Origin of the sequence: Cupriavidus sp. 2SB, from assembly GCF_005503625.1 — a bacterium.
In the GTDB taxonomy this organism is placed as follows: Bacteria; Pseudomonadota; Gammaproteobacteria; order Burkholderiales; family Burkholderiaceae; genus Cupriavidus.
Genome location: NZ_SCMX01000022.1, coordinates 1 through 92,863 on the forward strand (window position 1 = coordinate 1; position 92,863 = coordinate 92,863).

Consider the following 92,863-nt stretch of genomic DNA (forward strand, 5'->3'; position numbering starts at 1 on the left):
ATAAGAGACAGGCGCCGGACGAACGTCCGGCGCTGGAAACTCAGTTCAGCAGTTCGAGCAGGGATTCAATCTCGCTGGCGCAGGCGCGGGCAGCGATGGATTCGATGCGGCGATACAGGTCGATAACCGCTTCACCTTCCTTTGTGAGGACGGTGCCACCCCGCGCATCGCCGCCATGTTCGGAGACAACAGCCGGACTCCGCATCGCGGCGTTCAAATCCTGCACCAGCAGCCAGGCACGCCGATAAGACATCTGCATGCTGCGCGCTGCAGCGGAAATGGACCCATGATCCCGAATAGCTTCAAGCAGCGAGATCTTGCCGGGGCCGATGGCGATGACGTCCGCAACGGTCACCCGCATGCGAAACCTGACCTGGGCCTGGTTTTTGGTTTCCGGTTTTTTTGCCATGGCGGGCAGTCTACTGCATCCCATCCCGTGGGAGTGCGCTGTGCTGCTTCAGTGGCATCGATCGTGTCATGCTCCGCCGTTATATCCAGTGGTATATTTCGGGAACCGCGCTGACCCGGATACCTATCGCCATGAAGTTCCGCTTCGAATTGTCACCGTCCATCGATCTCGCTGAAGGCCCGCAGCCGGCTGGCAATGTGTTCAGCCTGCTGGGCGCCATTCGCGAAACCGGCTCGTTGCAGCAGGCTGCGCTGCGCGTGGGGCTTTCCTATCGCTACGCATGGGGCTCGATCCGCCACTGGGAGAGCCTGTTCGATCGCAGCATCGTCACGATGCAACGGGGCAAGGGCGCCGAACTGACGCGCTTCGGCGAGAGCCTGCTGGTGGCGGAAAACCGGGTCCGGGAAGTTGTCGAGCCGGTCATCGAATCGGCAGCGGCGGAATTCCACCGGTATCTGGGCGATTCCCTGACGTCGCGCACGCAGGTGCGCTTCTCCGGCAGGCCAGATGCGGCGATCGACGTCATGAAGGATTCGCTTGCGATTGGCGAGGCCGATATGTCGCTCGATACCGTGTTCTGCGGTGCCGTGGATGGATTGATCTGCCTGCACGAACGTCAGGCGGAGCTGGCGGGTTTCCACGTGTCGCCGGTCCATCAACCGGGCACGCGGCTTCATGCTGCGTTCAAGCCCTGGCTCAAACCGTCGGACGTGCGACTCGTGCGCGTGGCATGGCGCGATCAGGGACTCATGATGGCGCCGCGACTCGCCAGATCGGTCAAAAGCGTGGCGGACCTGGCCTCGCCCGAGATCCGCTTTATCAATCGTGAACGTGGTTCCTCCACGCGCGCACTGTTCGATCAGGTGGTGACGTCGGGCGGTGTCCATGCCGAGCGAATTGCCGGCTACGAGCGCTATGCCTTCGGCAATCGAATGGTGGGAGAGGCCGTGCAGCACGGAGAGGCCGATGTAGGCTTCGGCCTCCGGTCCACCGCCGAGACGCTCGGCCTGCACTACGTGCCGTTGACGCGCGAAGCGTATTACTTGGCCCTGCGCAACAGCGACCGCGACGCAGCATGGGTCACGGCGCTGCTCGATATGCTCCGGTCAGAACAGGTGGCTGGCCAGATCAGCGCCATTCCGGGCTATCAGCCGGAGCCTTCGCTGCGGCTGATGCCCGTGCATGAAGCCTTGCCCTGGTGACAGAGAGCCGGGCACGGGCGCAGGTCGCGCCGTTCGCAGACGCGGCGATAGAAGAATTTGGAGACTCAGCCTTTCGGCCGCGGAAACTGCAACTCGAACTCCGTGAACTCGTGTTCGACGGAGCGGCATGAGATCGACGCATTCCAGCTACGCAGCACGTCGCGGCAGAACGCCAGGCCGATGCCGGTTCCCCGGTGCGCCGGGTACGAGAAAAATGGCTGGAACATCTTGGCCAGTACGTGCGGCGGCATGCCCGTGGCGGTGTCGCGGAACACCACGCGGATGCCGGTTGGAGTGCCTTCGCAGCGGATGCGGATGTCGCCCTTGCCGGCCCGGCGAATGGCCTCCAGTGCGTTTTTTGTCAGGTTGGTGATGACGAGTGCGAACAGTTGCGCGTTGCCCATCACCAGCATGGGCTCGCACGTTTCAATCGTCACGATGTGCTGATGCTCGGGTTCGAATGGAAAGCGCTCGATGCTCTCGCGGACCGCGCTGCCGATATCGAACAGTTCCTGTCGCGCTGATCTGGGGTCCTTCGAATTGGCCACTAGTAGCTCGATGCTGCTATTCACATGGGCGATGTCGGCTTGCAATCGCGCCACTGCCTGCAGCAATGCCTCGCGCTGGGGGGCGCCGGCGTCCAGCGCGGCAGGCAGGCGGTTGCGTAGCGCGGTGGCCGTCATGCCGAGGCTGGTCAGCGGTGTGCGCAGTTCATGCGCCACGGTGGCCAGCGCCACGGCCATCCCGCGACGCTTCTGTTCCATCAGAAGCTGACGGTCGAGCTTGATGACCACCAGCACGGCAATCACGAAGGCGATGATCGGGATCTGCAGCAGCAAGGATGCCCAGGGTATGCCGGCCATGGAGTGGCCCGCGAGGACGAACATCGCAAATGCACCCGCAGCGCCTGCAATCAGGGCGATGGTCGCAAACGCCGCACTGAAGTGGTACAGCACCACCACGGCGATGATGACGGATTCCGCCCAGACCAGCGAGCCGTGATTCTCCAGGTAGAAAAAGATAAAGGCGAACGGCATCCCGACCGTTATTGCAAACAGGGCATACGCAGGCAGCCACCGTTTGTGCGAGAGCGCCGAGGCAAACAGCAGCGGCACGAACAGCGCCGTGCATATCAGCCTCAGCCAGATGTTCTCGTACGGTTGCGGAAAGACATAGGACCAGATGACGAAGTACAGCGGATGGCCGAGCACACCCAGCGCACCCACCATCTGGATGCGCCGCAGCCGCATGACGCTCTCTTCGTCGAGCAGTGTGGTGCGCGACGCCGACTCGAACACAGCCCGCCATAACTTCATGGCAGGCCGTGTCTGCGGTGCGTCGCCGCTTGCTTGCTCTTGCGTGGCTTCCATCTCCAGCGTTGTCTCCTGGATCCTAGAGGGTTCGGGCGCTTTCGTTCAATGTTGTTGCTCGTCTTTCCCGCGGCTCGCCGGCTGCGTGTTGCGGGGAACGCGGTGCGCGCGGCGCGTGGACGACCATTCTGCCAGCCTGACCTCGTCCCGGATCTCCGCAAGCACACTGATCAACCGGTCGATATCCGAAGCGGCTAGTTTCGCATGCAGAGTAAGGCGCATCAATGCCCTATTCTTGGGGGTGGCCGGCGAGCAGAATACCGCGCCGAAAATGCCGCGCCGCTGCAAGGCATCGCGCAACACCATGACCTGTGGCTCGGTGCCCGCCTCCAGCCCGATGATCTGCTCGGACCCGTCACTGATGTTGTAGCCTAGTTCGGCAATCGCGGTACGCGTATGGCGCGTGATCGCATGCAGGTCGGCGCGCCGGTCGTCCGCTGCCGCAATGAAATCCGTGGCGGCATCGAACCACGCAATCTCATGCCGCAACAGGCCAGAACTGAAAATGGCCGGCCGTGCTTCCACGGCAAAAAAGTCCTTGAACGCCGTGGAGCAGGTCACGAATCCGGCCCGCCCCGCAAATGCCTTGGCCAGCGATGCCGTCCTGAAATGCACGCGCTCCGAGAGTCCGAGTTCCGGCACCAGGCCGCCGCCGGACGGCCCGTGCGTGCCGAGCGCGTGAGACTCGTCCACCACAAGTACCGATCCCGATTGCTCCGCCACCTCGACAAATTCGCGGATGGGCGCGACGCTGCCCGTCGTGCTGTAGACCGAATCCACCATGATGACGCCCGGACCATTGCGCTCGATCTGCCGCGCTGCATGGCCAAAGTCGTTGTGGCGAACCGGCACGGCGGTGGCGCCTGCCGCGCTGATACCTTCCCACAGCGAAGCGTGCCCATTCGTGTCGATGTACACCGGCACGCCGGGGCCGGCAATGCATTGCACCAGTCCCACGTTTGCCGCCCAGCCCGACTGTGCGATCAAGCCATCCTCCGCCTGCATCAATGCGGCCAGCTTGCGCTCGACGCGCTGCTGGGGGGTGTCGCCGTGGCGGAAGACGGAAGACATCAGCAGTTCGGGCTGTTCGTCGAGCAGCGCGCGGGCCTGCGCCTGCACCAGCGGCGCCTCGCCCAGCAGGCAGAGATAGTCGTTGCTGCTCAGGTGAAGGGCATCCGGTCCCGGGGTCCGACCATGCAGCAGATGATCCCCTCCCCACAACGTGCCCATCCGGTCGATGAAATGCGTGTCCATCCGGGTAGAGATCCAGGCCGGAAGCGGCGCGGATTTGCTGCGACTGACAGAATTTGTCAGGTGTTGGTGAAGATCGGAAAACGACATCGGATTCCCTCCAGGTCGTAACTGCCAGGGTTAAAGGTGAAAAACGAGTGAAAAAGCGTGTTGAGAAAGCTTGAGGCTTACAGAGGTAACGCACAGTGGGCCCTCCTGCCTATTGGTACGAACCGAGGGAGTCCCCGATAAGAAACGTCGCCAAATCACAACATCAGGAACGTTTCACCCCCGGCAATCACCGGGAATCTCCTGATCTTGACGAATAACGGGACGCGATCACGCCAAGCTTGATTCCGCCAGGCAGATCATGCGTCGTGGCAGGTCAAGTCCAGCATGGATTAACGCCCGAGCCCGTTCGACGGATACCAGACAATCCGAAAGTGGCGCTGTTATATTGCCAACACCGATTCTGCCGCTCCACCGCCCATGGCACGCCCGTTTGCATTGGTTGCGTTGATTGCGTTGGCTACTTCCCTGCACGGTTGCGCAGGCGCTCCCTCCATTGGTCTGTTCGGGGCGTATTTCCCGCTCTGGCTGTTGAGTGCGCTGGCTGGCATTGCTGGTGCCGTCGTGGCCTGGCGGGTATTCATCGCAACGGGACTGGTTGAAACGGTCCCGTTTCAACTGCTGGTCAACACAGCGATTGGCCTGATGATTGCCGAAATCGTCTGGCTGATCGGGTCGGGACACATTCCATGAAAATGGCTGGCACCCCCGTCGTCCCCTGCGCGGGAAACTGATCGCGCTGGCTATCGTAATGCTGGCCGTTCTCCTGTCCGTCTACGCCTGGCAACGCACGGCACGCTATCCATCCTCCGACGATGCTTCGCTGGACGCCGATATGGTGCACGTGGCATCGCCCGTGGGTGGCCGCATCGCCCGCATCCTGGTCACGGAAAACCAGCACGTAAAAAAGGGCGAGGTCCTGTTTGAAATCGATCCGGTGCCTTACCGGCTGGCCGTGGAGCAGGCCCAGGCAGATCTGGCCCTTGCGCAGGCCACGCTGGGCACGCGCCGGCGGGCCATCGGCAGTGAGCAGGCCACCGCATCGGTGGCGTCCGAGCAAATCGCCCGCGCGGAGCAGAATTACGCGCTGACGGTGCGCACGGTAGAGCGCCTGCGCCCACTGGCCGCCGATGGCTACGTACCGAAGCAGCAATTGGACCAGGCCGAGGTGGCCAAGCGCGACGCGGCGGTATCACTGAGGCAGGCACAGACACAGCGGGCCGGTACGGCGCAGGCGGTAGGCAAGGATGACGATGCAATCGCCACTGTGCGTGCCCGCGAGGCCGCATTGGCCATCGTGCTGCGCGCACTCGACGACACCGTGGTCCGCGCGCCGCACGATGGCCGTATCAGTGGGCTGAACGTGTTGTCGGGCGAAGTGGTCCTCCCCAACCAGTCCCTGTTCCTGCTCGTGCATACCGGCGAATGGTTTGCCGTCGCCAACTTCCGCGAAACCCAGCTTGCCGATATCCATATCGGCGATTGCGCCACGGTCTATTCGATGATCGATCGCCGCCACGCATTGCGCGGTACCGTGGAAGGCATCGGCGTGGGCATTACCGATACCGACCGGATCAATCTGCCGCGTGCGCTGCCTTATGTGCAGCCCTCGGTGAACTGGGTGCGCGTGGCGCGCCGTTTCCCGGTACGGATCAAGCTCGATGAACCGCCCGAGAGTCTCGCGCGGGTAGGTGCCAGTGCAACCGTAGAGGTGCGCCATGGCGCCGCCTGCCGCTGAACCATTGCGTCGCCGCCCGCGTGACCTGGTCGCGCTGCTCGCACCATTCCCGGGACGCACTGCCGCTACGACTCGCATCGCAGCGGCCAGCACGCTGACGGTACTGATTTCGGCGATGTACGGCACCCCCGAAGCCGCCATCTCCGCCTACGTGATCTTCTTCATCAATCGCGCGGACCGCACCAGCAGCATCGTGATGAGCGTGGCGGCGCTGGTACTGGTCAGCATCATCATTGGCCTGGTGATCCTGCTGGCGGATTTCACCGTCGATAACCCGATGCTGCGCGTGGCATGCATGGCTCTGGTGTCAGCCGCGCTGTTGTTCCTGACTTCGGCCAGCAAGCTTCGCCCGATCGGTGCCATCCTCGCCATGATCATCGGCTTCGGGCTCGACGAGCTTGAACTCGTCCCCGCCGGCGAACTCGCCACGCGCGCGCTGCTGTACGCGTGGCTGATGGTGGCGATTCCCATTGGCGCGAACGTGGTGGTCAACCTCGTCATGGGACCGTCGCCACGCCAACTGGCATGCGACCGGTTGGCACAATGCCTGCGCGTGGCAGCGCAAGCATTGCGTGCAGGTCATGCGCGCTCGGATGTGCCCCCTGATGGCGTGCAGCCCGTGGCCGGCTGGTTGAAGCTCGCCAGGTTGGAAGGCACCGTCAACGCTGCGGATTATCGGGCGCTGCAACAGGCGGCGACATCGACGACGGCCATCCTGATGGCTGTCGATGTGACCGGCCGGGAACCGGCTGCGCAGTTGCCGCGTGGGTTTGCGATGCCGATGGCCGATACGGTTGATGCCATGGCGAGCATGCTGGAGAAGGGCGGGTATCCCGTGGAGATTGAAGTGCTGATGCCAGACGCCAGCCTGCTGACGCCGGTGCAGCAATCCATCGTCGCGGCCTTGCGATCGGCCATCGAGGGCTATGCAGAAGGTATCGAAGAGAAGTCTCCCACTTCACTACAGGCCGAAAAAACCGGCGGTTTCCTCGATGCCGACGCCTTCACGGATCGGTCCCACATCCACTACGCGCTCAAGACCACGGGCGCTGCCATGTTCTGCTATTTGCTCTATCAGCAGTTGAATTGGCCGGGCATTCATACGTGTTTCATCACGTGCTACCTGGTGTCACTCGGCACCATGGCGGAGACCGTAGAGAAACTGACGCTACGCCTGACTGGCTGTCTGGTGGGCGCGGTCGCCGGCACAGCGGCCATCGTCTACGTGGTGCCCGAGTTGACCTCGGTGGGTGGACTGCTGACGCTGGTGTTCGTGGGAACGTGGCTGTCGGCATGGGTCGCGCAGGGATCGCCGCGCATTGCCTATGCAGGCTTCCAGATCGCGTTCGCGTTCTACCTCTGCGTGATTCAGGGCGCGGGACCCGGCTTCGACCTGACCATAGCGCGCGACCGTGTCATCGGCATCATCATCGGCAATCTGGTGGTCTACCTCGTGTTCACGCGGATCTGGCCCGTCAGTATCGCCTCGCGTATCGAGACAGGTTTCGTCGCCTTGCTGCGCCAGTGGCAGCAACTCGTTGATGCACGTCCGTCGAGCGCACGGCGTCAGCACGCTATCGCTGCGCTCGCCCTGCAGGGGAGTGTCGCGCAGGATCTTCAACTGGCGCGATACGAGCCGGCTTCGGTCGGCCCCGGTACGGACTGGATCGAAGATCGGCGCAAACAACTAAGTGTGCTCGATGCCATCGCCGGCCCTTTGTTCTTGCTGGCGGAACGATGTCCCGGCGATCCGGCCATTGCGGATCGGCTTCGCCGTTTGCAATCGATGGATGCACCAATCCCAACCACTGGTCATACGGCGTCAGCATCCGCCGATGACACGCATTCGGTGCTCCTCGCCATGGTCGATCGATCGATGGCCAGACCTTCTCCGGGCGATTCCACCTCATCTCCATCCCATGCGCAAACCTGAGCTGCTGGCGCTTTCGATGATCGTCCTGGCCTTGAGCGGATGCGCGACATCCTCGCTCGATCTCGCGCCGCCGCAACCGGATCGTCCGTGGCAACCCACGACAACGGCCACTGGCGAAATCGTCGCGGGCGCTGCTGCGACAGCGGCGCCGCAAGACAAACCTTCCCGTTACACGCTACCGGCCAATAGCGCACTGGCCACGATTGCCCCTCCATCGCAGCTCGACCCGACGCACGCCTATTCGCTGCCCGAACTGATCGATCTGGCGGAATCGTCGAATCCGCTGACGCGTATCGCGTGGAACGATGCGCGCAATGCGGCACTGGCTGCGGGAATCGCGCGCAGCACTTATCTGCCGCATATTTCGGCGGCGGCGATGGGCGGCTATCAGAACGGGCACTTGTCCACGCCAACGCCTCTGGGGCAGGCGGGTGCCGATGTGTCGCACCATGGCGCGGTATCGGTGCTGTCGCTGCAATGGTTGCTGTTCGATTTCGGCGAAAGGGCTGGCATCGTGGAGGCGGCGGAGCAAACCACGGTGGCGGCCAATATCGCGTTCACGGCGTTGCACCAGCGCATCATCCACGATGTCAGCGTGGCGTACTACCGGTTCCAGGCAGCCCGCTCGCGCTCGGCAACTGTCGAGCAGGCCATGAGCAATGCCGATGCGGTGCTTGTTGCAGCCAAGGCGCGCTTCGATCGCGGACTAGGCACGGTAGTGGAAGTTGCTCAGGCCACCCAGAACCGGGCGCAAACCAATCTGGCGATGGTGCAGGCTCAGGGCGCCCAGACCGACGCCTATCTCGGGTTGATCACTGCGATCGGCATCTCGCCGCTATCGAAGCCACGCATCGCGGAGATGCCCGTGCGGACACTGTCTCCTGCGCTGAGAAACTCCGTCGAGCAGATCGTCGAGAACGCGATTGCGCAGCGACCGGACGTGTTGGGTGCATACGCGGTGGAGCGCGCCAATCAGGCGCGGGTGAGGGCGGCCGAAGCGGCGTTCCTGCCGAAGGTGTTTGTATCCGGCTTCGTTTCGTATGCATCGGGCGGCTCGGCGATTACCGCGATTCCCCCAGTCGGCCAGCAGCCACCGACGGTCAACCTCAACGGCTATCGCTACGGCAACAGCGTGTTCCTGGGCGTGACCGTACCGATCTATGACGGTGGCCTGCGCTCGGCAACGCTGGCGCAGGCGCGTAACGATGTGGACAGTGCCTCGGCAAGACTGACGCGTGCCAAGGAGGAATCGGTACGACAGGTAGTGGTCAGCCAGAGCGCGCTGGAAACAAGCCTGGCAGCGTACGACGCCGCCCGCGCATTGGCCGACGCTGCGCAAACCACCTACAACGCCGCATTCGCGGCATATCGGAAGGGCGTGGGCACCATCACGGAAACCAACCTCGCGCAAAACCAGCTACTGCTGGCACGCAATGCATCGGCCGACGCCTACAGCGGCGCGCTCGCTGCCGCGGCGGGACTGGCACTGGCGACGGGCTCGATAGGGAACGGGCGGTAGGGGTGTGCCGCGTTTGCGGCGTTGCGTTTACAGCTTCTCGGTAGCGAGCTTGGCGCCCAAGCTCACAAACATCGCTCCCATCAGCTTCGTCATCCAGGCGGAAATGGTTGGACTACGTCGAAGGATCGCGGTCATCTTGGACGCGACGAAAACGTAGATGACGCTGGTCGCGATACCCACCATGTTGCCCGTCACACCAAGAACAACGAGTTGGGTCATCGCATCGGAATCCTGTGCGCTCACGAACTGAGGAAGCAACGCAATGTAGAACAACGCGACCTTGGGATTCAATACATCGCTGAGAAATCCCTGCCAGAAGATGCGTCGTAGCGCAGTTTTCTGAACGCCAACGTCCTCCGGAAGAGCGAATCCGCCCTTGGCCCTTATGGCTGTCCATCCGAGATAGATGAGATACGCAGCACCTGCAAATTTCACTACAGCAAATGCTGTCGCAGATGCCAGGATCAACGCAGACAATCCGGTGATTGCGGCGAGCAAATGGACGTACGCGCCGAGATTGATACCCAATGCCGCACTCAAGCCAGCCGCGCGTCCTTTGGCGACCGTCTGGCCCAAAAGGAAGAGCATGTCAGGTCCGGGCACAAGGCAGAGCACCACGCTGGCGCCGATAAACAGCATGTAGGTGTGGATACTCACGGCACACTTCCCCCCCGAACCGGAACAGATGCCAATGTAGCAAACGTATCGCGGAAGCGGACGCCCATGAAGAGGGGTATGGCAAAACACAGCGTATGCGAAATGCCTTCGTCCTTTGCTATGCGCTCCCCTCTCCCATGTCAGTGGGAGAGGGGTGGGGGAGAGGGCATGCGCTTCAATTTGCGACGTGTTGGTGATTGCACCGCTAGCCCTCTCCCCCAGCCCCTCTCCCGCGTTGCGGGAGAGGGGAGACCACACGCTGTATTGATCCCGCCTGCGTCACGCAGGCAGATGACAGACCGCCTCGATATTATGGCCATCCGGATCGAGCACGAATGCACCGTAGTAGTCAGGGTGATAGTGCGCCCGGATACCAGGGCCACCGTTGTCGCGGCCGCCGGCCGCAATGGCAGCCTGATAGAACGCATCGACCATCGCCCGGCTATCCACCCGAAACGCCACATGAATCGGCGGCTGGTTCGGCGTACCCCGGCTGATCCAGAACTCCGGCTTCGCCGGCGGCCCGAAACCCGCCACATCCGTATGCCCGGTCACTCTGGCCGGTATCTCCATGACCTTGACCATGCCGATGGCACCCAGCGCCGCCGCATAGAACGCAAGACTCTTCACATAGTCACTGACTGATATGCCGGTGTGGTCGATCATGGGGTGCTCCTGGGTAGGGGATATCGGGTGATTGCTGCCCGGCGATTATAGGGTGGGCGACCCTCCCATATACGTTCCCCGCATATCCCCATGACGATTTGCAGCTTCGTTGCGCACCCATGCCTCCATACAATGGCCCCACGCAGCGCACGCTGCCAACGATCAGAAAGATGGGAGCCACATGAGGACGTTCAGAGGGGTCAAACTGCTTGCCGGGTTGCTGGCTTTTGGTGTCATGCAGGCGTCGTACGCCGCCGATGCTGACCGGAAGGAAATTCGCTTTGGGGCGACGGCTGGGCCGTATGCAGATCAGGTGCGGTACGGCATCAAGCCGATCCTGGAGAAGCGTGGCTACAAGGTGACGATCATCGAGTTCAGCGACTACGTGCAGCCGAATCTCGCGCTGGCCGATGGTGCCATCGATGCCAATGCGTTCCAGCACGTGGTGTATCTCAAGAAGTTTTCAGCGGACCGCAAGCTGCAGTTGTCGGAGCTGATCCAGGTGCCGACGGCGCCGATCGGCATCTACAGCCAGAAGCACAAGTCGCTGGCCGAGGTGAAGACGGGCGCGACGGTGTCGCTGCCGAACGATCCGACGAATCTGGCGCGTGCCGTGGCGATCCTGCAGCAGATTGGCTGGGTCACGCTCAAGCCGGGGACCGACTCCGTACGCGCGAGCGAGCGCGATATCGAGGGCAATCCGCACAAGCTCAAGCTGATCCAGCTCGAAGCCGCGCAGTTGCCGCGTTCGCTGGACGACGTGGACTACGCCTTCGTGAACGGGAACTTCGCGCTGGCGTCGGGATTGAAGCTGACGTCGTCGCTCGCGCTGGAGAAGATTCCCGACTACTACATGAACCTGGTGGCGGTGCGGACCGATGACCTGAACAAACCGTTCGTTGCCGACATTCGCGATGCCTATCGCTCGACCGAGTTCAAGACCGTCACGCAGCAGCGCTTTGCTGGCTTTGTCACGCCGGCTTACCAACGCTGAAACCACGCTAATCCAGAACACGAAGGAATCGCATGCGACGCCGCAATATCATCCAGCTTGTCTCCGCCATTGCATTGGCCGTGGCCGGCGCCAGTACGACCAGCGCGGCATTGGCCGCTGAGCAGACCGTCCGCCTCGGCACCATGAGCGGCCCCGACGCGCAGATCTGGGAAGTGGTCAAGACCGTGGCCAAGCGCAAGGGCCTCGATGTCAAGATCGTCGAGTTCAACGACTACGCGCAACCGAATGCCGCGCTCGATGCCGGCGATCTCGACGCCAATGGCTTCCAGCACCAGCCGTTCCTCGACAGCCAGATCCAGGCACGCCACTACAAGATCGTCAACGTGGGGCTGACCTATGTGGCGCCGATGGGCTTCTATTCGCGCAAGCTCAAGTCGCTCAACGACTTGCCCGTGGGCGCCAAGGTCGGTATCCAGAATGATCCGTCAAACGGCAATCGCGCGTTGCGCCTGCTGCAAGCCAATGGCGTGCTGAAACTGAAGCCGGGGACGGGGGAGAGCGGCAAGAACGCCACGCCGCTCGATATCGCTTCGAACCCGAAGAAGCTCAAGATCGTGGAACTCGACTCGGCGATCCTGCCGCGCTCGCTGGATGACCTGGCCGTCGCGTCGATCAATACCGACTATGCGGTCAAGGCCGGCCTGCAGCCCACGCGCGACGCGATTGCCGTCGAGGACCTGAAGGGTCCTTACGCCAACCTTATTGCCGTGCGCGAGCAGGACCGCAACAAGCCGTGGGTGAAGGAACTGGTAGCCGCCTATCAGTCGCAGGAAGTGCGCGACTTCCTGGCGACGCAGTTCAAGGGTTCGATCCTGCCGGCGTTCTAAGCTGGCTGCGGCATCCGTCTACCCCAATCGTCGCGCCAACAACCATTCCCGCAGCACCCGCACAGCGGGCGCGCCCATACGCTCGCGGCGGCGCACCAGGTAGTAGCCACGTTGCGACGGCAGCGATGGACGATTCAGTTGCACGACACGTCCTTCGCGCAGACTGTCAGCACATGCGTAGTCAGGCACCAGCGCCGCGCCCAGCCCGGCCTCGGCAGCCTTGAGCGCAAACGTCACGAGGTTGTACTCCGTGCCGCCGGGCAGCGGAAGCTCGATCCCATCATCGAGGTCGCGCAGATAGCTCGCCCACGAACTCGGCGCAGTGGTGTGGTACAGCAATGGGAGGGCGGCGATGCGCGCCGCTGACATCGGCAGTCGACCGGACACGAGTTCACGCGATGCCACAGGCAGGGTGCGGACGCTGTGCAAGAGGTCGGCATGCTCGTCGTCGAGACCGTTTTCCGCAAAGACGATGGCCGCATCGAGCCCCGCATCGCGCAGCGATACGGCCCCGATATGATTGGCAACGTGAATGCGAATCTCGGGATGCGCCGCCGCAAAGCCGCACAGGCGCGGCATCACCCATAGCAGGCCGAACGTGTTCGGCACGGACAGGCGCACTTCGCGCATGCGCTGGGCGGCACCGGAGGTGGCGACGGTTGCCGCCTCCAGTTGATCGAGCAGGGGACGGATACGCGCGAGGTAAGCGGCGCCCTCGTCGTTCAGTGTCAGCCGTGCGTTATTGCGATCGAACAGCGCTGTGCCCAGAAAGCCTTCCAGATCCAGAAGCTGCTTGCTGACCGCGCCTTGGCTGAGGCCCAGTTCATCTGCCGCCGCCGTCACGCTGCCACGACGCGCGATGGTCTCGAACGTGTTCAGGTTCACCACGGAGGGAATGTGACGCCGGGCAGGATGTTTCATGTCATCAAAAAAAGGAATGGATGCTTGCCGAAACTTCGATATACATCGACATGTGCGTGGGCGCACCATAGCGCGTTCCTACAGAGTTTGCACGCCCCGAGAGGTTGACGATGACGACATCCCCGAGACACAAAGCCATTGAATTTCTTAAAGCCGGCGCGATTGCGGCCGTGATGCTGACGGCCGGTGCCGCACAGGCCGCCGATTGGCCAGCCGGCAAGCCCATCACGCTGATCGTGCCAGCCGCAGCGGGCAGCACGCCCGACCAGTCGAGCCGCAAGCTGGCGCAATACCTGGGTGAAAAACTCGGCACTTCCGTAGTGGTGGACAACCGCCCCGGCGCAGCAGGCAGCATCGCCATGCAGACACTGGTGCGCAGCAAGCCGGACGGCTACACCATTGGCTTCGGCAACATCGTGACGATGGCGATCAACCGCAGCCTGCTGGCGCGTCCTGGCTATGACGCGGACAAGGATCTTGTACCCGTGAGTGCGACTACGACCGTGCCGAACATCCTGGCGGTCAATGCAGGATTGCCGATCCGCAGCGTCAAGGAACTGATTGACTACGCACGCAAGAACCCCGGAAAGCTGACGATGGGCTCGGGCGGTAATGGCACTACCAGTCACCTCAGTGGCGAAATGCTTCGGGATCAGGCGCATATCGACTTCCGCCATATTCCCTACCGGGGCGCTCCGCAGGCGCAGATCGATGTCATCAGCGGCCAGGTGGATTTCATGTTCGACAACGTGCCGTCGATCCTTTCCGCGGTGCAGGGCAACAAGCTGCGCGCCATTGCCGTGACCAGCAAGTCGCGACTGCCGGTACTGCCGAATGTGCCGACGATGGATGAATCCGGGCTGCCCGGTTTCGAGGTCAACGCATGGGGCGGCATCGTGGCGCCCGCCGGTACGCCGCGCCCCGTGGTAGAGCGTCTTAACCGCGAGATCAATGCGTATCTGCAACTGCCCGCGACGCGCAAGGATGCCGAGCAGAACGGTTCGGTCGTGGTGGGTGGATCGCCCGAGGCGTTCGCGCAGATGATTGCGAAAGAAAGCCGCAAATGGGGCGATCTGATCCGCAAGGCCAATATCAAACTCGACTGATCGGGAGTTCACCATGTTCGATTTGATATTGCGCGGCGGCGATGTGATCGATGGCACCGGTGCTGCGCGCTACCGTGCCGATGTGGCAGTGCAGGGCGGAGAGATCGTCTTCATTGGCGATGCCGTGGGCCAGCGCGCCCATCGCGACCTTGACGTAGCCGGGATGGTAGTTGCGCCGGGCTTTATCGATAGCCATGCGCACGATGACCGTGCCGTGCTGGAGATGCCAGGCATGGCGCCGAAGATTTCGCAAGGCGTGACCACGGTGGTGAACGGTAACTGCGGCATCAGCCTGGCACCGTACAAGCAGAGTGGCGGCGATCCGCCGTTGCCGCTGCGTACCGTCGATCCGCAATGGCGCTTCGCGGCGTTCGGCCATTATCTCGATGCACTCGATGCCACGCCTGCAGCGGTCAACGTCGCTTCGCTGGTTGGTCATACTGCGTTACGTGCCGTGCATCAGGCAGACCTGGATCGTCCCGCCACGGAAGCGGAAGTCGCGGCGATGCGACAAGCCGCGAATGCCGCGCTGGAGCAGGGCGCGATCGGCATGTCCACGGGCACGTTCTATCCGCCTGCAGCCTCGGCACCCACCGAGGAAATCATTGGCGTGGGCCGCGACCTGAAACAGTTCGGTGGCGTCTATGCCACGCATATGCGCACCGAAGGCGACGGTGTGATCGAAGCCATCGAGGAATCGGCGCAGATTGCACGCGCGCTCGATGTCCGGCTGGTGATTTCGCATCACAAGGTTATCGGCAAGCCCAACTTCGGACGCACGCGCGAAACGTTGGCACGCATCGGTGAACTGGGGCGCAGCCAGAAAATTTGTCTGGATTGCTATCCGTACACGGCGTCGTCGTCCCTGCTGCGCGCGGAGCGACTGGCCATCAGCGATGAAATCCTGATCACGTACTCACGTTCGGAGCCGAAGAGCGCGGGCCGCAAGCTGTCGGATCTGGCGCAGGAATGGCAATGCTCGCGCGCCGAGGCGCTGGCCCGCGTGATGCCCGGCATGGGCATGTACTTCTTCATGGACGAAGGCGACGTACAGCGCGTGCTGGCGTATCGCGACACGATGATCGGCTCCGACGGCATACCGTCGGACGACTATCCACATCCGCGCCTGTGGGGTACGTTCACGCGTCTGTTGGGACACTACAGCCGCGATCTTGGGTTGCTGACGCTGGAGCAGACCGTACACAAGATGACGGGCATGACCGCGCATGCGTTCGGGCTGGCGGGGCGCGGCGAGATTCGGGAAGGGCATGCCGCCGATATCACCGTGTTCGATCCGCGCACGGTGAAAGAGGTGGCGACCTATCTCGATCCGCGGCAACCTTCCGCCGGTATCGCCCACGTATTTGTGAACGGGCAGGCGGTGTGGGAGCACGGCGCCGCCACCGGCACTCGGCCGGGGCAGAGCCTGCGGCGCCGTACTTGACGCGCTACCTCAACGCGCTACCTCAACCAGCCAGCGCAGCATCCAGCGCAGCCTGCAGGACTTCGCCGTCGAGGTCCTGCCCGATCAGCACCACACGCGTACCCTTCGGCTCTTCGGCCCGCCATGCGCGGTCGAAGTAGCTGTCGAAGCGTTGGCCCACGCCATGCAGCACCAGCCGCATCGGCTTGCCGGGCAGTTCGGCGAAACCCTTCACACGATAAATCGTGTGGTTGCCCACCAGCTTCTGCAGCGCGGCGATCAGCGCGTCACGATCGACAGTGCTAGCTTCCACGACCACGGAGTCGAACTCGTCGTGATGGTGATCGGCGTGATCCGGATCATCGGCGTTGCCATGGTGATCCACGCGCAGATGGATCGTGTCTTCCGACGCGCGATTGAGACCCAGCAGGCTGTTCACATCGAGCGAACCGGCCTGCGCCGGGACGATCTTCACTTCCGCAGGAATCTCCGGACGCACCAGTGCTTCGACGGCGGCGATCTGCGCAGCGTCCATCATGTCGATCTTGTTCAGGATCACCAGATCGGCGCTGGCAAGCTGATCTTCGAACAGCTCGTGCAGCGGCGATTCATGATCGAGGTTCGGATCGGCGCGGCGTTGTTCGTCCACTGCGACGGGATTCGCTGCGAACTGACCGGCTGCGGCAGCGGGACCATCGACCACGGTCACCACGGAATCCACGGTAAAAGCATTGCGGATGCTGGGCCAATGGAACGCCTGCACCAGCGGCTTGGGCAATGCCAGACCCGACGTCTCGATCAGCACATGATCGATCTGGTCGCGACGCTCCAGCAACTGCTCCATGACGGGGAAGAACTCTTCCTGCACCGTGCAGCACAGGCAGCCATTGGCCAGTTCATAGAGTTGGCCCGTAGGTTCGCCCGCATCGTCGCAGCCGATGCCGCAGCCCTTGAGAATCTCGCCGTCGATACCCAGTTCGCCGAACTCGTTGACGATCACGGCGATGCGGCGACCGTTGGCGTTATCCAGGATATGGCGCAGCAGGGTGGTCTTGCCGCTGCCGAGAAAGCCGGTGACGATGGTTGCAGGGATTTTCGAGGTTTGCATGGAATTGCCCTCTCTGGGCCTCAGAAATAGAAGTTAGCGGACAGCTCCGCCGAACGCGGACGTCCCAGCAGCCACTGCTGGCCGCCATTCGAAAACGACTCCGCGTAGTCGCGGTTGAACAGGTTATAGACGCGCAGCGTCAATGCTGCCTGCTTCGATACGCGCCATGACAGCGCAGTATCGACGGTGGTATAGCTTGGCACGCGTACCCGGTTGGCGGTATCGGCGTAACGGCCGCCCACGTAACGCAGGCCCGCGCCGAGCGTCCACTGCGGCACGAAGTTCCACGTCAGCCAGGCATTGGCCGCCTGCTGCGGCACGCTGGTCGGCACGTTGCCGGAGCGGGATACGAGCGCGCCGCTCACCACCTCGTTGAAATCGTCATAGCGCGCGCGTAGCACCGTGCCGTTGACGTCGAGGCGCAGGCCACGCAGCACTTCCACACTGGCCGACGCTTCCAGCCCGCGCGACGACTGCTCGCCTACCTGCTGCGTGATCGTCGGATTCACGGGATCGCGCGAGAGCAGATCTTTCTTGCGAATCTCGTAGGCCGCAAACGTCCATTCGCCGCGATTGCCCCAGAACGCCTGTTTCACGCCCACTTCCACCTGCTTGCCCGTGGCAAGGTTGAAGTTGCGCTGCGCATCGCTCGTGGTGATCAGCGCGCCCAACGGATCGGTGGCCGTCGCGTATTGCGCGTAGACCGAGACGCTCGGCGTGAACTGATACACCGTGCCCACGCGCCAAGTGGTGTTGGCGAAGGTCTTCTCCCAACCGGTGTTGGCGATCAGATCGGTGCGATACAGCTTGGCATGATCGAAACGCACGCCACCGATGACAGACCACTGCGGCGTGAACGCGATGCGGTGTTCGCCAAACAGCGCGTATTGCGTGGTGTTGGAGCGCGTGCGCGGCGACGTCACGATGCCCGGCGGGCTGAAGAACATCCCCGGATCGAAGTCGTACGCATTGACCGTGGAGCTGCCACCGTATGGCGAGTTGTTCGAATGCGTGAAGTTGATCTTGTTGATGTCGAAGCCGACGGTCGTGGCGTTGTCGAGACCGAACAGCTTGCTCTTGACCGTCATGTCCGCACGGTTGCCCACCTGTTCCTGGTCATGCAGGATTTCGAGGTAGTCGCCACGGCGCACCTGCGAGGTGGCCGGCAGGTACGTATAGGTCTCGCTGTCGCGCCAGTGGCGATGGCTGGTCAGGTAGTAGAACTGGTTGCGCACCGTGACGCGATCGTTTGGCGTCCATTCGGCATTCAGGCGCGTCCAGCGGTCCCGGTAGCTGATTTCCGCATCGCCGACGTTGTAGTTTTTCTTGCGCAGCGAAGTGTCCAGGCTGCCGTTGACCAGCGGCGTGCCGAGGTACTGCTGCGGATGCTGCGTGCCATCGTCATAGGACAGCGTCAGGTTGAAATCCGGATTCACATCGAGACGCACCGATGCCGATACCATCAGGTTGTTCGAATCGCCGCGATCCACCCATCCCGCCGAGCGGTTGTAGGCCGTGGCAAAGCGGTACGAGAGGTTGTCATTCACTTTGCCGCCACTGTCGAACGCGACGCGTGCGGTTTTCTCGGTGCCGCCCGCGATCTGCAGTTCGTTCTCGATGGGGCCGCGAATCGGTTTCTTCTGCACCACGTTGACCACGCCGCCGATGGCGCCTTCGCCATACATGACCGATGCGGGGCCGCGCAGCACTTCGATGCGATCGACGGACCACGTATCGAACGGGAACGTCACCGTGCCCGATGCCACGTACATGCGCGTGCCGTCGAGCAACTGCATGACCGAGCCCTGGCCCGCGAAACCGCGTGCGGCCAGTGCCGTGCCGCCGTTGCCAGGTGCCGGGTTGGCCGTGATACCGGTGGCGCGGGTCACGGCCTCGCGTACGGACTGGTCGCCACGCGCGCGGATGGTTTCACCGCTCAATACTTCCACGCTGGCCGGTGTTTCCAGCGGCGTCAGGCCAAGGCGGCTGCCCGTGAACTCGGGTTTCGACAGAGACAGTCCCGGCAATGCGGTCTCGCTGACCGTGACGGCGGGCAGGGTCTTGTTGTCGGACTCGGATGCGGATTCCTGTGCGAACGCGCAGGGAATGTTGAAACTGGCGACAGTGCCGACGGAGGCAACAGATGCGACGAGCGCACGCGAGCGCCGTCCACGCGCGGTACGCGACGAGAATTCAGCCGTGCGCGAGCGGCCAGCGGGATGCGCAGACAGGTTGTATTTCATCGTGAAGCCGGACGACCCCGTCCGGACAATAGGTGTCGATGATGACAACAGGCCGGTATCCGGGCTCGCAGGCTGGAAACTGATGTTTCCGGGACACCATCGCCTTCCCGCGGCAGTGAAGCTGCCACAGTGACCGTCGATCCGACAAACTCAGGATCGACTTGATGGTTCCCAAACCTGCTTACCGTTGCGGGGGCAGCACAGGCTTCGCCGCGAAGGGCGGCATTCCTGTTTCCCGTTTAACCCATGAATGACTCACAGGCACCTGCATCACGTACGGCACGCAAGGGGTGCGTGCCGCGGGCCGCATTTTACTCCTATTGTTTGCTCCCCTCTCCCGCCATGCGGGAGAGGGGAGCAACACCGGCCCGCCAACCGCGTTAGGCTGCGGCGGCTTCCTCGCGCATGCGGCGCGCTTCGTCGCGCAGGAACTGCTGGTAATCGTCCAGGTCGCCGTCGAAAGGCTCGACGCCGCCCTTGGTCACCAGCCAGAACTCGTCGCACACGGCGCGCAGCAGGGCGCGATCGTGGCTGACCAGCATCACCGTGCCTTCGAATTCATTGAGCGCCATGCCGAGGGCTTCGCGGGTGGACAGGTCCAGGTGGTTGGTCGGTTCGTCGAGCAGCAGCAGGTTGGGGCGCTGCCACACGATCATGCAGAGCACCAGCCGCGCCTTTTCTCCGCCGCTCATCGTGCCCACGGCCTGGTGCACCATGTCGCCACTGAAATTGAAGGAGCCCAGGAAGGTGCGCAGCGCTTGCTCGCCACCGCTCTGGCCGGGGGCGCGCAGATGCGGCGGCGTGTCCTTGGCCAGGCGAATCATGTGCTCCATCGGCGTGTCCAGCGGCCGCAGCACGTCCAGTTCCTGCTGCGCGAAGTAGCCGATATTCAGGCCCTTGCCCTCGCTGATCTCGCCGGTGATGGGTTCCAGCGCGTGCGCCACCGTCTTCACCAGCGTGGACTTGCCCTGGCCATTGGCACCGAGAATGCCGATGCGCTGCCCGGCCAGCACGGAGCGGTTGATGCCCTTGACGATGACGGTGGGCGGCGTGCCCGGCTGCGCGCCCTCCGGCGCCGGATAGCCGAAGCTCGCATCGAGCATCGACAGCAACGGGTTGGGGATATTGAGCGGTTCCTTGAACTCGAACGTGAACTCCGCATCGGCCAGCACCGGCGCGATCTTCTCCATGCGTTCGAGCGCCTTGACCCGGCTCTGCGCCTGCTTGGCCTTCGATGCCTTGGCCTTGAAGCGGTCGATGAACTTCTGCAGGTGCGCGATCTTTTCTGCCTGCTTGGCCACGGCGGCCTGCTGCAGCACAAGCTGCTCGGCGCGCATGTCTTCGAACTTGCTGTAGTTGCCGCCGTAGCGCACCAGTTGCTGGTTATCGACGTGCACGGTTACCTGCGTCACTGCATCGAGGAATTCGCGATCGTGGCTGATTACGACCATCGTGCCCTGATACCGCTTGAGCCACGCTTCCAGCCAGACCAGGGCGTCGAGGTCCAAGTGGTTGGTGGGTTCGTCGAGCAGCAGCAGATCGGACGGGCACATCAGGGCACGCGCCAGTTGCAGCCGCATGCGCCAGCCGCCGGAGAAGCTGTTCACCGGCTGGCTGAGTTGCGCCGCGCTGAAGCCCAGGCCCAGGATCAGCGCCTGGGCACGCGCCGGTGCGTCGTGTGCGCCGGCATCGTGCAAGGCCATGTAGGCGTGCGCCATGCGCATGCCATCGTCGCTGGCCTCGGCCTCGGCCACTTCTTTCTGCGCGGCCAGCAGCACCGTGTCACCTTCCACCACGAAATCGGTCGCGCTCTGCTCGGTCTCGGGCATGTCCTGCGCAACCTGGCCCATTTTCCAGGACGGCGGAATCGAGAATTCGCCGCTGTCTTCATGCAGCGTGCCATTCAGCAGGCCGAAAAAGGACGATTTGCCGGCGCCATTGCGGCCAACGAGCCCAATTTTTTCGCCAGGGTTGAAAGTGACGGACGCGCGGTCGAGCACGACATTGACGCCACGGCGCAGCGTGACATTACGGACGGAAATCATAGGAGCGGCTTCGGAGAGGACACGCATGATAGCCGACCAGGCGGTGCAGGGCTGTGTCTTTCTGGCAGGAGACCTCTGCCGCCCACCCATCGACACCCCAGAAAAAGCGTCGCTAGCCGCACTCCGATGCCACAACGCATGGAGTCGCACGCTACAAAAAACGCCGCGCGTCTTGTGAACGCGCGGCGTATCGAACACCACAAGTACTGACTATCCGCCGGAGCGCGACGGGTAAGCCGGGATCCGTCAGTGGATCAGTAGTCCCACTGCACCGGCACGAAGCGGAACTTCTTGCCATCCTTGGCAACGTGTCCGATCGACGGGAAGGCCACGTGTGCGGCGGCCAGCATCGACCCCGTTTCGGCGGCTTCGTTCAGCAGCGCGATACGGACTTCCGTGGCCACTTCGGGTTCGTGTTCGAAGCCGTTTTGCCAATCGGGATTGTGGAAGCCCACTTCGAAGATCGCGTCGCCCACGAACGTCAGCTTCTCGCCCTTGGATGCCACGTCCACCACGCAGTGACCCGGCGTATGGCCTCCGGTCACGCGTGCTGACACACCCGCAGCCACCTCCACGGTCTGGTCGAACTGGACGATGTTCTCGCTGTAGAGCTGCACGAACGTATTGGCGGCCTTGCGCAGCGCGGGCGGCACCGCTTCCGGCATCACCGTCTTGCTGAAGTCCGGGTTCTTCCAGAACTCCACTTCCGCGGCTGCCACGTGGATGCGCACGTCAGGACGCAGCTTGGCCTTGACGCCGTCGTTGTTCAGGCCGCCCACGTGGTCCATGTGCATGTGGGTGATCACGATATCGGTGATGGCAGCCAGGTCGATCCCCGCCGTCTCCAGGCGCATCACCGAGCGGCCGGCACGCGAGAAGTATTCGAAGCCGTCGCCCACGCCCGAGTCCACCAGGATCAGGCGGTCGCCGCTGCGTACCAGGGCGATGTTCAGCGCCCAGTCGAACATGTCACGTTGCAGGAAGCGATCGTCGAACCATTGGTTGCGGTCCGATTCGGACACGTTGGTAGACATGGTGGAGGTCGGCAGCGGCAGGACGCCATCGCTGATCAGCACGACATCGACATCGCCCACGCGCACGGCGTAGCGGGAAGACACGAGTTCGCCAGCACTTTCCTTGCCAAGGGCGGCGATCACCGGCTGCACATTGCGGGTTGTTTCGGTCATTTTCAGGTCCTGTTCATCAAGTGGGGTAACCCGCGCTCGGCGGCGGGGTGCAATCCGCTTCATTGCGCGGACATCCTCTCCTCGACAGTCGCGGCGGCTTTCTTTGAAGCTTGTGCAGCTATCGTTGGAACGGATTGTAGGCAGGCAGGACGTGCGCCAGTAGACGCGTGGAAGCGCTCAGCATGTTGAACGGAAGGCAACAATCACCGGAGGGAACGGACCCCGGCGCGCTTCACCTTCTCGCGGCCTCGGCAGGACCGATGCTGACGATCTGTAGGGAAGGCGAGCCGTCGCGGCTCACAGGCCGTCAGTCCGTGGCGCCGCACACGATGCGCCAAATTTTTCTATCGGATGCGTATTCGCTAGCATCGCATGCTACGTAGACGCCGGTCGAGGAGGGATTTTGGAAGCAAGTTCCGGTGCCTTCGTCGTAGCATTTCTATCCTTCTGAAGGATGAACGATGAGCACGGACACTCTGCGGTATTTCGACTATGCGGCCACTACACCGGCGGACCCCCGGGTCATGGAGGCCATGTTCCACTGCCTGGGGCCCGCTGGCGTATTCGGAAACCCTGCGTCGAACACCCACGCGGCAGGGCTGAAGGCAAGGGATGCGGTCGAACAGGCCCGTGCACAGGTAGCCGCGCTCATTGGTGCGGAGCCATCCGAGATTGTCTGGACGTCCGGTGCGACAGAGTCGAACAACCTCGCACTCAAGGGCTTTTTCGATAGCGAGCCGACGCGCCGCCATCTGGTGACCAGCAAGCTTGAGCACAAGGCCATTCTCGATACGGCGTCGCACCTGGGGCAGCTCGGCGTGTCCGTTTCCTACCTCACGCCGGACCCATCGGGCGAGATTTCGCCGGCCGCTGTCAAGGCGGCTTGCAGCCATCACACCGGCCTCGTCTCGCTGATGATGGTGAACAACGAGATCGGCACCCTCACGAATATTGCCGAGATCTCGCAGATCGTTCACGCCGCCGGGGCGCTGCTTCACGTGGATGCGGCGCAAGCTGCCGGCAAGACCGCGATTGACGTGAAGGCGATGGGCATCGACCTGTTGTCGATGTCGGCTCACAAGTTCTATGGCCCGAAAGGCATCGGCGCGCTCTATGTGAGTCGCCAGGCGGCATCGCGCATCGCCTGCCAGATGCACGGCGGCGGACATGAGCAGGGGCTGCGATCTGGCACCCTTCCCACGCACCAGATCGTCGGTATGGGAACGGCTTGCGAGCTGGCGCGTACCGAGATGGCATCGGACAACGCACGCATCGCGCAACTCGGCGAACGCTTGCTGAACGGCGTGCGAGCGTTGGGGGGTGTAACGCAGAACGTCAGTGCCGCGACCCGCATCCCGCATACACTCAGCCTGATTGTGGAACTGCCCAGTTTTCTGCCGAGCATGCTGTCCGACGATCTGGCCATTTCTTCAACGTCGGCCTGCAATTCGGCGGCCGGCAAAGCGTCGCACGTGTTGACGGGCGTCGGTCTGGATGACGATGCCGCGGCGCGCACGGTCCGCCTGAGCCTTGGACGCTTCACCACGGCGGAAGACGTGGATTTTGCAATCGATTGCTTCCGCAAAGCGATGGAACGCTGCAGGGATGTGGGCGCGGGCCTGCCGGGCATGCAGATCAGGCAACTTTCGGATGACATGAGCGTGGCGCCGCAGTTAAGCGAAGCCGACGTGCGCGCGGCGCATGCGCTGGGGTTCCGTTCCATCGTCTGCAACCGGCACGATGGCGAGGCTGCCGGGCAGGTCCAGTTCGAATCAATCGCGGAGGTGGCCAGCTCGCTTGGCATGGCCGCGCACTACCTGCCCGTCAAATCCGGCGATGTCACGGCGGAAGCTGCCGCTGCCTTCGGCGTGCTGATGGCCGAACTGCCGAAGCCCATCCTTGCGTACTGCCGCACCGGAACCCGGTCGGCCACGCTGTGGCATATGGCTGGCACCGGGCAAGGCTGACGGGGCGGCAGGGGACTAGCCGGCGTTCTCGGTAGGGGATTTCTGCCGCCGGTTGCGCAGATGCCGTGCACCGGCAGCTTCGGCTTCCGTGACATGACCGGCAGCGGACCCATCCAGCGCCAGCCTCGCGGCGCCTTCCACCACCGCATCCCAATACCGGATGCCGCGGCACCACATGGAAAGCGCTGCACGAATTTCCTCCTCGCTCATGCGCAGCGAATCCTTCTGCAAAAGAAGGTCCTCGAGCATGCCGACCTTGAGGGGCACTTTGGGAGCTGGCTTCTTGGGAAAAGCGAGAGGGAACTGCTTCTGCAATCGTCCGAGCAGAACCACCGTCGGATCCACGTCATTCTTGGGTGAACGCGTGGTTGCCGGCGCCTTGGGAGGCCTGGAGGCGCGCGACTTGCCGCGCCGCGTCTCCTGGGCAGGGTCTGCCACTTTGGCCTCGGCGGCTGCGCCCGTCTTCGGCGATGGCGTCTTTCGTTGCTGGCCTTGCTCGCGAGCCTTCGCTGCGAGGAGCGCCTTCAAATCTGCTAGTTGTTCGAAACCCATAAGTCACTACCCGTGGAAACTGCGCGCCATTGTAACTGGGTCGGTCCTGCACCTGGAGGACGATGCGTCATTCAGGTGGAAGCCAGCAAATCGACCAGCATCTTCCCGGCCGGCGACAAACGTATCGCGAAGCCGCGCGAGCAGTTGGCGTTAGGCCCAGAATACACACGCGAACACGTTTCATGCTGCGGCTCACCACTGTGGATTCAGCGCATGGATGCAACGATTCTCGCAAGCGTTTCGCACGCGGCATCGAGGTTGTCGAGGCGCAGGTTCGTCGTGCTGAGTAGCAGGCCCTGTTGCGCGTGACTGCGGCGAAGGTACCAGGCCGAGAGGGCCGAAGGCGCGAGGCCGCGCGAGCGGGCAATGTCGACGACAGCGGTGTCGTTGGCGGTCGGTGGAAGCGGTGCGATCAGGCCAAGGCCCGCAGTCAGCGTGCCAGGCAGGAACGCGTTGAGATGGTCCAGCGCAAGACTGCGGCGCCTGGCATAGAGCGTCTTCATCCGGCGCAGGTGCCGCAGAAAGTGCCCATCCTTCAGAAACTCCGTGACTGCCAGTTGGGTGGTTCGGTTCGGAGCCGGCGCCAACGCGGCAGCGACCTCGACCAAACGCTCTGCCACCGAGTGTGGGGCGACGACGAAACCGAGACCCAGCGCCGGGCTGATCGTCTTGCTGAACGCGCCAATATGAACCACGCGCTCCGCGCCTTCACCCGCCGCGAGGGCCGGTGCTGCCCGGCCGTCGATCTGTAGCTCTCCCAGATAGTCGTCTTCGATGATCCAGGCGTTCTTTGTCGTTGCCCAGTCGAGCAAGGCGTGTCTTCTTGCCGGCGACAGGGTCACGCCAAGCGGTGCGTGCTGGCCGGGGGAGACCAGCGCCAACAGGGCGTCTGGCGCGCTGGCGATGCCATCTTCCACGCGCAGGCCCTCGGCATCTACGGGGACGGGTTCCACTTCGGCCCCCATCAGTTCCAGCGCGCGCCTTCCGAGCGGGTAACCTGGCTCCTCTATCCACGCCTTGCGCCCGTGCGCGCGCAGTGCCGTCAGCGCAATCATCAGGCCCTGCCGGTATCCGCTGGTGACGATGATCTGATCGGGATGGCATTGCACGTGCCGGCTGACGGCCAGATAGCTGGCGATCTGGGCCCGTAACCCGGGCTCCCCGCGTGGATCGGCGTAGGTCGTGAACGTGATGGCATCGGTGCGTACGGCACGTGTGCGCAGGCGGGCCCAGAGTTTGGCGGGAAACGCGTCATCGGCGGGTACGCCCATCTGGAACGGCAGCGGAGCGCTCGAATACGGGCGTGTGAACCCTGCCAACGGCCCGTCGAGTGGCGATTCCTCGTCGGCTCGCCCGGCCAGCAACCGCGCGCATACGCGGGTGCCTGCGGAGCCGGCGCCGAGCACCAGGTTCTCGGCAATCAACCGATCGTAGACCACGCGGATGGTGCCGCGCGCGACCCCGAGCTGCGTCGCGAGATCCCGGCCAGACGGCAAACGCTGGCCGGATGCCAGCCGACCGTCGACGATTGCCTGTCGCAGGCTCGCATGGATCTGGTCGCCGATGGGCACGGCTGTGGCACGGTCCACCTGGATGGAAAGCGTAGCGGGCGCATTCGGGTCGGTCATGTTGGATCAGTCGTTTTGGCAGTTTTTGGGTCTGTTGCTCCAATGCCCGGCGGAGTAACGTGGCTTTATGACATGTTCCGCGCCCGGCGTCGATATACGGACCGTGCGCCCTGACTGCTCTTTACGTCCCTCAACGACAGGAAAGGACCGAGATGACCCGCTTGAACTGGCAAGACATCGCACCTGACGGCGCGAAGGCACTATTTGGTATCCACCACTATGTAACCAGGAAGACGAACCTGCCGGAAGAACTTGTCCACCTTGTGTTTCTTCGCGTTTCGCAGATCAACGGCTGCGCCCACTGCATCGACATGCACAGCCGCGATCTTCGGAAAACCATGTCGATCGACAAGATCACGTTAATACCGGTCTGGGATGAGGTGCACCATCTGTTCTCCGACCAGGAACGCGCCGCGCTGGCCTGGGCAGAGGAAGTGACCCGCGTCAGCGAAACGCATGCCTCGGATGAAGCGTATGCCGCGGCCTCGGCGGCATTCACGCCCAAAGACCTCGTCGACTTAACGATCACGATCGCCGCAATGAATGCGTTCAACCGACTCGGTGCGCCGTTTCGGCTGCCTGTTGCCGCCGAGGCGTGAGCTGGCTTCGAGATGCACACGAGAAATGATGGATATTGGGCGGATCAACGTATCTCCTCAGCAAGTTGATTTCAGCGCCCGACGTATTTGCTCAACAACGAGGGCTTCGATATCCCCCTCGTTTGAACCCGGGGAGAAAACTGCGCAGCAGGCCGCGGCTTCACCAACGGCGCCACGGTAGACCGCCATCACGCTTCCGGGTCCACATCCGGTATGTCCGGTGAGGGTCAGGCCGCCATTAACAACGCCTCGCATAAGACCCAAGGCGTATCCTGGCGAAATCCAGGGGCGCCCGGCAATCGGGCCACCCAGGCCCCGGGTCTCCTGCATATCCCGAAGCAAGTTGGCGGGAAGAAGCTCTCCTGCGAGCAGACGATCCAGGAGAAGAGCGGCTTGTGAAATGGGCCCGATCAGCAATCCGTGATAGACCCAGGAAGGGTCGTATTTCAAGGAATTGCCGAGGTAATCCCGGTGGGGATCCGTGCGCTCCGTGGCAAAGCGGGCCGTCGAGATATCGAGAGGCGCCAAGACCTGCCGCCTGACGGCTTCGTCCAGCGGCAGGTCTGTCGCAGATTCGATGAGCCTTACTACGAGCATGTAGCCAACATTCGAGTAGCGCCAGCCAGCGCCGGGTGCGTATCGAAGCTGGTGGCCGTCAAGACGGCGCATCATCTCCGCCGGTGACCATGCGGCTTCATGGTTCGCAACGGCAGCGTGGTACTCGGGAAGCTCGCCATAGTCTGCTAGGCCGGCCTCGTGCCGCAGGAGTTGGCGCAAGGTGAACGCTTTCTCGGGAAGTAAAGCATCCAGATCGAGCAGCCGGTCACGCACCAGTGTCAGAGCTGTCGCGGCCAATACTGTTTTAGTAAAACTCCACCATGGTACGGCGGGTTCAAATTGCCCAGGAGACGGTAGTGATTGGCCGTTGGAGATAATAGAGATCAGCTTTGAGGACATCAATCGGATGTGGCGGGGTGGTACTAGACCGTAGAGTTGGCAAGATACTCCATTCACCGGTAGCGTAGTTTTCAATGAAAGCGCCAGCCTTTCACCTTGGGCTGGCGTGCGAAGCCACCAGTGGTGAATCTCCGCCCCTGCGTCCGGAAACGACCACATCATCGAGCGGTACAATTCCGGTGCAGAAATAGAACCGTTCTATAATCCAAGACTCGGCTTGGGTCAGTACTACCTAGCAGATCCGCTTCAGTCGCACTTAGTTTCAGCCTCGGTTAGTCACTCGCTCCCCGCAGATCCGTTTTTGCTACGGGGCTACTCGCTCGCATACTCCGGCCTCGCACATGCCCTCGAATCCCCCGCTTAATCAAATCCTCTATGGCCCGCCGGGCACCGGCAAGACCTATGAAACGATTAATGCTGCTCTTGAGATTCTGGCGCCCGAGTATCTGGCAGCGAACATTCGGAACCGCAAGGCGCTCAAAGCCCGCTTCGACACACTGAGCGACTCCGGGCATATTCGGTTCGTAACCTTCCACCAAAGCTTCAGCTACGAAGATTTCGTAGAGGGACTTCGGGCCACTACGGATGAGGACGAGACACTGAAATACGAGGTTGCGGACGGCGTCTTCAAGCTACTTTGCGAGTCCGCCGCCGTGCAGGTAACCGAGAAGGCCGCGGCGCCACTCGATCTCGCAGGCAGGACGGTGTGGAAGATGTCGCTCGGAAATACGCTCGGAAGCGATGCCGGGATCTTCGAAGAGTGCATAGCGAATGGTTACGCGCTACTTGGCTACGGCCAAACTATCGATTTCACCGGAGCCCGGACGCGCAAGGACATCTACGAACGGTTCCAGGCGGCGGGAAGTACCCTTTCCAGCGACGACTATGCAGTAACCGCCGTCACTACCTTCGTCCTCAAGATGAAGGTCGGCGATTTGATCGTTGTCACCGACGGCAACATGAAATTCCGGGCGATCGGGCAATTCACTGGCGAGTACAAGACGCTGAACCGCGACGCGCAGGGCGACGACTACGGACAATGTCGCACGGTGAAGTGGCTTCGCATCTATAAGCCCTCGCTACCCTTCGACCAACTGACGGCGAAGCAGTTTTCCCAAATGACCGTGTACCAGCTATACCCAGGCTCCTTGAATATCGAGAAGCTGGCGACGCTCCTGAACACTAAGTCCGGTCAGCGTAAGCCATTCCAGGAGGGCGAGTCATTCGGCAGCGGCTACGTGATAACGAAGGCCAGCCAAGACGTTCTGGAACTCCGAAAGCCAAAAGGAAATCAACTCGACATCGGCATGCGTATGCTTGGAACGCTTGCCGAACATGTTCGCCGAGGCCAACTAACTATCGAAGATATCAAAGAGAAGCGAGTCTTCGACAAGCTTCCCGATACCACGCTCGAGCCGTTTATTGTCAACGGCTACAACAATATTCTCCCTGCGCTTGTGCAGCGGATGGTCGACGGCGAAGCAGCACCGGTGGATCCGCTCGATCAGGCGGCCACTCGCGACGCGAGAGTGTTGATCATTGATGAGATCAATCGAGGCAACGTCTCTCGGGTATTCGGAGACCTCATCACCCTGATCGAACCTTCGAAGCGGTCAGGGAATGACGAGGCGTTGGAGGTGACCCTTCCATATTCGAAGAATCGTTTCAGCGTCCCCGCAAATCTCCATATCATCGGGACAATGAATACGGCCGATCGATCGCTTGCATCATTGGACCTGGCGCTACGCCGCCGATTCAATTTCCGCGAGATGCCACCTCGCCCAGAACTTTTGGTAGAAGTCGATGTGGCCGGTGTCAGCGTCGCATCGATCTTGAGTGTAATCAACGCCCGTATCGAGATTCTGTTGGATCGGGATCATTGCATCGGCCATGCGTACTTCATGCCCCTGGTCGACACTCCGACACTTCGTGAACTTGGAGCCATTTTCCGAACGTGCATCCTGCCACTGCTGCAGGAGTACTTCTTCGAAGATTGGCAGCGCATCCAATGGGTCCTCAACGATCATCGGAAGTCCGTGGCAACTCACCGATTCATCGACAAACCAGTGAGCAAGGTATCCGAACTATTTGGTGACGACGTTTCTTTCGGCGACCAGAACCAGCGATGGATCATCAACGAAGACGCGTTTTTCGTCCGTGAAGCCTATGTCGGCTTGATCGGTGACACCGGCTCGGAATCGTGACCCAGCACATTACGGTCCGCGAGTATGCAAGGCTCACGACCGATCCAGTCCCGAACCCGTCACTCGACCGCGCCCAAGTCTCAGCTACGGCGTTCGACTGGCTCTGTCGACTCAATTCAGGGATGAGCGCGGCCGGCGCATCGTTGGTTCAGATCGATGACCGCCGCTGGCTCCGCCTAGACAACTACGTAGGAGTGCTAGAAACACCTTGCGGAACAGTGCTGGAAATTCTCCCTAAACATGAGGAGAGCGCCGACACACTCCCCGGCAGCCGGGCACTGCTGCAACGAATGATTACCGCGGCCCTTGACCTACCCGTGCGGGAAGGTAGCGAAACGGCACTAGAGCGCTTCGACGCACCCCTAAGCGAATGGGTCATCGCCCAATTCCTGGCCGCCCTAGACCGTCTCGTCAAGCGCGGCGTCCGGTCAGACTACGTGCGCGTCGAAGACTCCGAACGCTTCTTGAGAGGCCAACTCAACGTCTCACAACAAGTCCGACAATCGCCCGGGAAGCAGCACGTTTTCCAGATTCTCCACGATGTCTTCATCCACGACCGCGCCGAGAATCGCCTACTCAGGCTAGCCGTCGAGCTCGCATGCCGCACCACCAAGAGCCCCACGAGTTGGCGCCTAGCCCAAGAGTTGCGAAGCCTCTTTCAAGAGGTCCCGCCAAGTCGCAACGCCGCACAAGACTTCCAACGCTGGCGTACGGATCGGTTGATGGCTCACTACCAAACATTGAAGCCTTGGTGCGAACTAGTGCTATCGCAGCAGATGCCACTCTCGACCACCGGCGGATGGCTTGGCATCAGCCTTCTCTTTCCGATGGAAAAGCTCTTCGAGCGCTACGTGGAGACGATGCTTACGAAGCAACTCGCTGAAGGCGCTCGGTTAAGTGCCCAAGTCCGCAGCCAATATCTATGCGTTCACGAAGGGCATGGCATGTTCCAACTTCGGCCCGACTTCGTTATTACCCAGGGTGAGAAGCGATGGGTGCTGGACACGAAGTGGAAACTGGTGAACGGTGAGAGGAAAGCCAATAAATATGGGCTCAGTCAGGCTGACTTTTATCAGCTGTTCGCGTATAGTCATAAGTACTTGGGCGGCAGTGGCGAGCTTTTTCTGATCTATCCGCGGCGACGAGCTTTCTTAAAACCACTACCCGAGTTTCAAATGGGGCCAGAACTGAAGCTTTCGGTGATTCCGTTTGATCTCGAGAAGGGGCGATTGATTGGTCAGGAAGGAATTTCTCCGATTTTTGCACAGCACTGAGAGCGCTTGTGGGCCTCGCTCGACCGGGTCAATCTGATGATTTTCGTCAGACACCTCCGAGCAGGTGCGCTCGTTCCTTTCGGGGGGGTGGACGGTAGCTCTCCGATTCGCGCCCACTGTGGCCCAGGTAAGTCCATGGACGTTCGGGCGTTTTCACACACCCTCGACCCAAAGCGGACGGCCACCCCCGGAGGCGAACTTGAAGCGGGTTGTGTTGCGGCTACATGCCGATGGCCCGTGGCCACCTACGACCGAAGGCGATTCGTCCTGCGCGCTCTACGCTTGCGCATCCAGATCACGAGGCCGGTCGCGCTGAGCGCCGCCACAAGGATTCCCATGATCGACATCAGCACGCGTCCCGGCATGCCCAGTAGACGACCAGAGTGAAGTGGCAACTGCGCCTGCATGAAAATGTCGCCCGCAGTGCCTTGCCCCGGCACCTTCTCGCCGAGGATCGCACCGGTATTCCCGTCCAGATAGAGGACCTCGTTCCCCATGCCGTCGTCATCCCGGTCGTCTTCCGGTGTGAAGAACGCCACGCCGTAGATGCTGAAGCGTTGAGCATAGAAGATGGACCCCGCAGGACGGGTCCAGCCGCGGCGGCGACCTTCGGCCTCGGCTGCCGCGATGGCCTGCTCGCGGCTCAGTATCGGCTCGGCAATTTCCCGCTCGCGACTGCCTTGGCGCACCTGGAATGGCGAGGGCGTCAACGGAGAGAAAACCGACACGAGCGGTCGCATGACTTGCGTTCCCAGATTCAGCGAGACCGAGGTCACCGCCAGCATCAGCAGCAGACCCCACACCCAGACGCCGCCGGAGCGGTGGATATCGAAATTGAGTTTGAATCCGCCCTGGCGCAATCGGAAGGTCAGCGATTTACGCCAGGCGCGCGCGCTGGGAAACGAGACATATAGCGCCAGGAAGCAGTCCACAATCCAGACAGCGGACACCACGCCCATCAGCCACACGCCAATATCGATACCCCAGCCCTTGGGAAAGTGCATGGTGTAGTGCAGCTTGTAGAGGAAGGGCAGCAGGTTCTCGCGCGATAGCGATATCTGGCCCCATTGACGCCGCCCCTGCACGTGGCCGCTGGCCGGGTCCACCGCCACCTGGTTAAAGCCAAGGGCGTATGGCGCGCCGGTGGCGGGGTCAATGCGCGCGGCAACACCCAGCATGGCCGTATGACCGGGCTCCAGCTTCAGCGGCAGGAAGCTGACCCGCAGTCGCGGCTCCTCCGCCTCGATGCGGCGCGCCAGCTCAAGAGGCGGAAGCGGGCTTTCCGTCGCACCGGAGGTGGCCTGGAACAGCCGGGGATTCACCCACTCGTCGAGTTCATGGTCCCAGGCGATCACCGCGCCGGTCAGGCCGGCGATAAACAGGAAACCGGCGATGAAGAGGCCACACCAGCGGTGCAGCACCACCAGCGCGCCACGCATGCGGCCCCGCATCAGAACTGGTAGCGCGCGGACAGCATTGCATTGCGCGGCTCGCCATAGACGTTGCTCGGGAAACTGACGCTGCCGGACAGCGCGTTGTAGTACCGCCTGTTAAAGAGGTTATTGATGTTGAGTTGCAAGTCCAGCTTCGGTATCGGCTGCCATCCCACTACCAGATCGACCAGTGTGTAGGCGCCCTGGGCGATGCGGAATGGCACACCGCTCGTGGTGCCCTGGTTGTAAATGGAGTCCTGCCCGTAGATCGAACCACCAATGCGCCAGCCCTGCAATGGGCCGCGCAGCCGGTACATGGTGGACAGCTTGAACAGGTGCCGTGGCGTGTCGGTGTCGAAGATCGCGCCCACGTTGCTGGCTGTGGCGTCCTTGCGATAGCGCGCAATCGCCACGGTGTAGCCAGCCCCCACCTGCCAGTTGGGCGTGATGGCGCCTTGCACTTCGAACTCCACACCCTGGCTGCGCACCTCGCCGGCGGCCGAGTAGCACACTACGGTCGGGTAGCTGGCGCACTGGGTCTGATCGGCGCTGCGGAAGGCACGGTTGTTCTGGTCGATGCGGAAGACTGCAGCCGAGGCATTCAGCGCACCTTCGAAATACTCGCCCTTGATACCGATTTCGTAGTTCTTGCCCACCACCGGGTCCAGCAGCTTGTTGCTGGCATCCAGATAATTCTGGGGCTTGAAGATATCGGTGTAGCTGGCGTAAAGCGAGTGGTGGGCGTCAAGGTCGAAGACCAGTCCCGCATATTTCGTCAGTTGGTTGTTGACGCTGTATCGGTTGTGCGCACTGACGGATGGCGTGTTGGCGTTGAAGTTCGGATAAGTGTTGACGGTGTCGTTGTAGTCGAACCAGTCCAGCCGTCCGCCCAGAATCAGTTTCAGGCGATCGGCCAGATTCAGGCGCGTGGTGGCATAAAGGCTTTGCTGGCTGATCCTTGCGTCCATCCAGTCCCGTAACGGAATGTTCGGATCCGCGACGGCACTCGGATTGAAGTTGTAGAGGTTGAGGTTGCTGTTGAGCACCAGGCCCTGGCGGCTATTGCCGTTGAAATCGACGTTACGGTAGCTGGCGCCCAGTACCAGCTCGTGCTTGCGGCCCAGCAGTTCGAAGGGGCCATTTGCATACACATCCGCGCTGCTTTGCTTCTCCCGGTGTGCATTGCGCGCACCCAACTGGCTGTAATTGCCGGTGGCGTAGCTGTAGCTGAGGTAATGGCCCTCCATGTCGACATCGGCCTGCGCATAGTAGGCCGAGAGGTGCATGCGCCAGCCGTTGTCGAATCGGTGGTCGAGTCCGATGAAACCAGAGTTCGTGGTCTTGTTCCAGTACTCCCAGTCATTGGCGTAGGAGGTGGATCGCGGAAGTCCGAGATCGCTGCCGTCGCGCGCCACGGGCAGACCGGTGAAGCCGTTGCCGTGCAGTCGGCTTTCCTGATGCAGTCCGCTCAACGTGAGCGTGGTGGCGGGCCCAAGATCTTTCTCCAGGATGCCGTAGAACGTCTGGCCGTTGCTGTTTTCGCCGCGCTTGTAGCTACCGTAGTCCTGTGCCGCGATCACCGCGCGACCGCGCAGGGTGCCGTCCTCCGACAGCGGGCCCGAGGCATCCACCTCCGCGCGATAGCGGTCCCAGCTTCCAGCCTTCACACCGACGGACACCTGCGGCACCTTGGTCGGCCGCTTGCGCACAAGATTGATGGCCGCCGATGGGTTGCCCGCGCCCTGCACGAGGCCGGTGGCGCCACGTACGATCTCCACACGGTCGTAGATCGCCATGTCGGTGGCCAGCAGGTCTTGCGACAGGTTGGAACTGTCCAGGCCCACGGGCAGGCCGTCGTACATGATGTTGTCCACATACAGGCCGCGTGAATAGAAGGACGCGCGCTCTGGCCCGAAACGCCGGAAGGTCAGACCCGGAGCCGTCTGCACCACGTCGTTGACCGTTGCCAGGCCCTGATCCTGTATGCGTTGATTCGTGATGACGGTGACCGCCTGCGGCGTCTCGCGCAGCGCCAGCTCAAGCTTTGTGGCCGTGCTGACCGGCCCGGAGTCGGTGTAGGAGCCGGTGCCCTCGGTAGTACCGCTCATGCCTCCAGCCTGCACGACGACTTCGGGCAGCGTTGCGCCATGAGCCGCATCGCCGGTGCTTGCCACCTTGCGCAGTACGTAGCCCGCCGATGTCGGTACGGCGGTGTAGCCGCTGCCGCGCAACAGGTGCTCGAATCCCTCTTCGCGACCATAGCTGCCGTGCAGCGCCGGCGCCTGCATGCCGTGCAACTGTCCGGCGTCCATCACGATCGATACGCCGGATTGCTGCGCGAAGCGGTTCAGCGATGTTGCCAGCGGCCCGGCGGGAATGTCATACCGCGTGGCCTGCGCTGCGGTCTGTGCGCTCGCGGGGGCCGGCGTGGCAAGCCAGAGCGCGGCGGCAAAGCTCAGGTGGGCCGCCACGGCTAGCGGGGTCAGCCGCATATGGCGGCGTGCAACGGTCAGGGCTGGGCGCCGGAAGCGGGCGTTGCGGTGCGGTGTTGCGGACATGCTTGCGGTTCCTCGATTCGTGATCTCTCATGGCCTTGACGCATGAAGATCCGAATGCGGAACCGGTTCGAAGAAAAAGTTTATCGGACCGATGCGGCGGGCATGTCGATGTACACGAGGTAGGGCGTCAGTGTCCGGATGCGCAGGGCCGGGTAGTTGATTGCCAGTAGCTGCAGCGCGCGGTCCGTATCGTCCAGCGGCAGGACGGCATTGACGCGGATACCGGTTACTGCGCCGCGGTCGAAGTACAGCCCGCCCCGTCGATTACGCGCCAGTTCGTCGAGCACATCGGCCAGCGGGCGGTCATTGACCACAAGCTGATGATGCCGCCAGGCATCGTCAAGACTGCGCGCATCGATGGACTCCACCGGACCGATGCCATCCGGCGTGATCCGCACGCGCTCGCCCGCCTGTACGGCGGTCCCTTCGCGCTCCCCGGTCTGACGCTGGCGTGGCGTTTGGGCCAGGACTCTGGATTCGATGACGTCGAGTACCGTGGCGTCAGCCTCGCGATCCACGACGAACCGGGTGCCTAGCGCCCGCATGTTGCCGTCGGCGGTCTCCACCACGAACGGACGGGCGGCATCCTTGGCCACGTCCACCAGTATTTCGCCTTGTACGAGTTCCACGACCCGGCGCGCCGCGTCGTAGCGCAGGTTGACGGCGCTCCCGCTGCGCAGCGTGATGCGGCTGCCGTCGATCAGCGTGTGCGTCTTCCATTCGCCAGAAGCGGTGCGGATATCGGCAAGCAGGTAGGCGGGCGGCCAAGCATGAAAGCCCAGCCACGCGGGCATGACGACGAGACAGGCAAAGACCAGCGCCATGCCGGCGCGCTTGAGCCGCTGCTGACGGCGCACGCCGGCACCCGCGGCGTCAAGCGCCGAGCGCGCTGGCCGTCCAGAGCCCGCTGTGCTGTTGCGCACGCCGCGAACTTTCCCGAGCAGGTGCTCGAAACTTGCTGCGGCCGCCGCGTGACGAGGATCGGCGCGCTTCCATCTCTCGAAATCCGCACGCGCCTGTTCACGTTCGTTGGGGTCGTCGGATGAAAGCGCGACGATCCATTCCGCAGCTTGCTCCAGCAGCAGGTCTTCGGATGATGCGGGGGTGCGTTCGGCAGTCGAGCGATGCGGCATGTTCACAGTGGGTGATCCGCCAGGGCAGCGCATCGGGCCCGGCAATGCAGCAGCGCCTGCACGAGATACTTCCGCACCATGCGTTCGGAAACGCCCATGTCTACGGCGATGTCTGCCTGTGTCTGATCATCGAGATAGTGACGCAGGAACGCTTCCCGCACGCGCGCCGGCGCGCCTTCGAGCGCATCGGCAATCTGGGCCAGGGCCTCGACGGCCATCGCGATCTCTTCAGGGGAGGGGTAGCCGGGCAGCGTATCGGCAATGAGCGCGATCTCGGCCAGATAAGCTTGCTCCACCAATTGACGGCGCGACCGATCGATCAGGAGACGCTTGGCAATGGTGGTCAGGTAAGCACGCGGCTGGTCAATGCCAAGCAATGCATCGCGCGAGCTGATAATCCGCACGAAAGTGTCTTGCGCCACGTCAGCGGCATGGTGCGCGCACCCCAGCTTGCCCTGCAGCCAGCGATGGAGCCATCCATGGTGGCCGCTGTAGAGAGCCTCGAGTTCTTGACGCTGCGCGAGATCGGACGAAGACACGTTTGGCCTGCTACGCCCGGATAAGTAGAGTGCGGGGCGCGTTTAGTAAATGAGAATGGTTCGCATTGTAATGCAACTTGGGCGCGCGGCCCAGCGCCGGAACTATTGGAAGCAGATGCCGGCGGCTTCGTCAGGCGAGCACATCATGGTTGGCGCCGTCTAGGTTGGAAATGCCAGTTCCATTCGTCCACACGAAACGCTGGGATTCGAGCATGTTGGCTTGATGCGGTAGTGGGTACGAAGTTTGGCAAGTGGCTGGCCCTGGTTTTCATGCAGTTCAAGGTCGATCATTGCCGTGATTCGGATGGAGTGAGCAAGCAGTAATTCCCCATCGCTACACATTTCCTTCCCCTAGAATTATCCGTGTCTGCGCTGGCTTGCGATGCCATTCGCGTCGGGAGCCAGCGCCGCATGCATTTTCAGAACATGATTCCCCCATCGAATACCGCCTCGAGATCGCGGACGTCGCGTCTCAACCCCGTACTGGCGATAGCCACGGCCCAATTGTTTGGCACATCCTTGTGGTTCAGCGCCAATAGCGCTGCCGATGACCTCGCCAGGGCATGGGGGCTGACCGCCGCGAATATTGGCATGCTCACGGCAGCCGTCCAGGGTGGTTTCATCCTTGGCACGCTTGTGTTTGCACTGTTCGGTCTGGCTGACAGGTTCTCCGCGAGTCGTATTTTTTGTATTTCGGCGTTGCTGGGCGCCGCCTTCAATGCCTGGTTTGCCTGCTTGTCCGGGGACTTCACGGCGGCAATCGGACTTCGGTTCGCCGTGGGTCTTTGTCTTGCCGGCATTTACCCGATCGGGATGAAACTGATGATTGGGTGGGCCCCCGAGAGAGCAGGCGCCGCGCTCGCGTTGCTGGTAGGCATGCTGACCCTGGGAACCGCCTTGCCGCACGGGTTGCGCATTGTCGCGGCGCAATGGCCGTGGCAACTCGTGATGGCGGGATCGTCTGTGCTGGCGTGCATTGCAGCCGGTATGGTCATCTACCTGGGCAATGGCCCGCACTTGCCGGCGCGCCGTGCTGACGGACCGAATCCAGGAAATCCGTTGCAAGCCTTTCGAGCCCGCCAGTTTCGCGCTGTTGCCGTGGGCTACTTCGGGCATATGTGGGAGCTCTACGCGTTCTGGACGATGGTACCCATGCTCATCGCGCGCACGTCGCTTCCTGCCCAGTTTGGGGGGCAGGGCGTTTCCGCACTTGCGTTTGCCGTGATCGGTATCGGCGCCTTCGGGTGCGTCTTCGGTGGATGGCTGACGCGTTGGGTGGGAAGTGCCAACGTCGCGCTGACCGCGCTGGTCATTTCCGGTGTGTGTTGCCTGCTACTGCCAGTGGCCGCCGATACGCTGTCGCCTGGTTGGCTGCTGCTGTTCTTCCTGGTGTGGGGCGCCGCAGTCGTGGCCGACTCTCCACAGTTTTCGGCGCTCGCGGCCAAGGCATGCCCGCCGGCATTGATCGGTGGCGCGCTGGCGATCCAGAACTCGATCGGATTTGCGCTGACTGTGGGGTCTATCGCGCTGGTCTCCACACTGCTGGGCGATCTCGGTATGAAGATCTCCTGGCTTCTCCTGCCGGGGCCGATCGTCGGTGTGTTGGGCTTTCTCTGGCTTCGTCGTAGCGCTCGCTGAAACACTTTGACCGAGCGATCCCCACCAACTGCAACATGCCGCCATTGCGCTCCCCGCCGTCCCCCGGTGTTAGCGGAGCGCCGGACCCGAGTCGATATCCGGAAAGTGATATAGATGCCTGTTACTTGCCGGTTCGCCGATCCGGATTCCCGCGGGTTGGAACAGGGCGCGACGGCGGTAATTTTCGCTATCGGACTTCGCCGCTGTCTTTGCAAGAGAGACTGCGTCGGCATACGTCATGGGTTCTTTCTCTTTTTCGATTCGAAGTCGCTTAGTCGCTTCGTCAATGCGCACGCTAAAACGGCCGAGGTTGTAGAGCAAGTACATGGCAAAGAGGTTGTCAAAATCGCGATACTCACCTTGCTCTCTTCGGAAATCGAGTGATAACACCGACGGAAAGCGGTCGGGAAGATTTTTGAAGGCAACTTTTAGATCTTCACGCGGTTCAATATATTCCGATGCTTCGAATTTCTTGTATAGAACCACATCCATCTTGTATTGACGCAGATTCCACTGCTCCATCAATTTCAGGGCCATTTCGGTAGGGACATTTGCTGTCGCCGCCGCAACGACGCGCCGACCACGGAGTAGCTGAGGATCGTTGACCTTGAGACGTTCATAGCCTGCGCCGAACTTGAACGCTGCGCCAATAACCTTTGCACAGTTCAGTCTCAGATAGTCGTACTTGACCTCGCCGTGGTGATACTCCGCGTTATTCGCGTGCCGGTGATAGTCGCCGTTGATACGCGAGAAGTATGAAACCAACGCTTTTTTCTCGGAGGATGGCATGCCGAAGACCCGTATGCCGATGACCGAGCGCTTATAAACTTCGCCGTAGTCGAGGCCAAAGACCGCAAGAGCATCCAGCGATGAAGTCGTCTTGAACAAATACTCCATCTTGGGAACACCGACCACCAATTCCTTAGTGTAGAAGCGACCTTCATGTTCAGGTGCACGGTCGGCGTAGAAATTTGCGGAATACACCGTTTCGTCGGCTGCTCCATCGCTGCGTACCGCCAGTGCAATATGCCCGGCCGAGCCGCCCTTGGATGTCCCGAAGCTAATCAGAAGTTCGAGGTCGTAAGGATCTCGACGCAGAAATTCGGCCAGTTCCAGAATGTTGTCCGGCTCAGGGCCTTCCGTGGTTCCGAACTCGGCCGCCAGGCTGCTTTCGACAACGAGAGCGAGCACCAGGAGCGATAACTCGGCTACCCACTTTCTCAAATGTGGAAATGATTGATGCATAAACAAATTCCTGGGATGCAATGTGATTTCCCCTGTTACAGCATAGTCGGGCGAGAAAGTGATGCAAGATCGTGCGAGGGCGGATCTGGTAGGTCTAAAGGCCATTAGTGAACCAGAGATGAAAGCCTAGAATCCAGATCGGATCGGTCTGACCTTCACCGATGTCCAAAGGAGTACCGTGATGAAGAAGATGTTTCTACTTTCCATTTTCAGTGCTCTTGGGCTGTCGACCGCCGTGCTGGCGCAGGCACAGCCTGACGTAAAAACGGATGTGACTCGATCGCCGGGTCAGGCGACGGCGACGGGGATGGTAACCGCGACAGCCGTTATCACCGCCATCGATGCAGCGAATCGCAAACTGTCCCTCAAGACACCACAGGGAAAGACCGTCGAGATGACCGTCGGCCCCGAGGCCCGCAACTTCGAACAATTGAAGTTGGGAGACAAAGTGACGGTGTCTTATCGGGAGGCGCTGACAGTCAGCCTGAAGAAGGGGAGCGGCGCGGCTTCCATGAAGGAAAAGGAGATTTCCGAACGCTCACAGCCCGGCGAGCGCCCGGGCGGAACGGTGGGGCGCGAGGTTACCGTTGTATCGCAGGTCGTCGCCGTAAATCGTGAGGCGCAGACCATAACGGTCAAAGGCCCACGGGGCAATCTTGTCGATTTGAAGGTGAGCGATCCGGATCATATGACAACCGTAAAGAAGGGCGATCGGGTCCAGGCGGTCTACACCGAAGCGGTGGCGGTCTCGGTCGCGCCCGCCTCAGAAAATTAGACGGCTCGCCAAGGCTTGCGGGCGTTGCAGCGGTGTTTCGCCCGCCTTGGACCCATCGGCCGAGGAAGTCATTCGATTGCGCGAAGCGTTGGCCGAGCAGGTACGGTCACTCAAAGCGTTGAAGGCGATGACGGCCAGTTATGGCTGCTCGTGTTACGAATGGTTGCACTGAGGCAGTCGCTTCTCGTTTGCACTCGCAATTGGGTAGAGGAAAGGCCGGCCTGTATCGCCGGCCTTAGTACGTTGAAGCGGGCCGGATCAGCAGTTGGCTTTCTTCGCTTGGCCCGGCGGACAGAAGTTGTTGCCCGGCCCGCCCTGGGGACGGGCCGCAGGACCGGAGTTAGGAAGGCTGACGCCCCTCTTCACACTGGGTTAGAAATTAAAGTTCACGCCGCTCTGGCCGCCGCCGGAAACGTTCGCTGCACTGGTCTGCGTCGCACCGGACGCGCTCGTCGCCTGCACCGAATACTGTCCGGCAACCGATGCGGCCGTCAGGGCGATTGGCAGTGTCGGGCTGTATGTGCCGATCATTGGCGCCGCGGCCGGTAACGTCAGCGAATACGCGCCAGTATCAAGGTTGGCGTTCGCCGAGGCAATTTCGTACGACACCGAGTTAATAGTCTGCAGCGCGCGTACCGACGCCTGTGCCGATGCCGTGGCCGTGCCGGACACAGTGTTGGTGACGGACGTTGGCAGTGTGATGGGGGCGCCCGAGGTCGATACCGTGGTCGTCGCGCTCGCCGTAACTGGCACATTCCGGATAATGCCGGTTGCATGGCCGGACGGCAGCTTATTGTCGACAACCACTATGTCATAGGTGCCGTTGGTGCTGCTTTGGATAAGCGGCGTCAGGACGAACTGCCCATTGCCATCGGCTACTGTGCCGCGAATGACCTGGCCATTCTGCTCTGCGTAGACCGTGGCGCCAGCCTGTGCGGCAGGCACGAATCCGGAGATCGTGCCGCTCACGGTCAACGGCGTGGCGGTGACTACCGGCTTCAGGCTGTATGAGCCATTGCCCTGCTGGACAATCGACTTGCAAGCATTGAAGTCAAGAATCAGGTCGACCAGCGTGTTCGCAGGCACCGTAAACGGCTGAATGATCTTGTACCCGCTCTGGGTGGCGCTCGGCGTGGCCAGAGGCACCTCGTTCGTCGTGCCCGAGACGACCAGGGAGTTGGCCAGGGAATTGCCTTGGTTCGCGTTCAGCACCAGGCGCACCTGTTGGTACTGGCCAGCGGGTAAGGGTGCGCGGCCAATGTCGAACAACACGCCGTTGGTAAGAGAGAGCAGGTCCACCTTTTGCGGCGCGGGCAGCGTGATGTCCGTCCAGCCACTGTCGTTGTCCCCGGCATTGCTGCTGCTGTTCACCCGCACCTTGTTGACCGTGACATAGACGTGATCAAAACCGCAGGACGGGGCATCGGTCATTGCCACATGCAGGGTGCCATTAGTCGGTGCGTTGTCGCTGCTGCTTCCGTCACCGCCACCGCACGCAACCACGATAAAGGGCACCGGCAAAACGGCGAATATTTTCTTTAGATTAAGCTGGCTTCTCGTTATCATTTTTTTGACCCTCCTCAGGGCTCGATGGAGCCTGCAGCATAGGGGAAGCGCGTTCGCGGCAACGGGGCGGCATTGCAACGATCTGTAACAGGAATGAAACAGCCGTATTCGCCGTTAAGCTGGCTCCGAAGTTCGAGCGCCTGAGTTTGGACGCGGGATATCTCGAGAAAAATTGTCCCGAATATCAAAGCGCGATACGCGCGAAACCCGAAGAGAACGCGAACGTGCCAGTTGTAACGTCGCATGGAGTTGCCCCCCGCCCACAATGGCGAGCTCCGGTTTGGGCATTGCCATTGACGCCCGATATGCAACCCAAGGTAGTATCGATGGTTTCCTTCTTTCTCCCCACAACAAGGAGCTTCCGTGAAGAAATCTGTCGTTGCGATTATGCTCGCATGCAGCGGTTGGGCCGCGAGCGCGGCTGATGTCAATGTCTTCGTTGGAAATACGAGCATCCACGCGCCCGGTGTCAGCATCACCTTTGGCAGCCGAGATAGCAGGGGCTACTACTGGGATGGCGGGGAGTATCGCGATCCGGATTACTGGCGCAAGCACAACGGCCCCAAAGGCGAGAAGTACTACACCGGCCGCGGCAAGGGAAATGGCGGTTGCCCACCGGGGCAGGCCAAGAAGGCGAAATGCTAGTTGCCTTCTGAAGGGCCGGAGGGGCCCCGGGTAATCAGGCAGACGTCGCGCCGACCTGCCACGTGCAACTGACCACTGCAAGACAGCGGCTTGCCCTTATCCTCCGTGGCACTTCTTGAACTTCTTGCCGCTGCCGCAAGGGCACGGGTCGTTGCGGCCGGGCTGGTCGCCTGTCACCACGGCCTCCACGCGCGGGCCCAGGCTCTTCCAGATCTGGCGCAAGTCGTAGACCGCCCAGATCGCCTCGCCAAAGGTTTCCAGGCGCGCTCGGCTCGTGCTGGGCGGGCCATCTTCGCTGTACATGCGGACTTCGGGCTCGCCGGTGTCGTCCTCGGTCAGGGCGACGATGCTTTCGAGCGCGTCGTCCAGCCACTGGGCTACCTCCTTGTCGCGCGGGGCGGCCCATTCCTCGGGCCAGTTCTCCACCACGAACATGAAGCCCAGCGCCCACACTTGGCCAAACGACGGAATTTCCCGCCCATCCATCTCAGGGCGCTCTTCCTGGGGCAGGCTCAAGACGGCGCCGCGGATGTCCATTGCCTCAGGATAGAAGGTTTGGTCATCCTCCAGTGTCTCCACGGGCTGGTCGAGCTGGTGCTCCACCTCATTCCATCGGCGCTGCCACAGCGCCATGAAGCGGGTCTGCTGGGCCGCGTCGTGGAACGCGGGCAGCAACGGCAGCGGGCTGCCCTCGGGCACGTCGAGCACAGCACCGTCTCCCAGCAGCATGGGCAGGTAGTCGGAAGCGGGGATGCGGCGGCGCGTGCAGACCAGGGCCGTAAGAAAGCCGTCGCAGAATTCCCATTGTGGGATTTCCTCAGCGCGCTGGCGCAGGTCGTCCAGCAGATCGTCGAGCTCCTGGAATTCGTCGGGCGTAAGAGCGGTGGCTTCGGTCATGGGGTGGGTTCTCGCGGTGCTGGGTGGAGATGCGCTGGACGCATCGCCGCGAAGTATAGCGCCGGTCGTGCGCCGGTCGTGCGCCGGTCGTGCGCCGCACTTCCGCAAGCGGCCGAAAACAGGCAACGATGCCGATGCCGATGCCGATGCCGATGCTTCCTGCAATGATGGTGCGCGAACCTATCCGGTCGGTAGCGCGGCGCGCTTACTCGGCTGGCCGAGGCGGCGCGCCTGGAGGCGCCTTGTAGCGGTTGTAGCTCCAGAGGTACTGTTCGGGAAAACGGCGAATCAACGTTTCCATCGCGTCATTGAGGACAGCAGCTTGGGCGGTTGGTTTTTCCGGCATCTCGCCGGGCAGCCGCGTCAGGTGCAGGCGCCATCCGCGCCCGCTTGGCAGGCGCTCGCCCGACGCGAGGATCACGGCTGCTTTAGTCTGTGCCGCCAGCTTTCCCGGCAGCGTCATGGTGAACGCCTGTCGGCCAAAGAAAGGAACCCACACGCCCTCGCCAAGGCTCGGTGCCTGATCGGGTAGCAAGCCCACGGCACCGCCTTCACGCAGCGTCCGTAGAAAGGCGCGCACGCCTTGCGACGAGGCTGCCACAGCAGTCAACTCGGAGGTGGAGCGAGCGCTGTCCATCAGCGTTCGCAGATATTCCTTGCTGGGCGTGCGGAACATCACGGTGAGCGGCATCCGCTTGGCAACATATCGCGCCGTAATCTCGAAGCTGCCCAGGTGTGGTGTGAGGAACAAGATGCCCTTGCCCTCGGCGCGGGCGGTATCAATGACGTCCCAGTCGTCGCAGATGACGCGCGTGATGCTGTCGTCACTACGAAACCAGATGCGACAGGTTTCGAGGATCATGGCGCCGGCCTCTCCGGCCGAGTGGCGCGCAAAACTCGCATCCGGATAGCCAGCTTGCGCGGCATTCTCCTGGAGGCGCTGCCGATATCGCCCGGGCAACATGTAGACAAGACGGCCTAGCGCACGACCGATGGCGTGCAACACGGGCAGGGGCAGCACTGCCAGCCCGCGGCAAAGTGTTGGCAGCCAATGAGAGCGAGTTTGGGATTCCAAGACCAAAAGCGAAAACGGGTTGACTCTTGCGAGTACGTGATGGTGTTTCTACCGCAACCGTCCCCGCAGATAAAGTGCTACGTTGGAAAAGACTGTTGCGCGGCATGGACGGTGAGCATGCCAAGAATATGGCGCTAAAGGCGACGTACGTGGCCGTACGCTTGACCGCGTGTCATCCCCTCAGCGGGGATCATTTCAACACGAGCAGGCTTCGGTGTTTTGCAGTTTTGAACGGAGATTTCGTTTCTGCATTCTGCGGTTACGGCGTCGGCGGCAGCTATTGCGACACATCACATGTCCGGTGTCAGCATTCGATGACGTTGACCGCCAAACCGCCTCTCGCGGTTTCCTTGTACTTGGTCTTCATATCGGCACCGGTTTCGCGCATCGTCTTGATGACCTTGTCCAGGCTGACGTGATGACTGCCGTCACCATGAAGCGCGATCCGAGCGGCACCAATCGCCTTGATCGCGCCGATGGCATTTCTTTCGATGCCGAGCCATTCGCGCCGGCACGGTTTTCCACTACGACGGTCGTGCCCAGATGCCGCGCCACGTAATCGCCCCAGATGCGCGCGAGGCCATCCGCACCGCCGCCCGGGGGAAGCGGCACCACCAGCCGTATCGGCTTGGCCGGAAAGTTGTCCTGAGCGAATGCGACAAAGGGCAGACAAGTGGCGGCCGCAGCACTGCCGCACGCGAGGGCCAGGAAAAAATGCTTCATCTTGATGGAGACGGGCAGCGTCACCAAGACCGCGGAAAGGCTGGTGCGCACGCAGCCGGGCGTGAGTCGGGATCTCGCCCGACTACGGGAGGAGTTGGCTGACCCGCTGTTTGTCAGGGTGCGAGGAACACTGGAGCCCACTGAACTTGCTCGCAATCTACGCGGCACGGTCAGGCAGGCACTAGAAGCCGTCGACCAGGCGCTGGAGGAGGGTGGGGGGTTTCGTCCGTCAGAGTCAACGCAGGTATTCAAGATCGGCACGACGAGTGCCGTCGAACTCCTGCTGGCCCCGTTGCTGCATAGGTTCCTGGAATCCGCGGCGCCTAATGCAGGTGCCTATTTTTTCCCGGCGTACGGGGATGTCACGCCCGTCGAGGATCTCGAAACCGGTGCTATCGACATTGCAATCGGTCGCTTTGACCATCAGGCGCGCAACATCACGTTCTTTCCACTGTTCGAAGAGCGGCGCGTATGTCTTGTGCGGCGCGATCATCCGCTTGGCGACAAGCGGCTTGAACTGGCCGATCTCGCAGACATGCGCTTTATCAGCACGATCAACATGCTTGGACGCGACAACGATGTCGACAACATGCTCAAGGAGCATGGGCTGTCGAAGCGCAAATTTCCGATGTACGTGTCGACGTTGTCCTTGGCGCCGTTCGCCATGCAAGGCAGCAACGCGGCAATAACGCTGCCGGTGCGTGTAGCGCGAATCCTGGCAGACCAGTTCGACCTGAACATGCTGGAATTGCCCGAAGAGTTACCAAATCGCATGTATTCGATTGCATGGCATTCACGTTGGGACACGTCGCTGTCACACCGGTGGTTCCGCGATGCTGTCATATCCATGCTCAGGTAGCGCGGCGGCGAGGCACTCAAAGGTCTCCGATCGACCCATCTGAGACGCTCAGATTTGAGCTGCGGGCGACTGAAGCTAGTAGTTCAACGGTCATCCCATCGCCTAAAATCGCTACACCCGCCGCTCGATGCATTCGAGCCCCCGCACATCAGGAATCACAAAGCGAGAGTAGGTGCGCGGATCCAACCGTCTTTCTCCAGTTGCTTGAGCTCCCGGTCACCATCGGGCGAGATCGGCCCAAGAATGCGGGGCCAGACATTCGATTCGGCCGACGCCGATACCACGTCGCTGTCGCTTCGCACCAGCTATGCGCTGGCCAATGTGCAGAATCGATTCTCAGGGCGGCCGTAGGAGGCCGCCACAAGCTCTGGCGCGGTTGAGGCGCAGACCGACCGCCTCGGGGAGCCTTCGCGTGCCCGCACCTGCGCCTACGTGCCAACCAATTCAAAGTCCGGCATCTTGAACGTCTTGTTGTTCATGGCGTCGGTAGCGCCATAGAAGCGCATGGTCGGCATGGGGCGCTTGCCCTCGCTCGGTAGCCAGTTGGACTCCAAGCCCCCCGGTGCCCGGGGTCCAACGTAGATGGTCACGCTGCCATCGGGGTTCTTCCTCATCTTGTCCAGATCATAGGAGGACAGGGTGGTGCGGTTGGAATCGCTGTAGATGAAGGCGAACGTGGCGTGGTCGTAGACGGTGAGCGCCCAGAACTGCTTGACCGGCATGTCGCGCGGCACGTCCACCTTGTACAGCTTGCCGGGCTCGAGCCGTTTGCCGTCCTTGTCGGCCAGGGCGACCATATAGTGCGTGGCAGGGGCTACGCCCAGTTCCTTGGGCATATAGGTGCACCAGAAGTACTCAGCGGCACGCTCTATCAGGTCTATCCGATCGTCGTAGGTGAAGGTGAAGCGACGGTTGGCATCGGTTTGCAGTAACGACACATAGTGCCGATCCGGCCAGTAGACGCGCTTCACCATTTCAGTGTCGAACCACTGCTGCAGGAAGAACCAGGCGTCGATCGCTGCCTGACGCATCGCCCGTTTCGCGGTGTCGTCGGGTGTGAACGGCTTGCCCTTCTCGATTCCGAGGGATTTCAGCATCCCCATCATCACCTTGTCCTGCTCCTTCACCGGCTCCACGCTCAGGATCTCGTGCATGTCCGCGAAATGCCGCTCGTCATAGAACGGCAGCGTCGGATACCGCTGGTTGGCCGGGTCGACAAAGCGCTGGCGCGGCGGGCTGGCAGCTTCGGAGAGGTAGTACATGCGCAGCCGTTGCGCATAGTGGTAGGCGTCCTCCACGGACTTGCCGGGCGCGCGTACCGAACGAAAAGCGAGGGCGATCCGGTAGTTTGGTGACGCCACGTGGATATGGCCCTTTGGGATCGGATCCTTGTAGCCCGGTGGCGTGAACAGGTACTTGCCACCTTTGCCCTTGTCCATGCCGGATGGTCCCACGTCGGCAATCGTAAACTGCCACGCGTCCACCACCTGTCCGTAGACGCTGCCATCGGGTCCGGCCTTCGGTACCTCCAGCACGACCGGGCCCTTGCGCAGGTCGGTGTAGGCGGCGATGTAGGGCGTCGAGCTATTGGCGGTGATGGCCTCGAGCCGTGGCGTTGCCGGTGCGGAGTACGCAATGATGTCGTTGTCCTGCATCCCGAGGTCCGCGAACGCTGCGCGACGGAACGCGAAAATCGCAATCGCCGGCATGTTCCAGAGCACGGCCTCGAAGGCGCGGTGGTATTTGATCTGGTAATCGAAGTCTTTGACGGACGGCGCGCTTCCCGGTGGAGGCTGGCCACCCAGAGGCTCGCGACTTCCCTGCGCGGGGGCAGCGCCCGCAGGCTGGGCGTCCGCCGGTGCGCCCGTCGTGGCGGCAAGGGCACCGCCCGCGGTGGAAACCAGGAATTGACGTCGATCCATCGCAATGCTCCCTAACGTTCATCACGTTTCGGTCGTCAGAAGGCGGCGCCGTCGGCACGGCCGGATTGCCGCCAAAAGTCATGTCTTGCGTTACTTGCTGACACGCTCCATCTGCGGAAGCTTCCAGGCGCCTGAGATGATCGCGTCCTTCGGCTGGTAGATACGCAGCATTGCGTAGAAGCCCCCGCTCGGCGATGGCAGCCAGTTGACGCTCTCGGCCGGTCGTCGCGGCGACACGGTCACCGAGAAGCTGCCGTCAGCATTCTTGTGGATGTCCTGTGTATCGCTGCCAAACTTGTATCGGCTGATGGGGTTGTCGATCAGCATCTTGGTCTTGGCGTCGTAGATCGTCAGCGACCAGAACGCGTTGTTGGGTGGCTCACCCGAGAACCGCACCACATAGTCGTTCGCCCCATCCAGTGGCTGGCCCGCCTGGTCCGTGTAGCGGATCGGGTACACCGCTTCCTTCTCGCCCTGTCCGCCAAGGTAGGGCCCGGCCACCACAGCGCGCAAGGGATAGTCGTATCCGAAACTGTCCAGCCCTCGCACGTAATTCCAGCCCTGGCGCACTTCCGATGCCTGGGCGACGGCCGATACCGCAATCAGCGGCGCATCGTTGATCGCGCGCATCAGGCCCTTGCGCTGGCTCTCATTGAGCTTGGTCGGGTCGAATCCCTTTGCCGTGAGGCCGATCCGCGCGAACTGCTCTGCGAGCGCCTTGTCCTCGATGCGAATCGGGTTGTCCTTCAGCGCCGCGCCCAGGTGCTTGTAGAACCCAAGGGGATCAGTTCCGATATCCGGCAGTGGCGCGAGCGAGGCGGCAGGTGCCTTCCAGTCCTTCTTGCCCACCGCCGACAGCGGGCGGAGGTCGAACGTATCCTGCAGGGCGTGCAGCTTCTTCATATCCTCGCCAGGGGAGACACGCATACGGCCCCACAGCCATACCTTGCTGGTCTTGATGTCCAGCCGTTTGACACCCGCCGGCAACTTTCCTTTCCAGCCCGGGCCGACAAGGGCAAAGCGGCCGGCCTTGGTGCCCGTCACGCGGCGGCCGATGTAGTGTTCCAGTTCCTGCCACATGTTGAAGGTGTCCACCACGTAATAGCGTCCGCCGGTGTCCGGAACCGAGAGGATGTAGGGCTCGCGAGACAGGTCCACCACCGCGCTCAGATACGTGGTGTCGTTGTTCGCGGTTGGCATGTCCAGCGCCGACGGCGTGGCCAGGTCCCGCGCCCAGCCGATCTGGTTCAGCGGGGCTCGATAGCTGGTGGAAGGCTTCGGATTGGGCACGTCGATGTATTCCCGTGCCACGCGCTCCATTCTGACTAGCGGATAACCCCAGACGTAGGCCGACAGGCCAAGTTGATACGCATCGAACTCATTCCCCTTCGCGACGTTCTCCGGCGTTCCGGCTGTTTCCAGCAACGGGTCAGGCCAATCCTTTGCCTGACTTGCCGGGATCACACTGCAAAGAACTGCTGCCGCCAGACTCATGGTGATGCGCTTCGAGAGGCTTGTCATCGGGGTGCTCCGTTAGTCAGCAGGGCAATATCGGCTCATGCCCAATCTGACCTAGTATGCCGAGCCAGTGCCCGGAAAAGCTGCCCCCTTCGCATTTCTCGCAAAGTTTCAAAACAGTTCAGAAATCTTTCATTTCGCGGATGGCCTCGCCATAGGCACCATGGCCACCATTCGGTGAAATCCGGTCAGTCAGATTCCCGGTGTTCAAGGAGCTACCCATGTGTCGTCGAGGGAGAGCAGTCAGATCCATGTTAAGGATCGCCATGCCGCTGTTCGGCGCAACCGTAGCGTCAGCCCACGCGGAAGATTCGGCCGATCTGGCAAAAAAGTTGAGCAATCCCGTCGCAGCATTGATCAGCGTCCCGTTTCAGTTCAACTACGATCGCGGAATCGGGCCGGCCCATGATGGGGATCGACTGACGATGAACTTTCAGCCAGTCGTTCCCATTTCGCTCAATCAGGACTGGAACCTGATATCGCGAACGATCTTGCCCTTTACCTATCAGTCATCGGTCACGCCTGGCTCGGGATCGCAGACCGGACTGGGAGATACGGTGCAGAGCCTGTTTTTCTCACCGAAAGTGCCCACGGCGGGCGGCTTGATCTGGGGAGTGGGGCCGGCAATGCTATTGCCCACGGGTACCGAAAACCAGCTCAGCAGTCGCAAGTGGGGTCTGGGCCCAACCGCAGTGGGCCTCGTTCAACATGGCCCGTGGACCTACGGGATGCTCGGGAACCATATCTGGTCAGTTGCGGGCGACAACGGCAGGCCAGCGGTAAGCAGTACCTTCCTACAGCCATTCCTTGCTTATACGACGCCCACCGCGTGGACGTACACGATCAATACCGAGTCCACCTATGACTGGAAACAGTCGCAATGGAGCGTGCCGGTTCATGCGGGTGTCAGCAAGCTTGTAAAGATCAGGGATCAGCCGGTCAGTTTCGGATTGTTCGCGACATACTGGGCGGATTCGCCTGTCAGTGGGGCACATGGATGGGGCGGTCGCGCCGTGGTGACATTGTTGTTTCCGAAATAACGCCTGGCGCTTTGATGCGGGTATGAAATGCTCCGATCCTGCGGCGTTTGAAGATCGGAAAGAAGACTGGCTGGTAACCGCAGGATGTCGTAGGTACAATCGCCCACCTCGCATAGAGGAGGGTACCTGCAACGGGATAAACCAGACCGGCAGTAGCCGACCCGTTGCAGTCCCCTCAGCATTGCAGTGCCACCGACAGATTAGGCCGGTGAACGGTCATGTAGAGTCGCCGCCCCGGCCACCGGAGGTTTGCGATGGGTTGCATCTTAGTTTCGTCAGTTCAACGTTTTGGTCTGCCTGAACGCCGCCAGGATGGCCAGGTCATAGCCGATCTTCAGCAAGCCGCAGGCCAGCAGAGGGGCTCCGGTCCAGCCTATTGCCATGAGGCCACCGGCAAGCATCGGGCCGATCGCTGCGGCCAGGCTGCGCGGTACTGCGGTGAGACTTGCTGCCGCACTGCGCTCGGCGGGGGTGACGACTGCCATCACGAACGCCGTACGCGTTGGCACATCCATCTGGGACAGTGCGCTGCGCGCCAGCAGCAACAGTAGCGTCAGGGACAACGACGGTGCGAACGCCGCCGCAATCAGGAACATGCTGGATGGAATATGCGTGAACACCATGGTGTTCAATAGTCCGATCTTCCGGGCGAGCGGGACGGCGGCGAGTTGGGACGCGGTTGTCAGCAGTCCCGCCCAGAAGAAGAATTGTCCTGCTGCACCGGAAGTCATGCCGAAACGCTGCATTAGCCAAAGCGAGAGCAAGGCATTGACGACCAGGCCGCCTGCGAATGCATCCACGCTAAACAGCATTGCCAGCCGCACGACTATGCAGCGCGATGGACCTAACGGTGCTGGTGGCGACATTGATTGCGGATGTGGATCGGGCAACCTCGCATAGAGTGCCCACAGTGCGATGCCCGACAGCGTGTAGACGGCGAACATCAGACGCATGGCGTCAAGAGACGATACGCCGGCATGCATGGACATCCAGCCCGGAATGGCTGCGGCCAACGCCCCGAACGCTGCGGACAGGGAACCCGCAAGACCGTAGCGTGCAAACAGTGCCGTGCGTGAATCGGGTGTCGCCGCCTCAGCCAGTCGTGATTGTTCCAACGGCAGGAACACGCTCACATCGCCCGAGCTTGGGTTCAGTGTGCCGACGAATGCGACGATCAACAGTGGCCATAGCGATGTCAAGCCCGCAAAGGCCGCACCCGTGGCCGCCATCAGGACGGCGGCCAACATCAGCAGGCGTCGCTGTGCAAAGCGATGGCCGACAAATCCGACGAGGATGGTGGCGAGTGCGGAGCCGATCAGCGTGGCACTGCTGATCGCTCCCACCGCGAACTCGTCGAAGCCGAGGGCCAGCAGGTATGCGGGCAGGAGCACGGCAATGAAGCCATCGCAGAAGCCACGCAACGAGCGTCCGGCAAGAAGCGGCAGGACGGTTGCGTCGACACCGGACGGCACGATGAGACGGGCAAGCATGGTGTGCCGTATCAATGGTGCAGCAATGGATAGACCACCAGACCAATTAATGCAGCGCCAGCAACAATCATCGGCTCTGACAGCTTCTTGAACTTGAGCAGCAGTGCAACTGTGGCGAGCGCCAGCAACGCAGTCGGGATATCGACGATCGAACGCTTCGCCAGAACGATCACCGCCCCGGTGATGGCGCCGATCGCCGCTGCGGTCACGCCATCGACGAACGCCAGGATCGCAGGCAGCTTGCCGTATTTCTTGAAATACGGCGCAGGGAGAACGGTGAACAGGTAGCAAGGCAGAAACGTTGCGGCAGCCGCGACGCAAGCGCCGGGGAAGCCCGCCACGAGGTAGCCGATGAAGCCCACCGTGATGACAACTGGGCCGGGTGTGATCATCGCGACGGCTACGGCATCGACAAACTGCTTGTCGTTCAGCCAGTGATGCTCGGTCACCACGCCACCGTACAGGAATGGCACGATGGCAAGTCCGGAACCGAACACGAACGCACCTGCCTTGGCAAAGAACACGGCGATCTGCGACAGAAGCGGTCAGTCCACGGTGCTCATCATGCCGCCCGCCGCCAGCGGGGTAGCCGCTATCGCATTCAGTCTGCCTTGCCGCAGCCATTTGGGCGGCGCGCGGCAGAACCATACCAGCACGCCGGCCGCGAGGAACAGCCACGCAACCTCCGATTCGGTGATCACTGTCACGGCGACGAGCACGAGATAGTTCATTGTCTTGCGTAGAGAGTGTTGCGGAGAGCTGGAAGCCGTCGACGAACTGGCGTGTCCTAGCGTTTGCGCGCGCTGGAGAAATGCGTATAGAGCGAGTCGAGGACATAACCGACCTCCTCCAGCAATGCGTCGTCATCGGACAGTCGCTCGCGAGCGCCGGCCAATATCGCTTCAAAGCCACTGGCTTCCGCTACGGGCGTGCCATATTCGGCCGTGCGATCGAACAGCGCGCGATATTCGGCATCCTGCTCGGGGGCGGTGGCATGCACGGAAAGCGTCCAGACCTTGCCATCCTCCTGGATCGCGTCGGTAGAGAGGGCTCGCAGTGGCTCGTGCAATCCAGCGAGATCGGGTAGCAGATAGACCCCGTCGCGCAAGGCCGCCGCACCAAGCGCCTTGATGCCGCGCCAGAACCGCATGCGGGCGGTGGCGGCAGATGTGGGCAGGCTGACGATCAGCAGCACCCACGGGGAGGAAGATTGAACAGGAGTCATGCGCCCAGCTTAGTGGGTCGAAGTTCCTGCTTCAATGTTGTAGAGGTCTCTACAAAGAAGGGTTGTGTACGGCAGCTAAGTGTCGATTGCAGCGCAAATGATCGGCGACCCTCCTGTCAGGGTCGCCGATCCTCATCGTCTTACTTCACCGAAAAACGTACCGTCACCGTCTGACCATCGGCAAACGTCACCGTTGCAACCGCCTTGGCCCCCGACGGCAGCGCGATGGCGTCCTTGGCAACCAGCGCGTTGTCGTTGCCCGGTGCCAGCGTGGTTTCCTTCTTGTCCGTGCCGGCCAGTACGGTCAGCTTGCCTTTGGCGCCAGTGACGGATTTCTTCTCGTCGTGATCGTCGACGTACAGGCTGATCTTGCCGTCCTTTTTCACCAGTTCGAACTGCATGTCGCTAGCGGTCTGCACCACGCCGCCGTACTGCGCCGGCTTTGCGCCGTGGGCATGGACGAGACCGGCGGTGCCCAGGGCGGCGGCAGCAATGGCGATGGCGATCAACTTCTTCATGGGATAACTCCAGAAAACGGGCGACTTCCAGGGCGTCGCCACAAAGCCCTTGGATCCAGTGCGATCCGTGCAATCAATACGCTTCGCGTCCGCCTTCCTTCACAATCCGCTCGATGGGTTCGCGTCCGAAGGACCAGACGATCACTGGTGTGAGCACGGCATCGAGCAGTGTGGAGCTGAGCAGTCCGCCAAAGATCACGACGGCCACGGGGTGCAGGATTTCCTTGCCGGGCGCATCCGCCGAAATCAGCAGCGGCACCAGCGCAAACGCCGCCACCAGCGCCGTCATCAGCACCGGCGTGAGCCGTTCGAGCGATCCGCGCACCAGCATGGGAATGCCGAATTGCTCGCCCTCGAAGCGACAAAGGTTGATGTAGTGGCTCACCTTGAGAATGCCGTTGCGCGTGGCGATGCCGGTGAGCGTGATGAAGCCCACCATCGACGCCACCGACAGCGTCAGTCCGCCGATCCACATCGCGGCAACGCTGCCGATCAGCGCGAACGGGATGTTCCCCATGATGGCGAGCGTCAGACGGTGTGAACGGTAGCGCGAGAACAGGACGAGATAGATCATCGCCAGTGAACCCAGCGCCAGTAGCGCGATCAGGCGGCTAGCCTGTTCCTGCGCCTGGAACTGGCCTTCCACGCTGACGAAGTAGCCACCGGGCAGCCCCGATTGCGCGATGGCGTCGCGTACGCCGCCGATGATGCGGGACATGTCGGAGCCATCGGTATTCGCGTAGACCACGATGCGTCGCCTGCCATTCTCGCGACCCACCTGATTCGGGCCGTCGGCTTCCTCCACCGTGGCGATGGCCGAGAGCGGGATGGCGCCGCGCGGAGACTGGATCATGATGCGCGCCAGATCCTGCGGTGTGCGACCGGCATCGGGCAGGCGTACAACGAGATCGAACCGTTTCACGCCTTCGATGACTTGCGAGACGCGCGCGCCTTCGGCGAGCGTTTGCAGGCTCGCCAGCGCATCACCGGGCGCGATGCCGTACTGCGCAGCCTTGCGATAGTCGAGCCGGATATTGACCTGTGGAATCAGCACCTGCTTTTCCACCGAAATATCGACCAGCCCGGGAATGCCAGTGAGCCGTCCGCGCAAGTTCTCTGCGAGTCCGCGCAGCGTGTCGAGATCGTCGCCATAGATCTTGAGCGCGATCTGCGCGCGCACGCCAGACAGCAGGTGATCGAGCCGGTGCGAGATTGGCTGACCGATGGCAACCGAGGCCGGCAGCGTGGATAGCTGCGCGCGAATGGCGGCCATCACGACTTCCCGGCTGCGGCCGGAGCGTTTTAGGTCCACATCGATTTCCGACGAGTGAACGCCTTCGGCATGCTCGTCGAGTTCCGCGCGGCCCGTGCGTCGGCCGACCTGGATCACCTCGGGCACCTGCCGGATCAGTGTTTCGGCCAGCGCACCCATGCGGTTGGCCTCGGCCAGCGAGGTGCCGGGATTGAACATCAGCGACATCACGAGCGAGCCTTCGTTGAAGGCTGGCAGAAATGCGCGCGGCAGGAAGGGCACGGTGGCCGCGGCGAGCAGCACCGTTGCCACGGCGGCGGACAGCACCATCCGCGCACGGGGAAAGGCCCAGCGCAGCACCCGCGTTTCCACGCCCTTGAGCCATCGCACCAGCGGACTGTCTGGATGATCGAGGCGCTTCATCGCCGGCAGCAGGTAGTACGACAGCACCGGCGTGACCGTCATCGACACTAGCATCGACGCGAGGATCGACACGATATAGGCAATGCCCAGCGGCGCGAACAATCGACCTTCGATACCGGGCAGCGCGAACAGCGGTACGAACACCAGCACGACGATCAGCGTGGCGTAGACGATGCCCGAACGAACTTCGATCGATGCGCGCCAGATGACATCGAGTACGGACGGCGGGTTGTCCATGGTCCGCCGCTGCTTGAGCCGTCGCAGGATGTTCTCGACATCCACCACGGCATCATCGACCAGTTCGCCGATGGCGATGGCGAGGCCACCCAGCGTCATCACGTTGATCGACTGGCCCAGCAGCTTGAACGCGAGCGCCGTCACGGCCAGCGACAACGGAATGGCGATCAATGAAATCGCCGTCGTGCGCGCACTTAGCAGGAAGGCGAACAGCACGATGGCCACCATGATGGCGCCATCGCGCAGTGCCTCGACCACGTTGCCGATCGATGCCTCGATGAAGTCGGCTTGCCGGAACAGGATCTGCGGCGCAGCCATGCCCGCAGGCAGGCCCTGCTTCAGTTCGCCAAGCGCCTGCTCAAGCTCTCGCGTGAGCTTGACGGTATCGGCTGCCGGTTGCTTCTGCACGCTGACGATGACGGCTGGCAGGCCATTGAAGCCCGCGTCGCCACGCTTGACCGCCGCGGCGTGCCGCACCGTCGCGATCTGCTCCAGCAGCACGGGGGCGTTGTCCCGATAGCTCACGGCCAGTCCGCGCAAGTCTTCGAGTCGAGTGGTGCGCGCCAGATTGCGGATCAGGTATTCGCGGCCATTCAGGTCGATAAAGCCGCCGCTTGAATTTGCGGCGAAGTCGCGTAATGCGCGGCTGACATCGGCCAGCGTGACACCGAACTGCGCCATGCGTGCGGTGTCGGGTTCGACGCGCAACTGTCGGACTTCGCCACCAATGGGAATGACTTGCGACACACCGGGCACGGACAGCAACCGTGGGCGCAGCACGAAGTCGGCGTACTCGCGCGCCACCATGGGGCTGACTTTCGCGGCATCGACAGGCAGCGCAACGAGCATGATCTCACCCATGATCGACGACACCGGGCCGAGGATCGGCGTGAGACCACCGGGCAATTGCTCCTTGACCAACGCCAGCCGTTCGGACACCAGTTGGCGGTTGCGATAGATATCGCTGCCCCAGTCGAACTCCGCATAGACGATGGACAGGCCCACGCCCGACACCGAGCGCACGCGGGTGACACCGGGCATGCCGTTGAGCGCGGTCTCGATCGGGAACGACACCAGCAGCTCCACTTCCTGCGGTGCCATGCCGCCGGCTTCGGTGATCACGGTGACCAGTGGTTTGTTGAGGTCAGGGAACACGTCGACCGGAGTGCGCCATGCGGTGAGCGCGCCGTACACCATCAGGATGATGGCGACGGCCAGCACCATCAGGCGATTGCCAAGGCTGGCGCGGACGATCCAGTTGAACATGGCGCGTCCTTATCGAATCTGATTGATCAGCGAGGCACCGCTCACAACGACGCGGTTCTCCGGCGACAGGCCGCGCGTGACCACGATGGTCCGCGCGTCGAGTGTGCGAATTTCCACCGGCTGGGCGATAAAGCGTTGCGCGCCCGACTTGATCCAGACAGTCGGTTCATTGTTCTGGTTGCGCACCACGGCCTCGCTCGGCAGCGCGATACCCTTGACGGTGTCCGACAGATGCGCGATCACGGTGACGGGCTGGCCGACGGCAAGCGTCGTCGAACCGTCGGTCAACCGGAATGTCAGCGGCACGGCGCCATTCTTGAGGCTGCGGCCTGCGCCGACGAATGACAGCTTGCCGCCGTCGACGAGCACGCCATTGCGGATACGGCCGACCAGCGAGGCATCCGCACTCTGCGCCTCGATCATGAGCCGTTGCGGATCGACGATCTCGAACAGGATGTCCTGAGCGGTCACCACCTGTCCCGCGATCACATTTGCCGATGCAATGACACCCCCAACAGGCGCGCGCAGCGTATCGGTGGGATGGAGGCTCGTAGCCACGGCCTCGCGCTGGCCCGTCAGGCTTTGCACTTCCGCGCGCGCCGCATCGATATCCTTGCGCGGAATGCTGTCTTGCAGAGATTCCAGTCGTTCCAGCCGTTGCCGGGCCAGCTTGAGATTGGCCGTCAGCGTGGCAAGCTGCGCCTGCTGGTTGCCAATGTCGAACGGCTCGTTCTTGTGCCGCAGCACCGCCAGGATCTGTCCCTTCGAGACGCGTTGCCCAAGCACCGGGAAGCCATCGTGCGGTGCTTCGAGCCAGCCCGGATGACCGGCCTGCACTCGGCCGCCGGCGTTGGGGTCCATCACGACAGAGGCGTTCAGCGGCACCGTCTGCGGATGCTCGCCGGCTTGCGGCAAGACGGTGCGAATGCCCATGCGCCGTTGCGCGAGCTTGGGCACCTGCACGCTGCCATCCGGCAGGCGCGCGAGTCCGCTGGCTGTAGCGGTTGCACCCGGTGCATCGAGATGCTCGCCGCCGGGACCATGGGCACCGGGGGCGGCGTTGGCGAACAAGGCATGGCTCGCCAGGAGGGCGACGAGGGTCTGGGTCAGGAATGTCTTCATGATGGCTTTGCCCTTAACGAACGGTGCGGCGACGACGGAGGCGCCATGCCATCACCATCACGAACAGCACGACCAGAACAACCGCGCCGATTTTTACAACGGGGCTCGCGTACCAGTGGCCATGCGCGCCACCGCCCTGCGCCACGTGCAACTTTCCTTCGATCAGGTCCGTGTCGTTACCGGTGAGCAGTGTGAACACCAGCGCGTGGTCTCCCGGCTGCCGCAGTGCAGCCAGCAGCTTTGGCTCGGTGAAGGAGAAGCTGCCGATGTCGGCATTGAGCTTGCCTTGCGCCTTCAACGCTCCGAGTTCGACTTCCAACGTACCGGTCGTGACCGGCTCGTTGGTCACATAGCGATCGACGAGGACGGAGAACTCGCTGTCCTGCAGCGTGCCAACGAGTTCAAAGCTCTCGGTGTTGGCTTCGATGGCCGGGCGAGTGATAGCACCGGATGCCATAGCGCCCGGTGCATCGAGGTGTTCGCCATTGGGGCCGTGGGCGCCTGGCGCGGCGTGCGTGGCCGGTATGGCCAGGACCACGCAGAGCCAGAGGGATGAAATCAGCAGTCGGATCATGGCAGCACTCCCAGTGCCTGGTTCAGGTTGGCAATGGCGAAGCCGCGCCGCGCGCGGACGCGGGCCAGTTCGACCTCGGCGTCCAGTGCCTGGTTTTGCGCGCGCAGGACTTCGGGCAGGCCGATCTCGCCGGCATTGAAGGTCTTGCGCAGAAGGGTGGCGCGTTCGGTCAGCGTGGCGCTGCGCTGCGTGACTAGCGCAAGCTGCTGCTCGGCCAGCGCCAGCGTCTGCTGCGCGGTATCGATTTCGGATTGCACGACGCGCTCGGCGCGGTCCCGCTCCGCACGTGCGGTCATCAGTTCGGTCTGCGCAGCAGTTTCGCGCGGCAGGTTGCGCGCATCGGTGGCGAACGGAAAACGCACATAGACGCCGACCGTCTGGTCGCTGGGCAGGCCGCCGCCAGCGGAGTCACGACGGTAGGTCACGCCAACTTCGGGCGCGTCACGTCGGGATTTTTGCAGGTAGCCGATCTGGCGTTCTCCGCGCTCGACGGCCCGCAGCGCGGCGTCGAGCCGGGGATGCGGTGCGCCGGCGATCACTGGCGCCGGCAGTTCGTCGTAGCGCAGCGGCAACGCCTGGACGCCCGAGGTCTGCATGAGCCGCGCGCGCATCTCGATGACGCGTGCTTCGCTTTCCGTCATCAAAGCACGGTTTGCCAGCAGATCCTGTTCCGCGAACAGCAGGTCGGTGCGGGCCAGGTCGCCTGCGGTGACACGTCGCTGAACATCGTCGCGCAATGACCTCGCGACGGCCGTGCGGCGGCGCAGCACCTCGTTCTCCGATTCTGCGGCGGCGAGTTGCCAGACCCGTTCGCGCACTTCGGCTGCGACGGCGAGCTGACCGAGCATCATCGAAGATTCCGCCTCGGCAGCCTGTGCGTCCGCCAGTGCGCCCCGCGCGCTACGCTGTCCGGGCATCCAGACGGGCACGCCGAGCGCGACTTCGCTCTCGCGGATGCCGCGCCGATCCGTCAACTGGTCACCACGATGGCGCAGGTCGATAGAGGGCGAGCCCGCGATCAGCGCGTTGGCCTGGACGCGGCTGGCGGCGGCTTCCTGCCGGCGGCCCGCCGTGGTCTGCATGGCAACGGAGCGTTCCCAGGCAACCTCGAACAATGCGTGCAGATCCGTTGCCGGTGTCTGCGCGCACACGTCGGCCAGCATCGCGAACGATGCGGCCAGCAATACGAAAAACTTCTGCATGACTTCCCCAAACGCTTATGGCTCGACAAGCGTCACGGCGGGGCACCGTGTCACGTCAGGACACGGCGAGCAGGAAAGGACAAGGCCCCGCCGTCAGGCGGGCGCGTGAGGTGGACGTAAGGGAGGACCGAAGGCGACGGCGGGCACGGCGCGGGCTGCAAAGGACGGCTTTACGTGCGTCATGTCAAGCAGAAGCGGCGAGGCCATCGACGGCAGAGCACCAAGGAGGTTCGACAGCAGTTCGAATTCGAGCTGGTGGCTGGCAGAGAGGAAATCGTCGTCCACGTCCATGCCATCTTCGTCGTGGTGATGATGCGGGATGTTCTCGGCGTGTGCAGCGAGATGCTCGATCGTATCCCCTGCATCGGAAGCCTCGGACGATGCATGCGCGAAATGTCGCTCCGCCGCAGCCAGCGCGTGCAGCGGGAGAATCAGCATCATGAGAATGGCAATGATTCGCGACATGGCGCGGCATTCTACAGGACTGCAGGTATGGGTGGCGGAAGTCCCCGGCCCACGCAATGGAATGAAGCCGCGTCGAGAGCGCGAAGGCGCAGAGGCGAACCCCCTTATGGGAAGGGCGCTTTCGTCACTCGGCGACCTGCTCGCCATCGGGATGGGAAAGCGCGTTCCCTGAGCTGGAGCCCGAAGATTGACGGGCAATTACATCTTGGCAATAAAGCCGGATCGTCGATGGCGCTACATAGAATGCCGCGAACAGTTGGGCCTTCCATTGCGCCGGCTCTGCTGTGGTCCGCTGCATGTCTCCCGATCTTCCTTAGCCCTCGTCCTCGTATATCCATGTCGCCAATCCAGTACCAGGCTTCCGTCTTTTCTTCGTCTATCGACAGCTTTCTGACCCGACATCGTATTGGGGTCTGGCGTGGTGTGGGTGCCGTGGTGCTGATTGCACTGCTGGTAGGTGACTCTCGATGGGACGATTCGCGGTTCTCGTCGCTGCTGGCCATCGTCGGCGTGTTGGGCGTTGTCGCAGCAACCATCGGGCGCCTGTGGTGCGCGCTCTATATATCGGGCAGGAAGAGCGAGGAACTGGTGGTGGAGGGGCCGTATTCGATGTGCCGCCATCCGCTCTATGTCTGCAATTTCCTGGGCATCGCCGGATTGGGCGCCATGACAGGCTCGATGATCATCGTGGGATTTCTCGTAATTGCCTTTGCGCTCGTCTATCCCGCCGTGATCCGGTCAGAAGACCGGTTGCTGGCAAGGAACTTCCCGTCCTTCACGGAATATTTTGCGCGAACCCCTGCGTTCTTCCCGAACCGTTCGCTCTATCGATCCGAGCGTAGCTGGACGGTGCATCTCGGGTCCTTCCATCGAAATGTTGCCGATTCCATCTGGTTTCCGCTGGCGGCGCTGCTGTTTGAATCGCTGGACCAACTCCATGCCGAAGGCATCTTGCCGACCTGGATCCTGCTTGGCTGACCGGACGCCGAAATGCGAGGGGAGGTGGGGATCAGCGCCGTATATAGAATGTCCACCGCACCTAGAGATCGGAGATCTGGCCATGGCTGATATCGACAGTTGGCTTGAGAATGCAAAAAATGTGACGCACGAGGCATCGAGTGATCTCGATATTTCCGGCGTCCAGCGGCAGATTCGCCGCGAGCCTGCGCAGATGGTTCTGGCCGCGCGCCATGACATCTGGTGCGCGGTCGCCTGCGCCGCACTGGCGTCGCTGGTGGCGTTTACCGCGATTGATCGTATTGCTGGCGGCCTGCTGGAAAAGCCCCAGCCCACATGGGTGGCCGCCCCGTCTGCGGCGTCGCCATTCAGCCTGCTGATCGGGAAATGATGAAGTCGCGCACGCTCCGTTTATCGCTCTCCACGCTCGTTGGCGCGCTGGTGGGTGTCCTGGTTGCCATCGGCGGCATCTATTTCACGCATACGAACGAGGATTCGCATACGAGCCTGCACGAGGTGCTGCACGATGCGGTGCCGCTGGATGCCAACGAACGCGGCATCCTGGAGTTGAAGGAACAGGCGTTTGCCGAGCGCCGGCGGGAAATCGAAACGCGGCTCCGGGCGGCCAACGGCAAGCTGGCCGATGCCATTGCGAAGAATCCGCAATGGACGCCCGAGGTCGAAGCGGCCACGCAGGAAGTGGAGCGGGCTGCGGGGGATCTTCAGCGCGCCACGCTCGTTCACGTGTTTGAAATGCGTGCGGGGCTGAAGCCCGAACATCGCGCGGCCTATGATCGTGTGCTGGTGGATGCCTTGCGTCGCGGGTCGCAGTGACCGGACTATCGACAGACAATTTCCTTGCCGAACGCGCTGCGGACGGCGATCAGCACGCCTTTGGCCAACTGGTGCAACGGCACGGGCGCGCGCTCGCTCAAGCTGCACGCTCGTTCGGCATTCCAGAGACCGACATCGACGATGTCGTGCAGGACACGTTTATTGCTGCCTGGCACGCGCTGGACGAATTCGATCAAGAGAAGGCTTTCCGTCCGTGGCTGTTCCGCATCGGTCTGAACAAGATGCGCGACCTCTATCGAGTTCGGCGTGTCAGGCATTTTTTCTTTGGTGCGGCGGACGTCAATGACGCGGCAGTCGCCGACGTCGCCCCCACCGATGCGCCCGGTCCCGAGCGCGAGATTGGCGCGCGGCGCGAACTCGCACATATCAACAAGACTCTCGACAAGCTGGACCGCGCATCGCGCGAAGTCATCATCCTCACCTCGTTCGTAGAGATGTCACATGCCGAGGCGGCTGCCGCGCTCAATATCTCGCCCAAGGCAGTGGAAAGCCGGGTGGCACGGGCGCGGGCAAGGCTGACGGCGCTACTGGAAGCCGAAGAAAAAAAGATTTAGTCGCATTGCGAGGGGGCCTTGCATCGGGCGCCGTATTGAAAAGTGGAGCAGCCAATTTCGGCTTCATCTTTTCTCGCAATGAATCAGGTGACCTTCTCATTACCCACGATCGCGCGACAGGCGGGTGCCGCTGCCGCGCTGATGTTGATGGCGGCAGCAACAGTCCATGCAGCGGAAGCCCCGCCTTATGCCGATCTTCTGCGGCAGTCTCTGGCATTCGCACCGACCATGGCTGCACAAGCGGCCACGGTACGCGCTGCAGGTGCTGACGCTGCGCAGGCCCGCGCATGGCTCAATCCGCGTATCGACACGGTGATCGAGAATCTCGGCGCGCCTGCTGCGGATGGCTCGAGCCAACGTCAAAACACCTACACACTGAGCCAGCCGCTGGAAATCGGCGGAAAACGCGGCGCACGCATTGCAGTGGGCGAGCGGAATTTCGCTGCCGCGCAGGCGCGAGAGCGGCAAATCCAGGTCGCCTACTCGGCGGAACTGGCTGTCGCGTATGCATCGGCGGAAGCCATGCTCGCGCGCAAGACGCTGGCCTCCGAAAACCTCGGACGCGCCAACGATGAACTGAAGGCGGCGCGCGCGCTGGTGGAATCGGGCAAGGAAGCCTCGTTGCGCACCGCGCAGGCGCAGGCCAGTGTCTCGGCTGCGCAGGCTGCGGAAGCCGCCGCGCAAAACGATGCGACACAAGCGCTCGCGCGATTGTCCGCCATAACGGGCGCTACCGAACCCTATACCAGCCTTACCAGTTCGCTGCTGTCCGTGAAGCCGTCGCTGCCCAATCAAAGCTTGCCAGCGGCCGATTCCCCCAGCGTGCTGGCAGCCGAAGCCGAACGCAATGCGTTGGACGCTCAGGTCGATGTCGAACGCAAACGCTGGATTCCCGATATCGCGCTGAGCGCGGGTGTGCGCCGCTATGGCTGGACCAATGCCAGCGGGTATGTCGTTGGCGTGACCGCATCGATTCCGTTGTTCGATCAGAACCGCTATGGCGTGAACGCAGCCGTCGAGCGTGTATCGGCGGCACAGGCCCGACTCGACAACGCGAGACTTGAGGCCGTGGCGGCACGCCGCTCGGCGATCTCGCAGGCCATGGCCACTGACCAGCAGCTTGCCGCTGCAGCCGTAGGCGAGCAGGCTGCCTCGGAAGCCTATCGGCTCGGGCGCATTGGATACGACTCCGGCAAGACCCCGCTCGTGGAACTGCTTGCCGTACGGCGCGCACTGGTGGAAGCGCGGCAATTGACGATTGATGCCCGACTGGCCCGCGTGCGCGCGCTGGCGGCGATGGCGCAGGCGGACGGCCGTCTGGCATTTGAGGAAGCACGATGATGACGAAGAACGAGCGCCGGCAACCGAGCTGGCCCATGATCGCCGGGGTTGCCGCCGCAGCGGCACTGGTTGGCTTTGGCGTGGCGCGCGGCCTGGGTTCGGGTGCCGAGTCCGGCAAGGCGGCTGCTGCACCGGAGAAGGTCGCCGCTTCGGCTCCGGCCGCCGAACCTGCCGAAGTGAAGATTCCCGGCGAGTATCTTGCTGCGGCCAATATCGCTGTAGAGCCGGTATCGGCCGGAGGTGTCGGTTCGGAGCTGCTGGCGCCGGCGACAGTGTCTGCGATGCCCGGCAGCGAAGCCGTCATCGTCTCGCGTGCTGCGGGTGCGGTACTGCGCATCCAGCGCAAGCTTGGCGATGCCGTGCGAGCCGGCGACGTGCTCGCACTCGTGGATAGCCCCGAGGCCGCCGCCATGGCTGCCGAGCGCAAGGTGGCGCAGGCCCGCGCGGATCTCGCACGCAAGACGTACGAACGCGAATCGAGCCTGTTCCAGCAAGGCGTGACGCCCCGCCAGGAGATGGAAGCTGCGCGCATGGCGCTGGATGTGGCGCAGGCCGAGGTGCAACGCGCGGCAACGGTGGCGCAGGCTGCCAAGGTATCGAGCGATGGTCGCTCGGTGGCCGTCGTCAGTCCCATCGCCGGCAGGATCACTGCGCAAGCGGTCACCCTCGGCGCTTATGTTGCACCCCAGGCTGAGTTATTCCGCGTGGCCGGATCGGGTGCCGTGCAAGTCGAAGCGTATGTGACTGCCGCCGACACCAGCCGCATTGCCGCCGGCAGCGACGCAACCATCGTGCTGGCCAACGGTGCGCCGCTGGCTGGCCGCGTGCAGGCCGTCACGCCGACGGTCTCCGGCAGTGCTCGCGCCGCCACGGTGGTGGTGACGCCAGTGGATGCGAACAACGGCCTGATCGTGGGTGAAGGGGTGCAGGTGCGTCTGCATACCAAGGCGGCCGATATGAATGCGATGTCGGTGCCCGAAGACGCCGTGCAGAATCTCGATGGCCGCGATGTGGTCTTTGTGCGCACGCAGCAGGGCTTCCGTCCGAAGTCCGTACTGGTGGGAACACGTAGCGGCGGTGTGGCGCAGATCCTGTCGGGCGTGCGCGCCGGTGAGCAGGTGGCTACGCGCAATGCGTTCTTGATCAAGGCAGAAATGAACAAGGCCGGCGGGGACGACGAATGATCGAAAGCATCCTGAGCGGCGCCGTCCGCTTCCGGTGGCTCGTGCTGTTCCTGACCGCTGTAGTGGGCGTGTTCGGCGCATGGCAGCTCAACCTGCTGCCCATCGACGTAACGCCGGACATCACTAACAAGCAGGTGCAGATCAACACCGTGGTACCGACGCTGAGTCCCGTTGAAGTGGAAAAACGCGTGACGTACCCCATCGAGACTGCCATTGCCGGCCTGAACGGCGTGGAGAACACGCGCTCGCTCTCCCGCAATGGCTTCAGCCAGGTGACGGTGATCTTCAAGGAAAGCGCCAACCTCTACTTCATGCGCCAGCAGGTCACTGAGCGGCTGGCACAGGCGCGACCCAATCTGCCGGACGGTGTGGAGCCGCAGATGGGTCCGGTGTCTACGGGGCTGGGCGAAGTCTTTCACTACAGCGTCGAGTACCAGTTCCCTGATGGCAAGGGTGCCACCGTAAAGGATGGCGAACCCGGGTGGCAAAGCGATGGCAGTTTCCTTACTGACCGTGGCGAACGTCTGTCGGATCGCGTGTCGAAGCTGGCCTACCTGCGCACGGTGCAGGACTGGATCATCCGGCCGCAACTGCGCACCACGCCGGGCGTGGCGGACGTCGATTCGCTCGGAGGCTACGTCAAGCAGTTCGTAGTGGAGCCCGATACGGCAAAGATGGCGGCTTACGGGATCTCGTACTCGGAGCTGGGCCAGGCGCTGGAGGATGCCAACCTGTCCGTCGGCGCCAACTTCATCCGCCGCTCCGGCGAGTCGTATCTGGTGCGCGCCGATGCCCGTATCAAGACGGCGGACGAGATCGCACGCGCCGTGGTGGCGCAGCGGCAAGGCGTGCCGATCACGGTGGGTCAGGTGGCCAACGTCAATATCGGCGGCGAACTGCGCTCGGGTGCGGCAAGCCGCAACGGCGTGGAGACCGTGGTCGGCAGCGCGCTGATGCTGGTGGGCGCCAATAGCCGCACAGTGGCGCAGGCCGTGGGCGACAAACTCGACCAGATCACCAAGACCTTGCCTCCCGGCGTGGTGATCGTGCCCACATTGAACCGTTCGCAACTGGTGGTCGCGACGATCGAGACGGTAGCCAAGAACCTGGCCGAGGGTGCGCTGCTGGTCGTGGTGATCCTGTTCGCGCTGTTGGGTAACTGGCGCGCGGCGCTGATTGCCGCGATGGTGATCCCGTTGTCGCTGCTGATCAGTGCCATCGGCATGAACGGCCTGAACATCTCGGGCAACCTGATGAGCCTGGGCGCACTGGATTTTGGCTTGATCATCGACGGCGCCGTCATCATCGTCGAGAACGCATTGCGCCGCCTGGCCGAGCGCCAGAAGCACGAGGGTCGCCTGTTGACATTGGAAGAGCGCCTTGAAGAAGTCATCGCATCGTCGCGCGAAATGGTGAAGCCGACGATCTACGGCCAGCTCGTCATCTTCCTGGTCTTCCTGCCGTGCCTGACCTTCCAGGGCGTGGAAGGCAAGATGTTCTCGCCGATGGTCATCACGCTGATGCTGGCGCTGGCCTCTGCCTTCGTGCTATCGCTGACGTTTGTGCCCGCGATGATTGCCGTGCTGCTGCGCAAGGAAGTGTCGGAGACCGAAGTCAAGGTGATTGCGGTGACCAAACAACGTTACCGACCGTGGCTGGAACGTGCTGTCGCGCGCCCCGCACCGTTCATCGGCGCAGGCGTTGCGGTGCTGGCGCTGGCCGCGCTGTCGTTCACGTTCGTTGGCCGCGAGTTCATGCCTACGCTCGACGAGCAGAACCTGAACCTGTCGTCGGTGCGGATTCCGTCCACGTCGATTGACCAGTCTGTGGCGATCGACCTGCCGCTGGAGCGCGCGGTCATGACGCTGCCCGAGGTGCAGACCGTGTATTCGAAGGCCGGTACGGCAAGCCTTGCTGCGGACCCGATGCCGCCGAATGCATCCGACAACTACATCATCCTGAAGCCCAAGAGCGAATGGCCGGAAGGCATCACGACCAAGGAGCAGGTGATCGAGCGCATTCGCGAAAAGACCGCGTCGATGGTGGGCAACAACTACGACGTGACGCAGCCCATCGAGATGCGCTTCAACGAGCTGATCGGTGGCGTGCGTAGCGATGTAGCCGTCAAGCTCTATGGCGAGAACCTTGATGAACTGGCCGCCACGGCGCAAAAGATTGCGGCGGTGCTGCGCAAGACGCCGGGTGCAACAGACGTGCGCGTGCCGTTGACGGGTGGCTTTCCCACCTTCGATCTGGTGTTCGACCGCGCCGCCATTGCACGCTACGGCCTGACCGTCAAGGAAGTGGCCGACACGATTTCCGCTGCGATGGCGGGCAGGGCTGCAGGCCAGGTGTTCGATGGTGATCGTCGCTTCGACATCGTTGTCCGCCTGCCCGGCGCACAACGCGAGAACCTCGATGTGCTCGGCGCATTGCCCGTCATGCTGCCAGCGGTGGATGGCCAATCGCGCGCCTCCGTTCCCTTGCGCCAACTGGTGCAGTTCCGCTTCACGCAGGGCCTGAACGAAGTGAGCCGGGATAACGGCAAGCGCCGCGTCTATATCGAGGCTAACGTTGGTGATGGTCGAGACCTGGGTAGCTTTGTCGACGATGCGGCGGACCGTATCGCCAGGGAAGTGAAGCTGCCACCGGGAATGTGGATCGAGTGGGGTGGCCAGTTCCAGAACCTGCAGGCCGCCACCAAGCGGCTGGCAATCATTGTTCCTGCATGTTTCGTGCTGATTGCTGCCGCGTTGCATCTCGCCATCGGCAGTGCAGTGTTGACTGCTACGGTGCTGACGGCTGTACCGCTGGCGCTGGCCGGAGGCGTGTTCGCACTGTTGCTGCGCGGCATCCCGTTCTCGATCTCGGCGGCAGTTGGTTTCATTGCGGTGTCAGGCGTGGCGGTGCTGAACGGACTGGTGCTGATCTCCGCTATTCACAAGCGGATGGAAGACGGCATGGCGCCGAACACTGCCGTGATCGAAGGCGCGATGGAGCGTGTGCGACCTGTGCTGATGACCGCGCTGGTGGCATCGCTCGGCTTTGTGCCGATGGCGATTGCCACGGGAACGGGCGCGGAGGTGCAGAAGCCGCTGGCAACGGTGGTGATCGGCGGGCTGGTGACGGCGACCGTTCTCACGCTGTTCGTGCTGCCGGCGATCTGCGGCATGGTGCTGCGGCGCCGTGCATCGCAGTCGCCAAATACTGCGCCGATGCTGGAGTCGTAATCATGGATCCATGGGAGCACATCGATGCTTGAAGTCCTCGCCAATCGAACTTACCGGCATCTGTTTCTTGCGCAGGTCATCGCGCTGGTGGGAACTGGTCTTGCAACCGTTGCGCTTGGCTTGCTGGCGTATGACCTTGCCGGTGCCGATGCTGGCAGCGTGCTGGGCACGGCGCTCGCCATCAAGATGGTGGCCTATGTGGGGATTGCGCCCGTGGTGGGCGCTTTCGCGAACCGGCTACCCCGGCGCGCGTTCCTCGTGTCGATGGACCTGATTCGCGCAGGCGTGGCCATCTCGCTGCCCTTCGTGACGCAGGTATGGCAGATCTACATCCTGATCTTCCTGCTGCAATCGGCATCGGCGGCATTCACGCCGACGTTCCAGGCCACGATTCCCGATGTGCTGCCGGAGGAGAAGGACTACACCCGCGCACTGTCGCTGTCGCGCCTCGCCTATGACATGGAGAGCCTGGCGAGCCCGGCGCTCGCAGCGGCGCTGCTATCGGTCATCAGCTTCCATTGGCTGTTTGGCGGCACGGTGGTCGGCTTCCTGATTTCGGCTGCAATGGTGGTGTCCGTGCGGTTGCCGCAATCGCGCGCTGTCGAGCGTTCGGGCAGCATCTACGCGAAGACGTTTCGCGGGATGTCGATCTATCTGCGCACGCCGCGTTTGCGCGGACTGCTGTCGCTGAATCTTGCTGCAGCGGCCGCGAGTTCCATGGTGATCGTGAACACGGTGGTCTACGTGCAGAGCAAGCTGCAGCGTCCCGCTTCCGATGTGCCATTCGGTCTGGCCGCGTTCGGCTTTGGATCGATGCTGGTGGCGTTGTTGTTGCCGCGCCTGCTCAACGACCGTCCCGATCGTCCTGCGATGCTGACCGGTGCCACGATCATGACGGCAGGGCTGGCCTTCGGCATTGCACTGACGGGATTCGCGCCCGCCGTGGAGTGGCCGGTATTCCTGCTGACGTGGTTCGTCATCGGTATTGGCTACTCGATGACGCAGACCCCGAGCGGCCGGTTGCTGCGGCGCTCCGCCACGTCCGCCGACCGTCCCGCCGTGTTCGCCGCGCAATTCTCGCTGTCGCATGCCTGCTGGCTCATCACGTATCCGCTGGCCGGACAGATCGGCGCGCGGTTCGGCATGACCGCAGCATTCGCCGCGCTTGCCGCGATCTCGGCGGTGGGTGTGCTGGCCGCATGGCGCTTCTGGCCTGCCAACGATCCCGACATCATCGAACACCATCATGCAGAAGGCGATGCCACGCACCTTGCAGAAGGCGACCGTACCGGTGAGACCAGCCATCGCCACGCGTTCACCATCGACGACGATCACCCGCGCTGGCCAGACTCGCGCTGAGTTTCAGGACTGGATTGGGGAAGGAGCAGACCGCATGAAGTTGCTCGTGGTCGAGGATGAAGTACGGGCAGCCGAGTATCTTCTCAAGGGACTTTCGGAATCGGGCTTCAGCGTCGACGTGGTCAACGATGGGCTCGACGGCATGCATGCGTTCAGGGAGGGCGAATATGACGCCGTCATCCTGGACGTCATGCTGCCGGGCGCGGACGGCTGGGCCGTCATCCGCTCCATCAAGACGCTGCGCGACACGCCCGTACTGTTCCTGTCGGCACGCGACGAGGTTGCGGATCGCGTGCGCGCGTTCGAGCTGGGCGCTGACGACTATCTGGTCAAGCCCTATGCGTTTGCCGAACTGCTCGCGCGTTTGCGCCGCTGCCTGCGGCAGACATCGGCGCGCGATTGCGAACGCATGCAGGTGCGCGATCTCGACATCGACCTGCTCGGCAGACGCGTGTATCGCGGCGGTAAATGGATCGAGCTGACGAACCAGGAATTCATGCTGCTTCATCTTCTGGTACGCCGGCAGGGCGAGGTGTTGTCGCGCGCGATGATCGCCTCGCAGGTCTGGGATGTGAACTTCGAAACCAACACCAACGTCGTGGATGTAGCGATTCGTCGTTTGCGAGCCAAGGTGGACGATCCGTTCGACATCCGGCTGATCCATACCATTCGCGGGATGGGCTACGTGCTCGACCCGGATCGGGGCTGAACGGATGCCGATTGCGAAGTCATCGCGTCATACCGGCGAGCACGTGACCCCATTTGCATGGCGCGCCACGCTGCTGGCGCTCGTCACGATCGCGCTGCTGGTCGGCATGTTCAAGGCGCCGTGGCGCGGCGAATCGGCCACGCATGACGCGCGCGAGATGCTGGCTGCGGAGGTAGCTGCCGGGCATTCGCACGATGGCGACACAGGCATCGACACCGGAACCGAAAGCGTGTCCGGCCATGTGCATGGGCACGATGCATCCGATCACCAGCACGACGTGATGCACCTGCCGCCGGTGGTGCATACGATGCGGTGCCGGCTGGACTACGGCTGGCGAGCCGCTCACGTGCCGCAGCGATTGCCCGGGTCTCCGTGGCAAATCGAGCGGCCACCGCGTCAGCACACCCCTCTCGCCTGACCGGCCGCGCTGCGGCCGCCCCAACATCCAGAAATTTCGGAGTTTTATGCAAATGCCGTTATCACACGGAGGCTGGAACGCGCCCCTATTGCGCCGCTGCCTCATGTTCGTGACCCTTGCCGCGTTGCTGCTGTTCGCCATGAGCGGCGCAGCGTTCGCGCACGCCGTTGCCGAAGGCGACAAGGGCTACATACAGGAAATCACCGGTGTCCATGTGCTGCCCTTCATCTACCTGGGCGCAAAGCATATGGTGACCGGATACGACCACATCCTGTTCCTGCTGGGTGTGATCTTCTTCCTCTACCGCCTGCGGCACATCGGCCTGTATGTCAGCCTGTTTGCCATCGGGCATTCCACCACGATGCTGCTGGGCGTGTATTTCAACATCGGCATCAACAGCTACATCATCGACGCAATCATCGGCCTGTCCGTGGTCTACAAGGCGCTGGACAACCTGGGCGCCTACCAGCGCTGGTTCGGGTTCCAGCCCAACACCAGGGTGGCAACGCTGATCTTCGGCTTCTTCCACGGCTTTGGCCTTTCGACGAAGATCATCGAGTACGACATCTCGCCCGATGGTCTCGCCCCCAATTTGCTGGCGTTCAACGTCGGTGTGGAGATCGGCCAGTTGCTGGCGCTGTCCGCCATCCTGATCGTCATGGGCTACTGGCGCCGCACAGGCAGCTTCCTGCGCCATGCCTACACCGCCAACGTCGCCATGATGTCCGCCGGTTTTGTGCTGATCGGATATCAGCTCGCCGGCCTCTTCGTGTCCTAAGGATTCTCACGCATGTACAACACCGATATTCCGGCTCGCGCAGAGCTGCCGACTTCCGCGCAACTGTTTCGCTCCACCGCCAGTGCGGCCGCAGCAGCAGCCGCCATCCTGATCACGATCGTGCTTCCTTCGGAGTATGCGATCGACCCGACCGGCGTGGGCCGCGCTCTCGGGCTCACGCAGATGGGGGAAACCAAGGTACAACTCGCAGCGGAGGCTGCGGCCGATGCGGCTGCCGACCGTAAGGCAGCGCAAGCGAGCCTGCAACCGAGAACGCGGCCCGAGCAGGCGCATGGTCACGACCATGCATCGCCTGATGCGCATGCCCACGACGCGCCGTCGGCGTCAGTCAGCGCTACCGCCGCCACTGCCCAGCCGCCAGCAGCGCCGCAGCCCGCTGCCGCAGCAGGGCGTTCGGACAAGGTCAGTTTGGTTCTGCGTCCTGGTCAGGGTGCGGAAGTGAAGCTCACGATGAAGGCCGGCGACAAGGCGTATTTCGATTGGACGGCCAATGGTGCCGCCGTTAATTTCGACGCGCACGGCGACGGAAGTGGCCGGTCCATCTCGTACAAGAAGGGCCATCAGGTTGGCGAAGACACCGGGGTTATCCAGGCAGCGTTCAACGGCAACCACGGCTGGTATTGGCGCAACCGTGGCGACAAGGACGTGACGATGACGCTGCGGACGCAGGGCGACTACACGGAGATCAAACGCGTCGACTGATCGGCGATCGGCGCTCCAGACGCATGACGTCGCGGCCCCGCCAGCCTGCTGGTTGGCGCCGCGGCGTCGTTGCGGATCGACGTCGATGTTATCCAGAGGCAATCTTGTTGGGACGACGTCTGTATGGATCGCCAGATCGTGGCGTCGTCCGCATGACTTATCGGAGTTCGTGATGGACCGGAACGCCCCCGGCGCTGTCCTGGAATCGCCTGCGAGGCTAGCAGATCGCCGTCCTGTCATGGAGCGTAGGGAAGAGGGGTGTTGGCAGCGAGCTACAGCCAACATTGCAGCTACAGAACCAGCGGCACCTCCACACCCACCGGCGCTACATATTCCGTCATGCGTCGGCGCGAGAGATCCATATGGGCACGCACGATGTCGCCTGCCGTTTCGGGATCATGGCGCGCGATGGCCTCGATGATTTCGTCGTGCTGGTCGGCCGCCTTGCCGAGATCCAGTTCCATGTCGACGGGTGCGGGATGCCGGTAGAAGATCTTCCCCAGCCGCGCATGGTCGATCAGGATTCGGCGCAGGCTCGGCATCAAATACGGGTTGTGCGCCATCTTGCCGATCTGCAGATGGAACTGGTCGTTGTTGAGCACGCGGTTTTCCACGTCGTTCCGCTCGATGGCTTCGCGGAACCGTCCCTGGATGGCTTTCAATTCCTCGATCTCCCGCGCGGTGGCGTTGGTCGCGGCCAGTTGCGTGGTGGCGATGTAGATCATCGGCGCGGCCAGGAAGAAATTCCGTAGCGACTGGTGGTTCATCGAAGACACCCGCGCCGCACGGTTGGCTTCCAGTTCGATATAGCCCTCGGCCGCCATCTGCCGCATCAGCTCCCGCACCGGAGGGCGTGACAGGCCAAATTCCTCGCTCAGCGCCAGCTCGTCCACGACTGCGCCGGGCGCCATATCCATGCTGACGATCCGCCGGCGCAATGCGTCGGCGAGCAGCGCCTTGCGATCCACCGATGCGTCGGAAATCGGCGCGTCGTCCGCGCCCGCCTTGGTTCTTGCCATCTCAGACCCCTGTCTATCAATCGTAGACATTCTAGGCCAACCGCCCGGCCAATCACTCATCTCCTTTGAAAAGTGCTGCGAAAGCAACGCTGCGGCGTATTTGATCTTGCCGCGCGTAAACCCTCATAGCTGTTTGTCTATCGTAGAAATATTCTTTGTCTACAAATGATAGACACGAAAAAGGGCGCGGCCAGAGACATCCAGGCAGGCGCTCAGGAGTGAGGCTCACATGACGAAAGTAACTGCGATACCGGCTGACGATTCCACCTGCGGCTGGTTTCACCTAAGCCGGGCACGCAAGCCGATGCCGGCGCATTCCGGCAAGACCAGTGCGCGCTGGGCGATCATCGGCGCGGGCTTCACCGGCCTGGCCGCTGCCCGCCAACTGGCGCACCGGTTCCCGGACGACTCCGTCGTGCTGGTGGATGCGCAGCAAGTGGGTTTCGGCTCATCCGGCCGGAACGCAGGCTTTGCGATCGACCTCCCCCACGACATCGGAGCCGACGACTACATCGGCGACATCGCCACAGCCCGCCATTGCATGAACCTGAACCTGACCGGCCAGCGCATTCTCAAGGCATTGGTGGACGAGTACCGAATCGACTGCCAGTTTCGCACGTCGGGCAAGTACCAGGCGGCCATCGAAGATCGGGGCATGGCGGTGCTGGATGCGTATCGCCGCGGGCTCGACAAGCTGGGCCAGCCGTACGACATGATCGAAGCGGCGGACCTGCCTGGCCACATCGGCACATCGTTCTACCGGAAGGCGCTATTCACGCCGGGCACGGCACTGATCCAGCCTGCCGCGCTGGTGAAGGGGCTGGCCGATAGCCTGCCACCCAATGTGGAGCTGTACGAAAACACGCCGATCACCGATGTGGAATACGGCGACAAGATCGTGCTCACACATCGCGGCGGCAGCATCACCGCCGACACGCTGATATTGACCAACAATGCTTTCGGCCAGCGCTTTGGTTTCCTGCAAGGCACGATGCTGCCCGTCTTCACCTATGCAAGCCTGACGCGTCCGCTGACGGCGGCTGAGCAGGCGCAACTCGGTGGCAAGGAATTCTGGGGTTTGATCCCTGCCGATCCGTACGGCACGACGCTGCGCCGCACGCATGACAACCGCATCCTCGTGCGCAACAGCTTCAGCTACAACGCCGACGGTCGCAGTCATCCCAAGTACCTCGAACGCTTTGTGAAAACGCATCGCGAATCGTTCGAACGGCGCTTTCCGATGCTGCCGGGTGTCGAGTTCGAATACACGTGGGGCGGCTCGCTCGCGCTCTCGCGCAATCACATGGGTCACTTCGGACAGCTTGCGCCGAACGTGCATGGCGCGCTGTGCTGCAACGGACTCGGCATCACGCGCGGCACCGTCACGGGGCATCTGCTGGCCGAGCACCTTGCTGGCGAGCGCAACGAACTGATCGATTTCCTGCTGTCGTCGCCGGGACCGAACCGCAATCCGCCGGAGCCGTTCCTGTCGATGGGCGTCAACGCGAATCTTTGGCTCGGCCAGCGCCGGGCGGGCAGGGAGGTCTGATCGCATCACACATGCACTCGCTGCACCCGATGAAAGACGGACCCAACGCAGGTCCGCGCATGACACGGTCAAACAGGAGACAAACGGTGGCAAACAATGTATCGATCGAGGACGTTCCTCTGAATGGATTTCATCAACTGCTATGCATCCGCTCGGGCGGTGGCTGGCTGCTGGACGGCTATGTGCTGAGCATCATCGGCGTGGCCATGGTGCCGCTGGCTGCGGCGCTGGACCTGAGCAGTTTCTGGCAGGGCATGGTCGCGGCATCGGCGCTGATCGGCATCTTCTGCGGCGGCTTTCTCGGTGGCGTGCTGACTTGCAGGCTGGGCCGCAGGAAGCTCTATTTCGTGGGGCCGACGATCTTCGTGCTGTGTTCGGTGCTGCAGTACTGGGCCACGTCCGGTGAGGAACTGTTCTTCATGCGCTTTCTGATCGGTATCGGCGTTGGATTCGAATATCCAGTGGCTGGCGCACTGCTCGTCGAATTCCTGCCGAAGAAGTATCGCGGCCCCCGCCTGGCGATGCTGACCATCCTGTGGTTCGCCGGTGCCGCGCTGGCCTATATCGTCGGCAACGCATTGCTCGGTGCCGGACGCGCCGATGCATGGCGCCTCGTGCTCGCCAGCCCGGCCATCATCGGCGTGGTGCTGCTGGTGATCCGCATGGGTACGCCGGAATCGCCGCGCTGGTTGCTGAGCAAGGGCAAGGCGTCGGAGGCGGAACGCATCATCCGCAAGGTCTACGGTCCGACGTTCTCGCTGCGCAACCTGCCCGAGCAGGCGGCCGAAAAGAAAGTGTCGCTGCTATCGCTGCTGCATTCCGGCTACGGCAAGCGCATGCTGTTCGTATCGGTGTTCTGGAGTTGCTCGGTCATTCCCGTGTTCGCGGTCTATGCCTTCGCACCCACCGTGTTGCAGGCGCTGAACCTGAAAGGAGAATGGGCATCACTGGGATCGGTCGCCATCACCATGCTGTTCGTGGTCGGCTGCATCGTTGCGACGCGGCTTATCAACACCATCGGCCGCCGCAGCATGCTGATTCACAGCTTCCTGTGGTCGGGCCTTGCACTGCTGGGGCTGGGTGCGTGCTCGGACGGCAACCAGATGCTGGTGCTTGCCCTGTTCGGTGCCTATGCGTTGTTCATTGGTGGCGCGCAGGTGCTGCAACTGGTCTATCCCAACGAACTGTTCCCGACCGAGATCCGCTCGGCGGCCGTGGGGCTGGGCGCGTCGCTGTCACGGATTGGCGCCGCCATCGGCACCTGGCTGGTTCCCATCTCGCTGCAGACCATCGGCATCGGACACACGATGTATGCCGCCGCCGGCGTCACGCTGGTCGGCCTGCTGGTTTCGATGCTGCTCGCACCGGAGACCCGCTCGTTGAGTCTCCAGGAAGCGGCCTCGCTGAGCCGCTGACCCACTCTCATTCCCTTTTTTGAATTCCTGAAGTTACGGAGAGCATCATGAAGTTTCAAGGTATCTACACGCCGGCCATCACGCCGCTGACTGCGGAAGGCAAGATCGACAACGCCGCGTTTGGCGACGTGCTGGAGTCACTGATCGACGCAGGCGTGCACGGCATCATCATTGGCGGGTCCACCGGCGAATACTATGCGCACACCACCGAAGAGCGGCTTGCGCTGGCCGCGTTCGCCAAGGAAGTGATTGGCACCCGCGTGCCGCTGATCGTTGGCACGGGCGCGGTGCGCACGGAAGAATCGGTGGTGTATGCCAAGGGCGCAAAGGCCATCAAGGCCGATGCCATCCTGGTTGGCTCGCCGCCGTATGCGCTGCCGACCGAGGCAGAGAATGCCATCCACGCACTGACCGTCGATCAGGCCGCGGGCCTGCCGATCATGCTCTACAACTATCCGGGCCGGATGGGTGTGTCGATGGGGCGCGAGTTCTTCCGCACGGTGACGTCGGCCTCGAAGAACTTTGTCGCCATCAAGGAAAGCTCGGGCCAGACATCGCAATTGCATATGCTCGCCACCGAGTTCCACGACATCGACATCTCGTGCGGCTGGGACGATCAGGCGCTGGAATTCTTTGCCTGGGGCGCACGTAGCTGGGTCTGCGCTGGCTCCAACTTCATTCCGCGCGAGCACATCGCGCTGTATGAAGCCTGCGTGATCGAGAAGGATTTCGATAAAGGCCGCCGCATCATGTCGGCCATGATGCCGCTGATGGATTTCCTGGAAGGCGGCAAGTTCGTGCAATCGATCAAACACGGCTGCACCGTGGCAGGACTGAAAGCCGGCGGTGTGCGCGCACCGCTGCAGGATCTTGAAGACACCGAGCGCCGCCGCCTGCAGGCGATCATCGCCGAACTCAAGCGCGTGGTGGCGACCATCGTCGGGGAGAAGGCGTAATGGCACAACTTGTGACTGCTGCAGAGTACGCCGCCATTGCAGACAAGATCACGCTGCCGACGCAGGCTTTCATCGACGGAAAGTTCGTCCGCGCCGTATCGGGCAAGACGTTCCAGACCAGCAATCCGGCAACGGGACAGGTCTTGACGGAAATCTCCGCCTGCGATGTGCGCGATGTGGATGTTGCCGTGGCCAAGGCCAAGGCTGCGTTCGAGGATGGCCGCTGGCATCGTCAGTCGCCGGGCCAGCGCAAGGCCGTGCTGCTGAAGTTCGCCGACCTGCTGGAAGAGAATGCGCACGAACTGGCGGTGATGGAAAGCCTGGATAGTGGCAAGCCGATCCACGAATGCCAGAACACCGACATTCCCGAGACCATTCATACGATCCGCTGGCACGCCGAACTGATCGACAAGATCTATGACAGCACGGCGCCCGTGGGTTCTGCTGCGTTGTCGCTAGTGGTGCGCGAGCCGATCGGCGTGGTGGGGCTTGTCCTGCCGTGGAATTTCCCGCTGCTGATGCTGGCGTGGAAGATCGGTCCGTCGCTCGCGGCCGGCTGCTCGATCGTGGTCAAGCCTGCCAAGGAAACCACGCTCACCGCACTGCGCGTGGCCGAACTGGCGCATCAGGCAGGCGTCCCTGCGGGGGTGTTCAACGTGCTGCCCGGCGGCGGCAAGGAAGTGGGCGAGCCCCTCGGCATGCACATGGACGTGTCGATGGTCAGTTTCACGGGTTCCACCGCAACCGGGCGGCTGTTCCTCAAGTACGCGGCGGAATCCAACCTCAAGCGCATCGTGCTGGAATGCGGCGGCAAGAATCCTGCCGTGGTGCTCAAGGATGTGGAGGACATCGACGCCGTGGCCCAGCACGTGGTCAACGGTGCCTTCTGGAACATGGGCGAGAACTGCTCGGCATCGTCGCGGCTGATCGTGCATGCCGATATCAAGGACGAGTTGCTGGCACGCATCGGTGTGCACATGCGCGACTGGAAGATGGGCGATCCGCTCGATCCCGAGCATCGTATCGGCTCGCTGGTGAGTGAAGCGCATTTCCAGAAAGTGCGTTCGTACATCGAGCATGCCGATGCAGAGCGCCTGAACGTGACGTTCGGCGGTGGCACCAAGGGCGAATCGTTTGTGGAGCCGACTGTAGTCGATGGCGTACCGCCGGAGAGCCGGCTGTTCCGCGAGGAAATCTTCGGTCCCATCCTGTCGGTGACCACGTTCACCGATATCGATGAGGCTATCGCGCTGGCCAACGACTCCGTGTATGGGCTGGCGGCATCGGTCTACACGAGCCACCTCAACCGCGCGATCCGGCTCTCACGCGAGATTCGCGCGGGCGTGGTGACCGTGAACTGCTTCGGGGAAGGCGATATCACCACACCGTTCGGCGGCTACAAGGAGTCCGGTTTTGGTGGTCGTGACAAGTCGATCTGGGCACATGACCAGTACACCGAGATCAAGACGATCTGGATCGATGTACCATCCACGGCCAACTGAGCGGTAGTCCCGCCAATCCCCTAACCACCGTTTCATCACAAGGTAGTCATGCAAAGCAAACAGGCAACGTTGATTGGACTCTTGGCCGTACTTCTCTGGAGTTCGATCGTCGGCCTGATCCGTGGCGTCAGCGAGAGTTTCGGCGCCACGGGAGGGGCGGCCCTGATGTATTCGGTCGCCTCGGTGCTGCTGTGGATATCAGTAGGGCCGGTGCGGATCAAGGCGCTGCCACGGGCATATCTTTTCTGGGGCAGCCTGCTGTTCGTGTCGTACGAGCTGTGCCTGTCGCTTTCCATTGGCTACGCGAACACTGGCCGGCAGGCCATCGAAGTGAGCATGGTGAATTACCTGTGGCCCACGTTCACCATGATGGCCGCGATCCTGTTCAACCGGCAACGGGCGAACTGGCTGATCGTACCGGGCTTTCTGGTTGCCATCCTGGGTGTCACGCTGGTACTGGGTGGCGATCAGGGACTCGACGCTGCCAGCCTGGCGGCCAACGTGCGTGACAATCCGCTGAGCTATGGCCTGGCGTTTTCCGGCGCGGTGATCTGGGCGGGCTACTGCACCGTGACGGCACGCATCGCACAGGGCAAGAACGGTGTCACGCTGTTCTTCATTCTGACCGCGTTGACGCTGTGGGCCAAGTACCTGTTCACGGGTGGCGAGGCGATGTCCTTCACCTTCGGCGGCGTGGTCTATCTCGCACTGGCCGCCTGTGCGATGGGCTTTGGTTATGCGGCGTGGAATGTCGGCATCCTGCACGGCAACGTGGCGGTACTGGCAGGCGCGTCGTACTTCATCCCGGTGCTGTCCGCCGCACTCGCCACCACGTTGCTTCACGCGCCGTTGTCCTTCGCATTCTGGAAGGGCGCGGCGATGGTCGTGGCCGGGTCTATCCTCTGCTGGCTCGCCACACGGGGGAAGGGCGCCCGCACCGCACCATCTGGCGGATCGAGCCAGGCGACATAGCCCACTCACATTCCGGGGCAACGTACCCCAAGGAAACACCCAATGACATCGGAGAGAGACAAGCGCACCCAGTGGCTGTGCAAGGCAGCCCTGTGCGCGATATCGGCATCCACCTCGGCGTCCGTCTTGGCGCAAAGCACAGTGACGCTGTATGGCGTGCTGGACGAGGGGATCAACTACACCAACAACGTAGGCGGACACAGCCAGGTGGCGATGGCCAGCGGCTTTCCGCACGGCAGCCGCTGGGGGCTGAAGGGCAGCGAGGATCTCGGCGGCGGCACCAAGGCCATCTTCCAGCTTGAAAACGGTTTCGACGTCGATAACGGCCGCGCCTTCCAGGGCGGTGCACTGTTCGGTCGGCAGGCATATATGGGCTTGACCGGGCAGCGATGGGGTTCCGTGACACTGGGTCGCCAGTACGACTCGGTGGTGGACTACCTCGCACAGACCACGGCGGGCGGCACGTGGGGCGGCTATATGTTTGCCCATCCGTACGACAACGACAACCTGATCAACACCTTTCGCGTCAACAACACGGTCAAGTACACCAGCCCCGATCTTGGCGGCGTCAAGTTTGGCGGCATGTATGGCTTCAGCGACGACACCAGGTTCTCGAACAATCGCGTGTTCAGCGCAGGCGGGCAGTACGCGAAGAATGGCCTGACACTCGCCGCTGCCTACCTGCAGGCCGACAATCCTTCGGCCACGTCATACGGTGCCATCAACAACGGTGGCGACCAGAACCTGCCGGGCAGCCGCCTCAGGATCTGGGGAGCAGGGGGTACGTACGAAACAGGCAAGTTCCAGTTCGGTGTCTCGTATGCCCGGACGGAGGTAACGGACCCGCGCAGTTCCGCCTACGTTGGCAACATCACGCCGCCATCGGGCACGCTCGGTGCACTACGCTTCGACAACATCGAAGCGAACATCAAGTACCAGCCCGCCCGGCAATACTGGTTCGGGGCGATGTACGCGTACACGCGCGCAACGTTCGACGCCACCTCCGGCAAGACGCATCCGGTCTATCACTCGGTGGGGCTGATGGCGGACTACATCTTCTCGAAACGCACGGACATCTACGTGCAGACGGTCTACCAGCACGTGGGCGGCGACAAGACCGGCAGCGTGCTCGATGCGGCCTACGTGGTTGGTGCCGCGGGCGTGGCGTCAGGCCAGAACCAGGTGATGTTCAGGCTGGGGCTGCGGCACTTTTTTTGAACGGATCCTTGCTGCGTTCGAGGGCCACCTGCTGGAGGCAAATCAACTCCTGTGCAAATTGTTGATATCTCACCGAGGACTTTATGTATGGTGATCCTCGGCCTTCTTCACATGAACGTCCTCAGTGAGAACAGAGATGAAACAGTGCATTCACCTGGAACCAATCAGAGCGCGGGAACAGCATGGCGATGGCGTCCGTGCGCCTGAAAAACGAGCCGCCGCAGGGCGCATTGCCGGGCTTTCAGCAGTCGCTGCAGCAGCCATCGCCATGGCGGGGCCGGCAAGCGCCACGGCAAGCAGCGCTGACTATGCAAAGACGCGCTACCCGATCGTCCTGGTTCATGGCGTGACGGCCGCGGCAAAGATAGCCGGCGTCATCGACTATTGGTACGGTATTCCCAAAGTGTTGCGTGCCAACGGCGCCACGGTATACGTGGCCACGGTGCCCTCGTTCAATAGCGATGAAGAGCGCGCGTTGGCATTGCAGTCGTACGTACGCGCGGTGAAGCTGGAGACCGGCGCTGACAAGGTCAATCTCATCGGCCATAGCCAGGGCGGCACAACGGTGCGTGTGGCAGCGGCCATGTCACCGCAGGATATTGCGTCGGTAACCACCATTGGCAGCCCAAATCGCGGCAGCGAATTCTTCGATGTCATCGATAGCCTGATCAGCGGTGTCGGCAGCGTTCCGGTGGCGGGACCGGTGCTGGTCGGCATAGTTCAGGGTGTGGCCAATGCCTTGGGCTGGATGAATGGCGTCGTCAACGGACAAATGTGGGATCAGAACAGCCCAGCCGCTTTGCAGGTCCTGACCACGCAAGGGGCCGCCGCGCAGAACGTGCGCCTGGACGCCACACTGGCGCCCGGTTCCAGATCCGCATTGGGGCCTGACTGCAATACGCCGGGGGCCGCGGTGGAGCAGAGGCAGGCGCGCGATGCAACCGGGAAACTCGTCACCCACACCCAGGCTGCCTATTCCTGGACAGGGCACGGCGGCCCGGTCAACGTGTTCCGTTCCAATCTGTTCGACTTGTCCACACTGCCGCTGTCCGCGTTCGCAGACATCATGACCCTGAAGGGATCAGGCCCCAACGACGGGATGGTTTCAGTGTGTAGCAGCAAGTGGGGTCGCGAACTCGGCTCCTACTACTGGAACCACCTTGACCAGATCAATCAATTGTTCGGCATGTACCAGGATGCGGACCCGCGCACGGTGATCCTGAACCACGCCAACCGCTTGCGTAATGACCGGCTCTGAATCCCGGTCAGGGGTTGCCCTGGTACTGTTGGTGGCTGGGCTTGCTGGCGCGGCAGTGTACTGGGCGACCTTACCTGCCGAGCCGGCCACGCGTTCACCGCTCGCGCGATCCTCGATGGACGCGGTATCTGACATTTCCGTGCCGCTGGCGGATACCGCGCGCATGCCTGCTATCGGCGCAATGCCCTCGCTGGCGGGTGTCGATATCCCGCCCGGTCCGGAATCGGATGCGCGAGGCAACCTGCGTCTGACGCGAGCCCTACGGACTTACTTCGATTTCTTTCTAAGTGCCCGCCATGCCTCGGGCGACACGCAGGCATTGGATCGGTTGGTCTACGACGATATTCGCAAGCACGTGCCGCAGCCGGCTGCCGGGCAGGCCATGCAACTGTGGCAGCGCTATCTCGCCTATCTTGCCGAGATGCAGCGGATACCCGCGAACCAATCTGTCGTCGACGGGACCGGCGCACCGGACGCAGCACAGATACAGCGCCTGCGCGCCCACATTGCGGACCGCAGCGCAGTGCAGTGGCGACACCTGCCTGATGTGGCGTCGATCTGGTTTGGCGACGAGCAGACCTATGACGACGCCATGCTCGCCCGCCTGGAGGTTGCGATACAGTCCGGACTCGACGATGCCGAACGGGAGCGCCGCCTTGCGGCACTGGATGCCGCGCTGCCCGAGCCACTCCGTGCCGCGCGTGAAATGAACGCCAGGCCGCAGGCGATCACCGAAACCATTGCCAGCATGAAGGCTTCCGGACATGGCGCACAAGAGATTGGCGCAGCGCTGGCACAGGCATTCAGTCCGGAAGTGGCGCAGCGCTATCAACTGCAGGCACAGGCCGACCACGCCTGGCAGCAGCGCTATGACGAGTATGCGACCCGACGCACGCATATCGAAACGGTCGCTGGTCTATCTGACCAAGACCGCGCGCAACAGCTTGCCACGCTGCGACAGCAAGCTTTCTCCTTACCCAGCGAAGCCTTGCAAGCGGAAGTCATGGACAAGGCAGCGGCAGCAAAGCGGGCGGAGGGGCCATAGCGGGTGCTGCGGCCTGTCTTCTGACGGTTATCGTGTCATCAGCCGATCCGTCACTTTCCCAATCCCGAGAGATTCGCGATTCTCATTGCATACGTCACGCGCCCTCCCGCCATGGGCGCTGACGTGCTTTCCCGAAAAAGCTGCCACGAGCGGGAACTTCTGCTCGGTCGCGTCGGCGTATCTTGCGCGCAGATTGTCGCTCACCCATGACATCCAACACGGGGCCGGCGATACGCACAACGATTCAAGCCTACCTACCGGAGTTGCCCGTCATGACTGGTACTGCGCGCGAGCACGCGAGGCCGTTGCCTCTTTATCCATCCTCCATCGCCAGGCGCTGCGCCAGCGTCGCCGCGCTGGCAGTCGTTGTCTCCTTGACCGGCTGCGTCAACTACGGCGGCATCCACAGTGACAGCCAGATCGCCACGCCGGGCCAATACGCCACGGCTGACAGCCTGCCAGCGCAGGGTGGCCAGTGGCCGTCGTCGGCATGGACCGATCAGTTCGGTGATCCGCAACTCACGCAGCTCGTGGAGGAAGCGATCCGGGGCAATCCCACCGTAGCGGAAGCCAAGGCCCGGCTCGACAAGGCGAGTTCGTACGTGGACGCATCGCGTGCCTCGCTCTTCCCGCAGGCGGGGGCGAGTGCATCGGCCACGCGCCTGCGGCTCTCGGAGAACCTGGCGCCGCCGCCCTTCGGTGGCAACTGGTACAGCGATTTCAGCACCCTTGCCAGCGCGTCGTGGGATCTGGATCTGTGGGGCAAGAACCGCGCACGCGTGGCGCGCGCTGTGTCCCAGCAGAAGGCCGCCGATGCCGATCTGCAGCAGGCCCGCGTGACGCTGGCCACATCGGTGGCCCGCACCTACAACCGCCTGGCGCAACTGTATGCCTTGCGCGACATCGCCCGCAAGGAAGTGGCCGACCGCACGGCTATCGGCGCCATTGCCGATGACCGTGCCGCCGCCGGGCTCGACACGAACGTCGAGACACAAACGGCCCGCAGCAACGTGGCAACCAGCCAGGCGAGCGTGAGCCAGTACGACGGCGAGATCGAAGTGGTGCGCTACCAGATGGGTGCGCTGCTCGGTGAAGGGCCGGATCGTGGGCTGAAGATCGCGCAACCCACGCTCGGTGTCGGTGCGCCGGTCACGTTGCCCGATGCACTGCCTGCCGACCTGATCGCACGGCGTCCCGACATCGTCGCGGCACGCTGGCAGGTGGAAGCGGCGTTGCAGGACGTGAAGGAAGCCAAGGCCGAGTTCTATCCCGATGTGAACCTTTCCGCGAGCCTCGGGCTCGATGCGCTGGGATGGGGCCGCCTGCTGAAGGCGTCGAGCCGACAGATCAGCGTGGGGCCGGCAATCCATTTACCGATATTTGATGCCGGCGCACTGCGCGCGCAATTGAAGGGCCGCTATGCGGACTTCGATGCGGACGTGGCGAACTATGACCGGACGCTCGTCAATGCCTTGTCCGAAGTGGCTACGCAGGTATCGGCCATCCGCGCTACCGATCGGCAATTGACCGATGCCCGCACGGCGCAGGACGCGGCAACACGCGCCTACACGCTGGCGGTGGGCAACTACAAGGCGGGACTCTCGCCGCAACTGCAAGTGCTGCAGGCCGACCAGATCCGACTCGCCGCCGTGCAGTCCGTGACCAATCTGGCGATGCAGCGCCGCGACCAGCAAATGGCGTTGATCCGCGCGCTCGGCGGCGGATTCGACGCGCAAGCGGCCGGGCTGGCCATGCCCGACCAAGCCGCTCATCCCAGTCAAGAAGGAGCCTGAACATGAACGCCGCCACACAACAGCCCGATACCGCACAGCCCGCCGCAGTGCCCACGACAAATCACGGCCTCCGCCGTCGCCTGATGGCGCTCCTCGCACTCGCCGTGCTCGGCGCTGGCGCGGGGTCGGCCGCCTACTATCTGCTCGTTGCGCGCTACCACGAGAGTACCGACGACGCCTACGTGAACGGAAACGTCGTGCAGATTACCCCGCAGGTGACCGGGACTGTCATCGCCGTACGCGCCGACGACACGCAGACGGTGCAGGAAGGCCAGCCACTCGTCGAACTCGATGGCGCCGATGCGCGCGTGGCGCTGCAACGCGCGGAGGCCAAGCTCGCGCAGACCGTGCGTCAGGTCAAGGGCCTCTTCGTCGACGATGCGCAATACGCCGCACAGGTGGCGGTACGCGAGTCGGATCTGGCACGCGCACAAGACGATTTGAAGCGCCGGCTGTCCGTATCGCAAAGCGGTTCGGTTTCGCAGGAGGACGTCTCGCACGCGCGCGACGCGGTCAGGACGGCACAGGCCGCGCTCGATGCCGCGCGGCAGCAACTCGCGGCGAATCGCGCGCTCACGATCAATACGACCATCGCCACCCATCCGGATGTCCAGGCCGCCGCCGCGCAGGTGCGCGACGCCTATCTCGCCAATGCCCGGAACATCCTGCCGGCGCCGGTCATGGGCTATGTGGCCGAGCGTTCGGCACAGGTGGGCCAGCGCGTATCGCCCGGTACGCCGCTCATGGCCGTGGTGCCCTTGCAGGACGTGTGGGTCGATGCAAATTTCAAGGAGGTGGAACTGGCGCATCTGCGCGTGGGCCAGCCGGTCTCGCTGACGTCCGACGCCTATGGTTCGTCGGTGGTGTATCACGGCCGGGTCGTTGGCTTCTCCGCTGGCACGGGGTCCGCGTTCTCGCTGCTGCCAGCGCAGAACGCCACGGGCAACTGGATCAAGGTCGTGCAGCGGGTGCCCGTACGCGTCGCGCTGGACCCGCGTGAACTGCAGCAGCATCCGCTGCGCATCGGGTTGTCGATGCAGGCTGACGTGGATGTGCGCGACCAGAGTGGTGGGGCGCTCGCCCACGCGGCGCCGGCCACCTACGAGACCAACGTGTTCGCCAAGTACGGCAGCGACGCCGATGCGGAGATCGCGCGCATCGTCTCCGACAACGCCGGCCTCGGGACATCGCAGGCCGCCGCAGGCCATCCCCGGAATGCGCCGGCCAGCAAGGCAAGCGCCACATAATCCGTCGTGCTGCCGCGCGCCCCTTGAGATTGAAGTTCATCAGGCTCCGTCATGTCCCAGATCCAGGCTCCACCTCCGCCCATGCAAGGCGGCCAGCTCGTCCTGGCCACCATCGCGGTGGCACTTGCCACGTTCATGAACGTGCTCGACACCTCGATTGCGAACGTTGCGATTCCCACGATATCCGGCAACCTGGGCGTATCGGTCGATCAGGGCACGTGGGTGATCACCGTGTTCGCGGCGGCCAACGCCGTGTCGATTCCCTTGACCGGCTGGCTGACGCAACGATTTGGAGACATCCGCCTGTTCGTGGGGTCGATCCTGCTGTTCACGCTGGCGTCGTGGCTCTGCGGCATCGCGCCCACGTTGCCCATCCTGCTGGTGGCGCGGGTGCTGCAAGGCGCAGTGGCCGGGCCGCTGATTCCGATGTCGCAAGCCATCCTGCTGGGCTCGTATCCGAAGCAGAAGTCCGCCACGGCACTGGCCCTGTGGGGCATGACCGCAACGGTCGGACCCATTGCAGGCCCACTCCTCGGCGGCTGGATCACGGATAGCTATAGCTGGTCGTGGATCTTCTACATCAACATTCCCGTCGGCATCTTTGCCGCCTCGGTGACGTGGATGCTGTATCGCAAGCGGCAGGGTCCGACACGCAAGACGCCCATCGACGTCGTGGGCCTAGGCCTGCTTGTCGCCTGGGTGGGCTCGCTGCAGGTCATGCTCGACAAGGGCAAGGACCTCGACTGGTTCAACTCTCCCGTCATCGTGGTGCTGGGGATCGTCGCCGTCATCAGCTTCCTGCTCTTCCTGATATGGGAATTGACCGATGCCAACCCCATCGTCGATCTTCGGCTGTTCACCCAGCGCAATTTCCTGGGAGGTACGGTGGCGATTTCCATTGCCTACGCCGTGTTCTTCGGCAACCTCGTACTGTTGCCGCAATGGATGCAAGAGTACCTGGGCTATCGCTCTGTCGACGCCGGCCTGGTCACCGCGCCGCTAGGGATCTTTGCGCTGCTGGTCTCGCCGATCGTGGGACGGGTGCTGACGCCGAGCAACGCGCGTACCGTGGCGACGCTGTCTTTCATCGGCTTTGCGGGCGTGTTCTACATGCGGACGCACTATGTGACGCAGATCGATACGTGGCATCTGGTGCTGCCGACGCTGCTGCAGGGCATTCCGATGGCGCTGTTCTTCGTGCCGCTCACATCGATCATCCTGTCAGGGCAACGTCCCGAGAAAATCGCCGATGCGGCGGGACTTTCCAACTTCGCGCGCGTGTTCTGCGGGGCAGTGGGCACCTCCATCGCCGGCAATGCGTGGAACGACCGCACGGTTCTGCATCACGTGCGGCTCACCGAACAGGCGAGTATCGGCAATCCGATCTTCACCCATCAGATCGATGCTGTGCGGTCGCTGCTACACCTGAATCCCGCGTCGGCCCACGCGCTGTTCGATGCCACCGTGATATCGCAGGCCGCAATGATGGGCCTCAACGACATCTTCTACATATCGGCCGTGCTCTACCTCGTCATGATCCCGCTGATCTGGATCACCCGTCCCGTCAAGGGCGACGGCAAGGGGCCGGCGATCGTGGCGCACTGAGGGTTAAGCCACTAAGCCAGCGGCGCGACGGTCGCGCCCTGGATGCCGTGGTCGCGCAGGGCATCCGTGACGCGTCCCGCCCCCTTCATGTCTTCCACGAAGCGGGCCAGGAATGCGGCCGCCTTGTCACCGCGCGTTTTTTGCACGCCCATGGCTTGCTGGATAACCATGAAGCGTTCGCCAAGCAGTCGCAGACCGGTCATGCCTGCGATGTCGGCTTCAAGCTGTTGCTTCACACCAGCCGCCACGTCGTACTGGCCCGCAAGAAACGTCTTCACCACCGTCTGCGAGGACGGCGCATGGACGATTTCGGCGTGCTTCAGTTCGCGCGTCAGGAACAGGTCGTAGGCGCTGCCCTTGCCGACCACCACGCGCGTGCCTGCGCGGTCCACATCGGCATTGCCTTGTACCGGCGAGTCCTGGCGAACAAGGTAGTAGCCTTCGATCAGCACGTATGGCGCGGTGAATGCGATGCTCGCGCCGCGCTTGGGATCGATGGCGAAAAAGCCGACGTCAGCGTCTTCGGCCGCGACGATCTCCACCGACTTGCCTGCGGTCTCCACAACCACCAGTTCGAGCGGTACGCCGAGCCGCGCGGCAAGCGCCGTGGCCAGATCCACGGATACGCCACCCGCCGATCCATTCGGCGTGCGGTGGGCGAGGATGGGGTTGCCAAGGTTGATGGAGGCGCGCAGCTTGCCCGTGGGCGCGAAGGCCTGGACGATGTCTTGGTCGATGGTCATGGTCGGTGGCGGTTCAATCGGGTTTTTCGGATATTCCGACGCTCAGGATAGCCTGAGCGGCCGAAGGAAAGGAAATGGGATGCCGGCCAGCGGCCTGAACAAAAAAAATGCCACGTCGCGAAGGACGTGGCTTTTTCATCTACACGGGGATCGACAGAAGCCGTAGGCTTACCAGCGATAACGCACCCCCAGCTTTGCGCCAATCGCATTGCTGTCACCTAAGTTTTGCAGGCTGGTGCGAGCCAGCAGTTCGCCGTAGACGCTGTAGCGGTCGTCGTTCCAGTTCAGCGATGCACCAACGCCCAGGCCAGCCCACAGTGCCTGTTCCTTGCTGACCACGCTGATATCCGCCACGCGTGCCGAGGTACCGTGCAGAAAGTCGTAGTACAGGTTGGTGATGCCGTACACATGCGAGCGGCTGGTCTTGCCATTGGCGGCGGTCCACTTGGTTTCGTGATCCAGCGAAACGCCCAGGCGCGAGACCAGGCTGTTGCCGTTGTCACGCGAAACATTGGCGCCGTACTGGTCGGTGAACGCATCGAAGCGCACCTGCGACCAGGCGAGTTGCGCCTGCGGCGTGATGGACCAGTTGCCGCCCAGTGCCAGTTGATGGCCGGCTTCCACGCTGGTAGCCACGCCGCTGCCGCGATTGCCGTTGGCAAGCTTGGCCGAGAGCGTCGAGGAGCGGATATCGGTGTCGTACCACGTCACCGTGGCGCGGGCATCCACGTACGAGCCATTGTTGCCGTACCAAGTGGCCGTACCGCCAAAGCCGTAGCCGGTGGCATCGATCGCACCGTTGCCGAACATCGACGAGACATTGGAGTTGGCAATGCCATAGTGGAACGTCGGGCCTACCACCAGCGTGCCGGAGGCGTTCTGGATGACCGGTGCATCCACGCCGCCTTCGAACTTCCACATGCGCACGTTATAGCTGGCGCTGGTCGTGCTGGTCGACGGATCGATGTGCGTGTTCGAGCCTTCCACACGCGCCCAGGCACCGCGACCGATGATCGGCTTGCCAGCGTCCTGCTCGGCTTGCACGGCCGCATTGGGCGACCACGAACGATTGCCCACGCGCTGTTGCAGCGTGCCGAGTTCGTTGAAACGTTGCAGCACGCTCGAATAGGCTTCATACAGCGGCACGGTCGGTGCCAGCAGCGGAGCGGCTGAGGTCGAAGCCGAGCTGCCGGCAACCGTCGTATCGGCCAGCGTCGAGCGCAAGTACCAGTCGCCATCGGCCGGCGTGGACACGCCATTCTTGTAGAGACGGTAGGCATACGCACCAGCCACCACGGCTTGCTGGCCCTGGAACGTGTAGTCGCCCGCCAGCGTGAAGGCGCCATTCGATGCGCCTTGCACGTCGATGACCTTGATGCCATCGACCGTCGCCGCACCCGATCCGCCAACGTTGACCGCACGGATCTGGCTGCTGCCCGACGTGTCGCCCGTTACCACCAGTCGTCCCGTCGCCGAGGTATCGCCACCGAACACGGTATTGACGCGCACCGTACCGCCATTGCCGATGTAGTTACCAGCGATGGTCAGTACGCCCGAGCCGCCGCCCGGCGTGACCGTGCCAGTGTTGGTGACATCGCCGAAGATCGTGCCGGTGCCTGACAACGTACCGGCTGCGTTCACGGTGACCGGACTCGTGATCGACCCATCGATGGCGAGCGTGCCGAGGTTGATCGTGGTCGGACCCGTGTACGTGCTGGCGGCGGTCAGCACCGTGGTGCCCGTGCCGTTCTGTGCCAGACCGCCCGCGCCCGAAACGGTGCCGCCATACGTATAGGCATCGGAACGGTTGAATGCGAGGGTGGCGCCGGTGTTGACCACCACGTCACCAGCAAGGCTGCCGCTCGTGCCGCCATTGCCGATCTGCAGCGTGCCTTGATCGACGGTCCACGGCGCAGCGACCGTACCGGTGCCGATCAGCGCCCAGGTACTGGCGCCAGTCTTCGTGAAGTTGTCGAAGTAACGGTATTGCGCGGTGTCGCCGATGGTGGAGACATCGAACACGCTGTTGGTGTCGCCGCCAAGGCGGAGCGTGTCGTTGGTGCCGAGCGCGCTGGCTACGACGTTGCCGACGATGTTGGAACCGGCTTGCAGTTCGAGCGTGGCGCTGGCGTTGGCCACAGTGCCGAACTGAATCGCGTTGGCGGCGCCGTCACCTGCTCGCACCGTTCCCGAGTTGACCATTGTGATGTTGGTGTTGGTCGCCGTCGATATCGCAGCGGCGCCTCGGCCGCCCTCGATGACCCCGGAGTTCTCGAGGGAGAACAGGGCGGTGCCGTTGCCGATCCGCACGCCGATCCCGCCACCGGTTCCTCCGCTCAAGTCGCTACCGCCGCGGATCGTGCCCTGGTTGACGAGACGGCCTGAAGTAAGCGCCGCCGTAAAATTGACGCCAACGCCCCCCGTGCCGCCATTGACGTCACCACCGGAAATCGTGCCGGATGCACTGTTGATGACAGCGGTACCGTTGGCAGCGCTGATGCCTGCACCCCCTGTGCCTGCCGTGGCCCCGCCTCCTTTGATCGCGCCATTGTTGGTGAGCGACGCGCTACCCGCCAACACAAAACCCGTGCCACCAGCACCGCCGCTGTCTGTATCGGTCCCACCAGTGATCGAGCCGTTGTTGATAGAAGATCCGCCGCTGACGGCCTGACCACCGCCCGGCGAGGCGCCGGTTGCGCCAACATAGATGCCGTTGAATGTCCGGTCTCCGGTGAACCCACCGGCACCCGAAGCCCGGGTCAGCGTATAGCCTTGCGTATCGACGGTGACCCGCTTGCCGGCCGCCGGTAGTGTAGTGGCGATAGTCAGCGTGAAACTGTTGGCTAGACGGATCGTCGCACTGGCGTCACCGTCAGAGTTTGCCGCCGACAGTGCGGCGCGAAGCTCGGTTTCATTGCTGACCAGATACTCGGCCGCCGACGCCCCCACCGGAAACATCAACGCCACCGCCAGAGTAATAGAGGACGCTTGCGGCGCGCGCACGGCTACCTGCCGCATTCCACGACAAAAATTTGACTTCATTGAACTACCCCGTTTCTATGTATTGTTTTAGCTACAAAGCGTAGCCGGGGGCGATCTTAGATCACGTGATGAGGCGTATGTAAGTACTACAAACAGCAGGGTTATGTGCTGTCGCGAACGTGCGACGGTGATTGAAGGAAGTGTTGCAATGGGTTGCCACCATGATCCAAATGGTCTAGAGCGCACGCTCTAAACGTGATTC

General features: G+C 62.5%; 75 protein-coding genes, 2 pseudogenes and 1 riboswitch. Of the genes and pseudogenes, 41 read left to right on the forward strand and 36 right to left on the reverse strand.

All coding sequences use genetic code 11. The annotated features are described in order from the left end of the window. Window positions 1-40 precede the first annotated feature (40 nt). Window positions 41-409 (reverse strand): winged helix-turn-helix domain-containing protein, encoded by a 369-nt coding sequence (locus FFS21_RS12590; RefSeq protein WP_237380483.1) that lies wholly within the window; start codon window positions 407-409, stop codon window positions 41-43. Window positions 410-477: 68 nt separating this feature from the next. Here FFS21_RS12590 and FFS21_RS12595 point away from each other — a divergent pair, with 68 nt between their 5' ends. Continuing rightward, window positions 478-1,611: a substrate-binding domain-containing protein gene (locus tag FFS21_RS12595; RefSeq protein ID WP_249359349.1), complete on the forward strand. Its 1,134-nt coding sequence runs from the start codon at window positions 478-480 to the stop codon at window positions 1,609-1,611. Window positions 1,612-1,676: 65 nt separating this feature from the next. Here the strand turns inward: FFS21_RS12595 and FFS21_RS12600 are convergent, their stop codons facing one another. Further along, a complete protein-coding gene (locus tag FFS21_RS12600) occupies window positions 1,677-2,981 on the reverse strand; it encodes a sensor histidine kinase (RefSeq protein ID WP_137925182.1) in 1,305 nt (434 codons plus the stop codon). A gap of 45 nt (window positions 2,982-3,026) precedes the next feature. Then, window positions 3,027-4,322, reverse strand: a complete 1,296-nt coding sequence (cqsA, locus tag FFS21_RS12605; protein ID WP_137925183.1) for an alpha-hydroxyketone-type quorum-sensing autoinducer synthase — start codon at window positions 4,320-4,322, stop codon at window positions 3,027-3,029. A 378-nt stretch (window positions 4,323-4,700) separates the two neighbouring features. Here cqsA and FFS21_RS12610 point away from each other — a divergent pair, with 378 nt between their 5' ends. The 4 genes from FFS21_RS12610 to FFS21_RS12625 are packed head-to-tail and all read left to right on the forward strand — an operon-like array spanning window position 4,701 to window position 9,470. Beyond that, entirely contained in the window at window positions 4,701-4,973 is a 273-nt protein-coding gene (locus FFS21_RS12610) for a hypothetical protein (protein ID WP_137925184.1), read from the forward strand. Between the two features lie 58 nt (window positions 4,974-5,031). Next, window positions 5,032-6,018 carry a multidrug transporter subunit MdtN gene (mdtN, locus tag FFS21_RS12615; protein WP_171020402.1) on the forward strand — a complete coding sequence of 329 codons (987 nt, stop codon included), beginning with the start codon at window positions 5,032-5,034 and terminating at the stop codon, window positions 6,016-6,018. Then, entirely contained in the window at window positions 5,999-7,951 is a 1,953-nt protein-coding gene (locus FFS21_RS12620) for an FUSC family protein (protein WP_137925185.1), read from the forward strand. Before mdtN ends, FFS21_RS12620 begins: the two co-directional genes overlap by 20 nt. Beyond that, window positions 7,938-9,470 carry a TolC family protein gene (locus FFS21_RS12625; RefSeq protein ID WP_137925186.1) on the forward strand — a complete coding sequence of 511 codons (1,533 nt, stop codon included), beginning with the start codon at window positions 7,938-7,940 and terminating at the stop codon, window positions 9,468-9,470. Before FFS21_RS12620 ends, FFS21_RS12625 begins: the two co-directional genes overlap by 14 nt. 27 nt (window positions 9,471-9,497) lie before the next feature. Here FFS21_RS12625 and FFS21_RS12630 read toward each other — a convergent pair whose 3' ends face one another. Both FFS21_RS12630 and FFS21_RS12635 read right to left on the reverse strand, forming a co-directional pair. Continuing rightward, a complete protein-coding gene (locus FFS21_RS12630; protein WP_137925187.1) occupies window positions 9,498-10,127 on the reverse strand; it encodes a LysE family translocator in 630 nt (209 codons plus the stop codon). 279 nt (window positions 10,128-10,406) lie between these two features. Continuing rightward, complete coding sequence (locus tag FFS21_RS12635; protein ID WP_137925188.1) at window positions 10,407-10,793, reverse strand: VOC family protein; 387 nt, start codon at window positions 10,791-10,793, stop codon at window positions 10,407-10,409. A 181-nt stretch (window positions 10,794-10,974) separates the two neighbouring features. Between FFS21_RS12635 and FFS21_RS12640 the strand changes: the two genes are divergently transcribed. Continuing rightward, complete coding sequence (locus tag FFS21_RS12640; protein WP_137925189.1) at window positions 10,975-11,787, forward strand: MetQ/NlpA family ABC transporter substrate-binding protein; 813 nt, start codon at window positions 10,975-10,977, stop codon at window positions 11,785-11,787. Window positions 11,788-11,819: 32 nt separating this feature from the next. Next, the gene (locus tag FFS21_RS12645) at window positions 11,820-12,635 is read left to right on the forward strand and encodes a MetQ/NlpA family ABC transporter substrate-binding protein (protein ID WP_137925190.1); all 816 of its coding nucleotides are present in this window, start codon (window positions 11,820-11,822) and stop codon (window positions 12,633-12,635) included. 18 nt (window positions 12,636-12,653) lie between these two features. On the opposite strand, the gene FFS21_RS12650 is transcribed toward FFS21_RS12645, so the two are convergent. Further along, complete coding sequence (locus tag FFS21_RS12650; RefSeq protein ID WP_171020403.1) at window positions 12,654-13,556, reverse strand: LysR family transcriptional regulator; 903 nt, start codon at window positions 13,554-13,556, stop codon at window positions 12,654-12,656. A 110-nt stretch (window positions 13,557-13,666) separates the two neighbouring features. Here FFS21_RS12650 and FFS21_RS12655 point away from each other — a divergent pair, with 110 nt between their 5' ends. Then, complete coding sequence (locus FFS21_RS12655; RefSeq protein WP_171020404.1) at window positions 13,667-14,662, forward strand: Bug family tripartite tricarboxylate transporter substrate binding protein; 996 nt, start codon at window positions 13,667-13,669, stop codon at window positions 14,660-14,662. A 13-nt stretch (window positions 14,663-14,675) separates the two neighbouring features. Continuing rightward, window positions 14,676-16,106 carry an N-acyl-D-amino-acid deacylase family protein gene (locus tag FFS21_RS12660; RefSeq protein ID WP_137925192.1) on the forward strand — a complete coding sequence of 477 codons (1,431 nt, stop codon included), beginning with the start codon at window positions 14,676-14,678 and terminating at the stop codon, window positions 16,104-16,106. Window positions 16,107-16,128: 22 nt separating this feature from the next. Here the strand turns inward: FFS21_RS12660 and cobW are convergent, their stop codons facing one another. The 4 genes from cobW to FFS21_RS12680 form a co-directional block, all read right to left on the reverse strand. Continuing rightward, window positions 16,129-17,193 (reverse strand): cobalamin biosynthesis protein CobW, encoded by a 1,065-nt coding sequence (gene cobW, locus FFS21_RS12665; RefSeq protein ID WP_137925193.1) that lies wholly within the window; start codon window positions 17,191-17,193, stop codon window positions 16,129-16,131. A 20-nt stretch (window positions 17,194-17,213) separates the two neighbouring features. After that, a complete protein-coding gene (locus FFS21_RS12670) occupies window positions 17,214-19,436 on the reverse strand; it encodes a TonB-dependent receptor (protein WP_137925194.1) in 2,223 nt (740 codons plus the stop codon). 33 nt (window positions 19,437-19,469) lie between these two features. Next, window positions 19,470-19,716: riboswitch (cobalamin riboswitch) on the reverse strand. A 100-nt stretch (window positions 19,717-19,816) separates the two neighbouring features. Beyond that, window positions 19,817-21,481 carry an ABC-F family ATP-binding cassette domain-containing protein gene (locus tag FFS21_RS12675; RefSeq protein ID WP_137925195.1) on the reverse strand — a complete coding sequence of 555 codons (1,665 nt, stop codon included), beginning with the start codon at window positions 21,479-21,481 and terminating at the stop codon, window positions 19,817-19,819. Between the two features lie 254 nt (window positions 21,482-21,735). Continuing rightward, window positions 21,736-22,668, reverse strand: coding sequence for an MBL fold metallo-hydrolase (locus FFS21_RS12680; RefSeq protein ID WP_137925196.1), 933 nt, complete (start codon window positions 22,666-22,668; stop codon window positions 21,736-21,738). Between the two features lie 461 nt (window positions 22,669-23,129). On the opposite strand from FFS21_RS12680, the gene FFS21_RS12685 reads away from it, so the two are divergent. Further along, window positions 23,130-24,635 carry an aminotransferase class V-fold PLP-dependent enzyme gene (locus FFS21_RS12685; protein WP_137925197.1) on the forward strand — a complete coding sequence of 502 codons (1,506 nt, stop codon included), beginning with the start codon at window positions 23,130-23,132 and terminating at the stop codon, window positions 24,633-24,635. Window positions 24,636-24,650: 15 nt separating this feature from the next. Here FFS21_RS12685 and FFS21_RS12690 read toward each other — a convergent pair whose 3' ends face one another. Next, a complete protein-coding gene (locus tag FFS21_RS12690; RefSeq protein ID WP_137925198.1) occupies window positions 24,651-25,187 on the reverse strand; it encodes a ProQ/FinO family protein in 537 nt (178 codons plus the stop codon). 206 nt (window positions 25,188-25,393) lie between these two features. Continuing rightward, complete coding sequence (gene pdxR, locus FFS21_RS12695) at window positions 25,394-26,815, reverse strand: MocR-like pyridoxine biosynthesis transcription factor PdxR (protein ID WP_137925199.1); 1,422 nt, start codon at window positions 26,813-26,815, stop codon at window positions 25,394-25,396. Between the two features lie 152 nt (window positions 26,816-26,967). Between pdxR and FFS21_RS12700 the strand changes: the two genes are divergently transcribed. Beyond that, entirely contained in the window at window positions 26,968-27,414 is a 447-nt protein-coding gene (locus tag FFS21_RS12700) for a carboxymuconolactone decarboxylase family protein (protein WP_137925200.1), read from the forward strand. 57 nt (window positions 27,415-27,471) lie between these two features. On the opposite strand, the gene FFS21_RS12705 is transcribed toward FFS21_RS12700, so the two are convergent. Further along, complete coding sequence (locus tag FFS21_RS12705; RefSeq protein WP_137925201.1) at window positions 27,472-28,371, reverse strand: serine hydrolase domain-containing protein; 900 nt, start codon at window positions 28,369-28,371, stop codon at window positions 27,472-27,474. A 341-nt stretch (window positions 28,372-28,712) separates the two neighbouring features. Here FFS21_RS12705 and FFS21_RS12710 point away from each other — a divergent pair, with 341 nt between their 5' ends. Both FFS21_RS12710 and FFS21_RS12715 read left to right on the forward strand, forming a co-directional pair. Further along, complete coding sequence (locus tag FFS21_RS12710; protein WP_137925202.1) at window positions 28,713-30,575, forward strand: McrB family protein; 1,863 nt, start codon at window positions 28,713-28,715, stop codon at window positions 30,573-30,575. Continuing rightward, entirely contained in the window at window positions 30,572-31,849 is a 1,278-nt protein-coding gene (locus tag FFS21_RS12715; protein ID WP_137925203.1) for an McrC family protein, read from the forward strand. The genes FFS21_RS12710 and FFS21_RS12715 overlap by 4 nt, the downstream gene beginning before the upstream one ends. 245 nt (window positions 31,850-32,094) lie before the next feature. Here FFS21_RS12715 and FFS21_RS12720 read toward each other — a convergent pair whose 3' ends face one another. The 4 genes from FFS21_RS12720 to FFS21_RS12735 all read right to left on the reverse strand — a co-directional run bounded on the left by FFS21_RS12720 (window position 32,095) and on the right by FFS21_RS12735 (window position 37,512). After that, entirely contained in the window at window positions 32,095-33,288 is a 1,194-nt protein-coding gene (locus FFS21_RS12720) for a PepSY-associated TM helix domain-containing protein (RefSeq protein ID WP_137925204.1), read from the reverse strand. A gap of 11 nt (window positions 33,289-33,299) precedes the next feature. Next, on the reverse strand, window positions 33,300-35,840 hold the full coding sequence (locus FFS21_RS12725; protein ID WP_137925205.1) for a TonB-dependent siderophore receptor: 2,541 nt from the start codon (window positions 35,838-35,840) through the stop codon (window positions 33,300-33,302). 80 nt (window positions 35,841-35,920) lie between these two features. Continuing rightward, window positions 35,921-36,973: a FecR family protein gene (locus FFS21_RS12730; protein ID WP_137925206.1), complete on the reverse strand. Its 1,053-nt coding sequence runs from the start codon at window positions 36,971-36,973 to the stop codon at window positions 35,921-35,923. A gap of 2 nt (window positions 36,974-36,975) precedes the next feature. Further along, window positions 36,976-37,512: a sigma-70 family RNA polymerase sigma factor gene (locus tag FFS21_RS12735; protein ID WP_137925207.1), complete on the reverse strand. Its 537-nt coding sequence runs from the start codon at window positions 37,510-37,512 to the stop codon at window positions 36,976-36,978. 426 nt (window positions 37,513-37,938) lie between these two features. Here FFS21_RS12735 and FFS21_RS12745 point away from each other — a divergent pair, with 426 nt between their 5' ends. Further along, window positions 37,939-39,150, forward strand: coding sequence for an MFS transporter (locus FFS21_RS12745; protein WP_137925252.1), 1,212 nt, complete (start codon window positions 37,939-37,941; stop codon window positions 39,148-39,150). Between the two features lie 69 nt (window positions 39,151-39,219). Here FFS21_RS12745 and FFS21_RS12750 read toward each other — a convergent pair whose 3' ends face one another. Beyond that, window positions 39,220-40,395 (reverse strand): hypothetical protein, encoded by a 1,176-nt coding sequence (locus FFS21_RS12750; protein WP_249359350.1) that lies wholly within the window; start codon window positions 40,393-40,395, stop codon window positions 39,220-39,222. Window positions 40,396-40,576: 181 nt separating this feature from the next. Between FFS21_RS12750 and FFS21_RS12755 the strand changes: the two genes are divergently transcribed. Beyond that, the gene (locus tag FFS21_RS12755) at window positions 40,577-41,170 is read left to right on the forward strand and encodes a hypothetical protein (protein ID WP_137925208.1); all 594 of its coding nucleotides are present in this window, start codon (window positions 40,577-40,579) and stop codon (window positions 41,168-41,170) included. A gap of 372 nt (window positions 41,171-41,542) precedes the next feature. Here FFS21_RS12755 and FFS21_RS12760 read toward each other — a convergent pair whose 3' ends face one another. Further along, complete coding sequence (locus FFS21_RS12760) at window positions 41,543-42,736, reverse strand: DUF4382 domain-containing protein (protein ID WP_137925209.1); 1,194 nt, start codon at window positions 42,734-42,736, stop codon at window positions 41,543-41,545. 363 nt (window positions 42,737-43,099) lie between these two features. Here FFS21_RS12760 and FFS21_RS12765 point away from each other — a divergent pair, with 363 nt between their 5' ends. Continuing rightward, complete coding sequence (locus FFS21_RS12765) at window positions 43,100-43,381, forward strand: DUF2502 domain-containing protein (RefSeq protein ID WP_137925210.1); 282 nt, start codon at window positions 43,100-43,102, stop codon at window positions 43,379-43,381. A 96-nt stretch (window positions 43,382-43,477) separates the two neighbouring features. On the opposite strand, the gene FFS21_RS12770 is transcribed toward FFS21_RS12765, so the two are convergent. The 3 genes and pseudogenes from FFS21_RS12770 to FFS21_RS12780 all read right to left on the reverse strand — a co-directional run. Beyond that, window positions 43,478-44,278, reverse strand: a complete 801-nt coding sequence (locus FFS21_RS12770) for a YecA/YgfB family protein (protein ID WP_137925211.1) — start codon at window positions 44,276-44,278, stop codon at window positions 43,478-43,480. Between the two features lie 205 nt (window positions 44,279-44,483). Continuing rightward, window positions 44,484-45,326 carry a lysophospholipid acyltransferase family protein gene (locus FFS21_RS12775; protein WP_137925254.1) on the reverse strand — a complete coding sequence of 281 codons (843 nt, stop codon included), beginning with the start codon at window positions 45,324-45,326 and terminating at the stop codon, window positions 44,484-44,486. Between the two features lie 331 nt (window positions 45,327-45,657). After that, window positions 45,658-45,846 (reverse strand): annotated as a pseudogene (locus FFS21_RS12780) (L-serine ammonia-lyase, iron-sulfur-dependent, subunit alpha); the annotation flags it as partial. Window positions 45,847-46,119: 273 nt separating this feature from the next. Between FFS21_RS12780 and FFS21_RS12785 the strand changes: the two are divergent. Continuing rightward, window positions 46,120-46,935 (forward strand): LysR family transcriptional regulator, encoded by an 816-nt coding sequence (locus FFS21_RS12785; protein WP_249359356.1) that lies wholly within the window; start codon window positions 46,120-46,122, stop codon window positions 46,933-46,935. A gap of 428 nt (window positions 46,936-47,363) precedes the next feature. Here the strand turns inward: FFS21_RS12785 and FFS21_RS12790 are convergent, their stop codons facing one another. Further along, complete coding sequence (locus FFS21_RS12790) at window positions 47,364-48,857, reverse strand: DUF1254 domain-containing protein (RefSeq protein ID WP_137925213.1); 1,494 nt, start codon at window positions 48,855-48,857, stop codon at window positions 47,364-47,366. A gap of 90 nt (window positions 48,858-48,947) precedes the next feature. After that, on the reverse strand, window positions 48,948-50,378 hold the full coding sequence (locus tag FFS21_RS12795) for a DUF1254 domain-containing protein (RefSeq protein ID WP_137925214.1): 1,431 nt from the start codon (window positions 50,376-50,378) through the stop codon (window positions 48,948-48,950). A gap of 248 nt (window positions 50,379-50,626) precedes the next feature. Here FFS21_RS12795 and FFS21_RS12800 point away from each other — a divergent pair, with 248 nt between their 5' ends. Further along, window positions 50,627-51,415 carry a transporter gene (locus tag FFS21_RS12800; protein ID WP_137925215.1) on the forward strand — a complete coding sequence of 263 codons (789 nt, stop codon included), beginning with the start codon at window positions 50,627-50,629 and terminating at the stop codon, window positions 51,413-51,415. Window positions 51,416-51,690: 275 nt separating this feature from the next. Here the strand turns inward: FFS21_RS12800 and FFS21_RS12805 are convergent, their stop codons facing one another. From FFS21_RS12805 to FFS21_RS12845, 9 genes and pseudogenes are all read right to left on the reverse strand, one after another. Next, entirely contained in the window at window positions 51,691-52,905 is a 1,215-nt protein-coding gene (locus FFS21_RS12805) for an MFS transporter (RefSeq protein WP_137925216.1), read from the reverse strand. A gap of 11 nt (window positions 52,906-52,916) precedes the next feature. Beyond that, window positions 52,917-53,630, reverse strand: a pseudogene (gene chrA / locus FFS21_RS12810) (chromate efflux transporter); the annotation flags it as partial. 62 nt (window positions 53,631-53,692) lie between these two features. Next, entirely contained in the window at window positions 53,693-54,130 is a 438-nt protein-coding gene (locus FFS21_RS12815) for a Chromate resistance protein ChrB (protein ID WP_137925217.1), read from the reverse strand. A gap of 140 nt (window positions 54,131-54,270) precedes the next feature. Next, window positions 54,271-54,648, reverse strand: a complete 378-nt coding sequence (locus FFS21_RS12820) for a hypothetical protein (RefSeq protein ID WP_137925218.1) — start codon at window positions 54,646-54,648, stop codon at window positions 54,271-54,273. 73 nt (window positions 54,649-54,721) lie between these two features. After that, complete coding sequence (locus FFS21_RS12825; RefSeq protein WP_137925219.1) at window positions 54,722-57,826, reverse strand: efflux RND transporter permease subunit; 3,105 nt, start codon at window positions 57,824-57,826, stop codon at window positions 54,722-54,724. Window positions 57,827-57,835: 9 nt separating this feature from the next. After that, on the reverse strand, window positions 57,836-58,948 hold the full coding sequence (locus FFS21_RS12830) for an efflux RND transporter periplasmic adaptor subunit (RefSeq protein WP_137925220.1): 1,113 nt from the start codon (window positions 58,946-58,948) through the stop codon (window positions 57,836-57,838). A gap of 13 nt (window positions 58,949-58,961) precedes the next feature. Continuing rightward, on the reverse strand, window positions 58,962-59,522 hold the full coding sequence (locus FFS21_RS12835) for a hypothetical protein (RefSeq protein WP_137925221.1): 561 nt from the start codon (window positions 59,520-59,522) through the stop codon (window positions 58,962-58,964). Next, a complete protein-coding gene (locus FFS21_RS12840) occupies window positions 59,519-60,724 on the reverse strand; it encodes a TolC family protein (protein WP_137925222.1) in 1,206 nt (401 codons plus the stop codon). Before FFS21_RS12840 ends, FFS21_RS12835 begins: the two co-directional genes overlap by 4 nt. 93 nt (window positions 60,725-60,817) lie before the next feature. After that, window positions 60,818-61,189, reverse strand: coding sequence for a hypothetical protein (locus tag FFS21_RS12845; protein ID WP_137925223.1), 372 nt, complete (start codon window positions 61,187-61,189; stop codon window positions 60,818-60,820). 336 nt (window positions 61,190-61,525) lie between these two features. Between FFS21_RS12845 and FFS21_RS12850 the strand changes: the two genes are divergently transcribed. The 12 genes from FFS21_RS12850 to FFS21_RS12905 all read left to right on the forward strand — a co-directional run bounded on the left by FFS21_RS12850 (window position 61,526) and on the right by FFS21_RS12905 (window position 73,297). Beyond that, window positions 61,526-62,167, forward strand: coding sequence for a methyltransferase family protein (locus FFS21_RS12850; protein ID WP_137925224.1), 642 nt, complete (start codon window positions 61,526-61,528; stop codon window positions 62,165-62,167). Between the two features lie 82 nt (window positions 62,168-62,249). Continuing rightward, window positions 62,250-62,537 (forward strand): CnrY/NccY family anti-sigma factor, encoded by a 288-nt coding sequence (locus tag FFS21_RS12855; RefSeq protein ID WP_137925225.1) that lies wholly within the window; start codon window positions 62,250-62,252, stop codon window positions 62,535-62,537. Then, window positions 62,534-62,980 (forward strand): periplasmic heavy metal sensor, encoded by a 447-nt coding sequence (locus FFS21_RS12860; RefSeq protein ID WP_137925226.1) that lies wholly within the window; start codon window positions 62,534-62,536, stop codon window positions 62,978-62,980. The genes FFS21_RS12855 and FFS21_RS12860 overlap by 4 nt, the downstream gene beginning before the upstream one ends. Beyond that, a complete protein-coding gene (locus FFS21_RS12865; RefSeq protein WP_137925227.1) occupies window positions 62,977-63,555 on the forward strand; it encodes an RNA polymerase sigma factor in 579 nt (192 codons plus the stop codon). Before FFS21_RS12860 ends, FFS21_RS12865 begins: the two co-directional genes overlap by 4 nt. Before the next feature lie 78 nt (window positions 63,556-63,633). Further along, entirely contained in the window at window positions 63,634-64,896 is a 1,263-nt protein-coding gene (locus FFS21_RS12870) for a TolC family protein (RefSeq protein WP_137925228.1), read from the forward strand. After that, a complete protein-coding gene (nccB, locus tag FFS21_RS12875; protein WP_137925229.1) occupies window positions 64,893-66,080 on the forward strand; it encodes a nickel/cobalt/cadmium efflux RND transporter periplasmic adaptor subunit NccB in 1,188 nt (395 codons plus the stop codon). The genes FFS21_RS12870 and nccB overlap by 4 nt, the downstream gene beginning before the upstream one ends. Continuing rightward, entirely contained in the window at window positions 66,077-69,310 is a 3,234-nt protein-coding gene (locus FFS21_RS12880; RefSeq protein WP_137925230.1) for a CusA/CzcA family heavy metal efflux RND transporter, read from the forward strand. The genes nccB and FFS21_RS12880 overlap by 4 nt, the downstream gene beginning before the upstream one ends. 24 nt (window positions 69,311-69,334) lie before the next feature. Further along, window positions 69,335-70,669: a Mef(A)/Tet(V) family efflux MFS transporter gene (locus FFS21_RS12885; protein WP_137925231.1), complete on the forward strand. Its 1,335-nt coding sequence runs from the start codon at window positions 69,335-69,337 to the stop codon at window positions 70,667-70,669. Between the two features lie 34 nt (window positions 70,670-70,703). Beyond that, a complete protein-coding gene (locus tag FFS21_RS12890; RefSeq protein ID WP_137925232.1) occupies window positions 70,704-71,378 on the forward strand; it encodes a heavy metal response regulator transcription factor in 675 nt (224 codons plus the stop codon). A gap of 43 nt (window positions 71,379-71,421) precedes the next feature. After that, a complete protein-coding gene (locus FFS21_RS12895; protein ID WP_160473741.1) occupies window positions 71,422-71,796 on the forward strand; it encodes a hypothetical protein in 375 nt (124 codons plus the stop codon). 103 nt (window positions 71,797-71,899) lie between these two features. After that, window positions 71,900-72,574 carry a HupE/UreJ family protein gene (locus FFS21_RS12900; protein ID WP_249359352.1) on the forward strand — a complete coding sequence of 225 codons (675 nt, stop codon included), beginning with the start codon at window positions 71,900-71,902 and terminating at the stop codon, window positions 72,572-72,574. A gap of 12 nt (window positions 72,575-72,586) precedes the next feature. Continuing rightward, complete coding sequence (locus tag FFS21_RS12905) at window positions 72,587-73,297, forward strand: transmembrane anchor protein (protein WP_137925235.1); 711 nt, start codon at window positions 72,587-72,589, stop codon at window positions 73,295-73,297. A gap of 290 nt (window positions 73,298-73,587) precedes the next feature. Here the strand turns inward: FFS21_RS12905 and FFS21_RS12910 are convergent, their stop codons facing one another. After that, window positions 73,588-74,316, reverse strand: coding sequence for a GntR family transcriptional regulator (locus FFS21_RS12910; RefSeq protein ID WP_137925236.1), 729 nt, complete (start codon window positions 74,314-74,316; stop codon window positions 73,588-73,590). A gap of 229 nt (window positions 74,317-74,545) precedes the next feature. Here FFS21_RS12910 and FFS21_RS12915 point away from each other — a divergent pair, with 229 nt between their 5' ends. From FFS21_RS12915 to FFS21_RS12965, 11 genes are all read left to right on the forward strand, one after another. Then, on the forward strand, window positions 74,546-75,865 hold the full coding sequence (locus tag FFS21_RS12915) for an NAD(P)/FAD-dependent oxidoreductase (protein ID WP_137925237.1): 1,320 nt from the start codon (window positions 74,546-74,548) through the stop codon (window positions 75,863-75,865). 86 nt (window positions 75,866-75,951) lie between these two features. Continuing rightward, window positions 75,952-77,280, forward strand: a complete 1,329-nt coding sequence (locus tag FFS21_RS12920; RefSeq protein ID WP_137925238.1) for an MFS transporter — start codon at window positions 75,952-75,954, stop codon at window positions 77,278-77,280. Window positions 77,281-77,327: 47 nt separating this feature from the next. Further along, window positions 77,328-78,236 (forward strand): dihydrodipicolinate synthase family protein, encoded by a 909-nt coding sequence (locus FFS21_RS12925; RefSeq protein ID WP_137925239.1) that lies wholly within the window; start codon window positions 77,328-77,330, stop codon window positions 78,234-78,236. Then, the gene (locus FFS21_RS12930) at window positions 78,236-79,738 is read left to right on the forward strand and encodes an aldehyde dehydrogenase (protein ID WP_137925240.1); all 1,503 of its coding nucleotides are present in this window, start codon (window positions 78,236-78,238) and stop codon (window positions 79,736-79,738) included. The genes FFS21_RS12925 and FFS21_RS12930 overlap by 1 nt, the downstream gene beginning before the upstream one ends. Window positions 79,739-79,786: 48 nt before the next feature. After that, window positions 79,787-80,710: an aromatic amino acid DMT transporter YddG gene (gene yddG / locus FFS21_RS12935; RefSeq protein ID WP_137925241.1), complete on the forward strand. Its 924-nt coding sequence runs from the start codon at window positions 79,787-79,789 to the stop codon at window positions 80,708-80,710. 42 nt (window positions 80,711-80,752) lie between these two features. Beyond that, window positions 80,753-81,928 carry a porin gene (locus FFS21_RS12940; protein WP_137925242.1) on the forward strand — a complete coding sequence of 392 codons (1,176 nt, stop codon included), beginning with the start codon at window positions 80,753-80,755 and terminating at the stop codon, window positions 81,926-81,928. A gap of 136 nt (window positions 81,929-82,064) precedes the next feature. Next, a complete protein-coding gene (locus FFS21_RS12945; protein ID WP_137925243.1) occupies window positions 82,065-83,186 on the forward strand; it encodes an esterase/lipase family protein in 1,122 nt (373 codons plus the stop codon). After that, complete coding sequence (locus tag FFS21_RS12950) at window positions 83,173-84,231, forward strand: lipase secretion chaperone (RefSeq protein ID WP_137925244.1); 1,059 nt, start codon at window positions 83,173-83,175, stop codon at window positions 84,229-84,231. The genes FFS21_RS12945 and FFS21_RS12950 overlap by 14 nt, the downstream gene beginning before the upstream one ends. Before the next feature lie 305 nt (window positions 84,232-84,536). Beyond that, entirely contained in the window at window positions 84,537-86,024 is a 1,488-nt protein-coding gene (locus FFS21_RS12955; RefSeq protein WP_502705171.1) for an efflux transporter outer membrane subunit, read from the forward strand. Window positions 86,025-86,026: 2 nt separating this feature from the next. Then, window positions 86,027-87,271 carry an HlyD family secretion protein gene (locus FFS21_RS12960; protein WP_137925246.1) on the forward strand — a complete coding sequence of 415 codons (1,245 nt, stop codon included), beginning with the start codon at window positions 86,027-86,029 and terminating at the stop codon, window positions 87,269-87,271. 51 nt (window positions 87,272-87,322) lie between these two features. Further along, window positions 87,323-88,876 (forward strand): DHA2 family efflux MFS transporter permease subunit, encoded by a 1,554-nt coding sequence (locus FFS21_RS12965; protein WP_137925247.1) that lies wholly within the window; start codon window positions 87,323-87,325, stop codon window positions 88,874-88,876. An 11-nt stretch (window positions 88,877-88,887) separates the two neighbouring features. Here FFS21_RS12965 and FFS21_RS12970 read toward each other — a convergent pair whose 3' ends face one another. Then, complete coding sequence (locus tag FFS21_RS12970) at window positions 88,888-89,619, reverse strand: ABC transporter substrate-binding protein (RefSeq protein WP_137925248.1); 732 nt, start codon at window positions 89,617-89,619, stop codon at window positions 88,888-88,890. Window positions 89,620-89,787: 168 nt separating this feature from the next. Continuing rightward, on the reverse strand, window positions 89,788-92,661 hold the full coding sequence (locus tag FFS21_RS12975) for an autotransporter family protein (RefSeq protein WP_212745240.1): 2,874 nt from the start codon (window positions 92,659-92,661) through the stop codon (window positions 89,788-89,790). Window positions 92,662-92,863 lie beyond the last annotated feature (202 nt).

What these genes read in the sequence shown, in the direction of transcription:
- FFS21_RS12590 (WP_237380483.1), bottom strand. Translation starts at nt 409, where the DNA reads ATGGCAAAAAAACCGGAAACCAAAAACCAGGCCCAGGTCAGGTTTCGC.
- FFS21_RS12595 (WP_249359349.1), top strand. Translation starts at nt 478, where the DNA reads ATGCTCCGCCGTTATATCCAGTGGTATATTTCGGGAACCGCGCTGACC.
- FFS21_RS12600 (WP_137925182.1), bottom strand. Translation starts at nt 2,981, where the DNA reads ATGGAAGCCACGCAAGAGCAAGCAAGCGGCGACGCACCGCAGACACGG.
- cqsA (WP_137925183.1), bottom strand. Translation starts at nt 4,322, where the DNA reads ATGTCGTTTTCCGATCTTCACCAACACCTGACAAATTCTGTCAGTCGC.
- FFS21_RS12610 (WP_137925184.1), top strand. Translation starts at nt 4,701, where the DNA reads ATGGCACGCCCGTTTGCATTGGTTGCGTTGATTGCGTTGGCTACTTCC.
- mdtN (WP_171020402.1), top strand. Translation starts at nt 5,032, where the DNA reads ATGCTGGCCGTTCTCCTGTCCGTCTACGCCTGGCAACGCACGGCACGC.
- FFS21_RS12620 (WP_137925185.1), top strand. Translation starts at nt 5,999, where the DNA reads ATGGCGCCGCCTGCCGCTGAACCATTGCGTCGCCGCCCGCGTGACCTG.
- FFS21_RS12625 (WP_137925186.1), top strand. Translation starts at nt 7,938, where the DNA reads ATGCGCAAACCTGAGCTGCTGGCGCTTTCGATGATCGTCCTGGCCTTG.
- FFS21_RS12635 (WP_137925188.1), bottom strand. Translation starts at nt 10,793, where the DNA reads ATGATCGACCACACCGGCATATCAGTCAGTGACTATGTGAAGAGTCTT.
- FFS21_RS12640 (WP_137925189.1), top strand. Translation starts at nt 10,975, where the DNA reads ATGAGGACGTTCAGAGGGGTCAAACTGCTTGCCGGGTTGCTGGCTTTT.
- FFS21_RS12645 (WP_137925190.1), top strand. Translation starts at nt 11,820, where the DNA reads ATGCGACGCCGCAATATCATCCAGCTTGTCTCCGCCATTGCATTGGCC.
- FFS21_RS12650 (WP_171020403.1), bottom strand. Translation starts at nt 13,556, where the DNA reads ATGAAACATCCTGCCCGGCGTCACATTCCCTCCGTGGTGAACCTGAAC.
- FFS21_RS12655 (WP_171020404.1), top strand. Translation starts at nt 13,667, where the DNA reads ATGACGACATCCCCGAGACACAAAGCCATTGAATTTCTTAAAGCCGGC.
- FFS21_RS12660 (WP_137925192.1), top strand. Translation starts at nt 14,676, where the DNA reads ATGTTCGATTTGATATTGCGCGGCGGCGATGTGATCGATGGCACCGGT.
- cobW (WP_137925193.1), bottom strand. Translation starts at nt 17,193, where the DNA reads ATGCAAACCTCGAAAATCCCTGCAACCATCGTCACCGGCTTTCTCGGC.
- FFS21_RS12670 (WP_137925194.1), bottom strand. Translation starts at nt 19,436, where the DNA reads ATGAAATACAACCTGTCTGCGCATCCCGCTGGCCGCTCGCGCACGGCT.
- FFS21_RS12675 (WP_137925195.1), bottom strand. Translation starts at nt 21,481, where the DNA reads ATGATTTCCGTCCGTAATGTCACGCTGCGCCGTGGCGTCAATGTCGTG.
- FFS21_RS12680 (WP_137925196.1), bottom strand. Translation starts at nt 22,668, where the DNA reads ATGACCGAAACAACCCGCAATGTGCAGCCGGTGATCGCCGCCCTTGGC.
- FFS21_RS12685 (WP_137925197.1), top strand. Translation starts at nt 23,130, where the DNA reads ATGAGCACGGACACTCTGCGGTATTTCGACTATGCGGCCACTACACCG.
- FFS21_RS12690 (WP_137925198.1), bottom strand. Translation starts at nt 25,187, where the DNA reads ATGGGTTTCGAACAACTAGCAGATTTGAAGGCGCTCCTCGCAGCGAAG.
- pdxR (WP_137925199.1), bottom strand. Translation starts at nt 26,815, where the DNA reads ATGACCGACCCGAATGCGCCCGCTACGCTTTCCATCCAGGTGGACCGT.
- FFS21_RS12700 (WP_137925200.1), top strand. Translation starts at nt 26,968, where the DNA reads ATGACCCGCTTGAACTGGCAAGACATCGCACCTGACGGCGCGAAGGCA.
- FFS21_RS12705 (WP_137925201.1), bottom strand. Translation starts at nt 28,371, where the DNA reads ATGTCCTCAAAGCTGATCTCTATTATCTCCAACGGCCAATCACTACCG.
- FFS21_RS12710 (WP_137925202.1), top strand. Translation starts at nt 28,713, where the DNA reads ATGCCCTCGAATCCCCCGCTTAATCAAATCCTCTATGGCCCGCCGGGC.
- FFS21_RS12720 (WP_137925204.1), bottom strand. Translation starts at nt 33,288, where the DNA reads ATGCGTGGCGCGCTGGTGGTGCTGCACCGCTGGTGTGGCCTCTTCATC.
- FFS21_RS12725 (WP_137925205.1), bottom strand. Translation starts at nt 35,840, where the DNA reads ATGTCCGCAACACCGCACCGCAACGCCCGCTTCCGGCGCCCAGCCCTG.
- FFS21_RS12730 (WP_137925206.1), bottom strand. Translation starts at nt 36,973, where the DNA reads ATGCCGCATCGCTCGACTGCCGAACGCACCCCCGCATCATCCGAAGAC.
- FFS21_RS12745 (WP_137925252.1), top strand. Translation starts at nt 37,939, where the DNA reads ATGATTCCCCCATCGAATACCGCCTCGAGATCGCGGACGTCGCGTCTC.
- FFS21_RS12750 (WP_249359350.1), bottom strand. Translation starts at nt 40,395, where the DNA reads ATGCATCAATCATTTCCACATTTGAGAAAGTGGGTAGCCGAGTTATCG.
- FFS21_RS12755 (WP_137925208.1), top strand. Translation starts at nt 40,577, where the DNA reads ATGAAGAAGATGTTTCTACTTTCCATTTTCAGTGCTCTTGGGCTGTCG.
- FFS21_RS12760 (WP_137925209.1), bottom strand. Translation starts at nt 42,736, where the DNA reads ATGATAACGAGAAGCCAGCTTAATCTAAAGAAAATATTCGCCGTTTTG.
- FFS21_RS12770 (WP_137925211.1), bottom strand. Translation starts at nt 44,278, where the DNA reads ATGACCGAAGCCACCGCTCTTACGCCCGACGAATTCCAGGAGCTCGAC.
- FFS21_RS12790 (WP_137925213.1), bottom strand. Translation starts at nt 48,857, where the DNA reads ATGGATCGACGTCAATTCCTGGTTTCCACCGCGGGCGGTGCCCTTGCC.
- FFS21_RS12795 (WP_137925214.1), bottom strand. Translation starts at nt 50,378, where the DNA reads ATGACAAGCCTCTCGAAGCGCATCACCATGAGTCTGGCGGCAGCAGTT.
- FFS21_RS12800 (WP_137925215.1), top strand. Translation starts at nt 50,627, where the DNA reads ATGTTAAGGATCGCCATGCCGCTGTTCGGCGCAACCGTAGCGTCAGCC.
- FFS21_RS12805 (WP_137925216.1), bottom strand. Translation starts at nt 52,905, where the DNA reads ATGCTTGCCCGTCTCATCGTGCCGTCCGGTGTCGACGCAACCGTCCTG.
- FFS21_RS12815 (WP_137925217.1), bottom strand. Translation starts at nt 54,130, where the DNA reads ATGACTCCTGTTCAATCTTCCTCCCCGTGGGTGCTGCTGATCGTCAGC.
- FFS21_RS12820 (WP_137925218.1), bottom strand. Translation starts at nt 54,648, where the DNA reads ATGAAGAAGTTGATCGCCATCGCCATTGCTGCCGCCGCCCTGGGCACC.
- FFS21_RS12825 (WP_137925219.1), bottom strand. Translation starts at nt 57,826, where the DNA reads ATGTTCAACTGGATCGTCCGCGCCAGCCTTGGCAATCGCCTGATGGTG.
- FFS21_RS12830 (WP_137925220.1), bottom strand. Translation starts at nt 58,948, where the DNA reads ATGAAGACATTCCTGACCCAGACCCTCGTCGCCCTCCTGGCGAGCCAT.
- FFS21_RS12835 (WP_137925221.1), bottom strand. Translation starts at nt 59,522, where the DNA reads ATGATCCGACTGCTGATTTCATCCCTCTGGCTCTGCGTGGTCCTGGCC.
- FFS21_RS12840 (WP_137925222.1), bottom strand. Translation starts at nt 60,724, where the DNA reads ATGCAGAAGTTTTTCGTATTGCTGGCCGCATCGTTCGCGATGCTGGCC.
- FFS21_RS12845 (WP_137925223.1), bottom strand. Translation starts at nt 61,189, where the DNA reads ATGTCGCGAATCATTGCCATTCTCATGATGCTGATTCTCCCGCTGCAC.
- FFS21_RS12850 (WP_137925224.1), top strand. Translation starts at nt 61,526, where the DNA reads ATGTCGCCAATCCAGTACCAGGCTTCCGTCTTTTCTTCGTCTATCGAC.
- FFS21_RS12855 (WP_137925225.1), top strand. Translation starts at nt 62,250, where the DNA reads ATGGCTGATATCGACAGTTGGCTTGAGAATGCAAAAAATGTGACGCAC.
- FFS21_RS12860 (WP_137925226.1), top strand. Translation starts at nt 62,534, where the DNA reads ATGATGAAGTCGCGCACGCTCCGTTTATCGCTCTCCACGCTCGTTGGC.
- FFS21_RS12870 (WP_137925228.1), top strand. Translation starts at nt 63,634, where the DNA reads ATGAATCAGGTGACCTTCTCATTACCCACGATCGCGCGACAGGCGGGT.
- nccB (WP_137925229.1), top strand. Translation starts at nt 64,893, where the DNA reads ATGATGACGAAGAACGAGCGCCGGCAACCGAGCTGGCCCATGATCGCC.
- FFS21_RS12880 (WP_137925230.1), top strand. Translation starts at nt 66,077, where the DNA reads ATGATCGAAAGCATCCTGAGCGGCGCCGTCCGCTTCCGGTGGCTCGTG.
- FFS21_RS12885 (WP_137925231.1), top strand. Translation starts at nt 69,335, where the DNA reads ATGCTTGAAGTCCTCGCCAATCGAACTTACCGGCATCTGTTTCTTGCG.
- FFS21_RS12890 (WP_137925232.1), top strand. Translation starts at nt 70,704, where the DNA reads ATGAAGTTGCTCGTGGTCGAGGATGAAGTACGGGCAGCCGAGTATCTT.
- FFS21_RS12900 (WP_249359352.1), top strand. Translation starts at nt 71,900, where the DNA reads ATGTTCGTGACCCTTGCCGCGTTGCTGCTGTTCGCCATGAGCGGCGCA.
- FFS21_RS12905 (WP_137925235.1), top strand. Translation starts at nt 72,587, where the DNA reads ATGTACAACACCGATATTCCGGCTCGCGCAGAGCTGCCGACTTCCGCG.
- FFS21_RS12910 (WP_137925236.1), bottom strand. Translation starts at nt 74,316, where the DNA reads ATGGCAAGAACCAAGGCGGGCGCGGACGACGCGCCGATTTCCGACGCA.
- FFS21_RS12915 (WP_137925237.1), top strand. Translation starts at nt 74,546, where the DNA reads ATGACGAAAGTAACTGCGATACCGGCTGACGATTCCACCTGCGGCTGG.
- FFS21_RS12925 (WP_137925239.1), top strand. Translation starts at nt 77,328, where the DNA reads ATGAAGTTTCAAGGTATCTACACGCCGGCCATCACGCCGCTGACTGCG.
- FFS21_RS12930 (WP_137925240.1), top strand. Translation starts at nt 78,236, where the DNA reads ATGGCACAACTTGTGACTGCTGCAGAGTACGCCGCCATTGCAGACAAG.
- yddG (WP_137925241.1), top strand. Translation starts at nt 79,787, where the DNA reads ATGCAAAGCAAACAGGCAACGTTGATTGGACTCTTGGCCGTACTTCTC.
- FFS21_RS12940 (WP_137925242.1), top strand. Translation starts at nt 80,753, where the DNA reads ATGACATCGGAGAGAGACAAGCGCACCCAGTGGCTGTGCAAGGCAGCC.
- FFS21_RS12945 (WP_137925243.1), top strand. Translation starts at nt 82,065, where the DNA reads ATGAAACAGTGCATTCACCTGGAACCAATCAGAGCGCGGGAACAGCAT.
- FFS21_RS12950 (WP_137925244.1), top strand. Translation starts at nt 83,173, where the DNA reads ATGACCGGCTCTGAATCCCGGTCAGGGGTTGCCCTGGTACTGTTGGTG.
- FFS21_RS12960 (WP_137925246.1), top strand. Translation starts at nt 86,027, where the DNA reads ATGAACGCCGCCACACAACAGCCCGATACCGCACAGCCCGCCGCAGTG.
- FFS21_RS12965 (WP_137925247.1), top strand. Translation starts at nt 87,323, where the DNA reads ATGTCCCAGATCCAGGCTCCACCTCCGCCCATGCAAGGCGGCCAGCTC.
- FFS21_RS12970 (WP_137925248.1), bottom strand. Translation starts at nt 89,619, where the DNA reads ATGACCATCGACCAAGACATCGTCCAGGCCTTCGCGCCCACGGGCAAG.
- FFS21_RS12975 (WP_212745240.1), bottom strand. Translation starts at nt 92,661, where the DNA reads ATGAAGTCAAATTTTTGTCGTGGAATGCGGCAGGTAGCCGTGCGCGCG.